Genomic DNA, 88,537 nt, shown 5'->3' with positions numbered 1-88,537 from the left:
GTTCCTTATCGGCACAATCAAAAGAATTGGAAACCTACTTTTATTCCTTTTGCGAAGGCGAGAAAAAGGATTGAAACAGACTTCTCGCAGATGTGCGACCAATTTATGATTTGCCGCAACTATGCAAAGGAAACAGTAGGATTGTTTACAAGAATTATCGGTAAAATCAGTGCCTTTACCGCAATGCAATATTTAAATCACATTAATAATAGACCCATTGGAAGAGTCAAGTATGCACTGGCTTAATTCCGCCAACGGGTATATATAATATTTAGTTTACGACATTTAGCTATTACATTTGAAAGTATAAATAATAATACATTAAACAATAAACAAGCTAATAATATACCAATAACAAGCCCTGCAGATAAATATGTATGTAAAAACTCTGCCGTTTCTTTAGTTGTAGTTTCCCTTATAATATCTATTTTATCTTGATTAATTGTTGTCTGAAATTTAAACAAACAAAAATAATCTATTATAATAAGTAAAATATATAATATAGAAACACATATAAAATATATCTTTCCTAAAAGCCTTATTTTACTAAACAAACGATATAAAAACATTTCAATATATGCCAATGAAAAAGATAAACATATCATTATCCCTATTGGTATAAATGTTTTATCCGTATACGAGTAAGAGCAATTAGAAATTAAATTTAATAATAAAAGATAAATAAATATCTTGCTTTTTACTAAAGATATACAAGAATGAAGATAACTAAAATAATATTTTTTAAAACGTTTCATAAAGTATAAATATATAATTCTTATATATTAATTATAAGGGTACTATCTTTTGACATCAGATTTTATTTCCTTTAATAATAATTATTATACAAAAGTACGATAAAAAAAGCGAGTATCATCGTGCATTAATAGTTTTTGTCATTATTATTATGTACTTTTGCATAATAAAGAAATAAACGTTTAAACAATATATGGCATTAAAATGTGGTATTGTAGGCTTGCCAAACGTAGGTAAATCTACTCTTTTCAATTGTCTTAGTAGCGCAAAAGCACAAGCTGCTAATTTTCCTTTCTGCACTATAGAGCCTAACTTAGGCGTTATTACAGTGCCTGACGAACGACTTAACAAGTTGGCAGAAATAATTCATCCTGGACGCATCGTACCAGCTACGTGCGAGATAGTAGACATTGCAGGTCTTGTAAAGGGAGCAAGTAAAGGCGAGGGATTAGGAAACAAGTTTCTTGGAAACATCAGAGAATGTGATGCTATTATTCATGTTATAAGATGTTTTGATGATGATAATGTTGTCAGAGAAGGAGGAATGAGAGTAAATCCTATAGAAGACAAAGAAATTATAGACACCGAATTACAGCTAAAAGACCTTGAAACTGTAGAAGGACAAATTACTAAAACAGCAAAAATAGCTGCTGCAGGTAATAAAGATGCAAAAACACTGCTAAACATTTTAAATGCTTATAAAGAAGCTTTAGAGCAAGGAAAAAATGCACGCAGCGTTACCTTTGATAGCAAAGAGGAAAAACAAGCTGCTCACGATTTGTTTTTATTAACCACCAAGCCTGTACTCTATGTTTGTAATGTAGATGAAAATAGTGCAAAGCATGGGAATGAATATAGTAAGCAAATAGAAGCGATTGCTGCAGAAGAAGGTGCAGAAGCAATGATTATTGCCGCTAAAACAGAAGAAGATATTGCTTCATTAGAAAGCTATGAAGATAAAAAAATGTTTCTCGATGAGCTTGGATTAGAAGAAAGCGGTGTTAACAGACTAATAAATAAAGCTTACCATTTACTCAATCTACAAACATTTATTACTGCTGGTGAAATGGAAGTAAAGGCATGGACCTACCATAAAGGTTGGAAAGCACCACAATGTGCTGGAGTTATTCATTCCGACTTTGAAAAAGGCTTCATTAGAGCAGAAGTAATAAAATATGATGATTATATTACATACGGATCGGAAGCTAAAATCCGTGAAGCAGGAAAGTTAAGTATAGAAGGTAAAGAGTATGAAGTACAAGATGGAGACATCATGCACTTTCGCTTTAATGTTTAATAAAATCATTCAATAAAAACACTATGCTACCTTTATATATCACATGGAACCCAAGCCAATATCTCTTACCTATTGCCTCTGCAGGTATACGCTGGTACGGAATGTGCTGGCTATTAGGACTTGCATTAGGCTACTTTATGATGAAGTGGCTTTACAAAAAACACAAATATAGCAGCGAAAAGTTCGACCCACTCTTTCTATACGTCTTTATAAGTATTTTGTTAGGAGCACGTTTAGGACATTGCCTGTTTTATGAACCTGAATATTTCTTAACCTCATGGGATCATATTATAGAAATGATAATTCCTATACGACACCTTTATAATGGAGAATGGAAGTTTGTAGGATATCAGGGATTAGCTTCTCATGGCGGTGTTATAGGACTACTTGTGGGACTATATCTATATATAAAACGATACAGGATGAAAACATGGGTGGTACTCGATTTCTTTGGTATATGCTCCAGTATCACTGCATGCTTTATACGTATAGGTAACCTGATGAACTCTGAGATCATTGGAAAAGTAACTAACGTACCTTGGGCGTTTATTTTTATAAAAGTAGATAATAAGCCACGCCACCCGGGACAGCTATATGAGGCTATCGCATACCTACTGTTCTTTGGCATCATTTACTTCATTTACAGACGTAACCCTAAAAAGGTAGGTACAGGATTATTTTTCGGATTATGCTTATTCCTTATCTTTGTGTTCCGTTTTTTTATAGAATATACCAAAGAGCTACAAGTGGCTTTTGAAGCAGGCTTACCTATGGATATGGGACAGATACTTAGCATACCACTAATACTGCTTGGCGCATGGGCTATATGGCGCTCAAAAGGTAAAGAGATAAAAATAGGCTCGTAGAAAGCTCCTAACATCTTACCATAACATAACGTGAAAAGATTTGCTTCTTAAACTCTATTTTTGTATTTTTGTGTATTATAAATTATTATATTAACCTATAAGAAAGGATAAATATCAATGGCAAAAAACGATAAAGGAATGACACCAATGATGAAACAGTTTTTCTCAATGAAGGCAAAACATCCTGATGCCCTCCTTCTCTTTCGATGTGGAGATTTCTATGAAACTTACCATGACGATGCCATTGATGCTGCAAAAATATTAGGTATTACACTTACTAAACGCAATAATAGTGCAGGGTGTAGTGATATTGCTATGGCAGGCTTCCCTCATCATGCTCTTGATACTTATCTTCCTAAACTTATCAGAGCAGGAAAACGGGTAGCTATATGCGACCAGTTAGAAGACCCTAAAAAGAAGCGGGAAGAGATAAAAGGCAAAAAAGGCTTATCACCTATGGACAAGATGGTAAAGCGTGGCATTACAGAACTTGTTACACCTGGTGTGGCTTTAACTGATAATGTTCTTAATTATAAAGAAAACAATTTCCTTGCAGCTGTACATTTCGGCAAACAAGCATGTGGCATTAGCTTCCTTGACATAAGTACAGGCGAATTTCTTACAAGTGAAGGAACATACGATTATGTAAAAAAACTCATAGGAAGTTTCTCTCCTAAAGAAATATTATATGATAGAACATGTAAAAAAGACTTTGAACAAAACTTCGGAACCAAACTTTGTTGTTTTGAAATGGACGATTGGGTTTTTACAGAACAAAACGCTAATCAAAAATTACTAAAACATTTTGCTACAACTAATTTAAAAGGTTTTGGTGTTGATCATCTGCATAATGGTATCATTGCAGCAGGAGCCATTATGCAATACTTAGAGCTTACGCAACACACACAAATACGACATATAACAGCCTTAACACGTATAGAAGAAGAAAAATACGTAAGAATGGATCGTTTTACTATACGTTCACTCGAACTTATATCTACTATAAACGAAGAAGGGACATCGCTTCTTAATGTTATCGATCACACCATCACACCTATGGGAGGAAGAATGCTGCGTCGCTGGGTAGTCTTTCCACTTAAAACTGTAAAAACTATTGAAGAAAGATTAGATATAGTTGACTATTTCTTTAAACAACAAAACTTCTGCGAAACAATACAAGAACAATTTCACCGTATAGGCGATTTAGAACGTATTATATCAAAAGTAGCTGTAGGAAGAGTATCACCGCGCGAAGTTGTACAATTAAAAAATGCTTTAAAAGCTATTATACCCGTTAAAGAAGCATGCTTACACGCTGACAATAAAGTACTTAAAAGAATAGGAGAACAGCTTAATCTATGTGAAAGCTTGCGTAACAGAATAGAAAAAGAAATACAAAACGACCCTCCACAACTTACTAACAAAGGTAATATCATAGCGCATGGTTACAATCAAGAGTTAGATGAATTACGAACTATTCGTGATCATGGCAAGGAATATTTAATGAAAATCCAACAACAAGAAGCAAAGCGCACAGGTATCAACTCCTTAAAAATAGGTTTCAATAATGTATTTGGATACTATTTAGAAGTGCGCAACACATTTAAAGATAGCGTTCCACAAGAATGGATTCGTAAGCAAACACTTGCACAAGCAGAACGATATATAACACAAGAATTAAAAGAATATGAAGAAAAAATACTTGGAGCAGACGAACGTATATTAATTTTAGAAAATAAGCTCTTTTTAGAACTTATCAATGATATGCAAGAGTTTATACCACAAATACAAATCAATGCTAACCTTATAGCACATCTCGACTGTGTTTTTTCTTTTTACTATACATCTAAAGAACATAATTATATAAGACCTATTGTAGACGATTCTAATATCTTAAACATAAAACAAGGACGTCACCCCGTAATAGAAACTCAGTTGCCATTAGGCGAACAATATATACCTAATGATGTATTACTAAACAACGATGACCAGCAAATAATGATGATAACAGGTCCTAATATGGCTGGAAAATCTGCTTTACTTCGCCAAACAGCCCTTATAGTACTATTAGCACAAATAGGCTGCTTTGTTCCTGCTGAGAGTGCTACTATAGGAGTAGTAGATAAAATATTTACACGAGTAGGTGCTTCTGATAATATTTCCTTAGGCGAAAGTACCTTTATGGTAGAAATGACAGAAGCATCTAACATTCTTAACAATGTTACACCACATTCTTTAGTACTATTTGATGAATTAGGACGCGGTACAAGTACGTATGATGGCATAAGCATAGCATGGGCTATAGTAGAATATCTACATGAACAACCACGCGCAAAAGCGCGCACACTATTTGCTACCCATTATCACGAACTTAACGAAATGGAAAAAAACTTCCATGGTATAAAGAATTATAATGTTTCTGTAAAAGAAGTAAATGGTAAAATTATCTTCTTACGTAAGCTCGAAAAAGGCGGAAGTGAACACTCTTTTGGTATACATGTTGCCGATATTGCAGGAATGCCTCGAAGTATTGTAAAACGTGCTAAAACTATTTTAAGTGAATTAGAAAGCGATAATGCACAAGTAGGAAGTAAAGATAAAATATCTATAAACAAACTTGAACAGAACAAAGAAGATATGCAGCTTTCGTTCTTTAAGCTCGATGATCCTGTACTTGAACAAATTCGTGATGAGATAATTGGTTTGGACATCAATAATCTCACACCTGTAGAAGCACTTAATAAGCTAAATGAAATTAAGAAAATTGTAAAAGGTTATTGATATAGAAAAAAGACTATATAGCTATTAATAAGCAATACTACTAATAACAATAACCCTTATATTATCTCAAGACTCTCCTTTTAACTCATTTATTTGCTCTATAATCTCTTTACTGGTGCGCTGCATCTTAAAATAAATCTTTATAGCAACAACTATACCTACTATCAAACCAAAAACACCTATTATAAAACCATAAAGAAAAGGATCTTTATATATTCCTGTTTGCGCCTTTACAATTATAAATATATCAGCATTATAAAGCTCTAATAATAACCATGGTATCCAAATAACAAATATAATAACACCTACAACGATATTTGTTAACTTACGAAACTTGAGCTGCCATACCATATGCTGAGCTGTCTGAAGTAAGTTTCCTGAAAGAAACTCTTCATCTGAAAAACTATTTACCCATTTATCCAATAAAACATCTGCAATTATTACTACCATTGAAAAAAAGAAAAAATACCAAGAAGTCTTCAACATTATAGTTAAAAATAAGAAAGATAAGAAACTAATAATAATACCAATGTATGAAAAATATTCATATTTTTTTAAGAATGACATCTTATTAAACATAGATTGGCGTATCATCTTATCACTTACAATTTCTTGATTGGATAATTTACTTTTTAATATATTGAGTTGCTTACGCATCTCTTCTAATTCATTTACTTGCTTATTCATAAATCTTTGTTTTTATTTAAGTTAATCTTTCATCTTTTTCAATTGCTCTTTAATTCGAAAAAGACGTACTGAAACATTTTTTGTAGAAATACCTACAACTAATCCTATCTCCTCATAACTCATATTTTCAAGCCAAAGCAACACTATAGCTCGATCAAATGGATTTAACCTGCTTATACGATGATTAAGAGCTTGTATCTGCTTCGAATCAATATCACTATCTATAAAAGGGCTAATATTCATAGATAATGATTCTGTTTTCTGCCGTTTCTTCTTCTTATCTTGTGTTATACAAGTATTTAGAGCCACACGATAAATCCATGTTTTTATATCACTTTTCCCCTCGAAAGAAGCTAAACCTTTCCAAATGTTTATCATAATCTCCTGAAAAAGATCATCTATCTCTGCCTCATTACTTGAAAACATATAGCAAACTGTATATATCGTTGCCTTATATTTACGAACGATAAACATAAACTCGTTTTCGTTTTGATAGGATTTCATATAATCTTTTTACTTATTAGACATAAAACTGTATTAAAAAACTACACTAAAATAAAAGATTTAACACAAAGATAATATTATTTTGTAAAATAACTAATATATATCTTGCCACTTTTTATACTTCAAATATATGATTTTCAGAAAGATTTTGTAATTTTGCACCTTAGGATATTAGGCATTAATACATACTAAAAAATGAATAGTAAATATATATTAGCCTATATCATATAATGCAAGAAAAATAATAACTACAAACGAAATGGAATACAACTTTAACGACATTGAGAAGAAATGGCAACAGAAATGGGTAGAAAACAATACCTATAAAACTGTGGAAAAGGAAAATAAAAAGAAATTTTATGTTCTAAATATGTTTCCTTATCCTTCTGGAGCTGGTCTTCATGTTGGACATCCTTTAGGTTATATAGCCAGTGATATATATGCACGCTACAAACGTTTACAAGGTTTTAATGTGCTTAACCCTATGGGTTATGATGCTTACGGATTGCCTGCAGAGCAGTATGCCATTCAGACTGGTCAACATCCTGCTATAACTACAGAAAAAAATATAGCTCGTTATCGTGAGCAACTGGATAAAATTGGGTTCTGTTTCGATTGGGATCGTGAAATACGTACATGTGATCCTAAATATTATCATTGGACTCAATGGGCTTTCCAACTTATGTTTACATCATATTTTGATAACAATTTACAAAAAGCTCTACCTATAGACAACATAATAAAACACTTATCTATATATGGTACTGACGGGCTTAATGTTGCTCAAAATGAAGAATTAAACTTAACTGCTGCTCAATGGAATGCTATGAATGAGCAAGAACAGCAACAAGTTTTAATGAACTATCGTATAGCTTATCTTGGTGAAACAATGGTTAATTGGTGCCCAGAGTTAGGTACTGTTTTAGCAAATGATGAGGTTGTAAATGGTGTAAGTGAACGTGGTGGCTATCCTGTAGTACAAAAAAAGATGAAACAATGGTGCTTACGCGTATCAGCATATGCACAGCGTTTACTAGAAGGATTAAACACTGTAGATTGGACAGAATCTATAAAAGAAACACAACGTAACTGGATAGGACGTTCAGAGGGTACTGAGATGATATTTCAAAGTATTACTCCAACATCTGAAGGAGAACCTCGTAAGGGTACATTTACTATATTTACTACTCGTGCCGATACAATATTTGGTGTATCATTCATGGTTTTAGCTCCCGAAAGTGAGTTGGTAAAAAGTTTCACTACTTATAAACAACAAAAAGAAGTAGAAGATTATTTATCGTATGTAAAGAAACGTACAGAACTGGAACGTATGTCTGATCGTAAGGTTACAGGTGTTTTTTCAGGTTCATATGCCATCAATCCTTTTACAAATGAGCAAATTCCTATTTGGATTTCAGAATATGTTTTAGCAGGATATGGTACTGGTGCTATTATGGCTGTTCCTGCACATGACAGTCGCGACTATGCTTTTGCTAAACATTTCAATCTACCTATTATCCCTTTAATACAAGGAGCTGATATTAGTCATGAAAGTTTTGATGCTAAAGAGGGCATTGTTATTAACTCTCCTATAAAAGGTAAATTTAGTATAGATGGATTTTCACTAAACGGATTAACTGTTAAAGAAGCCATTGCTAAGACTAAAACATTTGTTACAGAAAGGAAAATAGGACAAGTAAAAATTAATTATCGACTGCGTAATGCTATTTTCTCACGCCAACGTTATTGGGGAGAACCATTTCCTGTATATTATAAAAACAATATGCCTTATATGCTTCCTGAAGAATGTCTACCATTAGAGTTACCAGAAGTAGATAAATACGAACCTACCGAAACAGGAGAACCACCTTTGGGAAGAGCACCTATTTGGGCTTGGAATGAAGCTGAAAAAAAGGTTGTAAACAAGAGTTTAATTGATCAAAAGAATATTTTTGCATTAGAATTAAACACCATGCCAGGTTTTGCAGGTTCTTCTGCTTACTATCTTCGTTATATGGATCCTCACAATAACAAAACTATTGTAGGAAAAAAAGCTGTTGAATATTGGCAGAATGTAGACCTTTATGTAGGTGGAACAGAACATGCCACAGGGCATCTCATATATAGTCGCTTTTGGAATAAGTTTTTATTTGATTATGGATATAGCGTTAAAGAAGAGCCTTTCCAAAAACTTATAAACCAAGGTATGATACAAGGACGTTCTAATTTCGTATATCGTATAAACACAGAAGATCACAGTAAAGACCCTGTTTTTGTTTCTTTAGGACAGAAAGACAAATATAAAGTAACTCCTATTCATGTAGATGTAAATATTGTTCATGGTGATATTTTAGATATAAAAGCTTTTAAAGCATGGCGTCCTGAATATAAAAATGCAAGTTTTATTTTTGAAGATGGCAGTAAAAAATATATAGAAGGAGTAAAATATAAATGTGGTTGGGCTATTGAAAAAATGTCTAAATCAATGTTCAATGTCGTAAACCCTGACCTTATTGTAAATCAATATGGAGCTGATACTCTACGTTTATATGAAATGTTTTTAGGTCCTATAGAAGCTTCTAAACCATGGGATACCAATGGTATTGATGGTTGTCATCGCTTCTTACGCAAATTTTGGAAACTTTTCCAACAAGAATTAACTAATGATGAGCCATCTAAAGACTCTTTAAAAAGTGTTCATAAGCTCATTAAGAAAGTAACATCGGATATAGAATCTTTCTCTTATAATACAGCAATATCGGCATTTATGATTTGTACTAATGAGTTAGGGCAACAAAAATGCACAAATAAAAAACTTTTAAAACAGCTAATTATACTCATTGCACCATTTGCTCCACATATTGCTGAAGAGCTTTGGGAACAATTAGGAGGCACTGGTTCTATCTGCGATGCTCAATGGCCTATATATGATGACAAATATTTAAAAGAAGATCAGATGCAACTTACTGTTTCTTTTAATGGTAAAGCGCGCTTTCAGATGCTTTTTGCAGCTAATGCTTCAAATGATGAAATACAAAATAAAGTTCTAAAAGAAAAAAAGAGTCAACAATATATTGCTGGCAAATCAATAGTAAAAATTATCATCGTTCCTAAGAAAATTATTAATATTGTATTAAAATGAGCAACACAAAAGTTATAAATGAGGTAAAAGACTATATATTTATTACTCTTGGTTTATTACTCTATACCTCTGCTTTTACTATCTTTCTTTTACCTTATGAAACTGTAACAGGAGGTGTTACAGGAATAGCGGCTATAGTTTTTTACGCAACAGGCTTTAAAATCCATTATACATATATGATCATCAATGTATCGTTGCTGATCGTTGCGTTAAAAGTTTTAGGCTGGAAATTTATGGTAAAAACCATATATGCTATAATAGCTCTATACTATATGCTTGAATATGCACAAATATTAATGCCCGTAGATGATCATGGTAAATATATCCAAATTCTCGGTGAAAGCCAGTCATTTATGTCTATGGTAGTAGGTTGTTGCTTAACAGGTACTTCACTTGCTATAGTTTTCTTAAATAATGGTAGTACAGGTGGTTCCGACATAATAGCTGCTGTAGTAAATAAATATAAAGAAGTATCATTAGGACAAGCACTAATGTTACTTGATGTGTTAATAGTATCAAGCTGTTTTTTTATACCACAGTTTGGAGATATGGCAAGCAGGGCACATAAAGTTGTATATGGCTTATGCACAATAGTTGTAGAATGTGGTATGCTCGATCTTATTTATAGTCGTCGACGATCCTCTGTACAATTTATGATTTATTCACGCAAACATGAAAAAATAGCAACTATTCTTTCTAAAGAAACTGATCATGGAATGACTATTCTTGACGGACATGGTTGGTATACAGGAAAAGATATTAAAGTAATATGTCTTCTTGCTCGTAAAAATGAAAGCGAACTAATATTCCGTCTTATAAAAATGACAGATCCTAATGCTTTTGTTAGTCAAAGTGCAGTTATAGGTGTATATGGTGAAGGATTTGACTCTATCAAAGTTTCTGTAAAACAAAAACATGTAAAAGAGCATAAAGCTATATTAGAAGAAACAGAAAATATACCAAAAACATAAAAGAAACATAATGAAAATAGTATTTGCAACAAATAATAAACATAAACTCTCTGAAATAAAAAAAATACTTAGTAAAGATTTTGAGATAATATCATTAGAAGATATAGGTTGTCATGAAGAAATACCTGAAACAGGAACAACACTTGAAGAGAATGCAAGACTAAAATCATCATATATTGTAGACCACTATCATATAGACTGTTTTGCAGATGATACAGGCTTAGAAGTAGAAGCTCTAAATGGTGAACCAGGAGTATACTCTGCACGTTATGATGATACTACAGATCATGATAGCGAAGCTAATATACGAAAACTTTTAAGAAAATTAGGTAATAATAGTAATAGAAAAGCTCGCTTTCGTACTATAATTTCATTAATAATAAATGGAAAAGAATATCAGTTTGAGGGCTGTATAGAAGGACATATAGCTTTAGAAAAGACAGGCACAGGTGGCTTTGGTTATGACTCTATTTTTATACCAGAAAATTACAATAAAAGTTTTGCTTCTTTGGGAGAAAATATAAAAAATAAAATATCCCACCGTGCAATAGCTGTTAATAAATTAGCTAAATTTCTAAATGATATATCATTATTATAAAATATGGGCTACAATAATATTATTTTATTGTAGCCCATATTTTTTTATTAACTAATATATCTCTTTTATTTCTTATAAAGAATAGGATTAGTGCTTGGATCGTTGTACATTTTCATTTGACGATATACTTTCATATACTTTCGTCCACATTTTATATCATCTAATAACTGATCAATAGCTATATTTAAATCTTTTTGTTGTTCTAATAAAATAGCTAATTTAGCCTTACATCTTTCAATATGTTCTTTTGAAGCATCTGTACGCTCTGTTTGCTCTCGCATATGATATATTTTTAAAGCTAATATAGATAATCTATCTACTGCCCATGCGGGACTTTCTGTATTTATAGTAGCATTAGCAGACGGATTGACATTAGAATACTGTTGTCTGAAATAAGAATCTATTTGCTCTACTAAATCTGTTCTATCTTGATTAGAATGATCTATACGACGCTTTAAGCTCATTCCTTCCTCCGCATTAATATGTGGATCACGAATAAGATCCTCATAATGCCATTGAACAGTATCTATCCAACATTTTAGGTAAAGACGATTCTCTATAGAATTACGATCATAAGGATTATCAATAGGCGTATTTACGTCATCTTTTATATGATAATCTCTAATAGCCTGATTAAAAATTTTATTACTATTCTCTGTAAATGACATTCTTATGTATTACTTATATTAATTTAAATGCAAATATATAAGAATTTCTGCAATGTGCAAAATAAAAAGCAGCCTTTTTCCTTAATACATATTCTACCTCAAAATACACAAGTTTAATTAATAAATACAACCTTTGAAAATAAATAAAATATAGAAAAATCTATTTTTTAGCAAAAAAAAAGAATATTTAATATTTTTCCGTAGCAATATTATACATAATTATGATACATTAGATTTCTGAAAATATTATATTTTAATATTTAATTATAATATAGCAATATGACAAAAGATAATAAAATTAAAAAAAAAGTTGCACAATGATATATAGTTTGTGCAATTAAATATACTTTTTTAAGAAAAAAACTTGCACACATAGAAAAAAGATTGTTACTTTGCACACGAATTTTAAGTTTGACAATTAATAATTAAACATTTTAAAATTAAGACTATGTCAGAAATTGAATCAAAAGTAAAAGCTATTATTGTAGACAAACTAGGTGTTGATGAAGCACAAGTTAAGGCTGAAGCAAGCTTCACTAACGATCTTGGTGCAGATTCTTTGGATACTGTAGAGCTAATTATGGAATTTGAGAAAGAATTTGGTATCTCTATTCCAGACGAGCAGGCTGAAAAGATTGCCACTGTTGGTGATGCTATCTCTTACATCGAAGCTAATGCTAAGTAATATCTTTAGCAATAAGAAATACCAAGCAAAAGTAAAATTTTGCTTGGCCTTTTATTTTTAGCTAACTTATAAATTAAACTTAATGGAATTAAAAAGAGTAGTAGTAACAGGATTAGGCGCCGTAACTCCTTTAGGAAATAATCCTGAAGAAACATGGGAAGCAATGCTTGCTGGTAAGAGTGGTGCAGCTCCTATTACTCATTTTGATGCTTCTTTGTTTAAAACGCAATTTGCTTGCGAATTAAAAGGTCTTAATATAAACGATTATATTGATCGTAAAGAGGCTCGTAAGCTTGATCGTTATGCTCAATTAGCTGTTATCAGTGCTATTCAGGGCGTAAAAGATTCTGCTATCAATTTAGAAACTATAGATAAGAATCGTGTTGGTGTTATCTATGGAGTAGGTATAGGTGGTATTAAAACTTTCGAAGAGGAAGTGGGTTATTATGCTAAGAATCAAGAAAAAGGTCCTAAGTTTAATCCTTTTTTTATACCAAAAATGATTGCCGACATTGCATCTGGACATATTAGTATTATGTTTGGTTTCCGCGGTCCCAACTACACTACAACATCGGCATGTGCCTCATCTAGCACAGCACTTGCTGCCGCTTTTAATCAAATTCGTCTAGGTAAGGCAGATGTTATAGTAGCTGGCGGTGCTGAAGCAGCTATTACTCCAAGTGGTGTTGGAGGATTTAATGCAATGCATGCACTATCTACCCGTAATGATGATCCACAAGGAGCATCACGTCCTTTCTCAGCATCTCGTGATGGGTTTGTAATGGGTGAAGGTGCAGGCTGTATAATTTTAGAAGAGCTTGAGCATGCGAAAGCACGCGGTGCAAAGATTTACGCAGAGATGGCAGGTGAAGGTGAATCAGCAGATGCATATCATATCACAGCTTCACACCCAGAGGGTCTTGGAGCTAACTTAGTGATGAAAGCAGCCCTTAATGATGCAGGTATGAGCGTAGAAGATATCGATTATATCAATGTCCATGGCACTTCAACTCCTGTTGGTGATATTTCAGAAGCTAAAGCTATAAAAAAACTTTTTGGCGATACTGCTTATAAGCTCAATATTTCATCTACAAAGAGTATGACAGGACACCTTCTTGGTGCTGCTGGTGCTGTAGAAGCTATGGCTTGCATCTTAGCTGTAAAAAACGATATCATTCCTCCTACTATTAATCATAAGGACGATGATAAAGATCCAGAACTGGATTATAACTTGAACTTTACCTTCAACAAGGCTCAAAAGCGTGAAGTACGTGCTGCTCTTAGCAACACTTTCGGCTTTGGTGGTCATAATGCTTGTGTGATTTTCAAGAAATATGCTGAATAAAATATTAGATAAAATAAAGCTCCCTTTCCGTAAAGAAAAGGAGCTTTATTTATCTTTATACCAAATAACAGGCTTTATTCCTCACAACATCTCTTATTATAAAACAGCGCTTTTACATAAAAGTGTATCTCAACGTAACAAAAAAGGTAAACTAATAAATAATGAACGTTTAGAGTTTTTAGGAGATGCAGTACTTGATTGTGTTGTTGCCGATATTGTTTATAATCGTTTTCCTAATAAGCGTGAAGGATTTCTTACTAATACACGCTCAAAAATTGTAAAACGAGAAACACTTAACAAGGTATCAACAGAAATGGGTATTAATAAGATGTTAAAGCAAAATGGGCATACTATAACACATAACTGTAATATAGCAGGTAATGCCTTTGAAGCTTTAGTAGGAGCTCTTTATATAGATCACGGATATAATGCCTGCATGATTTTCATGCGTGACCATGTTTGTGGATGTCTACTTAGCATAGAAAAAATGGCTTATCAAGAAATGAACTATAAGTCGAAACTCATAGAATGGACACAGAAAAATAAAGTTTCTGTTACCTTTGATGAAGTAAAAACATCTATTGATGAGAATGGTAATCCTATTTTTCTTGCTCAAGTTGTTATTGGTAATGTACGCTGCGAAGAAGGTAAAGGGTTTACAAAAAAGGAAAGTCAGCAAAATGCTGCTAAGCTTACTTATAAAAGAATAAGAAGAGAACCTGATTTTGTAAAAAGCATACTTTACACTATAGATACAGAAAAGAAAACAAAAGAAAATGTTATAGAATTACAAAACGAATCTATCAACAATAAATTATAAAGCAGCATATATAACAATAAAAAAAAGTTAGATATATAAAAATACTCTACATCTATAAAAGTATTTTTATATACACATTAATAAAAATGATAAAAATCCGATTAAAATAAATCATTTAAGATTACATTTTTTAATCGGATTTTTTTCTTATAATACCAAACAAACATTAAAAGTTTGTTATTAATCCACTTCAGAAGTAATCTTATTACGAATACCACGCATAGAAGTAAGAAAAGCTTTAGCAGATCCAAACTTTAAAAACATATCTAAGCGTATAGGAATATGATTCTGATCGTCAGTAACAAAGAATGTTGCTATCTTTTTCCATCTTTTTTCATCATATCCATAATAAATAAGTTCTAAGCAATTATACTTAATATTGTTATCAGCCTTTATTATTTTTTTACCCTTATACTCTATTTTAGCCTCATTATGGCTATCTCCATCTACTATAGGGAAATATACTACATAACCTTTTTTCCAGCTCTCAGGATTAAAACTACGTGCTCTTAAAAATATACTCATCATATCATATAAGCATTCATTAGAAGTATAATCCTTCCAATAATTCTTTCCCTCAGTACCTATACGATGTTGACGTACCTTACAAACACCATTATGATAAGAATAAAATACCTCTTCTACCGTATAACGTTTACCCTCTCTTGCACCTTTACGATAATAAAGTGGAACCATATTCTTAGTGTTATAACATAACAAAGTATCTCGTAATACAAAATAATTATCTACCCTATTATTTCCACGTGTTGTCAATGAAGCACGATAAGCAGGAACACCATTATAATTAGAAGATACTGTATACCAAGATGCAGTACCTGCCTTAACCCAAATAAACTTCCAATTATAATAAAGATTATAAGATAAATGTTCCCCACTATTAAAGGCTGTATTTCTAAAAGTACATTGTGCAGATACTCCCATTGTAAAGAATAGAAGAAAAGACAAAATATAAATATTTAATTGTTTCATACGCTTTACCCTATTTTATATATTATATATGTTATATTTCTTATTTTTTAAAAATAAAAAATATGTAGTATGATGTAATGTGGAAACTTGCATAACTTTTTTATCTTTTTCTTGTTTAATTGCTTATCAACATTATATTTATTATTATCAACAGTTTATTAAATTGCTTTTTTATTGATAATCAGTTTTATATTAAGTTTTCCACAATTTTATTGATTGTTGCAAAGATAATAAGTTTATATCTTTTTTAGTAAAATATCTGTGTAAAACTTGTATAAAACATTATTAATAACTATGCGTATATCCACTAATTCTTTGTTATTATCTTGCTATAGTGAATATCCCTATAGTTATTATAAGGTTATTACACTATTTATAAACATAGTTTTCCACAGTTTTTGTTGATAAGATATTAAAAGTATCTTGGCATAAGATATAATAAAAAGAGTTATTAGATTAAGTTCTATTATATATAATAGCTTAGTTTTACTTTAGTAAAATAATAAAAAGAGGAATATGTTACTATCCCTCTTCTATTTTCTTTACTATATCTTCTGGTTTTATAGTATTCATACATGCAAAGTCTTTTCTATAACAAGGTTTGTTGCCAAAGACAGAACACGGTCGACAATAAAGTTTGTTATTTTGTATAGCATCTTTTTCTTTTTGATTCCAACCCATAAATCCGCAATATGGGTGAGTAGCTCCCCAAATACTAATAACTCGTGTTCCTACTAATGAAGCAAGATGCATATTAGCACTATCCATAGATATCATAACATCTAAATTTGATATAAGAGATAATTCTTCTTTTAATCCTTTAAGTTTAGATGCTACACAAACACACTGCGTAAAGAGTTTTTCCCATTCATAAAATGTGTCTAATTCGTTTTTTCCGCCACCAAAAAGAAATAGTTTCCATGTAGGATGAAGTGTGGATATTTGTTGGATAACTTCTTTCATTTTGTTTTTTGGATACATCTTACCACTATGAGCAGCAAAAGGTGCAATACCTATCCAGTGATCAGTATTTTGTTTCTCACCTACTTTATAATATATATTACATGGTTGTATATTACCGTAAGGAATAAATATGCTTTTATGTTTAGCTTTAATATTATATCCTAATGTTTTAAGTACGTCTATGTAGTTATCAAAAGATGTAGGTTGTTGTATAAGTAGTTTGTGTTTTCTTTTACAAAGTTTGTGTTTACCTTTTTTGTGTTTGTTAATATATGCTGTTTGAATACCACTTATTTTAAAACGTAAACGTAGATATTTAGTGCGTAAAACATTATGAAAATCAGCTACTTGTGTAATGTTTTCTCTTTTTAATTTTTTATATAGTTTGTTTAAGCCACTAATACCTAAATAATCTTTCTTTAAGTCGGCACCAATAAAATGTATATTATCATTGAGTCCTTCAAAGAAATCTTTAGCAAATGGGCGTGATAAAACTGTTATTAGTAAGTTAGGATATTGTCTTGCTAATGATGCTATTATGGGTACAGTCATTGCTACATCACCCATTGCAGAGAAACGAATGATGAGTAAGTGATTTGTTTCCATTATTTTATTTCTTTTGTTTTTTATTTTTATGTTTAAAGAAAAAAAGTTTAGTCTTTATTTTCTGCGTATTATCTAAGCCATTTTTTGGATTATATTCTATACCTAATTTTTTTGCTCGTTCTGCATTTCTGCTGCGTGCTTTTCTTACAGTTTCAGCTTTTTGTTTTGTTATAGCACCTGGTTTTTGTTTATAAAGAGGTGTTGATAGCGGATTCCATGTTTCGGTAATATCCCATTTAGCTTTACATTCTATTTGTTTTCCATAATAATAAACGCCTTCAGGTTGTTGTTGTAAAGCATAGTTTCCTGTATCCCATTTACCATTATCGTTACAGTCGTCTATAAGTCGAATATAATATTTGGCAGGATTTATATAATAAAAAACAGCTTTATTATTTTGCATTTGTACCTCTTTTACGGGTTTATCGCTATCATTAATTAGCTGTACTAAACAGTGTTTTCCTTCCATTCCCTTAATATTTAGGGTAAGGGTACTATATTCGTCAAGTGATTTTATGCGTGTACCTTGTTTTATTTTATTAGAAGCTAAACCATAAATATCTGTAAATGCAGCAGAATCGAGTTCTATACTGTATTCATGTCCGGGATCCCATTGTCCAACCATCATTAACTTTCGTGGATTTCCTGCTACAGTTCCCAATTGATATTTAGCTCTATACCATAAGGAATCTATTTTTTCATAAAGATGTATTTTGGTAGTATCTATTTTTGCTAATGGTGTTTCTACTTCAAAAGAAGGGTTTTTATCAGGATCCATTGCAGCATCTACGTTTATACGTATAGTGAGAGGATCTGTAGGCATTGTTGTTTGATAATTTTTACCACGTTCTTTATTTTTGCTTTGTAGCTTCTTCCATTTAGCTATTTTTTCTTGTTTTATTTTTAATCTTTTAGTGTAAGGATCTCGTGAAAGTATTTCCAAAGTATCAGTTTTAGGTATTAATTTTCCTAAGCTATCACTCATATTATAATCTATTTTCATACGAAGTGTATCTTGATTTATCAACGTAGAATCTTTTATCCAATAAGTAATAGTATCTTGGTTAAGACTTGGTTCTTCCAAAAAAGCATTATTTGCATTAAAATTAAGTCCTGTTATTTTTGGTAATTCGTTATCTCCATAGCTATAATATAGTGTGAAATGATTGGCATTTTTTCTTTCTGTTTTTAATAAAAACCTGTTTGTTTGTACTTCTGTAAATGCTCTTAATACTACGTCGTCTGGTAGAAAGTGAGTGTATGGTACACGTTCAATAGATTTTATGTGAAGTGTATCCGACCATAATGTATCTTGTCTTATATCAGGTTTAGAAGATGGTGTGATAACTTCCGGTGTAAAAGCTATTTGTTCGCTCTTTTGATTAAAGAAATAGTTATTATCAGCATCTTTTAAAGCATATATACGATAATCGCCATTGGCTACTCCTTTAATAGAAAAATGTCCTCTGCTGTCTGTGCGTGATACTCGAAGCATAGGTGTTTTTTCAAAAGCAGTATCACTCTGATTGTTATATAGTCCTACGAGAATTCCTTTTATAGGTTCTAAGTTTTTAGCCTCTAATACATATCCAGATACCTCCATAGTGTCTATATGATTACCTGTAGAAAAAGAGTAAGTATAGTTACCTAAAGGGTTACCTTCGTTATTATCTGATATAGCATCTGAAAAGTCGATAGTATAAGTAGTGTTAGGTTTTAATTCATCAAGAAGCTTAACACTAATATTTTTACCTTGCCCTTTTATCTCTGGTATTTCTAATTGTGGAGGTGAAACTATAATTTTTTCCGATGCGTTTTCTAATTTGATAAACTCATTAAATTTTATTATTACTCTTTTGCTATTTACATTTATAGCTTTGTCTTCTGGTGATGCTCCTATTACCTTTGGTGGTGTTTCATCATACCAGCCACCATCAGGTTCACCTATTCTGGCACATGAAGTAATTATAAAAATTAAGGTAGTAAAGCCTAAAAGTATTAGTAAAGCTAATTGTAAATATTTATGGCTACCTATATATTTTTGCTTATCAGTATGATATTCTTTCATATAGTTTAAAAAAAAAAATGTAATATTGGCTTATTTGTTTAAAGCCAACATTTCTTCGAGGTTTGTACGATTGTTAGATAGACGTGGAATTTTGTGTTGTCCTCCAAGCTTACCCTTATTTTTTAGCCAATCATTAAATAATCCTTTCCGAGCTACTATTATTTCAAGTGGTTGTAATGTAATATCATGAAAGCGTTTAGCTTCATAATCAGAATTAATTTCTTGTAATTTTTTGTCGAGTATAGCAGCAAATTCTGATATACTTTTTGGTTCTTTTGTAAACTCAATAAGCCATTGATGGCGACATTTAGCATTTGTATCCATATAAATGGGTGCCGCGGTATAATCTGATATTAGTGCATCTGTAACTTTACATGCCTCTGCTAAACCTTTTTCTGCGTTATCCATTATAAGTTCTTCACCAAAGGCATTAATAAAATATTTTGTCCTACCAGTGATTATAAATTTATATGGATTTTTAGAAGTAAACTTTATTGTATCTCCTATCATATATCTCCATAATCCACATGAAGTGCTTATAATGATAGCATAGTTGCGATCAAGCTCAATACCAGATAGTGGAACTATATTAGGATGTTCCTTTCCAAACTCGTCCATGGGTAGAAATTCGTAAAAAACACCATAATCTACCATAAGCATCATACTTTTATCATTGGGATCGTTTTGCACTCCAAAGAAGCCTTCTGAAGCATTATAAGTTTCCATATAGTGCATATCGCTTTTAGTTATGAGTTGTTCATATTGTTTGCGATAAGGTGTAAAAGATATACCACCATGAAAGAATACTTCTAAATTAGGCCATACATCTTCTAAATGTTGTTTACCCGATAATTCCATAACACGCACTAAAACAGATAACATCCATGATGGAACACCAGAGATATTAGTTATGTTTTTATTTAAAGTTTCTTGTGCTATAAGATCACGTTTTACTTCAAAATCGCTCAAAAGAGCAGTTTGTTTTTTAGGTACTCGTACTAAGTTAGCAAGTGGATTGATATTTTCTATGAGGATAGCACTTAGATCGCCTACTAAAGAATTGGGTAGATTATAATTAGGTGAATGGCTTCCTCCAAGGATTAAGCCCTTTCCCTCAAACATCCGACTTTTAGGATTGTTATCTAAATAGCATGCTACCACGTCCGTACTGCCTTTATAATGTATGTTTTGTATACCTTCTGGGGTTATAGGTATAAACTTACTTTTATCGTTTGTCGTACCAGATGATTTAGCATACCATTTTACTTTTCCAGGCCATAGGATATTTTCTTCTCCATGCCTCATACGGTCTATATCTTTTTTTAGTTCTTCGTATGTGTTTATAGGTATGTTTTGTGTAAATTCTTCGTATTTATTTATTGTTGAAAAAAGATGGTTTCTACCATACTCAGTATTATTTGCTCTATTTAAAAGATATAGCATTACCTCTTGCTGAAGCTCTTCTGTATGAAGAGTATACTGATCTAACTCTTTTCGACGCGATTTAAAATACAGTTTGTTTACTATACTGGTAAGATTCATTTTACTTTATATTTAAATTACAAAATTACGCTAAAAAAGCCAATTATTGCCGTTTTTCTCAATATTTTAACAGTTTGATAATTAACATAACTAACAATGTAGAAAAAAGTTACAAGTATGCTATTATTTATGTTTTAATAAATTATGTTTTTATAGATGTTTTGTTTTACTTGCTGATATATATATTTTCTTTAATAAAAATGATATGTTTAAAAGTAAAACATAAAAGATTAAATATCAAAGGATTATAATTTGTTTCAAAAAATAACCTATTTTTGATATAAAAATAGATTAAAAATACACTAAAAATAAATTATTTTTCAATTCATTTTTTTATTTTTTATTTTATAGAAGGTGTTTTATTTTAGTATAAAACCTAATTTTTAAAAGTAAAAACAGCATTACTTTTCATCTTATAGTATATATGTTATTAATAGTTATTTGATATTATTTTTTACCATAATAGCTATAGTCTTTAGTTTTATGTAATCGTAACTTAAAAATATGAACCCATTAAGAAAGTTAGATTTTCCCCAACTATTTTTGCAAAGAACATATTTTTTCCCCTTTTCATCGTGTGCTAATCCTACTATTTCCATTATATGGTCGTCGGTGGTTTGGTAGTTTTCAAATGCTTTTTGTCGCTTTTCAGCAGTTATAGGTAACATATTTTTATTAACATCTGCAATACCTTGTTGCCAGTTAAATCCTTTTTCAGATACATCTCCTTCCCAGCATATAGGGTGATGTTGTTGTATGGAGTGTTCTATGAGTGTAATAATTTTGTTTAAAGGTACATTAAGAAATGTGTTATGAAACTTGTTATCAGTTATTTCAAGTGGAAATCGCTGCATAAAGGGGTGATGTAAAAAGCTCGTAACAGCAGTATATTCATCATTGGTGCATACGCTGTTAGCAAACTCTTGTGGTGTATAAATAGCTCCGTATAAAAACACTTTTTTGGGCATAAAAGCTATGTTTTTATCAAGATAGTTGTCTATATCTTTTGGTGTAACATTATATGAGCTTTTTGTAAGTAGTGATAGCCTTTTAGCCATTACATTATAGCTGGTATTATTAGTTTTATGATAAGCATCTATGTGTTGTAGTCCATATATTTGTAAAAGGTCTATGACCATAGGCATCGTACCTCTTAGGTCGATATTTTTGTTACGATAGTTGCGTTTGTTATATAGTCTTTGCATAGCTTGTTCACGTAGATACATGCGCGCAAGGTAATCTTCACTAAGGTTTACAGAGTCGCCTTTTACTAAGTGTTCTGTCTCTATAGTTGCAAGCATGCCATATATCCAGCAAAGAGGGCTATTTCCTTGATTTTTAATAGGCGTTGTTGGTAGCTTTATATCTATCTTAATATTCCTATTATAGTGTGTTTGTGTATTCTTGTTACAACCTACAAGAAAAATAGTTAATAAGCATAATACTAATATCTTTTTAACAGATATTTTTTTATATTTTATCATCTTTTTCTGTTTTTTGTTGTATATCTTTTCTTATATATTATTTTTACGGTTTGTAATACTCATTATATGTATTATTTTTTACGGCGTTTTTTAGAATATTTTTTATAGTTTTTATTATATGCCGATTTATGTGTATTATTGTTATTACTAACCTTTTTTTCGCTGTCTGCTAATGTAAAGTCGAGCTGTTTCTTTTCTATATTAGCTTTAGCTACTAATATTTTTATAGGATCACCTAACTGATAAATATGATGTCTACGTCGTCCTATAAGACAATAGTTTTTCTCATCAAAGTCGTAATAATCATCTCCAAGGTCACGAATAGGTATCATTCCTTCACAATGGTTTTCATCTATTTCCGCATATAACCCATAGCTCTGTATGCCAGTAATATGAGCATCATAAGATTCTCCTATGTGAGTACTCATAAATTCTACCATTTTATATTTTATAGAGTCTCGTTCTGCTTGTTGAGCAGTAAGTTCCATATCTGAACTATGTTTACAAAGTTCTTCATAATGTTCTTTATTTCCTGATCTTCCTCCTTGTTGATAACGTGTAATTAATCGGTGAACCATTGTGTCAGGATAGCGGCGTATAGGTGAAGTAAAGTGTGTATAATAGTCGAAAGCTAAGCCAAAATGTCCTATATTATGAATGCTATATTTAGCTTTCATCATAGATCTAAGTGCTATGGTTTGTATAACCTTTTCTTCTTTAGTGCCTTCTACGTCAGCCATAAGCTTATTTAAGGCTCGTGCTGTAGCACCTTTTGTTCCTGTAGATTTGAGTTTATATCCGAATTTGGCAGAAAACTCACGTAAGTTTTCAAACTTTATAGGGTCAGGATTATCATGAATACGGTAAGGAAGAGTTTTAGGAGTTTTACCTTTAGCTACTTTTCCTATACTTTCAGCTACTGTTTTATTAGCTAAAAGCATAAATTCCTCTATAAGCTTGTTAGCATCTTTAGAGCGTTTAAAGTAGCAACTCAGTGGTTTTCCATGTTCATCTATCTCAAAGCGCATCTCTTCTCTATCAAAGTTTACACTACCATTTTTAAATCTTTTTTTGCGTAATAATTTAGCAAGGCAGTCTAACTGAATGAGCTGTTTTGCATTTTCTCCTTTATATCCATTTTTATCAGGCTTAGGTGCTGGCATACCTTTTCCATCAATAACACCATTATCTTCTAAAAGTTGTTGCACCTCTTCATACGCATAACGTCTGTTCGACTTAATAACAGTATGTACAATGCGATATTTTTTTATATTTGCCTCATTATCAAGATTAAAAATTACGCTGAAAGCAAGTTTTTCTTCATTAGGGCGTAATGAGCAGATAAAGTTACATAAATGTTCAGGAAGCATAGGTATAGTGCGATCTACAAGGTAAATAGATGTAGCTCGTTGTTGTGCTTCACGGTCAATGATGTCATTTTCTTTTACGTAGTGTGATACATCAGCTATATGAACACCCACTTGCCATGTATCTTTATCTATTTGTTGTATGGATAGAGCGTCATCAAAGTCTTTTGCATCTCGAGGGTCTATAGTACATGTCCATACATCTCTAAAGTCTTCTCTTTGGGCATAATCTTGTTCTGTTATCTTTCCTGTTATTTTGTTAGCAGCATCTTCTACGCGTTTTGGGTATTTATAAGGTAATCCATATTCTGCTAAAATAGAGTGCATCTCAACATCGTTATTACCTGCCTGACCTAAAACATCTATTACTTCGCCTAATATATTTTTGTGTTCAGCATCTGGCCATGCTATTATTTTTACTACAGCAATATCTCCTGTTTGTCCGCCTTTGAGCCGTTTTTTAGGTATAAGAATATCGTGTACAAAAAGGTTGTCTTGTGTTATAAGGAAGGCAATGTCTTTTTCTACGCGCAACTTTCCTACGAATGTGTCTTTCTTCCGTTGCAATATTTCGATCACCATTGCCTCCTTAATATGGTTTTGTCTTCTTGCTAAGAATTCTACTTTTACTCTATCTCCCATTAAAGCAGCCATAGAGTTGCGTTCAGAAACAAATATAGGTGTACCTCCGTCATCAGGTAAGAAAGTATTTTTACCATTTGCTTTACGTATAAAAGTACCTTCTTGTACTTGTCCTTTTGTGTTTAGACGATAAGCATTTTCTCCAGCTTTAGCTAAGAAGTCGTCCCAAGCCATTTCTTCCATTACATCTATAGCAAGCATTTTTGCAGGATGTGTAGTAAGTTTGAGAGCTTTGAATATCTCTTTAAAACTAAAAATGTTATTTGGATTAGCTTGGAAAAAATCGGTTAATATATTGAACAATTGTTTTTTGGTTAATCTTTTTCCAGTTTTCTTTTCTTTTACCATATTAAAATATGTCTTTGATAATTAATCACAAAGTAACGAAAAAGTTTGTATCTTTGCAAGCGTTTCATATAAAAAAAAGATGAAAAAGATACTTATAACAGGAGCTTCGGGCTTTATCGGATCATTTATCGTAGAAGAAGCTTTGTCTCAAGGATTAGAAACTTGGGCTGCCGTTCGTAGCAGTTCTTCACGAAAATATTTGCAAGATAAACGTATTCATTTCTTAGAGCTTGACTTTTCTTCGGAAGATAAGCTTTGTGAGCAGCTTCGTGGGCATGAGTTTCATTATATAGTACATGCAGCAGGAGCCACTAAATGTCAGGATAAAAACGATTTTTATCGTATAAATGCAGAAGGAACAGCCCATTTTATAAAGGCTATTCGTTCTGTTAAAATGCCAATAGAAAAATTTGTTTTTATATCCAGTTTAAGTATTTTTGGAGCTATAAAGCAGCAACAGCCTTATGCAGAGATAACCGATACTGATATACCAGAGCCTAATACTTATTATGGTAAGAGTAAGTTAGCAGCAGAGGAGCTATTAAAAGAGTATGCAGGGACAATACCTTATGTTATTCTTCGTCCTACAGGCGTGTATGGTCCGCGAGAGAAAGATTATTTTATAATGGCTAAAAGTATTAAGCGACATATCGATTTTGCAGTGGGATACCAGCAGCAAGATATTACCTTTGTGTATGTAAAAGATGTTGTACAAGCTGTTTTTCTTGCCATAAAGAAAGGTAAAAATGGTAAGAAATATTTCCTTAGCGATGGCAGAGTATACCAAAGTGTTACCTTTAGTAATATAATTCGTAAGGAGCTTGGTAACCCTTGGTGGATACGCATTACAGCACCTATTTTTGTTTTACGCGTTATTACTTTTTTGGGAGATATAATAGGTAGGATAACAGGTAAGATGAGTGCTCTTAATAGTGATAAATATCATATATTAAAACAGCGTAATTGGCAATGTGATATACAGCCAGCTATTAATGATCTTGGATATCGTCCTAATTATGATCTTATACAAGGTGTTAAAGAGACTATAGCATGGTATAAGGCTAATAAGTGGTTATAAATAATAAAAAAGTATTTTTTCTATGCACAAATTCATAAGATCTTTATTTAGAATAGAAAAGAAGCCTCTTAAGGGTATAATGGCTTTAGAATGGGTTGTTATGGCTTACCTTATATTGACCCTTATGATGGTTTTATTTATGTATACTACAGTAGCTAATCCTAATGAAATGATCTTCGGGCGTTTGCGTATAATAGTTATTACATTAGCCCTATGGATAGTGTATCGTGTATATCCTTGTAAGTTAATACGATTTATTCGTCCTGTAATACAATTAGAATTGTTGGTATGGTGGTATCCTGATACTTATGAGCTTAATAGGTGTTTTCCTAATATGGATCATGTTTTTGCAAGTATAGAGCAGTCTATATTTGGTTGTCAGCCTGCCCTTTTGTTTTCTAAATGGTTATCGGGTGCTGTGTTTAGTGAGCTTTTTGATATGGGTTATGCGGCTTATTATCCTATGATAGCATTAACAGCATTATATTATTTTGGGTGGCATTATAAAGAGTTTGAGCGTTGTGTTTTTATTATTCTTGCTTCTTTTTTTACCTATTATGTTATATTTATCTTTGTGCCGGTAGTAGGTCCTACGTTTTATTATAAAGCTGTAGGTGTTAAAAATATTATGGCAGGTGTGTTTCCTAATGTACACGATTACTTTAATCATAACCAGTCGTGCTTGCCAAGTCCGGGTTATGTTAATGGATTTTTTTACAATTTAGTGGAAGATGCCAAAGCTGCAGGTGAGCGTCCTACAGCAGCTTTTCCAAGTTCGCATGTAGGAATATCTACCATTTGCATGCTTTTGCTTTGGCACGTACGTAGCAAACGTTTGTTGATATTTATGGCTCCATTTTATTTTTTTCTATGTTGCGCTACAGTATATATTCAGGCTCATTATCTTATTGATGTTTTCGCAGGTTTTGTTTCAGCATTAATATTTTATTTTTTCTTTCTTTGGATATCAAGAGATATTATAATAAGAGGAAGATAAAAAAGAGATATTTTTTAGTTATAATAAGATAAATCTTAAAAAAAATATTGTTATTAATGTAGTTTTTATTGTTTTATATTAGTCTAATATATAAAGTTCAATATAAAAAAAGTAATAGTATATAACAGAGAAAAGTAAATAAAAAAAATATTAATGGTATGAAGAGAACTTTATTTTTAGTTGTGTTAATAATATTAACACTGTCTATTAAGGCACAAACTACTATAGTTTATGGCGAAATGGTAGATTCTGTTAGTCGTCAGGGTGAGCCTAATGCCAGTATTAGGGTGTTTAAAGAAGGTAAAATGGACAAACCAGTAGCTATGAGTATAACAGACGTTAATGGTAAGTTTAGGCAGTCTATAAAGGGTATAGGTAGTTATATTATATGTTTTTCATCTACAGGTAGAAAAGAAATAAGGAGAAAAGTTATATTAAAAAAGGAAGGAGGCGATATAAATATAGGGACTCTTTTAGTACATGATGATACAAAACATCTAAAAGGAGTAGATGTAGTAGCACAAAAACCGCTTATTAAGATGGAGACCGATAAGATGACTTACGACGTGCAAGCAGATAACGATTCTAAGAGCAACACAGTGCTTGATATGCTTCGTAAAGTACCTATGGTAGTAGTAGATGGTCAAGATAACATAATGGTAAATGGTTCAAGCTCGTTTAAGGTATATGTAGATGGTAAACCTAACATAATGTTTTCAAGTAATCCATCACAGATATTTAAGTCAATGCCTGCATCAGCTGTTAAGAAAATAGAGGTTATTACTAATCCTGGAGCTAAATATGATGCAGAGGGAACAGCAGGTGTACTTAATCTTATTATGAGTGATATTGATGGAAAAAAGCAAAAAACGAATGGATATAATGGTAATATTTTAGGTCAAGTAAATAGTTTGATGTTTATGGGAGCAGCTTTTTTAAGTGGACAGCAAGGCAAATTTACTTATAATACTAATATATCATATTTACAGAGTTTTCCAGCAGATGGTAATATAACAACAAATCGTATAAATAAGACTGATGGCAGTAAGATGTTTTATGATCAGAGTGGAAAGATGATGCGTGGGTATTCTGTAGGGAATGTTAATCTTGGTTATGATATTGACTCATTAAGTAACATTGGTTTAACATTAAGTATTTTTAGACTTAATGACAAACGTTATGGTCCGGAACGTACAATGTTAAGTGGAGGCAGTTATGGAAAAGGGTTTGAATATTCAGCTGATATTGATGCAAAATCAACATTAAACACAATAAATACGAGTATAGATTATCAGCGTTTCTTTAATAAAGAGCGTACAAAGAGCATTACTTTGAGTTATCTTTTCAATTATACACCTTCTAAAAACGAAATGCGACGTTTATATAAATCTCCCTCTACACCAATACCTTTTCCTTTAAAAGACCTATATTCTCTTAGTGCACCTTATGATGCAGAGCATACAATGCAGTTAGATTATACTATGCCTATAGGAAAAACACAAACATTAAGCACAGGGCTGAAATATATTAATAGAACAAATGATTCTGATTCAAAGTACTATGATATTATTTCAGGAAAAGATATTTATAATGAGAAAAATAGTACAAATTATAAAAACAAGCAGGATATTATGGCTGGCTATGCAGAGTATTCTGGTTCTTTTGGTAAATTTGGCTCTAAAGTAGGTGTACGTTATGAGTATACATGGGAGAATGTGAAATTTTTAAAAGGACATGGTGAGGACTTTAAAAAGAGTTATAGTAATATAGTTCCATCTATGAGTATTACTTATAATATAAAGGCAGCTACAAATATAGGTTTAAATTATAATATGCGCATAGCAAGACCTATGATATCTTCTTTAAACCCATATATTGATAGGACAAACCCACGTACTTTATCATTTGGTAATCCTGACTTAGATGTAGAGAAAACACATTCTATAAGTATTGTCTTCAATTCGTTTACACCAAAATTTATGCTTAATATGACTCTATCAGGTGTAATTTCTAATAATGAGATACAACAATGTAATTTTATAAAAGATAAAAAATTTAAATCTAATTTTATAGATAATATACTTAAATCTGAAGAAGATAATATACTTATATCTACTTATGGTAACATAGTATGTAAGAAAGGATTGAGTATGAATTCGTTTATTAATTATTCATTGTCTACAAAGACACGTGTTTTTATGATTCCAGAGGTATCTTATTATGACTTTAGGTCGAATGTATTATCCGAGCATAATTATGGTTGGGGTGGTAAGCTATTTATGGGTGTACAACAGACCTTGCCTTGGAAGATAGAGAGTAGCTTATTTGGAGGTGCTAATTTTAAAAGTTATTCATTGGAAGGTGATAATGGGGCATTTAGTATGATAGCTATGAGCTTAACAAAGAATTTATTTAAAGACAGATTGAACATTACGCTTAGCTATTTTACACCTCTTACAGGCCGTTTACGCTATAAAGTAAATACCTATAATAATAGTTTCTCACAAAAAATGATTACAAATATATCTATACAAAATGTAGGATTAACAATAAAATGGAATTTTGGTAATACTAAACGACAATTTATAGATCACAAAAGTAAAATAAATAATGATTATAATAAAGAAATTAACAGATCAGAAGCACCTGGCATGGGTATCGGAAATAAAGTAGGAATGTAATTGTAATATAGTTTATAAAACTGTGGATATATATATTTTGAAGACAGAGTAATAGCTCTGTCTTCTTTTATTTATTATTTGGCAATTATTAATAAAAGGCGTAACTTTGCCTATAAATAACTCATTAAGGTAAAGTATGGCTCAAGAACAAGTACAGATACAGGTACAGAAACAGTTACAAGTGCAACGATTATCACAACAACAGATGCTACAGGTGAAGTTGTTGGAGATGCCACTTACAGAGCTTGAGCAAAGTGTGAATGCTGAGTTAGATGATAATCCTGCTTTAGAATCGGGCAATTCTGAAATAGATTTTAATGATACTACTGAGCGTTTGGATAATTCTGTTGACGATTTTGATATTCAAAATGAGCGAGAAGAACGACAAGAAGCTCTTGACACAGCTCTTGAGCGAATGCAATCAGATGATGACCTTCCTATATATGATGGAAGTGTACAACGTAATAACGCCGATTATGAAGAGATAGTTTATGGCGATACTATTTCGTTTATTGATAAGCTTAAAGAGCAATTAGGTGAGCGAGAGTTAGACAATGAACAACGTGAGGTAGTGGAATATCTTATAGGTAGTTTAGATGATGACGGATTATTGCGTAAGAGTCTTGATACTATCAGCGATGAATTAGCTATCTATCAAGGTATAGATATTACAGTGCCAAAGATAGAAGAATGTCTTAAAATAATACAAGATTTTGATCCTGCAGGTATTGGTGCACGTTCATTACAAGAATGTTTGTTATTACAGATAGACAGAAAGGTAGAGAATGGTGAGTGGAAAAAGGATAGTAAGCTTTATCAAAACATTAGAAAAATTATATCCAATTACTTTACAGCCTTTACAAAAAAACATTGGAACAAGATAAAAACAGCATTAACACTTAACGATTTGCAGATAGATACAATTCAGAAAGAAATTAGAAAACTTAACCCAAAACCAGGTGCTTCTATGGGAGAAACAATGGGTAGAAACGTGCAGCAGATCACTCCGGACTTTATTATAGATACAGAAGATGATGGAAAGGTTACTTTTTCGCTTAATCATGGTAATATCCCCGAATTGTATGTATCTCCTGCTTTTAATGACATGGTAGCAGCTTATAAAGAGAATAAGGCAAGTATGACTCGCCAACAGAAAGAGGCATTACTTTATGCACGAGAGAAAGTAGAGAAAGCACAAGGATATATAGAAGCTATAAAACAGCGCCGTCATACTTTAATGGTAACCATGAGGGCTATTATAGATATACAGCAAAAGTTTTTTCAAGATGGAGATGAGGCGGAGCTAAAACCTATGATACTCAAAGATGTAGCAGATCGTACAGGATTAGATATAAGTACGATATCCCGTGTTAGTAATATAAAGTATGCTCAAACAAGGTGGGGAACTTTTCCTTTAAGATTTTTTTTCACGGATAGTTATACTACTGAAAGAGGAGAAGAAATGTCTACACGTAAGATAAAGCTATTTCTTAAAGAAATAATAGAAAAGGAAAATAAGACAAAACCTCTTAGTGATGATAATCTTGCTAAAGTATTAAAAGATAAAGGTTATCCTATAGCTCGCCGAACAGTGGCAAAATATCGTGAGCAATTAGGACTTCCTGTAGCACGTTTACGTAGAGAATGATGAATAACAAAACTATTATTTTAACAGCAAGAATAATAAGTATGATCTTGACACCATTTTATCTTTCAGTGGTAGGAGTTCTTGCTATATTTATTTTTAGCTATCTAAATATGTTTCCATGGCAAGCTAAACTATCGCTTGTTTTGTTAACGTATGCATTTACAGTTCTTATACCATCTATTCTTATACATTTTTATAGACAGTATCATGGCTGGACTTTATTTCAGTTGGGGCATCGTGAAAGGCGTATGATTCCTTATGTTATATCCATTATGAGCTATTTTGTTTGTTTGTATATAATGGACTGGCTTCACCTTCCTCATCTTATCGTGTCTATTCCTGAAGCAGCATTAGTAATACAAATATTATGTGCTATTATTAATGTATGGTGGAAAATATCTACACATACAGCAGCTATAGGAGGAGTAACAGGGGCTTTAATAGGATTTTCTTTTTTATTCAATTTTAATCCTGTATGGTGGTTATGCCTTGTTATTATACTTTCAGGATTAGTAGGATCAAGTCGTATAATACTTAGACAGCATACTATAGAACAAGTATCAATAGGTTATTTTATCGGTCTTGTAAGTTCTTATTTTGTAATAATCTTTTTTTAAAATAGGTTACAATATAAATACCAATTAATAGAAACATAAAATGAAACCAATTATTAGTATTATCATGGGATCAACAAGCGATTTACCTGTAATGGAAAAAGCTTGTAAGTGGTTAGAACAGCAAGAAATACCTTTTGAGGTAAATGCTCTTTCAGCTCATCGTACACCTGCAGCTGTTGAGAATTTTGCTAAAAGAGCTAAGGAGCGTGGTATAAAGGTTATTATAGCAGCAGCAGGTATGGCAGCTGCTTTGCCAGGTGTTATAGCTGCTTCTACTACTTTACCCGTTATAGGGGTACCTATTAAAGGAATGTTAGATGGATTAGATGCCATGCTTTCTATTATACAGATGCCTCCAGGCATTCCTGTAGCTACAGTTGGGATAAATGGAGCTCAAAATGCAGCAATACTTGCTGCAGAAATGATTGCTCTGGGAAATGAAGAAATAGCTCGAAAGTTAGAATTATGGAAACTTTCTTTAGGTGAAAAAATAGAGAAAGCCAATAAAGAATTGGCAGAGATTCAGGATTATAAATTTAAATGTTAATGATAGATTTATTTAATTACGAACGAAGAAAATCAACTGTAACTCATGTAGGTAATCTTAATATAGGTGGTGATAACCCTGTAAGAATACAGTCGATGACAACCACTTCTACAGATGATACTATTGCAAGTGTAGAACAATGTAAACGTATTATAAAGGCTGGTGGCGACCTTGTGCGTCTTACAACACAAGGAAAGCGCGAAGCTGAAAATCTTAAAAACATTAATGAAATACTTCGAGCTGAAGGGTTTGATACTCCTCTTTGTGCCGATGTACATTTTAATGCAAATGTAGCTGATGTTGCTGCTATAACAACGGCAAAAGTACGTATAAATCCAGGTAATTATGTTGACCCTGCACGTACTTTTAAGAAGTTAGAATATACTGATGAAGAATATGCACAAGAGTTGCAGAAGATAGAAGACCGTTTAGTACCTTTTATCAAAATATGTAAAGAGAATAAAACTGCTGTACGTATTGGGGTTAATCATGGAAGCCTATCTGATCGTATTCGTAATCGTTATGGTGATACACCTGCTGGTATAGTGGAGAGCTGTATGGAGTTTTTACGCATCTTTCGTAAATATGATTTTAATGATGTTGTTATATCTATAAAGTCATCAAATACAGTTGTTATGGTGCTTTCTGTACGTTTATTGGTAGCTGAAATGGATAAAGAAAATATGCATTATCCGCTTCATTTGGGAGTTACAGAAGCAGGAGAAGGTGAAGATGGGCGTATAAAGAGTGCTGTTGGCATAGGTGCTTTGCTTGCAGATGGTATAGGTGATACTATTCGTGTATCATTAAGCGAAGAACCAGAAAAGGAAATTCCTGTGGCAAACCATCTATCATGGTATCTTCGTAGGCACGAGAAACATATAATGATACCTGCAGAGGTTAATAAAAATTTTGATTATTTAAATCCTACTCGTCGAAAGACAGTTGCAGCAGTCAACGTTGGAGGAGATAATGTTCCTGTTGTAATAGCTACGCGTAGTACTGATAATGCAGTGCAACAAATAAGAATAAATGGTATGCCTATTCCCGACTATATTTATATACAAGGGAAGCTACCAGAAGAGTTAGATGATAAACAGAAATACATCATAGATTATAATGTATATATAGATCTTGTTAATACAGGTAAGATGCCTAATAGTAATATATATCCAATTTTTCCTGTGATGGGGCAAGTATTTATTGGCTTGATACAAGCACCAATTAAGTTTTTGGTATTAAAATATGGTACTCCTACAGATGAGTTTTTTGCTTGCTTGCGTTATCATCCAGAAGTAGTTGTAGTTTGTATGACAACTCATCAAAATAGGTTAGGTGATCAGCGTGCTTTTGCTCATCAGCTTATGAATGAAGGTTTAACTAATCCTATAATATTTTCACAGATGTATGAGCATTTTATTAATGAGAAATGTTGTGAAGGGATATCTGCAAAAGAGAAATTTCAGATTGAAGCTGCCGCAGATATGGGCGCATTGATGATAGATGGATTGGTAGATGGAGTTTGGTTGATGAATAAAGGTGATATACCTCAAGATGATGTAGAGCAAACAGCTTTTAGTATTTTGCAAGCAGGTAGACTTCGTATGGTTAAAACAGAATATATATCTTGTCCAGGTTGTGGAAGAACTTTGTATGATCTGCGTACTACAATAGCAAGGATTAAGGAGGCTACTAAGGGTATGAAAGGGTTGAAGATAGGTATAATGGGTTGTATTGTGAATGGTCCAGGCGAAATGGCAGATGCTGATTATGGTTATGTTGGGGCAGGTCCAAATAAGGTTAGTCTTTATAGAAAACAGGAGTGTGTAGAGAGAAATATTCCTGAAGATGAGGCTGTAGAGCGTTTATTGAATTTGATAAATCAAGATCAAGTAAGTAGATAATAGTAAAAGTTTTATATGGTTTCTTGTTTATTTGATATTTTATTTTATCATAATCATGGTTAAGTCTCTATTTTTCTATATAAGTTAATTAGGGGTAACATTATCCTTATTATAACTATGTGTATGATAATACATCTATTACTTTATTAAGAATGGGATAATATTAGACAAAAGATATTTATTTATAATAATGTAAGTGTCTAATATTTTCCCATTTGTTATGCTAAAATATTACAGTCAAATAAAGTTTTATAATTCTTGTTTGACATGCATACGAGCTTCTACAACATTTATAATATAGTCGCCAAGCTTTTCACATTCTTGTATTAAGTCCATATACATAGTTCCAATAACGTAAGTATATTTGCGAGTATTTATATCATTAATGTTTTGATCACGTAACTGATTGCGAAATTTGTTTATTTCGTTTTCTATAGTAAAAGAACGATTTAGATAGTCATTATTACGCTTAATAAGCACTTTATCCATTTGTGAAAGAGCTTCATCGGTAAGTTTAAACATTTGCTCTATATTATTGTATTGATCTTCTGTAAAGTGTTCATTCTTATATCCACGCTTACGCTTGATAGTGCGTGCTAAGTTATAACAAGAATCGCCAATACTTTCTATTTCGCTTATTTCACGTAGCATATCGCGTACTTTTTCTTTAGTATCATCACTAAGATGTGAATCACTTACTTGGTCTAAGTATTTTGCAATTTCCACTTCCATGTTATCTGAAATGCTTTCATACTTTTCTATTCTATTAAATAATTTTGTAAAAGGTTCTTCTTCACGTGTATTAATAAGTTCACGTACCATACAAAACATACGATGAATGCGTTCAGAAAATGATTGTATTTCTTTTGAAGCTTCTAATACTGATAGTTCAGGAGTCTTCATAATGCCAACTTGTATGAAACGTAAACGAAACTCATCATCTTCTTTATTTGTTTTATTTTTAACAAGCATACATACTATTTTTTCAAACTGTGGTATAAACCAAATAAGAATAGATGTATTACAAATATTAAAACAGGTATGAAACATTGCCAAAGCTATAGGTAATAGTTTTGCTATTTGTTCTTGGGTAAGATTTTTTGCATGAGTATCATAACCAACGAGGTTGCATACAAAATCTACAAAAGGATAAAAAATGCACATTATCCATATAACCCCTATTAAATTGAACATAAAGTGAGCAAAGGCAGCTCTGCGTGCTTGTGTATTAGCAGCAAGAGCAGCGAGATTAGCTGTTATAGTGGTACCAATATTTTCACCCATTACTAAAGCTACACCAAAGTAAATAGGTAGTACACCTGTAGAGCATAATAGTAGAGTAATAGCCATTACAGCAGCAGAACTATGTATCATACAAGTGATTAGCGAACCTATAAGGAGAAACATTACAATGTTAAAGTGATTTGTAGGATCGAATGAAGAAAAGAAATGTACGGCTGCAGGATTGTGTGATAAATCTAATTCGTTACCTGCCTGACTTAATAGAACTACTGCAAAAAACAAAAAAGCTAAACCGAAAAGTAAATCTCCTATATATCGACGTTTTTTGTTATAAATAAGGATAATACCAATGAAAAAAGCTACGAAAACAGCTATTTCTAAATTTATTTTAAACCCAACAGACATAATCCATGCCGTAAGTGTTGTGCCTATATTGGCTCCCATAATGACAGAAATAGACTGTGATAGAGTGAGTAGCCCTGCATTAACAAAACTTACCGTCATTACAGTTGTGGCTGTAGATGATTGTACTGCCGCTGTAACAAATGTACCTGTAAGCATACCTGTAAATCGATTGGTAGTCATTGCCCCAAGAATGTGGCGTAGTTGTGAACCTGCAAGCTTTTGTAAAGCTTCACTCATTACTTTCATACCATATATTAGTAGTGCTAATGCACCAAGCAGCTTTATGGTAATAATTATGTAGTCATTTGTGTTCATGTAACAACAATGATATGTATATAATTCATTTTTGTATCTGCAAATTTACAAAAACATATTACTTTTAGCAAAATATATATATATCTTTTATGTTATTTGATAGATAATATCAATAAAAAGCCTAACTTTACATGGTCAATACAAAACTAAATATTATAAGTTATGGAACAGAAAATAAAAATACGGTGTAAAAATAACAATAAAATTATTTTAGCAAAAAGAGGTAGTACTTTGGAAGACATATATTCTTTGACAGGTTTGAATATTCCTTATGGTCCTGTAAGTGCTCGTGTTAACAATAAGGTAGAAGGGCTTCATTTCTGTGTTTACCAAAATAAAGATGTAGAATATTTAGGTCTTAATACTCCATCTGGTATACGTACTTATACACGCTCTCTATTTATGGTACTTTGTAAAGCTGTTCACGATTTATATCCAGGAAGTGAAGTGATTATAGATATTCCTATATCAAATGGTTATTACTGCAATCTTAACTTAGGGCATAAGGTAGAAGAGGAAGATGTTTATAAGATACGTAACCGTATGAGTCAGATAATAGAGGCTGATTTACCTATTCAGCGTTTTGAGTCTACTACAGAAGAGGCTATAGATATGTTTGCTAAGTTGGGTGACGAGGCAAAGGTAAAGTTGTTAAAAAGTAGTACATCTCTTTATTCTGTGTTTTATGTTCTCGATGATTATATCGATTATTATTATGGTTCTATGCTTACTAAAACGAAGGAAATTACTCTCTTTGGATTAGAGCTTTATTATGATGGTGTGTTATTACGTATACCATCTGTAAAAGATCCATCAACATTAGGTGAAATAGTAAAACAAGATAAAATGTTTGAAGTCTTTAAGGAACATCATCGATGGCAGAATATTATAGGTATTAGTACTGTGGGTGATTTTAATGATGCAGTATCAAAAGGGTTAGCTACTGATCTTGTTAATGTTAGTGAAGCATTGCAAGAGAAAAAGATTTCGCATATAGCTGACAGTATTTCTATTAATGATAAGCTCAAAGTAGTACTTATAGCAGGACCTTCTTCAAGTGGGAAGACTACTTTTTGCAAACGTCTTTCTATACAATTATTAGCTTGTGGAATAAAACCTATTCAAATATCTTTAGATGATTATTTTGTTAATCGCATCGATACACCAAAAGATGAAAATGGAGAAGAAGACTATGAAAGTCTTTATTCTCTTAATATTAATCTTATTAATGAGCAGTTTAATGCTCTTTTTAGTGGTGAAGAAGTGGAGTTACCTAAGTATAATTTTCAAACAGGTATTAGCGAAAAAAGCGGAAAACGTATAAAGATGTATGATAATAATATTCTTATAGTAGAAGGTATTCATGCTCTTAACCCAAAGCTTACAGAGAATATACCTTCTGAAAAGAAATTTAAGATTTATGCTTCTGCCCTTACTACTATTCTTTTAGATGATCATAACTATATTCCAACTACTGATAATCGTTTGCTTCGCCGAATAGTACGCGATTATAAGTATCGTGGTTGTTCAGCTAAAGATACTATTCATCGTTGGCCTTCCGTACGAGCTGGTGAGAATAAATGGATATTTCCTTACCAAGAAGAAGCCGATGTAATGTTTAATACAGCAATGCTTTTTGAGTTAGCTGTTATTAAGCAGCAGGCTATAATGATATTAGAGCAGGTACCTGAAAGCTGTGAAGAGTATGCAGAGGCTTATCGTTTGCGTAAGTTTTTAAGTTACTTTTCGCCTCTTTCTAATCGTAATTTGCCTCCTACATCGTTGCTTAGAGAATTTTTAGGAGGTTCTTCTTTTAAGTATTAGATTTATTTCTGTAAGGTGAAAACCTTTTTAAAAATTTTTAAAATTAGGGACTGATACTTTATAAGAAGTGTCAGTCCTTTTGATTTTTTTTTTGTTTTGAGAAATCTAAATAATAGATTCTTTTATAGATTGCACAATATAATCAACATCTTTATCTGTTACTAATGGCCCACTCGGTAGACATAAGCCACAGCGAAACAATCCAACGCTAATACCATTTTCATAGGAAGGGCATGAAGCATAGACAGGTTGCTTATGCATAGGTTTCCAAAGTGGTCGTACTTCTATATTAGCTTTATCAAGAGCAATACGCATAGCCTCAACATTAGTGTTTGGTTCACAGTCGGTATGCGCAGCTTCAGCCACATGGACCACACCTGCAGCACCGCCTACAGCACTTGTTACTACTGTTTTATAAGCATTTTCTTCTCCTTTTACTTTGAGGTGTTCATCTAAAAGAATAGTATTTAACCAAAAGTTAGAGTCGTATTTTTTACTAATATTATCGTGGAAGGTGATACCATTTAGATTTTTAAAAGCCTCTTTGTATAAATGAGCAATGTGTTTATGATGCGCTATATGCTCATCTAAAACAGTCATCTGTCCACGACCAATGCCTGCACAAATATTACTTAAGCGATAATTATAACCAATGTGTACATGTTGATAATACGGATAAGACTCTCTTGCTTGTGTTGCATAATACATTATTTCTGATTTTGCTTTATCATTAGGACATATCAAGGCACCACCACCAGAGGTAGTTATCATTTTGTTACCATTAAAACTAATTACTCCATATTTGCCAAAAGTGCCACATAATTGTTTGTTATAACGTGATCCTAATCCTTCTGCAGCATCTTCTATTACGGGAATATCATATTTTTCAGCTACATCAAGTATTTCTTTAATTTTTGCAGGCATACCATATAGATATACAACGATAATAGCTTTAGGCTTCTTACCTGTTTTTTTTATACGGTCTTTTATAGCGTCTTCTAAAAGGCAAGGATCCATATTCCATGTATCTTTTTCTGAATCGACAAAAACAGGAGTAGCTCCTTGGTAAGTAACAGGATGAGATGATGCACAAAATGTAAAACTCTGACATATAACCTCATCGCCAGCCTTTACACCAAGTGCTATTAAAGCTAAATGTATAGCAGAAGTTCCTGAAGCTAAAGCAACAATTTCTTTTTCTTGTAAATAATCAAATTGGTCTTGCCATAAATTATCTGGATTATTTTCATGTGCTAAAATACTTTTAGGATAACCATCTTCTATAAAAGTTTTTGTATTTGGTTTTGATGCAAAAAAAGATTTTAGTTCAGCCTCAAATTTATTAACATTAGGTCCTAAAGGCACAACCCAGTTTTGCTCAAATGCTTCTTGAATATACTTTTGTTCATTACCAGACATATGTGCTAAGCACAATAAAATTCGTTTATCCATACAGTCATATAGTTTTTTATATTCACAAAGGTAAAAATTATAATTAAGAAAAAGAAGTTTTGAGAATTGATAATTAATAATAAAACAACCCTTATATGTTTTGTTACATATAAGGGTTGTTTTATTATATGAAAGATAGCTGTTACTATATAATGCTTACGTTTTGCAGAATTGCATAATTAATAATATAGTTAGCTTCTTTTTTATGTATAAAGATGATGTATTTGTTAAATATATAGTTTTATTGTGCATTTATTTCTTTGAGTAATCTGTCAGCATGTCCCCATTTGTCCATTAAATAGAGTACATAGCGTATATCAACACCTATGCAACGTGCAAGATTACGATCAAAGTTAATATCGCTAGAAAGGCTATCCCAATTACCATCAAAGGCTAAGCCTATAACCTCACCTTTACCATTAAAGATAGCAGAACCAGAGTTTCCACCAGTAATATCGTTATTGGTAAGGAAGCAAAGCTGCATTTTTCCTGTAGTTTTATCAGCATATTTACCGAAGTCTTTCCTACTCATAAGATCCATCATAATAGGCTCCGTCTTGTACTCCTCTACCTGATCGCCACGCTTCATCTTCTCAACAATGCTCTCTGCAGTGGTGTAATAGTTGCTATCCCAACTACCTAACTGGTAGCCACCTACCTGACCATAAGACAAACGCATAGTAAAGTTAGCATCGCTATAGTGTGGCATATCCATTTCCATTTCTACCTTTGCTTGGCAAAGTTTCTTTTCTTGAAGTGCGATAGCTTCTTTATCGCTTCCCACTTGGATATTAATCTTACGGAACATATCAAACAGTTGTTTTCCTACAATATATCCAGGGTCTTTCTTTAACATCTTGCTGTTAGGGTAAAACTTGGTACCCTCTATCATTAACTTTGATTTTTTATATAACCATTCGGTGTATTTCTTGTAGTCGTCACCAAATTTTATCTTTATATCTTTTAAGAATTTTGGTTGATATTCGCCAGGTACTTGGTCAGCATAATTCTTCAGCATAGCTGCTGTCATCTCTTTATCGAGATTTATATTCCATTCTTTGGAATTATCATTAAAGAAATAATAAAAGTCTTTTGTTCCCTTTGTACCAATATGTTTCATACCTTTTTCACGGTAGATATTAGTAGCACGTATGAAAAACTCAGATGTTCTCCAAAACGATTCTAACCAATATATATAAGCCTTAGCAGGTGCAGCTACCTTAGTATAAAGCTGTGATAGCTTAGCAAAATCGACATTGGTAGCTTCATCTTGTGTTTTCTTATCTTTTAACCACTTTTGTATTTTTTCTTCATATTGTAGTTTTTGGCGAATAAGACCTATGGAATCTATACACTTATTCATACCCATAGAGTTTTTCCAGTAGTTAGCAGAACCAACATATTTATCTTCGTATTGAATGCGTGTGTTTTCATCAGCGTCCATATACTTTTTCATTATAGCCAACTTAATATTACGAGAGTAAATGCGAGCAGCATTTTCTATATCTCTGCGTTGCTGTATACCATACGAAGATAGGTATCTATTAGTAGAGCCAGGGTAACCTACTGTCATAGCAAAAGACTTGTCTTGGTATCCTTGCATACTAACAGGTGCCCAGCTTGAAGGATGATAAGGCACATTATCCTTTGAATATTTAGCAGGACCATTAGTCTTAGGGTCGGCATAGATGCGGAATACTGAGAAGTCGCAAGTTTGTCGAGGCCACATCCAGTTGTCTGTTTCGCCGCCAAATTTACCCATACTCTTTGGAACAGTAAATACTAAACGTAGGTCGTTAAACACCTGATATGTGGTAGCAAAAAACTTATTTCCTTCATAAAAAGGATCTATTCCAACATGTAGGCTTTTATCTATTTTTTTTACAGAGTCGGTCATTACATTTGTAAGAGAATCTATAATAGCGTCTAACTTTTTAATGTTTTTGCCAGAGGTTAAGCTGTTTACCTTACTTGTAATATCTTCTTGATTTTTCATAAAAGATACAAACATATTTTCATTAGGCAGCTCTTCACTAAAATCTTTAGCATAAAAACCATCTATCATATAGTCGTGTTCTACTGTAGAGTGTGCGTTTATAGCACTAAAACCACAGTGATGATTAGTAAGTACCAGTCCATCTGGAGAAACAACTACGCCAGAGCAGAATCCAGAGAAATTGACTACATTGTTACTAATGGCGTTAGGTGCACCATATATCATGTTCTGTGGTAATGTAAAGCCTTCGCTTTGCATAGCCTGGAAAACTGGTTGAGGCAGGTTGTAGAGTGTCCACATACCTTCATCAGCATGTACACTGCCTAAAGATAACAATCCTGCGACGAGTAAGAATAATTTTTTCATATACACTTTAATTAATTTTATTGATTTAAAAAAGGTGGAATTTATGTTTAATTTTTTGTATAGCTCCTTTAGGCATATCATGGTACATGATATGTGCTATAAACAATAATATTATTATTGTATTAGCTATAAAGGCAAAAGGTGCTGATAAAAACTCATTAGAATAGGTTATTCCTGTAAAGAAAATTAACGCAATTACAAAATAAGTAAAAATACTTTTTAGAGGATAGTTTATGGGATAATATTTCTGTCCTGATATATATGATAAGATCATAGCAACGGCGTTACCAGTAAGTCCTGCCCATGCGCATGCCATATATCCATATTTAGGTACAAAAATAATGTTTATGCTAATAATAACGATACACCCTATACCAGAAAGGTATACCCCCCAAATAGTTTTATCTATAAGTTTATACCAAAAACTAAGATTAAAGAAAGCTCCCGTCATAATACTTCCCATCATTACAATAGGTACAACCTTTAATCCTTCACGATAGTCTTTAGCAATAAGATGCTGTAAAATATTCATGTATCCCATTACTACCAAGAAAGCTAAGAGGGTAAATATGATATAATATTTCATAGCTTGTCCATAGGTTTGTTTGCTATCCTTGTCTTTAGCTTTACCAAAGACAAATGGTTCGTAAGCATATCTGAAAGCCTGCATTATCATAGACATAATCATTGCTATCTTTACAGAAGCTCCAAAAATACCTAATTGCTTATGTGCATCAGCAGCATGATATAATTTAGGGAAAAGTATTGGTCCTGCATTCTGATTCATCATACCCGCAATACCTAAGACAAGTATAGGCCATGAATAGCTCAACATCTTTTTGATGAGCTTTATATCTAATAGTTTAACTCCTGAGAAGAATCCTTCTTTAAGCTCTTTCCAAAAGAAAAGCGTTATTGATGCAGTGCAAAACAAATTGATATAGAAAGCATATCCTACATCGTGCCCGCCAAGGAAAAGATAATAAGTTAGGTTTAAAACTATGTTAAGTGCTATAAAAAGGAGTTTTAGTCCGGCAAACTTTAATGGTCTTTTCTTATATCTCAGGTAAGCAAAAGGAATACATTGAAAAGCATCTATGGCTACAGTAACAAACATAACCCATACAAACGAGGGGTGTTCTGCGTACCCCATAAAGTGAGATATAGGACTAAGAAAAGCAAATATAATAATAATAAAAAGTAAAGATGATATTCCTACCATTGATAATGTGGTAGCGTATATCTGTTTAGAATTTTCGTCAGTCTTATTAGCATAACGAAAGAAGGTAGTTTCCATACCATATGTAAGTATTACTAATAGTACGCTTGTGTAGGCATATATATTAGTAATAACACCATATCCTCCGCTTTCAGCACTAATCTTAGCAGTGTAAAGAGGCACTAAAAGATAATTAAGAAATCGTCCAACGATACTACTAACACCATAAATTGCCGTATCTTTTGCTAATGATTTTAAGTTTGCCATTGTTTTGTACTTATTATATAATTATAAAAAACGTCTATTTTAAAAGAAGAGGTAGCATACGATAATTGCAGCGATAACACCCAAAATATCGGCAAGTAAGCCACAAGCAACAGCATGCCGAGTATATTTTATGCTGACACTGCCAAAGTATACAGCTAAGATATAGAAAGTAGTATCTGTAGAACCTTGGAAGACGCATGATAGTCGTCCTATAAAAGAATCAGCCCCATAGGTCTTCATAGCTTCTACCATAAGTCCACGAGCACCACTCCCTGATAGAGGTTTCATAAGTGCTGTTGGTAAAGCTCCTACAAAATCGGCGTTTATACCGCACATTTCTACTATATATTTTACAGCTTTTATAAGTACGTCCATAGCTCCTGATGCACGAAACACACCTACGGCAACAAGTATAGCTATTAGGTATGGAATTATTCGTACTGCAGTATGAAAACCTTCTTTAGCTCCCTCTATAAAGGCGTCATATACATTAATCTTTTTTATTAGACCTGCTATAATGAAGAGTACTATGACGGACATTAAAATAAGATTAGAAGTTATTGACGTTACAGACGCCATAGTATCTTTATCCATCTTGCCAAAGCCCCAGATAACAAACCCTACAAACCCTATCAAGCATGCTAAGCCAAATAAAAGTGTGGGTTGTAATAAGTTGATACGTTGCCAAAGGGCAGTAAAAATAATACCAGCAACGGTAGCAACAGTAGTAGCTAAAAGGATAGGGATAAACACATCTGTGGGCTGAGATGCTCCATAAGTACTACGAAAAGCAAGTATGGTGGTAGGTATAATGGTAAGCCCAGAGGTGTTTAGCACCAGAAACATTATCATAGAATTGGTGGCAGTGTCTTTCTTTGGGTTAAGTTCTTGCATCTGAGCCATTGCTTTAAGCCCTGTTGGTGTTGCGGCATTATCCAAACCTAACATATTAGAGGCTATATTAAGAAAAATAGAACCCATGACAGGGTGATTCTTTGGAATGTCAGGGAAGAGTTTAGAAAAAAATGGGCTTAGTATTCGTGCCAAGACATTAACGATACCAGCTTGTTCACCTATTTTCATAATACCCAGCCACAAGGCTAAAACGCCTGTTAAACCAAGAGAAATTTCAAAGCCTGTCTTCGAAGAATCGAAAGTAGCACCGACTATTTTCTCAAAGATTGTAGCATCACCAAGTAGAAGAGAGATTATCCCAAAGATAAATGCAATGAGGAAAAATGCTATCCAAATATAGTTAAGAACCATAATGCTATTTTTTGCAACAATACATAATTGTAGCTAATTATAAAAATCAGCAACAAAAGTACACATTTTTTTATAGTTATTCCACATATAATAAGTGAAAGTAATATAACAATAAAGGCTTACCCGTTAGAGTAAGCCTCATAATTATTAAAAATATTAATAAATAACTATATATTATTTACTTCTTCATTTTTAGATCGTAGCTCAGTCCTTTTGTTGCAACAGCCTCTTCAAAGTCGGCATTTACCATACGAAGTGTAGAATCGTTAGATACTAAGAAATTTACTTTATTACCCTTGCCAAGCTCAAAGGTGTAGTAAGTATTTTCCTTACCATTTACTTTCTTTTTTACAACATCATACTTGCCATGGTAGTTCTGGGTAGACTTAGCTTTAGTATCGCTCTCCATATAACTTTCTGTGGCAGAGAAACCGTTAGTAGAGTCGGTAGCTAAAGATAAATGATATTTAACGCCTGCACAATCGGCAGCTGGTGTCATACCCTCAAATACTACAGAATCTGCTGCTGTTAGGGTACTATCTTTTGCAGTAGAATCAGATGATGTTGCATTAGATGTTGTCTTACCATTCTTACAAGCTACCATTGCTGTGCATATAGCCATAATAAATAATACTTTCTTCATAAAACTGTTCTTTAAATTTACATAATATTTTATTCATTAAAAGAGAAATAACCCCCTTTAAACAGGCGCAAATATAAGTAAAAAAAAATAATATATTATCAAGGTAGAACAAAAAACAGCCCTTATTGTAGATAATTAACAATAAGGGCTATAATATATATGATTATATATAATCGTTAATAACTTATATTAATCGCTTACAGTATCATAGTTGTTTTCACGACGAGGACGACGATCTTCACCCCTATAATCGCCATCACGACGAGGACGACGATCGCCACGAGGACGACGTTGAGGCTCTACATAACCTTCTGGTTTCTCTAAAAGCACTCTATGCGAAAGCTTATATTTACCAGTCTTTTGATCTATCTCTAATAATTTTACCTTTATCTTATCGCCTTCTTTGATGCCAGCTTCTTCCACTGTTTCAAGACGCTTCCAGTCGATTTCTGAAATATGTAATAAGCCATCTTTGCCAGGCATGATTTCTACAAAGCAGCCATATGGCATGATAGAGCGAACAACCCCTTCATAAACCTCACCTATTTCAGGAACGGCAACAATAGATTTAATCTTGCTTAAGGCAGCATCAATAGACTCTTTGTTTGGTGCTGAAATGGAAATCTTACCCTGATTATCAATCTCTTCTATAGTGATAGTTGCACCTGTATCTTCCTGCATCTGCTGAATAATTTTACCTCCAGGCCCAATAATAGCTCCGATAAACTCTTTAGGGATAAAGAGTTGCTCGATGCGTGGTACTTGTGGTTTCATTTCTGAACGGGGAGCAGGCATCGTTTCCATCATCTTTCCGAGAATATATTCACGACCTGCCTTAGCTTGCATCAATGCCTTTTCTAAAATTTCATACGACAAACCATCACACTTAATATCCATCTGGGTAGCTGTAATACCATCTCTTGTGCCTGTTGTCTTAAAATCCATGTCGCCTAAGTGATCCTCATCACCAAGAATATCGCTTAGAATAGCATACTTATCCTCACCAGGATTTTTAATTAATCCCATAGCTATACCTGATACTGGCTTTTTCATAGGTACACCTGCATCGAATAAAGCCAAAGTGCCTGCACATACAGTAGCCATAGATGAAGAGCCATTAGATTCTAAAATCTGACTTACTAAGCGTACCGTATATGGGAAATCTGTAGGAATCTGGTTTTTCAAAGCACGCCATGCCAAGTGTCCATGACCTATCTCACGCCTACCTACACCACGTTGCGCCTTAGCTTCACCTGTAGAGAAAGGAGGAAAATTGTAATGAAGTAAAAAGCGTTGATAACTCTTTTCTAAAACATTATCTACCATTTTTTCGTCCATTTTAGTACCTAAGGTGCAAGTGGAAAGCGACATTGTTTCGCCACGTTGGAAAATAGCACTACCATGAGGCATAGGCAAAGCATCTACCTCACACCATATATGACGAATCTCATCGGTAGCTCTACCGTCCATACGCTTACCTGTATCAAGCACACTACGACGCATAGTATCACGCTCTACATCAGCATAATAACGTTCTATCATTTCATGCTTTTCGGCTAACTCATCAGCTGTGAGATCTTCATGGGCAGCATCATATTTCTCAATAAAGTCTGCCTTAATCTGGCTATATACCTCTTCGCGATGATGTTTGTCGTCATCACCACTCTGTGCTTGAGCATAGCAAGCATTATATGTCTCTTTGCGAACTTGCTCACGAAGCTCATCGTCGTTTACCTCGTCGCAATATTCACGCTTAACATCAGTGCCACATTCCTTAGACAGCTCTTCCTGAAGCTCACACATAGGCTTAATGGCTTCATGAGCAGCTTTTAATGCCCCAATAAGCTCCTGCTCAGATACCTCGTCCATCTCGCCTTCTACCATCATAATATTATCTTTTGTTGCACCTACCATGATATCCATATCGGCTTCTTTCATCTGGTCAAATGTAGGATTGATAATATATTCACCCTTAATACGTGCTACTCGTACTTCGGAAATAGGATATTCAATAGGAATGGTAGAAGCTGCAAGAGCTGCAGAAGCTGCAAAACCAGCTAAAGCATCAGGCTGATCAACACCATCTGCTGATAATAACATTATCTGTACATATACCTCTGTATGGTAATCGGATGGAAATAGTGGACGAAGAACGCGGTCCACCAAGCGCGAAGTTAAAATTTCATCATCATTAGCCTTACCCTCTCTCTTGGTGAAACCACCAGGAAAACGACCTGCGGCAGAATACTGCTCGCGATAATCTACTTGTAAAGGCATAAAATCAGTACCTGGAACTGCCTCTTTAGCTGCACAAACCGTTGCCAACAATACAGTGTTGCCCATACGCAACATGGCTGCACCGTCGGCTTGTTTTGCAACCTTTCCAGTCTCAATAGAGATGGTTCTACCATCTGCTAATTGAATTGTTTTCGTAATTACGTTCATCTAAATCTTAAAAAAATCTTATCGTTTTGACCAATATCTCTGAAGGGTTATAAGGATAAAGACAATAGGCAGAAATGCCATATAACCCAACCTTACAACTTATCAAGCTATAAAAATTAATCGTGCAAATATACCTATTATATATGTAAATTACAAATTAAAACTAAATTATTTTACCCATAAAACTATATACTATGGCATTTATCATATAAAAAAAATAGTTAAAACTTTTTTTTTATAAAGATTATCATATTAAGTAGATACTTTTTATTTAGTAAACGATAATTGTTTTAATAATAAATGATTAATCATTAAAAATAAAAATAAACTATTTTTGCAGTAAAAATAAATTAAAATTACCGCAAAAATAGTTTATTTTTCATTCTGAACACTATCCTTTTTATGAAAAGCAGATTATGTTTTTATCGGAAAAAGATAGTGTTTTAAGTATCATAAGGATAATTATTATAGTAAATGATATTGCACAAAAGCCTCCATAGCTTCATAACAAGCTAAGCCTAATTTGTCATAAAGCTCAGCTGTGCCACGGTTACGGTCTTCTGCACGCTGCCAAAACAAACGTTCATCATTGCCTAAGAAAGGTGCGCTTTCCATTTGACTTTGATGGCGTAAGATAGAATTTCGTTTAGCACGGAGCTCTTCAGGACTCATAGGTACACACATCTCAATGTTTTCTATTTCCCATTCTGCCCATGCACCACGATACATCCATACACGACAGTCGTCTAACCATTTAGCATTTGCTTTCTTCTCCTCGTCTAAAGCAGCAAGAACAGCATTAGTACACTTTCTATGAGTGCCGTGAGGATCTGCTAAATCGCCAGCTACATATATCTGATGTGGCTGCACTTCTTGTAATAGTTTCTGTACTATTTTAACATCAGCTTCTTTCATGGGGAGCTTCTCTATCTTGCCAGACTCATAGAAAGGTAGGTCTAAAAAATGAACACGACTAAGCGGAATGCCATTATAACTGGACGCCATACGTGCCTCACAACGACGAATTAAGCCCTTAATAGTGCGGACATCTACCGAGTCGATATCATTAGGATTCTTATTTTTTAAAAACTCTTTTATCTCCTTATACTTACCTCTTATTACCTCATCACCAGCATTATTGAATAGCTGATTGAATCCGTTTATAAAGTGCATAAAGCGAGTTACTTCCTCATCACCTACTGCTATGTTACCAGATGTTTCGTAAGCCACATGCACCTCATGCCCCTGTTGTACCAAACGACGAAGTGTTCCACCCATAGAAATAACATCATCATCAGGATGTGGAGAGAATACTATAACACGTTTTGGATAAGGATTGGCACGTTCAGGACGATTACTGTCGTCTGCATTAGGCTTTCCTCCTGGCCAACCTGTGATAGTATGCTGAAGATCATTAAAAATTTTAATATTAGCATTGTAGGCTGAACCATAAAGAGCTAACAGCTCGCTTAGACCATTTTCGTTATAGTCTTTATTAGTGAGTTTTAAAATAGGTTTCTTGGTAATACCGCAAAGCCAAACTAAGGCAGAACGAGTAAGCTTGTCTGTCCACTTACAAGATGTTACAAGCCAAGGATGAACAATACGGGTTAAACGAGCAGCACCAGCTAAATCGGTTACAACACATGCACCCTCGTGGGTTTGAAGGAAAGAAGCTGGTATGCTATCGGTAACAGATCCTTCTACCATCTCTTGTATAATGCCTGCTTTCTCATCACCCCATGCTGCAATAAACACTTTCTTTGCAGATAATATAGTTTTTATTCCAATTGTGATACTACAAGGGGGAACTGATTCTAAAGAGCCGAAACTCATAGTCATTTCTTGACGTGATAAAGCATCAAGCAGTATTAAGCGAGAGGTAGAAGCTAAGCTTGAACCTGGCTCATTACAAGCAATATTACCACTACGGCCTATACCCAAAAGAGCTGCATCTAATCCACCAAATGTTTTTATGCGTTGCTCATACAAGCGACAAGACTCTTGTACTTGTTCTTGAGGAATAGTTCCATCAGGTGTAAAAACATTTTGTAGGTCTATATCTACGTGGTCTATAAACTTTTTGCGTAATTGAGTAATACTCTTATAGTTACTTTTTTCGTTAAGAGGAAAATACTCATAAGCATTAAACACTACCACATTCTTAAAGCTAAGGCCTTCTTCTTTATGTAAACGAATAAGCTCTTCATATACTGGGGTTAGAGATAAACCTGTACCAGCTGCCAACACATAATACTTGCCTTCGCATGCTTTTTTCTTAATCTGGGTAGCAATACTATTAGCTAAAAAGCGTGTACCTTCAGCTATAGATGGATAAATGTCGGTATATATCTTCTCAAAGCGTGTAATTTCAGAACGGTCTACGGCTGTTTTAGGGCGATAGAAGTCTTCAGAAACACTATTTAAAACAATCTCCTCACTTAGATTAAGTCTCATAAATCACTTCCTTTCTTATTGCTTTTATCTTGTGTTTGTTTTTTTATAAATTATAAATTTTTTGATTCAATGTCTTTAAAGTAGCGGTAAGTGCTTACCTTTAATTCGTCAGTAGCTGCTTCATCGCATACAATAACAGAATGTTGATGTAACTGAAGAGCACTGATTGTCCACATTTGTGTTACACCACCTTCTACTGCAGCTTGCAAAGCACGTGCCTTATTATGACCATTAACAAGAATGAGCACCTCTTTAGCGTCCATTACAGTACCTACACCTACTGTTAAAGCATGTTTTGGAACTTTAGTTATATCATTGTCAAAGAAACGAGCATTAGCAATGATAGTGTCTTGTGTTAGAGTTTTAACACGAGTACGAGATACTAACGATGAACCTGGCTCATTAAAAGCAATATGACCATCAGGACCTATACCACCAATAAAGAGATCTATACCACCTGCTTGAGCTATCATTTCTTCATAACGGTTACACTCGTCTTCCAAATTCTCTGCATTACCGTTAAGAATATGAATATTCTCTCTTGGGCAGTCTATATGATTAAAGAAGTTAGAAAACATGAAAGAATGATAACTTTCGGGGTGTTCCTCAGGTAAACCTACATACTCGTCCATGTTAAAAGTGATTACATTGGCAAAAGAAACACGACCTTCCTGATAAGCCTTAACCAAATTTTTATACATTCCTAATGGTGAAGAACCTGTGGGGAGCCCCAGTTTAAAAGGTTTTTCCGCAGTTGTCTGAGCGGAATTAATACGTTTGATAACATACTCAGATGCCCATTGCGATAGGCTAGAAACATCTTGCTCAATAATTAGTCTCATACTAATAAAGAAATAATTTAGGTAATTTATAATTTTTCTTCCTTAGAAAATACATTATAACAATGTATATTCTAAATAGAATTATGTGCTTATTTTCTTTACAAAATTAAGTAAATTATTCATTAGCACAAAAGAAACATGTATAAATAGTTCTTAATCTATATATAAAATTATTATCTTATCATCTTGCTATAAAGGAACTATAAGAGGTATAAAAAGAATTAAACGCCTAAAAACAATATGTTTTCAGGCGTTTAATATTTATATTACGCTTTATATTATAGTGCTATCAAACTTATAGCAAAGCCTCCTCCGGGAGCTTCGGTAATATTAAGAGTATCACCACGCTTCAATGTTTTTTTAGTAATAATATATGAAGAAGGGTTCTTATCATAACTAGCATTTTTGCCATCGGTATATATTGTAGCTTTATACTTACGACCTTTATCTAAGAAATCGAGTTTTATTGTGCTCTTATGTCCATTCTGATCACATTTACCACCTATGAACCAGTTGTTTGTTCCTTTAGCCTTTCGTGCAACAGTAATATATTGTGCAGGCTCAGCCTCTAAGTATTTAGAGTCGTCCCAGTCAACAGCTACGTCTTTAATAAACTGAAATGCATCAGCATACTTTTCATAATTTTCAGGTAAATCGGCAGCCATTTGCAGCGGACTGTACATAGTGCAGTATAAAGCTAATTGACCTACCAAAGTGGTATGTACATAACTTGGATTGTCACACCATTTAGATAGCTTAGTTTCTAATATGCCTGGAGTATAGTCCATAGGACCTCCTTGAAGTCGAGTAAAAGGCAAAATTACAGTATGATATGGCTCACTACCGCCAAAAGCCTCAAATTCGGTACCTCGAGCGCTCTCGTTTCCTACTAAGTTAGGATAGGTACGACACAAGCCTGTAGGGCGAACTGCTTCATGAGCATTCACCATAATGTGATGCTTAGCGGCTTGTTGAACGGCATATAGATAATGATTCACCATAGGTTGGCTATAATGATACTCTCCTTGTGGTAATATATCACCAACATAACCACTCTTTACTGCATCATAACCATATTTGTTCATAAGGTTATAAGCTGCTTCTATATGGCGCTCATAGTTTATTGTTGAACCAGAAGTTTCATGATGCATCATAAGCTTAACACCTTTAGAATGAGCATAATCATTTAGTTCTTTAATATCAAAATCAGGGTAAGGAGTTACAAAGTCGAATACATCGCGTTTCCAATGTCCTACCCAGTCTTCCCAACCTATATTCCAACCTTCTACTAAAACTTCCTGAAGACCATTCTTAGCAGCAAAATCTATATACTTCTTTACGTTATTTGTATTAGCAGGATGACGACCATTTGGCTTAGCTGTAGTAAAGTCTGTCTGTCCTAATTTTACTGAAACAAACTCATCTGTATATGCCCATGGCTTGCCTCCAGCAATCATTTCCCACCAAACTCCACAGTATTTTATAGGGTGAATCCAGCTTGTGTCTTTTATTTTACATGGCTCATTAAGATTAAGTATCAGGTTGTTTGATAACATTTCACGTGCATCATCACTTACCATTATTGTACGCCAAGGTGTGTTAAAAGGCGTTTGTATCATGCCTTTATTGCCAACAGCATCAGGGGTTAACCACGATTCGAAAACAAAGGTTTTATCATTTAGGTTTAAGTGCATTGCTGGATAATCAATCAAAGCTGCTTCATGGATATTTATATATAATCCATCTGCTGTTTTTAGTTGTAGTGATGTCTGTACTCCTGTAGGTGAAAAAGGTGTTTGTGAAGCATTACTTGTTATAGCTTTCTTCATCTTTCCACGTATTTCAGATAGCTTTGATATTTGTGTTTCATACTCTTGTGTGTCGTAATCGCCAGGTAACCAAAATGCAATATGGTCGCCAGTCATAGCAAACTGAGTATGTTCTTCCTTTATTATAAAGTAGTTTAAGTCTTTTTGTTGTGGAAATTCATAACGTAATCCCATACCACAATCGTATACTCGGAAACGAATAGTTATATTGCGGTTACTTGATTCTTGCCTCAAGTCTACTTCCAATTCATTATAATTGTTACGAATAGTTTTTGTTTCTCCCCACACTGGTGTCCACGTTTCATCGAAAGTAGACACCTTATAGTTAGTTTTAGTGAAACCGTCCATGAGGTTTGTTTCTTCTAATCCTTTACTTGCATGCTTATCTTTAGCTAACTCCAGTCCTAAGTGAGATGGCTTAATAACTGTCTTTCCTTTATATGTCATCTCATAAGTAGGGACACCATTTTGTTCTAAAGAAAAGGTAACGCTGACCTTTCCATTAGGTGATTTTACTGTTTGTCCCATCATTATAGATGGCAAAGCAAAAAGAAAGATTGATAAAATCAAACTGATCTTTTTCATAATGCGCTTAATTTGTTTATTTAGATGTAATTATTCTTTCAACCTTATTTTATTTAGGATACTACAAAGATAAACAAAAGATACATATTTTACTCTATGTTATAAAAGAAAAGTAATAACTTTAAAATGAAAAGGTTTGCACAATATATGAATATAAGGTAAAGTATTAATATAAAAAAGAATATATAAGTGCAAGCTATATGTTATTATTCAAAGTTGATTTTTAGGAAAAAAAGAAAGATATTATAGATGATTCACCAGTTTGTTATTAAACTAATATAGATATAAATGTAAAGAGAAAGAATTAAAAGTATAGTTGTTTACAGTTCGTAAGCTTTTAATCCTTTCTTTTTAATATTTTAGTTTAATAATCTATTAGCCATTTCTTTGCCTAAGTTTAAGCATTTTTCTCTTATTTCTGGGCTAATTCCAAGTTTCATAGTAACAGGCTCTCCCACTACTTCAAAGTATTTGTTTTTTTCTGCCCAAGCATCAAGTATTTTTACACTCTTCTGTGCCCATGCAAACGAACCAAAGTAACCAAGGTAATGATTCTTAATATCACGATTTTCAATCTCGCTCAAAAGCGATTCCATATCATGGAAAATACCAGCATTATATGTAGGTGCGCCCATAATAAGTCCACGATATTTAAATATATCTTTTATAATATAACTATGATGTATCTTAGAAACATTATGTATTTTGATGGTTTTTAATCCGGTTTTAGAAGCTCCTTCTGCTATAAGTTCTGCCATTTGTTCAGTGTTACCATACATAGATCCATAGCAAATAACTAAACCATTATTTGTTTCATATTTAGATAAATGGTCGTATATTTCTATCACTTTATTCGCCTCTTTATGCCAAACAGGACCATGTGTAGAGCATATATATTCAATGGAAAGCTCTGCTATCTTTTTTAAAGCGTTCTGCACTTGTAGTCCATACTTTCCAACAATGTTAGAATAATATCTCACCATTTCGTCCCACCACATCTCTGTATCCATGTCATCATCTACTATAGCACCATTTAAAGCACCAAAAGCACCGAAAGCATCTCCCGTGAAAAGGAAATTAGAAGGTCCTTCACAGCATGTTACCATTGTCTCTGGCCAATGTACCATAGGTGTTAGATAAAATTTCAATGTATAATCTCCAAGAGATAAAGATGTGCCATTTTTCACCTCAAGAGTATCTTCTTTTATACCATAAAATCCTGCTACCATTTCAAAAGTTTTCTTATTACCCACTAATTTTATTTCGGGATAATACTTTTTAAGTAAAGCTAAAGAGCTTGAATGGTCAGGTTCCATATGATTAATGACTACATAATCAATAGGAGAATCGCCAATAACTTCTCGCAAATTATTTAAGAATTGCATAAAAAAGTCTACTTCTACTGTATCTATTAAGCAAATCTTATTTTTGTCTTTTATTAAATATGAGTTATAACTTACACCGTATGGAAGTGGCCAAAGTCCCTCAAAATGAGTTTTATGGCGGTCGTTTACACCTACATAATACACTTTGTTAGCGATTTCTTTCATATATTATATTAAATTTTATTCTTATATTTCTGTATTAAATTTTATTTTATTTGCATCTTTTTGCCAAAGTCTTTGCTCACATAATTGAATATCCCTTTACATGCTTCTTCAGAAAAACGTTGTCCGCAAGCTACTAATGCGTCCCATTGTTCTTCTGTTAAGCCTTTATCTAAAATGTCTTTTGTAATGTGATATTTAAGTAAGCCATAGATAAAACCAGCATTAAAGTTGTCTCCAGCACCAACGGTACTTACAATATTGCTACTTATTACGGGGTATGACTTTGCAAAATTATGATCACCGCGCACCTCTATAGGGTTAGCTCCTTGTGTATAAATAAAACGTTTACAATAAAAGGAGATATAAGAGTTGAATACTTTTTCGCCATCAGTTAGCTTGTATAATGTTTCAAAGTCTTCTTTACTACCTCTTACAATATCTGCGTAATCGAAATTTTCGAGCAGGTTTGGTGTTATTTTTATTACTTCATCACGATGTGATGGACGAAAATTTACATCATAATAGATAATAGCTTTTTTTCTGCGTGCATAATCAAGCAAACTTACTATTTGAGCTCTAAGCATAGGGTTAACGGCGTAATATGACCCAAAAAGGATAATATCGTCAGCTTGAATGTCAGGAAGTTTGAAATCGAGCTGATTATATGCCTCATCTTTATAGAAGATATATTCAGCATCATTATGCTCGTTGAGAAAAGCAAGTGATAAAGACGATTTAAACCCATTAGACATATTTACATTCCCTGTGTCCACTCCATTATCTTTAAGGAAGCTTAAAATGTAACGCCCCACTCTGTCATCACCTGCCTCGGATATAAAAAACACACTTACACCACACCTACCTAAAGAGGTGATAGCATTAAAAGTGGAACCTCCAGGTACAGCTTCTATGGGCTTACTGTCCTTAAAAATAATATCTAAAACAGTTTCGCCAATGCCAATTATTTTACGCATTACTATTTAATTTTTGATGTTTTATTAACAACGTACTCAACACAAAGCACACTCTAAATACATTATTATTATGCAAATTTACTGCTATTTAGGGGAAATGCAAAGCCTTTTAATTCTTTTTTCCTAATTTTGCATATATCTTATGAAGTATAATATAGCAACACTTGATAACGGACTGCGCATTATCCACTTACCTTCAGAAGCTAATGTGGTATATTGTGGTTATGAAATTAATGCAGGAACTTCAGATGAAGTTATAGGCGAAGAGGGGCTTGCTCACTTTTGTGAACACGTTACGTTTAAGGGTACAAAGCACAGAGACTCACTCGATATAATTAATTATTTGGAAGATGTAGGAGCTGATCTTAATGCTTATACCACAAAAAGCGAAACGGTATATTATTCTGCTATTCTAAATGAATATGTAGAAATGGCTATTGATCTGTTGAGCGACATTGTTTTTAATAGTACTTATCCTCAAAACGAAATAAATAAGGAGGTAGAGGTTATTTGTGATGAGATAGAATTGTATAATGATTCTCCCTCAGAACTTATCTTCGATGAGTTTGAAAATATTATCTTTCGGCATCATTCTTTAGGTCATGCCATACTTGGTGAAGCTAAAACAGTAAGAAGTTTTACTACAGCAGACGCTTTACGCTTTACAAAGAAATATTATCGCCCAGATAATGCTATATTTTATGCTTATGGAAACATCTCATTTAAGCAGCTTGTTACATTATTAAGCAAGTATACTCCTAATATAAAACCGCGTAAAAAAGTAAAGCCACCAATGCTTATACCACATTACGCACAAGGCATAACATCACCTATTATAATAAATAAAGATACACATCAGACACATGTCATGATAGGTACACATGCTTATAGCATACATGATAAACGTTATATGCCACTCTATCTGCTTAATAATATTATAGGAGGTCCTGGTATGTCGGCACGTCTTAATCTTAGTTTGCGAGAGAAAAACGGATTAGTATATACCGTTGAGAGCACAATGGCTACTTATGAGAGTGCTGGAATATGGAGTATATACTTTGGTTGCGATTCCCATGATGTAGATACTTGTTTAAATCTTATTAGGGAAGAGCTAAACAAAATAATGGAAGCACCGCTTACCGATAAAGAGCTGTATAAGGCAAAAAGGCAAATAAAGGGACAGATAGGTATTGCTGCTGATAACAGAGAGGCTTATGCGTTAGATTTTGGAAAGTTATTTTTACATTATGGTATGTTAAAGGATACTCAAAAGCTATATAAATATATTGATAATATTACAGTTAGTGATATTCAGACTGTGGCTAAAGACTTATTTAACAAAGATAATCTAATAACTTTGATATATAAATAAGCTAATTGTTTTGTTTGTAAAAATATGTATCTGCGTCGGCTTTTAATTATAGCTTATTATTCTTTTAAATAATGCTTCTTTGGTTATCTGCTCATTTTAATGTATATTTGCAAAAACATCAAAAGTGTATGAAGATAGGTATTTTTGCAGGTAGTTTTGATCCTTTTACAATAGGACATGCGTCTATAGTACAACGTGCTTTACCCTTGTTTGATAAAATAGTGATAGCAGTGGGGATAAACGAACATAAGAAATCAATGCTGACATCTGAGGAAAAGGTGAAAAAAATAGCTATTTTGTATGCTAACGAGCCCAAAATAGAAGTAAAAGCCTATGCTGGTCTTACGGTAAGTTTTGCACAGAAGGAACAAGCTCAATATTTAATAAAAGGAATACGAAGTGTAAAAGACTTTGAATATGAGCGAGAACAAGCTGATATAAACAAGCAGATAGGTGGAATAGAAACGATATTACTTTTTACAGAGCCATCGTTATCTAGCATTAGCTCAAGTATAGTTAGGGAATTAATACACTTTGGTCAAGACGTTAAGCCTTATATACCAGATGGATATATATTATAAGGACGATAAGATATAATTATATTTATAAGAAATTATAAAAAACAAAATAAAAAAAAATATGATAACATATAGTGCTGAAGGCGTTAAGATGCCTAAAATAAGGAAAAGACTAATATCTAAGTGGATAAAAGCAGTGGCAAAAAGTCATGGTTATGAAACGGGAGATATAGGCTATATGTTTGTAAATGATGAAAAGATACTACAGATAAACAATGAATATCTTAAGCACGATTACTACACTGATATTATTACCTTTGATTATGATGAGGCAAACACAATAAGTGGAGATCTTGTTATATCTATAGACACTGTACGCACTAACGCAGAACTATTTAAAAAGACATACCAAAACGAATTGGAACGTGTTATTATTCATGGTATTTTACATCTGTGTGGTATAAATGATAAAGGGCCAGGAGAACGTGAAATAATGGAAGATAATGAAAATAAAGCCTTAATATTACTGCGTAAGATGGAAGCAGAAGAAAAGTAAAATATAATCTTTTAAAAGTAAAAAAATAAATTTTTTGTATATAAGGGAATAACTGTAGCTATGAAAAATAGATTATTTTTGATAGAAAAATAAGTTAAAAATGACACAAAAATAGATTAAATTTCTTTCAAAGGTGTAATGTATTTCTTTTTAAACAGTATAGTGTTATATTTAAGGAGTTAATCTTTAAGCATTTAATGTAGGTAATAACAATATGCAAACAGGGTATGAAAAGTTATTTTTCATACCCTGTTTGCATATTATGTGAATATTATTTTATTACTTTACAATAATTAAAGAGTAATTTTTCTTACCCTTTTGCACTAAAAGATATTTACCATCTATGAGGTCATTAGCTGTAATTACTTGATCGAAAGCAGTAAGTTTTTCTTTGTTGAGAGCTACTCCTCCTCCTTTTACAAGTTTGCGCATCTCGCTTTTTGATGGGAAAATATTCATGCCTTCCTGATTCATAACCTCAACGGCAGGCTGTCCTAAAACATCTTTGCTTATCTCATAATGAGGTACATCTTTAAAAACATCAGTAAAGGTTTGTTCGTCAAGCTGTAACAAATTCTCTTTAGTACTTTTGCCAAAGAGGATATTTGATGCAGCAATAGCCATATCAAGATCCTCTTGTGAGTGAACCATACGAGTAACTTCCTCTGCTAAACGATGCTGAAGAATACGTCGACCGGGGTCAGCACTATGCTCTTCTATCAGTGCTTCTATAGTAGTTTGATCGAGCGAAGTAAATATTTTGATATATTTTGCAGCATCATCATCAGAGACATTGAGCCAGAATTGATAAAAGGCATAAGGGGTAGTGCGGTTACGATCTAACCATATATTGCCGCTTTCGGTTTTTCCAAACTTTTTCCCATCAGCCTTTGTTATAAGTGGACAAGTGAGACAATAAGCCTCAGCCTCACTTCCGAGGGTACGTCGGATAAGTTCAGAACCAGTAGTCATGTTACCCCATTGATCGTTACCACCCAGTTGCAACTTTATGCCATAATGCTGATACTGATAAAGAAAGTCGTAACCTTGTAGAAGTTGGTATGTAAATTCTGTGAAAGAAAGCCCATCTGAAGCCTCACCGTTTAATCTACGCTTAACGCTATCTTTGGCCATCATATAGTTTACAGTAATATGTTTACCTACGGTACGAGCAAAATCGAGAAAGGTAAAGTCTTTCATCCAATCATAATTATTAACCATTTCAGCTTTATTAGGCTCAGTACTATCGAAATCTAAAAACTTGCTAACCTGTTTTTTTATAGCTTCCTGATTATGGTATAAGGTATCAGCATCAAGTAAATTGCGTTCCTGACTCTTACCGGAAGGGTCGCCAATCATACCCGTAGCACCACCAACAAGTAGGTAAGGCTTATGGCCACAACGCTGCAAATGGCGTAACATCATTATGCCGCACAGATGTCCGATATGCAGTGAGTCGGCAGTTGGGTCAGTACCTAAATAGGCTGATACCATTTCTTTCATTAAAAACTCTTCCGTACCTGGCATCATCTGTGCCAACATTCCACGCCAACGTAGTTCTTCTACAAAGTTCTTCATTGCTTTATTGTTTTAGGGTTATATGCAAAATTTTTATTTATTATTATTAGTCTGGATATTATAATATTAGGTTATGGTACTGGATCATAACCACTTCCTCCCCATGGGTTACATCGTAAGATGCGCCAAATAGCTAATGCAAGCCCCTTTATAGGGCCATGTTTCATGATAGCTTGTTTAGCATAGACAGAACAGGACGGTGTAAAACGGCATGAAGGTGGTGTAAATGGTGAGATAAAATGTTGATAAAACACAATAGGTATACATAATAATATGGAAAGACTATACGAACAAAGGTGTATAATCTTTTTTATCCAATTGCCTTTTATATCATTTAATGATTTCATATCTCTACCTCTCCTATACGTTTCATTAAGTGGCACACACGTTGTTCTATCTGAATAGAGCTATATAGCTTATCATCAAGCCATATCATGGCTATAAGTAGCTGTTTATCCTTATAAGAGGTAAGCACCGTGTTAAGTAACGAACGGTTCTTTCTAAAAGCTTCACGTATTTGTCGTTTTATGCGATTTCTCTTTACAGCTCTTTTAAAAAACTTTTTAGGAACACTAATAAGCAGCTGTACCTGAGCATCGACGGTATTAACGTTGTTATTGATAAGCTCTGCTTTTTTATTGTTTTGAACAGCTTCGTTAGGTATAAAACGAAAAACTGCTCTTAAGGGAAATGCCGTCATTGATTTGCTGGCACCACCCTCAAAGAGCAGTTCTATTTGTTTTTTACTACACAGGCGTTCAGCTTTACGGAACTTAAACATAGATGGCTTACGTTCCGAAGATATAAGTTTTGAACATGCATCTGTGTATAAAATAGACATTATTTTACCCTATTATTTGCCTCTAAATACGCCTTTAAAGCACCGGTCATAGAAGGGTATTGCGCTGTAGGTGCTTCAAGGTCTAAACGATAACCTAAGTCTCCTACTGCTTTAGCTGTAGCCGAACCGAAAGCAGCTACCTTAACATCGCCTTGTTCTAAACCAGGAACATTTTCTTTTAAGGCTTTTACACCCGTCGTAGAGAATAGAACAACCATGTCATAATCAAAATTTTTGACCTCTTCTTCTGACATGTTATTAGTAACAGTGCGATACATTATACACTCTGTATGCTTTAACTTATGAGCATCAAGCAAAGAAGAAATAGCACTATTATGAACAGAACTTTGTGGAACTAAAAACTTTTCATTCTTATGCTTTTGCATTAAAGGTATCAAGCTATCTATTTTTCCAGTATTGCCAAAGAACACTTTACGCTTCCTATATTGCACATATTTTTGGATATAGAGAGCTATGGTCTCAATAACACAAAAGTATTTCATATCTTCTGGTATAGTGATACGCAACTCTTTTGCCAACTTAAAGTAATTATCCACTGCATGACGAGAGGTGAAAACTACTGCAGTATAATCTAACAAATTGATCTTTTGCTGACGAAATTCTTTAGAAGAAATCCCCTCAACCTTAAAGAAGGGTCTAAAAACTAATTCCACACCTAAGTCGGAAGATATATCATAATAGGGCGATTTATCGCTTGTTGGTTTAGGTTGTGAAACCAATATTTTCTTTATCATCGCATTCTAAAAGTTTATATTCAAATAGTTACCTGTTAGAGTTAAAACTCCCCATAAAAGTATTAATGGTATTATTTCTAAAGTGCAAAAGTACAAAATTATTTGCAAACTGATAGTTCTTCTGCTGAAAAAGATAATATAGCTTTTATAAAGCTGTAGGATTTTAACAAAAAAGACAACGAAAGCACTATAAATAATGGCTATATGAAAAGATAAATTGAAATATACCAATAACAAAACCAAGGGGAAAAGTAATATCCCCTCTATAGTGTTTAAAAAGAGACGTGCCTTTGTCCAATTACGGCTCTGCTCATTTTCAAAGAAAGTCCAGTTTACTACAGAGTAAAAAAAACGTTTAATAATGAAATAACCTACAAACTCGGCAAAGAATATAGCTATCTTGACAAGTTGTGCATCATTATTACATACAGCCCCAGATATATGCCCCCAGATAATAAAAAAGATAACACCAAGGAGTAAAGATGTTTGTAATAATAGTAGTGGCATTATCCTTCCTTCAGATATGCTTTCTGCTTTTACTTGCATACTACGTGATGCTCCAAAAAAAGTTTGTATCTGACTGATTATAAAACTTCTTGAAACAGAAAAACTGAACATAGCCAAAATAAAACAAACCAACAATACACCAGATAGTGTATTGTCAGTACTTAGCGTATATGGTACAGGGTCGCCAAGCTCAGGACCATACCAAACGCTGTTCTTTTCGAGCTTAAAATATTTGTTACCCTTAAAATATCCTTCTTCTTCGAAATGCAAATTAGAAAGTTTAAATGGCTTTGGCGTCTTTAAACCTCTTATTCCCAAAGTATCGGTAGGCGATTGGCTCTTAGAATTTTTATCCATCATTACCTTTTTCGTACTACCTACTCTTGATAGCAAGAGTGTAGAAGGAAGGGTAAGAGAATCGGTATTTACCATTAAAGTTAGTTACAATCCGAAAATCTTTTTAATATCATCTACTTTATCAAGTTTCTCCCATGTAAAAAGCTCTACTTCCATTTCTTTTTTGTCATGGTAATGGCTTTCAAAATGTTTTTTCACTATTTGGTTCTTTCTTCCCATATGTCCGTAAGCTGCTGTCTCAAGATACATAGGCTGGCGAAGCTTTAATGTACGCTCAATAGACTTAGGACGAAGATCAAACATAGACTTTATCTTTTCAGCAATCTCACCATCTGATAATTGTACATTAGAACGTCCATAGGTGTTTACATATACACTAACAGGCTCTGCTACACCTATAGCGTAAGATAGTTGTACCAATATTTCATCGCTGACACCTGCTGCTACCATGTTTTTTGCAATATAACGTGAAGCATATGCAGCAGAGCGATCTACCTTAGAGGGGTCTTTGCCAGAAAAAGCACCACCACCATGAGCACCTTTACCACCATATGTATCTACTATTATTTTACGACCTGTAAGACCTGTATCGCCATGAGGACCACCAATAACAAACTTACCAGTAGGATTTACTAAGTACTTTATATTATCATTAAAAAGAGATAATACCTTAGTAGATGTAATCTGAGCCTTAACACGTGGTATTAATATTTCAATAACATCTTTACGAATCTTTGCAAGCATAGCCTCATCTGCCTTAGACTGAGCTTCTTTTGAGCTATCTGAAGGCTTAATGAAATCGTCATGCTGTGTAGATACCACTATGGTATCTATACGCTGTGGGATATTATCATCGCTATATTCAACAGTAACCTGACTCTTTGAGTCGGGGCGAAGATAGGTCATGAGCTTACCTTCTTTACGAATAGCTGCTAAAGTAGTCATAAGAAGATGAGCAAGGTCTAAAGTTACAGGAATATAATTATCTGTTTCGTTACAAGCGTAACCAAACATCATGCCTTGATCGCCTGCTCCTTGATTTTCATCATCACCATTTTCTACACCACGATTAATGTCGTCACTCTGCTCGTGAATGGCTGATAAAACACCACAACTATTACCATCAAACTGATATTCAGCCTTAGTATAGCCTATATTATTAATTGTTTTACGAGCTACAGTTTGTAAATCAACATACTCTTTAGAGCGTACTTCTCCCATAATAATAACCTGCCCTGTTGTGTTAAATGTCTCAATAGCACAATGTGCATTATTATCATAAGCTAAAAATTGATCTAACAAAGCATCGCTTATTTGATCTGCAACTTTATCTGGGTGACCTTCTGAAACTGATTCTGATGAAAATAAATATGCCATAATTACTTTTACTAAAGTTCAAATATTAAGATGCAAAGTTACAGAAAACGAATAGTATAAAGTAAAAAAATAGTGAATATTTAATTTTGTTTAAAAGATTAGGTGGATATTATAAAAGCACAAAAAGAGTTATCTACAATGATAACTCTTTTTATGTGTTCTTTCTTTGTTGTGAACAAAGAAAGAAAAATATGTTTATCTTACTTGCCTGGAGTCATAACTACTTCTACATGAGTGTCGGCAGAGTAAAGATCTTTAATAAATTTAGCCATCTTAGACGATGTTAACCCTTTTACAGTATTCTTATAATTAGTATAAAGGTCTACACCGTAAACATCAAAGACTTCTAAGATATTTTTCCAATAACCATTATTCTTGGCATTGATATCAGCATTCTTTAGCATGCTATCCTTTATTTTTTGTAGCTTGTCATCATCTACCTTTATAGTATTCTTTTTGAAACATTCATCAAGTAGTTTTACTGCAAGTGTAGATTTAGCTGGATCCATTGGGCAGTAAGCCTGAATCTGGGCAAAGAATTTCTTGCCTTCTCTTACCAAATCCCCATTAGCACCTACAGAGTAAGCAGCTCCTGCATCTTCTCTAATACTCTTAAGATAGTCCATTGTGAGGATTTGACCTGCTACATCTGTCATTACATCATTATCTAACGTGTTAGCTAACTCTTTTCTCCAAATATCAAAAGCTATAGCCTTTGGTGTTTCAGACTTACGGGTAAACTTATTAATGCGTTTGCCGTTAGGAATACGATCAAAATAAATATAATTTTCTTTCTTGGCAGCTGGGAAACAAGCAATATATTTTTCTATAAGTGGGCGAAGTGCAGCTTCATCAAAGTTGCCTACAAACATATAAGTAAACTGTGCTGGGTTAGCAAATCGCTCTTTCCATATTTCTAAAACTCTGTCCATACTTGCTTTTTTCAAAGTAGCTGCTGTTAATGGGGCAAAGCGAAGATTATGATTGTATAATGTTACAGATAAAGAGTCAGAAAAGACACTTTCGGGCATTAAATCTTTGTTTTTCAAAGCTTGTTCAAGCTGACCTTTAGCAGCAGAGAATGAAGATTCGTCTTTACGTAAGTCTGTAAAATGTAAGTAAGCTAATTGCATCATTGTTTCTAAATCCTTAGGAACGGAAAAACCGCTCATTCTTTGAGTTTGTAACCCTAAGCCTAATTCTATAGAAACTTGCTTGCCAGCCAATACTTTTGGCATTTCCTGATTACTAAAATTGCCCACACCCACGGTAGACATATAAGGCTCAAAAAGCTGTAAGTTAGCATAATCTTTAGCTCCATAAAGACTTTTACCACCGTTAGAATAAGCTTCAAAGAGTATTTCGTTATCTTTATAGTTGGTCTTTTTTAAAATAACCTTAGCACCATTACTTAAAGTTAGCTCTTTGTAACCTAATAGTTTGTTTTCTTTTTCTTTAATAATTTTGCCTGCTTTAGGTAATTTAGTTTCATCAAGTAATGGTTCTTGCTTGACATTATCTACCCAAGCAGATAATTTTTCAGCACGTACATTTTTAATAGTTTGTGCCATCTGTGCTTCTGTAATATACTTTTTACCAGCTAATTCACGTTCAAATAGGTAGCTAACCATATTGCTATCTTTGTCAGAGATAAGCTCTTTAGCGTAAGCGTTTATTACATTAACGTTTAAAGCCGTGAGTCCTACTAAAGATTTCATTATACGATAATAATCTTCTGGGCTTGGAATAGGCTCATTAGATAAATAGTGGTCACGTAATTCGTTACCGTAAGAATTGTTACTCTTCTTAGTTCTATTTAAATAATCCGATTCTATTGCTGACAAAAAATCAGCTTTTGCACGTTCATACTCTGTAGCAGTAAAGCCGAATTGACGTACACGTAGGGCTTCACGATATATTGCAGCTAATGCTTCTAAGCTTTTTCCTTCTTTAGCTCGTGCACTAAGTTGGAAAGCATCCTTTGTTTTTGATAAAATATAATTACTTACATCTGCACCAGCACTAGTAAAAGGACAGTTTTCTTTTTGAGACAAATCGCTTAAACGTTGGTTTAGCATGTTTGTTATAATATCTTTAGCATATATATCGATATAATAACTTTGGTCATTTTTTTGTGCATCAGGGAAGACGTCATGCTTCATAGCAATGCCAATAAGGGTGTATTGCAGCTCTTTATCCTTATCAACAACATAGATAGCATTCTTGTTATCAGGTACCTTTTCATCTATTACTTTGGCAACATTTGTAGGAAGTGTAACATTGGCCCATAGCTTCTTTATTTGTGCTTCAATATGATCTACATCAACATCGCCTACTACTATTATACATTGGTTGTCTGTACGATACCATTTCTTATAATATTCGCGTAAATCTTTATAAGGAAATTTGTCTACTATGCTCATTAGGCCTATAGGCAAGCGGTAACCATACTTAGAGCCGGGATACATCTTAGGCAGAACACGTTCGTATATACGCATAACAGGGTTTGAGCCAAGCTGCCATTCCTGATGAATAACACCACGTTCTTTGTCTATTTCTTTATCGGCAAGTGTTAGACCATTAGACCAATCTTTTAGAATCAATAAGCAAGAGTCGAGTGCTGTTTGGCGTTTTGTTGGCACATTGCATACGCGATACACTGTTTGATCAATGCTTGTGTAAGCATTTAGGTCGGAACCAAACTCAACACCAAGGCTGCGAGTAAACTCTAATAATGTAGAGTCAGGGAAGTGTTCTGAACCATTAAAAGCCATATGTTCTAAGAAATGAGCTAAACCGCGTTGTTTGTCATTTTCTTGAATAGACCCTACCCGCTGCGCAATGTAAAAGTTAGCAACATGTTCTGGCCACTCATTATGTAAAATATAATAAGTAAGACCATTACTTAATTTACCCTGTCTTACGTTCTTATTTGCAGGAATAGTACCCATTTGCTGAGCGGATATAATCCCTGTTATAAAACAAAAAGACAATAAAAGCAATTGTTTTAATTTCATTTTTATTAAGTTTGAATTATGATTTAGCATTAAAATAAACTACATAATGTGTTACAAATATACACATTACATTACTTTACAGCAAAAAGCAAACAAAAAATTGTTTGCTTTATTAGAATTTTTAACATAAACGTCTTGGTTATATATATATTATCTATATTTATTATTTACCAGCTTTCAGTTTGTCATGGACCATTCTATACATATATTGTTGTATAATTGCTTTTAACTCTTTTTCCATTTGAGCTTGTTCTTTTACTTTACCTTTTAGATTATACTGCATTAATTTATCGTCTAAACGGTATATTCCTATTGTTTGTTTTCCATCAAACTGAAGTGTATATCCATATTTACAATATTGATAAATTCCGTTTAGATAATTTACGGCATAGGTCTCTTTCATAGGTGTAGTAAGCAAGTCGCAACCAAAGGATAAGTAAGGCTTATCATAACCTAAGGCACTCAACACAGTAGGAAGAATATCTATTTGTTGGGCGATACCATTTTTCATACATGGTTTTATTTCTTTGCTGGGATCATATATAATAATAGGTGAAGAGAAACCACCTATATCTGTTTGATATTGTTTATGATCACTCAGATTAGTATGATCTGATGTTATTACAAAGATGGTATTTTTAAACCAAGGTTGTTTTTGTGCTACAGCAAAAAACTTGCCTATAGCCATATCTGTATAGCGTATACATTTATGAATCACTAATCCTTCCTCTTTATATATATTCTTATATTTATCAGGAATAACATAAGGGGTATGACTTGATACAGTGAAACAAGTGGTCATAAAAGGCTGTTTCATTTCTCCTATCTTAGCAGCCCAGTATTGTAAAAATGGTTCGTCCCAGATACCCCAATGTCCATCAAAATCGGCATCTCCGCCAAAACGTGGGTCTGCGTCATAGTCTTGTCTTCCATAATACTGCTGAAAGCCTATTTTTTTAGAAAATGCAAGAAATCCCATAGACCCACGAATGGCACCATGAAAGAAAGATGTACTGTATCCTTTAGCTGCTAACAGACCAGCCATACTGGTATAATCGTTCATAGATGCAGGGGTTAATACAAAGGGTTCTTTAAACATTGGAATGCCACAAAGTATGGAAGGCATACCATCAATACTCTTTCTTCCATTGCAAAAAGAGTATTTAAAAACCATACTTTTCTTAATTAATTTATCTACGTTAGGTGTGTATCCATACTTACCTCCTTCTAAATCTTTATTAAAAGCACCTATATATTCACGTCCAAAGCTTTCAACGATAAGTATAACAACATTTTTCTTTTTAAACGGATGTGTTGGCTTTGGATAATGAATAGGACTGAAAATTTTCTCAGCCTCTTTTATATTAGCAAAATAATTAGGTACTTTAAAGACATCTTTGCCAATTGTTCTGATTAAAGAAAATGGAGTGTTAAGTACTAAGGCACAGTCGGTAGGACGTTTAACATATTCATTGGCATTGTTTATTGTTATAGGCCGAATACTTGAAGCAAAACCTCCACGACACCAGCTTATTATAAACGGTGTAATACAAGCTAAACATAAAAGCTGTATTATACCAAACTTTATCTTAGCTTTTATAGATGAATAAAGATTTGCCGATATATGGGGAGTAACATAAAGGCACCATAAAAGGAAAACAACTATAATGGTAAGCAAGATTAAATACCAGTGAACAAGCATCTCTCCTATGAAAACATCAGCAAGATTATTTTCGTTACTAAACTCATGGAACACACTAATAGTGGTGCGACGCAGAGTGTAAGGGAAGTATACAGAGTCGCAAAGGTTTAGAATAAAGCAAAAGGAGTTGATAATAATAAATATCCATTTGCATATCAAATGGTATGCTTTACATTCTTTTATCCATAGAGGGAAGAGCATCAAAACAATGTAAAAAATATTGGTATATGCTATCGCAGAACGATCGAAGATATATCCTCCAAAAAATATTGATACTAAGTTAGATGTGGAAATACCCTCTGAAAAATAGCTATAATTTTCTAATAAAAATTCTATTCTTGCTATAAAATATACAGCAAAGGCAATAATAAGGTTAAGTATCACGCTTATTAAATTCACAAAGATATATCTTTGTGAATTTGTTTTTAGTAATTTAAGCATATCTTTTTATTATATTTCTTGCATATCATGTAACTTTTTATAGAAACCATCTATGCTCATTAGTTCGTCATGTGTGCCTCGTTCTACAATTTGTCCCTCATGTAGGACGCATATTTCATCTGCATTTTTTATTGTAGATAGGCGATGAGCTACAGCAATAGTAGTACGAGTTTTCATTAAGCGAAATAGTGCATCTTGCACCAGACGTTCGCTTTCTGTGTCTAAAGCAGAAGTTGCTTCATCGAGAATAAGTATAGGAGGATTTTTTAAAATAGCCCGGGCAATACTTACTCTTTGCCTTTGACCACCAGAAAGGCGTCCTCCACGGTCTCCTATATTTGTATCATATCCTTTCTCACTTGCTAAAATAAACTCATGTGCATTAGCTATCTTTGCTGCATCTATTATCCGTTCTTCACTTACTTCATCTACTCCAAAGGCTATATTATTACGAAAAGAATCATTAAAAAGTATAGCTTCCTGATTCACATTACCTATAAATTGGCGTAAATTATGTACACTAAGATCTTTAATATTTATACCATCAATAAGAATCTCGCCTTCTTGTACATCATAATAACGAGGAATTAAATCAAGTAAAGTAGACTTTCCGCTACCACTCTGCCCTACTAATGCAATGGTTTTACCTTTTGGAATAGTAAGGTTGATATTTTTTAGCACCCAATGTAATATAGGTTTACCTTCGGCATCATATTTATCACTATAAGCAAAACTGACATTCTTAAACTCTATCTGATGTTCAAAGCTATTAATAGGAAGTGGCTTTTCAGGACTTTTAATGTTTATTTCTGCTTTTAGTATCTTATCAACACGTTCCATAGAAGCAAGCCCTTTAGGGATATTATAGCTTGCTTTGGAAAACTCTTTTAGTGGATTTATTATACTATAAAGTATTACAAGGTAATAGATAAAGGTAGGACCACTGATTACAGGATATTGTCCAAGCACTAACATACCACCAAACCATAATACAACAATAATCATAACCGTACCTAAAAACTCACTCATAGGGTGTGCCATCTGTTGTCTTATATTAACCTTTGTAATATCATCACGATATTGTGAGTTTACTTTATTGAAACGTTCGTTCATTTTGTCTTCAGCACAAAAAGCTTTTATTATGCGAAGCCCGCCCAAAGTTTCTTCTACTCTACTCATGGTATCGCTCCAAAGAGCTTGTGCCATGATACTATTTTGTTTTAGCTTACGCCCTATAAAACCCATAAACCAGCCAAAAATAGGAACAAAGATTATGGTGAACAATGTAAGCTGCCATGAAATAGTAACAAGTGTAGTGAAATAAATAATGATTAAAATAGGATTTTTAAATAGCATATCCAGTGATGACATAATAGAATTTTCTATCTCTTGTACATCACCACTCATGCGTGCAATAATATCCCCTTTGCGCTCTTCGCTAAAAAATCCTAATGATAGAGATGTTATTTTCTTATAAAGCTGATTACGAATATCTCTGACAACGCCTGTTCTTATAGGAATAATGTAAGCTGAGGATAGAAAGTAGGATGTTGTTTTAAGAAAAGTCATAGCAGCAAGCGTAAGCCCTATGATTAATAAAGTAGTGGTAGGTCCCCAACTGGTAATATAAATCTGCGTATAGTAATCGAAGTTATTTGAAACAACTTTTTCAAGTGAATCTAATGAATTGATGCTGTTCCAAGGTATGGCGTGTGTAGTGCTCGTACCAGAATCCACCTTAAACAAAATCTGAAGAATAGGTATTAATGTTGCAAAAGAAAATACATTCAATAACGCTGATAGTATGTTGAATATGATAGACATTACAAGATACTTCTTGTAAGGTGGTACAAAACGGCGTAATACTTTTATAAATTCATTCATAACCTCCACAAATATATAATATTTAGAATAGAACAGTAAATAAATAAATATCTTTTAGTTCTATTCTAACTTATTTTAAACCTCTTCTCCTATTAATGTAGCACTCGTAGAGCTTATAATGCGTACATGAACAGTGTCGCCAATATGGTGTTTACCTTTAGGGATAACTACAGCTTTGTTTTGTGGGTTGCGTCCCATTAACTGATCATGACTACGTTTTCCAAATCGTTCTATTAAAATATCAAACTCCTTACCCTCGTCTTTCTTGTTTTGTTCTGCAGAAATTTGCGTTTGCAAATGGATAAGCTCGTTTAGTCTACGTATCTTTTCTTGCTCAGAAACATTGTCAGGTAGATGTTTAGCTGCATATGTTCCGGGACGCTCTGAGTATTTAAACATAAAAGCAGAGTCGAATCCCACTTCACGCACTAAATCGAGAGTTTGATGGTGATCCTCAATAGACTCATTATGATATCCCACAAAGATATCAGTGGTTAGCCCACAGTTAGGTATAATAGACCGTATGGCAGCTACTTTTTCTAAATACTCTTCACGTGTATATTTGCGATTCATATCTTTTAAAACAGTATTACTACCGCTTTGTGCAGGAAAGTGGATATGGTTGCAAAGGTTATCCTCTTGAGCTACAACATGAAGAATATCCTCTGTCATATCTTCAGGGTTAGAGGTCGTAAATCTTACCCGCATATTTGGAACACTTTGTGCTACCTTTTGTAATAGTTCTGCAAATGAAGTGCCATTCTTTGGACGCTTGCCATTAGGAAGCAGACCATACGAATTAACATTTTGCCCAAGCAAGGTTACCTCCTTAAAACCACGCTCTTTCAAATCGTTTACTTCTTGAAGGATACTTTCTACATCGCGTGAACGTTCTCTGCCTCGCGTAAAGGGAACTATACAATAATGGCAGAAATTATTACAACCACGCATAATACTGACAAAGCCTGAAACCTTATTACCTCCTATACGTTGTGGTATAATGTTACGGTAAGTTTCTGTTGTAGAAAGCTCTATATCGCATGCATTATTGCCATTTTCACATTGTGCTATCATATCAGGAAGGTTGAGATAAGAGTCCGGACCACAAACAAGATTAGCATGATGATTATCTATTAGGTCATCTCTCACACGCTCTGCCATACATCCTAATACTCCTAAGATAAGATCCCTACCCTTGCGTTTCTCAGCGTGTAAAGACTCAAGACGGTTATATATTTTGTTCTCTGCATTCTCACGTATTGAACACGTATTAATAAATATAGCATCTGCATCATCTTCTTTTTCACAAACGTCATATCCTGCCATTTTCATTACAGATGCTACAACCTCAGAATCTGCCACATTCATTTGGCAGCCATAAGTTTCTATATAGAGTTTTTTCATTAGTTCCCTTTACTTAATATTTAGCTTGCAAAGATAGTAAATACTTTGCAAATAGACAAATATAGGGTTTTTATCTGATATTGCTATTAATTAAGTGTAAACTTTATTAGAATTGTAGTATTTTAGGTGTTAATATTGTTAATGTAAGGTCATTTTCTGTACCTTTGCAGAGAATTAGATAACAACAATAGGATAATGGTAGATAACATTGGCGAATATGAAATAATGGCTCCTGTAGGCTCGAGGGAGTCGCTCGCTGCTGCTATTAAAGCAGGGGCAAATTCTATTTATTTTGGTATAGGGAAGCTAAATATGCGTTCTCACTCAGCTAATCATTTTAACACAACCGATTTAAAAGAAATAGCTTCTACTTGTAGTGAAAAGAATATAAAAACTTACCTTACAGTAAACACAGTTATTTATGGCGAAGATATTAACACTATGCACGAAATTATTGATGCAGCAAAAGATGCTAATATTACTGCAGTAATAGCCAGTGATGTAGCTGTAATGATGTATTGTAGGCAGGTAGGAATGGAAGTACATCTATCAACTCAGCTTAATATTTCTAATATTGATGCATTAAAATTTTACGCACAGTTTGCTGACGTAGCAGTATTGGCACGAGAATTGAATATGGATCAAGTAAAAGAGATACATCGAAAGATATTAGAACAGAATATAACAGGTCCTAAAGGTGAGCCTATACGAATAGAGATGTTTTGTCATGGAGCTTTTTGTATGGCTGTTTCAGGCAAATGTTATATGAGCTTACATGATAACAATCGTTCTGCTAATCGTGGTGAATGTACGCAAATATGTCGTCGGTCATACACTGTTACAGATAATGAAACGGGTAATAAATTGGAAATTGATAATAAGTACATAATGAGCCCGAAAGATTTAAAGACTGTTCGTTTTATTGATCGTATGATGGACTCTGGGGTAAGAGTGTTTAAAATAGAAGGACGCGCAAGAGGGCCTGAATATGTTTATACTGTAGTAAGTTGTTATAAGGAAGCTATTGAGGCTACGCTTAATGGTACATATACCGAAGAAAAGAAAAAGGAGCTCGATGAACGTTTGTCGCGAGTCTTTAATCGTGGCTTTTGGGACGGTTATTATCAAGGACAAAAGTTAGGAGAATGGACTAAGAATTATGGTAATAAAGCTACAGAAAAGAAGGTTCAGGTGGGTAAGGTGATAAAGTTTTTTTCAAAAATAGGTGTTGCCGAAGTGTCTGTTCAGAGTAACACTTTTACAAAAGGCGACAAACTTTTAATAACGGGACCTACTACGGGGGCTATGTATTTAAATGCAGAAGAGATACGTTTTGATCTTCAGCCTGTAGAGAAAGCCGAGCAAGGCACACGTGTTTCAATACCTGTTCCCAACAAAGTACGTCCCAATGATAAATTGTTTAGAATAGATAAAGTGGATATCAACGATTAAAAACTAAAAGAATATGACTATAAATGAAGCTCAAGATGCAGTGATAGAAGAATTTGAAGAGTTTGATGATTGGATGGATAGATACCAAATGCTTATAGATCTTGGTAACGATCTGTCGCCTCTGAACGAAAAATATAAAAGTGAGCAAAATCTTATTGATGGCTGTCAGAGTCGTGTTTGGTTACAATGCGATTATGAAGATGGTAAGCTTTTCTTTACAGCCGATTCTGACGCACTTATAACTAAAGGCATTATAGCTCTGTTAATACGTGTGCTAAGTGGGCATACTCCTAAAGAAATCATGGAAGCCGACTTATATTTTATAGAGAGGATAGGACTTAGACAACATTTAAGTCCGACACGTAGTAATGGACTTTTATCTATGGTTAAACAAATTAAGGCATATTCCATAGCCTTTAGCACAAAGCAATAATAAAGAAAAAATGCGCAAACTACGCACCATAGAGATGCAGCGGTTATCGCTTGCAGAATTTAAAGAAGCTAAGAAATTACCCCTTGTAGTAGTGCTTGATGATGTTCGCTCCTTATATAATGTAGGAAGTATATTCAGATCAGGTGATGCTTTTCGTATAAAGGCTGTATATCTTTGTGGTATTACAGCAACACCTCCAAATGCTGAAATTCATAAGACAGCACTTGGAGGAGAAGATTCTGTAGAATGGAAATACTTTACTCGTACCGAAGATGCTATTGTCGCATTACATGACCAGGGCTATTATGTATACTGTGTAGAGCAAGTAGAAGGTTCTGTTAAGCTACAAGATCTTTCCAAAATACTTACCCCTCACTCTTTATATGCTATAATAATGGGCAATGAGGTTAAAGGTGTAAAGCAAACAGTAGTAGATCTTAGCGATAATAGTATAGAAATACCACAGTTTGGTACAAAACATTCACTTAACGTAAGTACTACTGCAGGTATAGTAATATGGGAGTTTGCAAAAGCTTATTTGGATTTTATGAAGTAATTATGTAAATTTGCAATAAAAGATAAAATAGAACAGCACTATGCAAGATTTAGTTATTTATAATACACTTCATCGTAAGAAAGAGTTATTTCAACCTATAGCAGCACCTCATGTGGGTATGTATGTATGCGGACCTACAGTATATGGTGATCCACATTTAGGGCATGCACGTCCAGCAATTACTTTTGATATACTGTTTCGCTACCTTCAGCACATAGGATACAAGGTGAGATATGTTAGAAATATTACCGATGTGGGGCATTTAGAGCATGACGCTGATGAAGGAGACGACAAAATAGCTAAAAAAGCACGCCTCGAACAGCTGGAACCTATGGAGATTGCACAGCATTATACTAATAGTTATCATGATGCTATGCAAGAACTCAATGTGTTACCTCCCAGTATAGAGCCTCACGCTACGGGTCATATCATAGAGCAAGAACAATTAGTAGAAGAGATTATAAATAATGGTTATGCTTATCAAAGTAATGGAAGTGTATATTTTGACGTAGCAAAGTTTAATGAAAAGCATAAATATGGTGTTTTGTCAGGGCGTAATCTTAATGATATGATTAATAATTCACGTGAGTTAGCAGGTGTCAGTGAGAAAAGAAATCAGGTGGACTTTGCATTATGGAAACGTGCAATGCCAGAACATATTATGCGTTGGCCATCACAATGGAGCGAAGGATTTCCTGGTTGGCATTGTGAATGTACTGCTATGGGGCGTAAATATTTAGGGAATCATTTTGATATACATGGCGGAGGCATAGATCTTGTTTTCCCACATCATGAGTGCGAGATAGCACAAGCAGTGGCTTCTCAAGGAGATGATATGGTGAAATATTGGATGCATAATAACATGATAACCATTAATGGGCAGAAGATGGGTAAGTCGTTGGGAAACTTTATTACTCTTAATGAGTTCTTCTCAGGTAAACATAAGAGTTTAGATCAAGCTTACTCACCTATGACTATTCGTTTCTTTATAATTTCTGCACATTATAGAAGTACTGTCGATTTTTCTAACGATGCTTTAAAGGCTGCACAAAAAGGTTATGAAAAGCTCATGAATGGTATCGAAGACCTTAAAAAAATACAAACATCTACCGAATCGGACGCTAATACAAAGATGTTTGTAAATAGTTTACGCAAGAAGTGTTATGATGCGATGAATGATGATCTGATGACACCAGCCGTTATTTCTTTATTGTTTGAGGCTTGTCATGTTATAAATCTTTTGATAGACCATAAAGCACAGATATCATTAAGCGATAGTAAAGAGCTAACAGAAGTAATGAATATTTTTGCTTTTGATATACTTGGTTTGCGCAATGAGCGTAGTGTAAATAATGAAGCGCGTGAAGAAGCTTTTGGTAAAGTGGTAGATATGGTATTAGAGCTTCGAGCAAAAGCTAAAGCAGAAAAGAATTGGGCAGTAAGCGATCAGATACGTAACGCTCTCTCAGAGGCAGGTTTTCAGGTAAAAGATACAAAAGATGGAGTATCATGGAAATTAGATAAATAAAGCAAATAACAAAAGAAAGAATACTTATTGTTATATATAATAGCAAGACTTGTTTAATATTTACATATCAAACAAGTCTTGTTTCTATATGGTTATTTGGTATGGTTATAAATAAAAAATAGCCTCATTACCTTCATTAAATAATAAGTCTATAATGCTCATGTTAGGCTTAAAACCATACTTTTGCTTATATACTTGATAATAAGGCTGCGGTGTGAAATCATAATCTATAAGTGGATGTTTAGGGCGAATAGCCTCACGCAAATCTGTTGTATCGTTATATGGATTGGAAACATATTCGTCAGTGAAGGTGATATTAGGCGAAATGTCTAACAACTCACATACCTTATATGTTATTTCTATATTGAAATCAAAAAGAAAGCTCCATTTCTTTTTAAAAAAAGGATATATATCATCTTCGTAATATTCAAAGAAGGGGCTTTCACCATAAGCTGATTTTAGTGCATTCCAATGGATACGTTGCCAATTGCCATGATCGCTTATGCGTACATCGCGTATTAAACATTTTGTATGTTCAAACTTTTCCACAGGAATGGTTAGAGATTGCTCACCATTAGTGGTAGGTATCACACATCTATTACGATATGTTTGCTTCAAAAAATATTCATATTGCTCTATAGCAACAATTTTATATCGATAAATTTTTTGATACCATTGTATTGGTCCAAAATAAGTGGTACTGAGTAAGACCTTATCCATATAATTATAGTATAATATATATCATACTGATAATTATTTAATATTATCAACCCAAGTAAACAAGCGATTCCAACGAATAGAGCCAAGACCTTTATAGTCAGGATCACTACTCCACCAGATAAAAATAGGCTTTCCTACTATATGATCTTCAGGTACAAACCCCCAATAACGGCTATCGGCAGAATTATGCCTATTGTCTCCCATCATCCAATAATAATCCATTTTAAAGGTATAGCTGTTTGTTTGCTTACCATTAATAAATATCTTATTGCCTTTAACCTTTAAATTGTTGTTTTCATACACCTTAATACAACGCTCATAAACAGGTAGATTAGCTAAGGTTAGCTTAATACTTTTACCTTTTTGAGGTATCCAAATAGGCCCAAAGTTATCTCTACTCCAGTTAGTATAAGCGTTAAGAGGATAGTTTGGGCCATTATATATATCTTTATCTGTTACAGGACGAATAGCTGCTAACCAACCTTTTTTCTTAAGCGCAGCAATAGCATGTTTTGTGAGTGGCATATATCCATCAAACTGGCGTAACACATTACTATTTAATACTAATCCACTTTCAAGATCATATCCATGTAAACGTGCCAAACTTGAAATATCTTCATTGCTTATGCCATTTGCCTTTCTAAAGTCGGCATTATTTTCATCTGCCAGTTCTGTGGTAGTGATACCTTTCCATTTTATGAAATAAGTATATTGTACATATTCGGGTTCTTTGTTAGCTTTACCATTAATATATACTATTCTGTTCTTTATCTGTAATATTTGCCCAGGTAGTCCAACACAGCGTTTCACATAGTTCTCGCGGCGATCTGTAGGACGTGTTTCAAGTACTCCGTATATAGCAGGGTTGTTAACAATATAGCTTCTACCCTTTTCATATGCTTTTGTAAAAAAAGCACGTTGCTGCAAAAGGGACATATGTGCGAGATTGATATTTGGATTTTGTTGTGCCATAAGGCTCTCTCCTAAGGTGTAGGCTGTTTGGTAATAATCTTGCGCAGAGTAATTAGGATTACTCATGATGGTGTCGCCTGCAGGGTAATTAAAGACTACAATATCGTTTATCTTTACTTTGCCAAATCCTTTTACGCGTCTATATTCCCAATGAGGCCATTCTATGTAGCTATTACAGTTAAAGATAGGTAGAGTATGCTGTGTGAGAGGCATTGTAAGCGGTGTTTCTGGTATGCGAGGACCGTAGCTAACCTTTGAAACAAAGAGATAATCACCTGTAAGAAGAGATTTTTCTAATGATGAAGAGGGGATAACATAATTCTGAAAGAAGAACAGATTAATAAAATATACTGCAACAAGAGCAAATACAAGAGCATCTATCCAGCTCATTATAAACCGAACAGGACCTTCTGCTTCTTTCCACCATTGCCATCTTATCTTTTTAGAAATATAAATGTCATATATAAAAGGTAACACTATCAATCCCCACCATGAGCCTACCCAGTATAGGAAAAGTAAATAGAGAATAGTTACAATAATAAACTTTATCCACTGTTTTCGTGGGTTGAGCTTTGCTTTTTCTTTATCTATCATTTGTCTTTTTTGTTTTGTTATAAAAAAGATATGTGCTTATCTCTTAAGAAGTAATGTTACTATAACATGATGTTTAAAACTTAAACAAATCGCTTGTTGTAAGTAATCCCTCGTGATTTTTAGTATATTCTGCTGCAAGTACTGCCCCTAAAGCAAAACCTTGTCTGTTATGAGCATCATGAGTGATGGTTATTTGATCGGCTTTAGAATCGTAGGTGATAGTATGAATACCAGGAACTTCATCTGTACGTATAGAGGCAATGGGAAGCTCATTGTCTTTTATGTTACCACTTTCTATAACAGTACCATCGGCTAAGTGTTGTACACCTTTTACCCATTTGTTTTTACGATCTATACGATCTATTATCTCCTCGGCTAAAGTAATTGCTGTTCCTGATGGTGCATCAAGCTTATGAATGTGATGAACCTCTTCCATTTCGACATCATATTGTGGAAAATTATTCATAATTTTAGCCAAATAGCGATTTACAGCAGAGAAAATAGCTACCCCTATAGAAAAATTGCTTGCCCAAAAAAGAGTTTTTCCTTCTTCTTTACAAAGACGTTCCACATCGTTTTTATGGTCATTCATCCACCCTGTAGAACCACTTACCACTTTTATATTATGTGCAAAAGCGCGAAGGTAATTATCATAAGCAGCTTTAGGATTAGTAAATTCTATTGCTACATCAGCTGAAGCAAAAGCAGGAGAGTCAAAATCTTCTATATTATTTACATCAATGATGCTTACTATTTCATGTCCACGATTAAGAGCAATTTGTTCTATCATATGCCCCATTTTGCCGTAACCTATAAGTGCTATCTTCATATTTCCTTTTATTTAATAATATACAAAGGTAAGTAGTTTGATACATATCACAAAAAAAATAACTTATTTTAAGTGCCTGCTAAGATTAAACATTATACAAGAGGTGTACAAAAAAGTAGTTTTCTGTATAAATTGTTATACATAGATAAAAAGGTATATTATTAATGGAATGATATTGTTTTTATGAAAACCTATAAGAAGACTTTAGTAAGCTGAAGTTTTTTTACTTGTAATAACTTATAGCTAATTATATTTTTTTCAATGATAAGAAATAATATAATGAAAGGAGTTGTTTTATTAGATTTTATTTGTATTTTTGTCAACCTCTTTAAATTATTAAAATCTAAATGGAACAGTTACTCCATTATGTATGGAAGCATAAGCTTTTCCCACTTATAGGATTACGAACTACTAACAACGAGATAGTGGAAGTAATTGACACGGGCTTGCTAAACACTGACGCAGGACCCGATTTCTTTAATGCAAAGATAAAAATAGATAATACATTATGGGTAGGAAATGTAGAGATACATGAAAAATCTACTGACTGGTATTTGCATAAACATCATCTTGATGTAAACTATAACAATGTAATACTACATGTTGCAAGTACTATAGACACTGAGGTGCAAACTCTTTCGGGTAATAATCCACCACAAATAAAATTAGAAATACCAAAAGAGGTAAGACAAAACTATGAAGAGTTAATAAAAAACGATACCTATCCACCATGTTATAAGATTATTCTTTCGCTTTCTACAATAACTCTTCATTCTTGGATGAGTGTTTTACAAACAGAACGTTTAGAGCAAAAGGCAGAAGATATTGTCTTGAGAGTAAAGCAAATGGATGGTTCGTGGGAAGATGCTTATTTTGTAACTTTAGCAAGAAACTATGGTTTTGGTATTAATGGTGAGGTTTTTGAACAGTGGGCTAAACAATTCTCTCTACAAAAAACAGTAGGACATCATCGTGATAATCTTCTACAAATAGAATCGTTCTTCTTAGGAATGGCTGGTTTGCTCGATCCTCTTTCTATACCAGAGCGTTATAGAGAAGAAGCTATAAAACAAGATTATTATAAGCAACTGAGTAGTGAATTTTCTTTTTTGTCGCATAAGTTTGGAGCAAAGCCAATATCTTATTCCTTATGGAAATTCCTTCGATTGCGCCCTCAAAACTTTCCTCATATAAAGATAGCACAGCTATCATATTTATATTTCTGTAAAAAAGCAGGTTTGTCAAATATTATTTCGTGTGAAACTATAAAAGAATTGAGAAAAATTTTACAAACAGAAGTTAGTAAATATTGGCAAACACACTACACTTTTGGGGCAGAAAGCACTGAGAAGAAGAAGCATTTATCAAGTAATTCTATTGATGTGATAATTATAAACACAATAGTGCCAATACTCTTTGCTTACGGACATTATAAAGATAATAGCCTATTAATAGAAAAAGCCTTCTCTTTGTTAGATCAGCTTAACGCTGAAAACAACAATATTGTTCGTATGTGGCGTGATGTAGGCTTAAAAATAGAAACAGCAGGAGACTCACAAGCTCTTATACATCTTAAGAAAAAATATTGTGATAGTAAGGATTGTTTGCGATGCAGAATAGGTTATCAATATTTAAAGAGAATATAGTATATATATGAAATATCATTAACAATTATAACGATGAAAGAAAATAATTATATTTTTGAAACCAGAATGGAGGTTCGCGACTATGAATGTGATATACAAGGTATAGTAAATAATGCTAATTATCTGCATTACACAGAGCATACCAGACATCGCTTTCTAAAGTCGCTGGGTGTTAGTTTTTCCGATTTACATGATAAAGGGGTTGATGCAGTAGTAGCCCGTATGGCACTAACATATAAAGTGCCACTTCGTTGTGATGATGAGTTTATCTCTCGAATGGGGTTAACAAAAAAAGGATTAAGGTGGGTTTTTAATCACGATCTTTATCGTGCTAATGATGAAAAGTTGTGTTTTCATGCTGATGTCGACCTTGTTACCTTGATAAATGGAAAATTAGGTTGGAGTGAAGATTATGATAAGGCTTTTTCGGGAGTACTTAAATAAAGGTGTAAAGTCGATAGTATTATATAAAAAATGTTATCTACCGAAACGATAAATACTATGCTTCTATCTCGCTTGGCACTCTTTCGCCAAGCAGAGTTATTAAACCTTTATAAACGAGCAGAGAATGCTTCACAAATAATAGATCATAAGGATAATATTAAAGATATAATCCCTGATGCTTCTAATTTTCTTATAGAAGCATTGAAGAATATCGACTTGTTTAGAGAAAGAGTAGAGAAAGAGTTAGAATTTATAGAAAAAAAAGGGATAAGGGTATTTACTTTTAATGATGCTGACTATCCGCAGCGGTTAAAAGAGTGTCCCGATGCGCCACTATTGTTATTTTATAAGGGTAAAGCAAGTCTTAACCCATTACGATGTATAAACATCATTGGAACACGCCATTGTACTAATTATGGTAAGGATCTTATTCGCTCTTTTGTAAAAGAGCTAAAAAGCTTATGTCCACAGATAGTTATTTATAGTGGTTTAGCATATGGAGTAGACATTTACGCACATCGTGCTGCAATAGAAAATAGTATTGAAACAATAGGAGTTTTGGCTCATGGGCTTGATATGTTATATCCTTCTACTCACAAGGATACAGCTATAGAAATGATAAACACAGGCGGGTTACTTACCGAGTATATGTCTATGACGCAACCAAAACCACGCAACTTTGTACAAAGAAACAGAATTGTAGCAGGATGTTGTGATGCTACGATACTCGTAGAATCAGCATCAAAAGGTGGAGGTCTTATAACTTGTGGTATAGCGCATAGCTATAATAGAGAAATATTTGCTTTTCCGGGTAATGTAGGGTCTGAATATAGTGAAGGATGTAATAACCTTATTAGAAAAAATTGTGCAAATCTAATTACCAGTGCTTACGATTTTGTTCAAGCTATGGGATGGGAAGATACTTCAAAAATTGATATAGCACGAAAAAAGGGTATAGAACGTACACTGTTTCCCGATGTTACAGAAGAAGAAGAACGTATAATAACGACGTTAACAAAGCATAACGACCTTCAGATAAATATGCTTTCTATACAATCAGGAATACCTTTCTCAAAACTCACAGGATTACTTTTTAGCTTAGAGATGAAAGGTATTGTTAAGATGTTAGCAGGTGGAATATATCATTTATATATGATGTAATATTGTTTTTATAATATATTTTATTTAATAAAACATGATATAGATTTATATTTTACAACACACAACTCACTATAAAATATTTGTATTTTATGAAATACTTACTCGTTTCAGATATACATGGGTGTCTTCCTACTCTTGAGAAGGTACTTAGTTTCTATGATAAGAATCATTGTGATATGCTATGCATATTAGGTGATATTCTTAATTATGGTCCACGCAACACTATTCCTGAGGGTATTAATGCTCCGGGAATAGTAGCTGTGCTAAATAAAAGAGCAAAAGATATTATTGCAGTGCGTGGTAATTGTGAGGCTGAGGTAGATCAAATGTTACTACATTTCCCTGTCCTTTCAGATTATACACTGATAGTAGATAATGGTAAAAAACTTTTTCTTACACATGGGCATATATATAATAAAGAACATATGCCACAAGCAGGAATAGATGCTATTATATATGGCCACACTCATCTTTGGGAATTATCTAAGCAAAAAAACATATTGATAGCTAATACAGGCTCTATAACATTTCCAAAAGGTGGTAATGAGCCTACTTTTATGACTTATGAAAACGGCTTGTTTACTATCTTTAATCTAAATGGGAAAATATTAAAACAAAAAAAAATATAAGAAAAAATAGTAACGATAAGCGTTTTATTTATCGCTATTTATATTATGTATATCTTTTTTAGTTACATTTCATTTTAGGTTTGTTTATCAAAACAATATTGGCTCATTTTCATTTATATTATGCTAACTAATAAAAAAGCACCATAAGGGTTAAACCTGTTTTCAACAGTTTAGCCCTTATTGATTATAAACACAATGCTATATAAACATCTATAGCTTTTGTTTTATATTTCAATATTTATAACAAGAGATTTTAGTTTTTATGTACTTCGTTTTTGAGTGAAACATTTGAAGCTGTTAATTTGTTTGCTTAATGTTTTTATTGCACTAAAATTTTGGCGTATAGCTCATTTTGCAGGCTGTTTTTTGTATTAGGTGTTCAATAGCTCAAATTGCAGGCTGGCTTTATTCAGAATATTCAAAGAGTTTATATACCTTTGCCATGCAGTCTGAAGCATAATGGAGCTCTGCTGGGGAGCAACTCCATGAGGAATAGGATTGTATAAAACGACAAGTATAAGCAGGATCCACTATGGGTGTGGTTCCTGCTTTTTCATACTTTGAGTTTCTATCAATGCCAAGAAAAACCCATTGATGAACCTTTTGCGATTCTCTTGTGTAAGTCCGCTATGATTGTTCAAGTTTTTCTTCAGGTCAGTGAATGTCCCCTCAATCTTGTTGTTAGTATTGGGCATTCCCCAGCATTCTTCCCGCTGACAGGTAAAAAGATAAGGCAAGTAGAAGTCAAGGCTGTTCATGGCTGACCTCAACCGTCGGTGCGTATAATGCAGCCTGCCGTCCTTGTGCAGACTGCGGTGTTCTATCGTACCCTTCCACTTTTCCTTCCATGCTTGATATTTGCTCCTGAAATCAGCCTCGTGGATTTGATGCAGCCTGTCCACGAGAGCCTTTAAATCCCGGCTGGCCAGCATTCTCGGATTCTGCGTAAGATACCTTCTGACAATCTGCTTCATGTGGAACTGGCACATTTGTACATGGTACTCAGAGAAAGACTTGAAGAGGCTCTTTTTCCCATCAATAATTAGACCGCGTATGACATATCCACGCGTCTCAATACTGACGACTGCGTCTTCATAGTCCTTCACTGTCTCGCTCTTTACAAAGGACAGATAGAGAGGTTTTCCGCTCTCCGTATCCAATGCGAGCAGCACACCGAAGTTTCGACCCCAATACGTTACGTCCAGATGGACAAAACCGCTTCCGTTTAGTGGAGGTTGCACCCACTCACACTTGATGTCATGCAACCTACGCTTGACCGTAGAGAGGCTTATTCTGAAGCGTACCGATAGTTCATTGATCGTCTGCTTCTGTTGTTGATAAGCAGTCCACAATTCATCATCGCTCACTTGGAAACCGGAGCGAAACTGATAGCCGCAATCCTGACATTTATATAGTTGTACACCTTTGTGAACACCATTCTTTTTCGTGTGCGTACTACCACACGCACGACATCTCATTTTGAACATACTAACTTTGAATTTTTAGGCAACTTAAATGCCCATAAAGTTAGTATACATCGGAAAGACACCTATGTCTCAGCCTGCAAAATGAGCTATTGAGCAATTTGAATCGTCAATTTAGTGCTGAAGGTATCTTGAATGGGCGAAACATGTGTAAATATCGAATGGCATGACACTTTTCAGCCTGCAAAATGAGCTATAGGTCAAAATTTTGTTGATTATTTGTATTTAATATGTATGATATGCAAAGATAATTTGTTATTTTACCTCCCAAATATCATTTGTTTCGAGCATCTCCATAAAGTTATGATATGGTTTTTTAGCTTTAATTTCCTCTATTTGTTCATTAACGGCAGTATCGTAATTAGGTGCTTCAACATCACGGATCACGCCTAAAGCTATTGGGAAACCATTTTCGTTACTCATTAAAGCTAATTTTAGCTGCAATGTGTTATCTTGACAGTGGGCGTCGTGTACCAAAATATCATTCAGAGTATATCCGTCTTCGCCTATCTTTACAACTTTTAATCCAAATCCTTGTTGCACTAAGCCATACTCTTTGTCTTTACCAAACACTAATGGTTCGCCATGTTTTACGTAAATAGCGTTTTCCGATCTGCTCTTTGATGTGTATACAATATCGTGGCAACCATTATTAAAAATAACACAGTTCTGTAATATTTCACATACTGCAGCACCTTTATGTTTTTGAGCTGCTTGAAGTATGCTTATCGTTTCAGCATTGTCCGTAGCAACACTACGTGCAAAGAAATTGCCACGTGCGCCAAAGCAAAGTTCTGCAGGACGGAAAGGATCTTCTGTTGTACCAAAAGGGGTAGACTTAGATATAAATCCGCGAGGACTGGTAGGGGAATACTGACCTTTGGTAAGTCCATAGATACGATTATTTAGTAGTATCATGTTTAGGTCGATATTGCGACGCATAGCATGAATGAAATGATTGCCACCTATGGCAAGAGCATCGCCATCGCCAGATATTTGCCAAATAGTAAGTTTGGGATTAGTAACTTTAGCACCTGTTGCTATTGCTGCTGCACGACCATGAATAGTTTGCATGGCATAAGTGTTAACATAATAAGGTAGACGACTAGAACAGCCTATACCTGATATTACTGCTGTTTCGTAAGGCGGTATTCCTATTTCAGCCATGGCTTTTTGTAAGCTCGATAAGAAGAAATGATCCCCACAACCGGGGCACCATCTTGGAAGTCCCTTTTTATAATCTTGTGCTGTATATGTATTCATAATGTTGAGTTTTTATTGTAAGATTTTGTCGTAGAACGTTCCCTTATTTTCTTTTGGTAAAGGCTCTTTGATTAAATTTTCAAATTGTTTGACAAGTTCACTTACCACGAAAGGTTGTCCCTTTACTTTATTATATTGGTAAGGAGCAAAATTGTTAATTCTTATTCTTAATAAAGCTGCAAGCTGACCTAAATTTTGTTCAGCTACTACTACCTTATTATATTTAGCAAGAACCTCAGGTGTGTTCTTAGGTAGTGGGTTGATATATTTAAATTGTGCTAAAGCTACTTTATATCCTTTTTTTCTTAGCTCGTTCATAGTAGCATAGAGATGTCCATATGTGCTACCAAAACCAACAATTAGAAGCTCGGCGTCGTTTTTATCGCCTAATACCTCAAGGTCAGGAACTTTTATACGTGCTACCTTTTCCCATCGTAGATGATCCATTTTATCGTGATTTTCTGGGTCGGTGGATATCGCTCCTGTCTCGCCATCTTTCTCTAAACCACCTAATATATGAGTATAACCCTCTTTACCAGGTATTGCCCAATAACGTGCAAGATTTTCTTTATCGCGTTTGTAGGGTGTATATTTATACTTCATATCTTCTGTAGCAAAGTGAGGGTTGATATCTGGCAAATCATCTATATTAGGTAATTTCCATGCTGAAGAGCCATTGGCTATAAAAGCATCAGTAAGAAGCACCACTGGAGTCATATGTTCCAAAGCTATTTTACATGCATGGAAAGCAGCATCGAAACAGTCGGTCGGACTTGTAGCTGCAATTACAGGCATTGGGCTTTCTCCGTTTCTGCCATAGAGCACTTGCAATAGGTCGGTTTGCTCACTTTTTGTAGGCATTCCTGTAGATGGACCACCACGCTGAACGTCTATAATGACCAGTGGAAGCTCATCAATTACAGCTAAGTTCATTGCTTCACTCTTTAGACATATACCAGGACCTGAAGTAGAAGTGGCTGCTAAAGCCCCTGCAAATGCTGCACCTATAGCACTGGCACAGCCTGCTATCTCGTCCTCGCACTGCACTGTAGTAACTCCAAGCGATTTGTGTTTAGCTAATTCGTGAAGAATGTCAGTAGCAGGAGTAATAGGGTATGAGCCTAAGAAAAGGCGTAAACCAGCTTTCTCTGCAGCTGCTATTAAGCCATAAGCTGTAGCTTTGTTTCCTGTAATATCCATATATCTGCCAGGAGTTTTATCGGTAGTTTCCACACGGTAAGTATTAGGCACTGACGAATGAGTGTTTGCTCCATAGTCGTAACCAGCTTGTACTACCTTTATATTAGCCTCTGCCAAATGCGGCTTCTTTGCAAATTTTTTGTTTAGATAGTTGTTTACCAGCTCTATATCTCTATTAAAAAGCCAACATACTAATCCTAAAGCAAACATGTTGCGACATTTTAATACAGATTTGTTGTCCATACCTGATGTAGAAAGACAGTCTTTTACCATAGCAGCAATAGGACAGGCTATAACAAAATCAGGGTCAATACCCATTTCTTGTAGATAATCTTCTGAAGAAAATTCGGCTTTTTTTAGATCACGTGAGTTAAACCCATCAGTGTCAATGATTATAATACTTTGTGGCTTACAGTGATGATATTGCATTTTTAGCGCAGCAGCATTCATGGCAACTAATACATCGCACTTATCGCCAGGGGTATACACCTTACCAGCACCTATATGTACTTGGAAACCACTAACACCCGTTAAGGATCCTTGTGGGGCACGAATGTCGGCAGGATAGTCAGGAAAAGTAGAAATGCCGTTACCTACTGTAGCGGATACTGTTGAGAAAATGTTACCTGCCAGTTGCATACCATCACCAGAATCGCCCGAGAAATGTACTACAACGTGATCTAAGTCTTTTACTTCGATTTGTGAGTCCATAATTAGTGTAGTTATAGATAAGTTTATGTTATTATTGTAGACAAAATTGCAAATTATTTCTTATTCTGCCAAATCTTTGGTAAAGAAAAGCAAAAATAGAAATTTTATTTATAACCTTTTTGGGTTTTTACTGATTAGATATGGTCTAAATATACAGGTAGGTAATATGCTTTAATGTTATATATATAGTCCACCCTTAAAAGCCTAATATTCATCTGATTCATAGTATATTATGCTATAAATTATTTGCAAATATCTGCAAGTTTTTGTACCTTTACATTATAATTCTTGCAGATATTTATGCTTAAACGTACATCCAAACAGCTCTCT

Annotated in this window: 65 protein-coding genes and 1 pseudogene; 29 read left to right on the top strand and 37 right to left on the bottom strand. The window is 33.7% G+C overall.

What is annotated here, in order from left to right; genetic code table 11:
• The 4 genes and pseudogenes from F596_RS10825 to mutS form a co-directional block, all read left to right on the top strand.
• A pseudogene (locus tag F596_RS10825) lies at positions 1–246 on the top strand (IS982 family transposase); the annotation flags it as partial.
• A 700-nt stretch (positions 247–946) separates the two neighbouring features.
• Positions 947–2,050 (top strand): redox-regulated ATPase YchF, encoded by a 1,104-nt coding sequence (gene ychF / locus F596_RS0104880; protein WP_008447212.1) that lies wholly within the window; start codon positions 947–949, stop codon positions 2,048–2,050.
• Between the two features lie 23 nt (positions 2,051–2,073).
• Positions 2,074–2,916 carry a prolipoprotein diacylglyceryl transferase gene (lgt, locus tag F596_RS0104875; protein ID WP_019036069.1) on the top strand — a complete coding sequence of 281 codons (843 nt, stop codon included), beginning with the start codon at positions 2,074–2,076 and terminating at the stop codon, positions 2,914–2,916.
• Positions 2,917–3,033: 117 nt separating this feature from the next.
• Positions 3,034–5,697 carry a DNA mismatch repair protein MutS gene (gene mutS / locus F596_RS0104870; protein ID WP_019036068.1) on the top strand — a complete coding sequence of 888 codons (2,664 nt, stop codon included), beginning with the start codon at positions 3,034–3,036 and terminating at the stop codon, positions 5,695–5,697.
• Between the two features lie 66 nt (positions 5,698–5,763).
• Here the strand turns inward: mutS and F596_RS0104865 are convergent, their stop codons facing one another.
• Together F596_RS0104865 and F596_RS0104860 are read right to left on the bottom strand one after the other, a co-directional pair.
• The gene (locus tag F596_RS0104865; protein WP_019036067.1) at positions 5,764–6,384 is read right to left on the bottom strand and encodes a hypothetical protein; all 621 of its coding nucleotides are present in this window, start codon (positions 6,382–6,384) and stop codon (positions 5,764–5,766) included.
• Positions 6,385–6,405: 21 nt separating this feature from the next.
• Complete coding sequence (locus F596_RS0104860) at positions 6,406–6,888, bottom strand: RNA polymerase sigma factor (RefSeq protein ID WP_019036066.1); 483 nt, start codon at positions 6,886–6,888, stop codon at positions 6,406–6,408.
• A gap of 259 nt (positions 6,889–7,147) precedes the next feature.
• Here F596_RS0104860 and leuS point away from each other — a divergent pair, with 259 nt between their 5' ends.
• Genes leuS through F596_RS0104845 form a run of 3 tightly spaced genes read left to right on the top strand, consistent with a single transcriptional unit; the run spans position 7,148 to position 11,599 of the window.
• Positions 7,148–10,030, top strand: coding sequence for a leucine--tRNA ligase (gene leuS / locus F596_RS0104855; RefSeq protein ID WP_019036065.1), 2,883 nt, complete (start codon positions 7,148–7,150; stop codon positions 10,028–10,030).
• Positions 10,027–11,001: a YitT family protein gene (locus F596_RS0104850; protein WP_008447268.1), complete on the top strand. Its 975-nt coding sequence runs from the start codon at positions 10,027–10,029 to the stop codon at positions 10,999–11,001. Before leuS ends, F596_RS0104850 begins: the two co-directional genes overlap by 4 nt.
• Before the next feature lie 10 nt (positions 11,002–11,011).
• Positions 11,012–11,599, top strand: coding sequence for a non-canonical purine NTP diphosphatase (locus F596_RS0104845; RefSeq protein ID WP_019036064.1), 588 nt, complete (start codon positions 11,012–11,014; stop codon positions 11,597–11,599).
• Positions 11,600–11,664: 65 nt separating this feature from the next.
• Here the strand turns inward: F596_RS0104845 and F596_RS0104840 are convergent, their stop codons facing one another.
• Positions 11,665–12,267, bottom strand: a complete 603-nt coding sequence (locus F596_RS0104840; protein WP_008447350.1) for a DUF4254 domain-containing protein — start codon at positions 12,265–12,267, stop codon at positions 11,665–11,667.
• 448 nt (positions 12,268–12,715) lie between these two features.
• Here F596_RS0104840 and F596_RS0104835 point away from each other — a divergent pair, with 448 nt between their 5' ends.
• From F596_RS0104835 to rnc, 3 genes are all read left to right on the top strand, one after another.
• The gene (locus tag F596_RS0104835) at positions 12,716–12,952 is read left to right on the top strand and encodes an acyl carrier protein (RefSeq protein ID WP_004336747.1); all 237 of its coding nucleotides are present in this window, start codon (positions 12,716–12,718) and stop codon (positions 12,950–12,952) included.
• Between the two features lie 82 nt (positions 12,953–13,034).
• On the top strand, positions 13,035–14,297 hold the full coding sequence (fabF, locus tag F596_RS0104830; RefSeq protein WP_008447285.1) for a beta-ketoacyl-ACP synthase II: 1,263 nt from the start codon (positions 13,035–13,037) through the stop codon (positions 14,295–14,297).
• Positions 14,287–15,117 (top strand): ribonuclease III, encoded by an 831-nt coding sequence (rnc, locus tag F596_RS0104825; protein WP_019036063.1) that lies wholly within the window; start codon positions 14,287–14,289, stop codon positions 15,115–15,117. Before fabF ends, rnc begins: the two co-directional genes overlap by 11 nt.
• A gap of 180 nt (positions 15,118–15,297) precedes the next feature.
• Here rnc and F596_RS0104820 read toward each other — a convergent pair whose 3' ends face one another.
• From F596_RS0104820 to rnr, 6 genes are all read right to left on the bottom strand, one after another.
• Entirely contained in the window at positions 15,298–16,107 is an 810-nt protein-coding gene (locus F596_RS0104820; RefSeq protein WP_024992630.1) for a DUF3108 domain-containing protein, read from the bottom strand.
• 522 nt (positions 16,108–16,629) lie between these two features.
• Positions 16,630–17,676: a glycosyltransferase family 9 protein gene (locus tag F596_RS0104815; RefSeq protein ID WP_008447389.1), complete on the bottom strand. Its 1,047-nt coding sequence runs from the start codon at positions 17,674–17,676 to the stop codon at positions 16,630–16,632.
• Between the two features lie 4 nt (positions 17,677–17,680).
• Positions 17,681–19,744 (bottom strand): Ig-like domain-containing protein, encoded by a 2,064-nt coding sequence (locus tag F596_RS0104810; protein WP_019036061.1) that lies wholly within the window; start codon positions 19,742–19,744, stop codon positions 17,681–17,683.
• A 30-nt stretch (positions 19,745–19,774) separates the two neighbouring features.
• Entirely contained in the window at positions 19,775–21,286 is a 1,512-nt protein-coding gene (locus tag F596_RS0104805; RefSeq protein ID WP_019036060.1) for a GH3 auxin-responsive promoter family protein, read from the bottom strand.
• Positions 21,287–21,723: 437 nt separating this feature from the next.
• Positions 21,724–22,770: a C1 family peptidase gene (locus tag F596_RS0104800; protein WP_019036059.1), complete on the bottom strand. Its 1,047-nt coding sequence runs from the start codon at positions 22,768–22,770 to the stop codon at positions 21,724–21,726.
• A gap of 71 nt (positions 22,771–22,841) precedes the next feature.
• Complete coding sequence (gene rnr / locus F596_RS0104795; RefSeq protein ID WP_019036058.1) at positions 22,842–25,127, bottom strand: ribonuclease R; 2,286 nt, start codon at positions 25,125–25,127, stop codon at positions 22,842–22,844.
• A gap of 79 nt (positions 25,128–25,206) precedes the next feature.
• On the opposite strand from rnr, the gene F596_RS0104790 reads away from it, so the two are divergent.
• From F596_RS0104790 to F596_RS0104760, 7 genes are all read left to right on the top strand, one after another.
• A complete protein-coding gene (locus F596_RS0104790; RefSeq protein ID WP_019036057.1) occupies positions 25,207–26,205 on the top strand; it encodes an NAD-dependent epimerase/dehydratase family protein in 999 nt (332 codons plus the stop codon).
• 22 nt (positions 26,206–26,227) lie between these two features.
• A complete protein-coding gene (locus F596_RS0104785; protein ID WP_019036056.1) occupies positions 26,228–27,202 on the top strand; it encodes a phosphatase PAP2 family protein in 975 nt (324 codons plus the stop codon).
• Positions 27,203–27,360: 158 nt separating this feature from the next.
• Positions 27,361–29,883, top strand: a complete 2,523-nt coding sequence (locus tag F596_RS0104780) for an outer membrane beta-barrel protein (protein WP_019036055.1) — start codon at positions 27,361–27,363, stop codon at positions 29,881–29,883.
• 136 nt (positions 29,884–30,019) lie between these two features.
• Positions 30,020–31,531, top strand: coding sequence for an RNA polymerase factor sigma-54 (rpoN, locus tag F596_RS0104775; protein ID WP_019036054.1), 1,512 nt, complete (start codon positions 30,020–30,022; stop codon positions 31,529–31,531).
• Positions 31,531–32,148: a membrane protein gene (locus F596_RS0104770; RefSeq protein WP_008447326.1), complete on the top strand. Its 618-nt coding sequence runs from the start codon at positions 31,531–31,533 to the stop codon at positions 32,146–32,148. The genes rpoN and F596_RS0104770 overlap by 1 nt, the downstream gene beginning before the upstream one ends.
• A 40-nt stretch (positions 32,149–32,188) precedes the next feature.
• Complete coding sequence (purE, locus tag F596_RS0104765) at positions 32,189–32,695, top strand: 5-(carboxyamino)imidazole ribonucleotide mutase (protein ID WP_008447374.1); 507 nt, start codon at positions 32,189–32,191, stop codon at positions 32,693–32,695.
• The gene (locus F596_RS0104760) at positions 32,695–34,599 is read left to right on the top strand and encodes a 4-hydroxy-3-methylbut-2-en-1-yl diphosphate synthase (RefSeq protein ID WP_024992632.1); all 1,905 of its coding nucleotides are present in this window, start codon (positions 32,695–32,697) and stop codon (positions 34,597–34,599) included. The genes purE and F596_RS0104760 overlap by 1 nt, the downstream gene beginning before the upstream one ends.
• Positions 34,600–34,848: 249 nt before the next feature.
• Here F596_RS0104760 and F596_RS0104755 read toward each other — a convergent pair whose 3' ends face one another.
• Complete coding sequence (locus F596_RS0104755; RefSeq protein WP_008447237.1) at positions 34,849–36,561, bottom strand: Na/Pi cotransporter family protein; 1,713 nt, start codon at positions 36,559–36,561, stop codon at positions 34,849–34,851.
• Positions 36,562–36,723: 162 nt separating this feature from the next.
• Here F596_RS0104755 and F596_RS0104750 point away from each other — a divergent pair, with 162 nt between their 5' ends.
• The gene (locus tag F596_RS0104750; RefSeq protein WP_019036052.1) at positions 36,724–38,385 is read left to right on the top strand and encodes a nucleoside kinase; all 1,662 of its coding nucleotides are present in this window, start codon (positions 36,724–36,726) and stop codon (positions 38,383–38,385) included.
• A gap of 105 nt (positions 38,386–38,490) precedes the next feature.
• Here the strand turns inward: F596_RS0104750 and F596_RS0104745 are convergent, their stop codons facing one another.
• The 11 genes from F596_RS0104745 to F596_RS0104695 all read right to left on the bottom strand — a co-directional run bounded on the left by F596_RS0104745 (position 38,491) and on the right by F596_RS0104695 (position 56,276).
• On the bottom strand, positions 38,491–39,837 hold the full coding sequence (locus tag F596_RS0104745) for a DegT/DnrJ/EryC1/StrS family aminotransferase (RefSeq protein WP_019036051.1): 1,347 nt from the start codon (positions 39,835–39,837) through the stop codon (positions 38,491–38,493).
• A gap of 241 nt (positions 39,838–40,078) precedes the next feature.
• Positions 40,079–42,199 carry a S46 family peptidase gene (locus F596_RS0104740; protein ID WP_024992633.1) on the bottom strand — a complete coding sequence of 707 codons (2,121 nt, stop codon included), beginning with the start codon at positions 42,197–42,199 and terminating at the stop codon, positions 40,079–40,081.
• Between the two features lie 25 nt (positions 42,200–42,224).
• Positions 42,225–43,685 (bottom strand): lipopolysaccharide biosynthesis protein, encoded by a 1,461-nt coding sequence (locus tag F596_RS0104735; protein WP_019036049.1) that lies wholly within the window; start codon positions 43,683–43,685, stop codon positions 42,225–42,227.
• A 39-nt stretch (positions 43,686–43,724) separates the two neighbouring features.
• A complete protein-coding gene (locus F596_RS0104730; protein ID WP_019036048.1) occupies positions 43,725–44,951 on the bottom strand; it encodes a nucleoside recognition domain-containing protein in 1,227 nt (408 codons plus the stop codon).
• A 178-nt stretch (positions 44,952–45,129) separates the two neighbouring features.
• Entirely contained in the window at positions 45,130–45,594 is a 465-nt protein-coding gene (locus F596_RS0104725; protein ID WP_008447187.1) for a copper resistance protein NlpE N-terminal domain-containing protein, read from the bottom strand.
• Between the two features lie 189 nt (positions 45,595–45,783).
• A complete protein-coding gene (locus F596_RS0104720) occupies positions 45,784–48,039 on the bottom strand; it encodes a polyribonucleotide nucleotidyltransferase (protein ID WP_019036047.1) in 2,256 nt (751 codons plus the stop codon).
• 465 nt (positions 48,040–48,504) lie between these two features.
• A complete protein-coding gene (locus F596_RS0104715) occupies positions 48,505–50,496 on the bottom strand; it encodes a glucosamine-6-phosphate deaminase (protein ID WP_008447403.1) in 1,992 nt (663 codons plus the stop codon).
• Between the two features lie 50 nt (positions 50,497–50,546).
• Entirely contained in the window at positions 50,547–51,338 is a 792-nt protein-coding gene (gene nagB / locus F596_RS0104710; protein ID WP_008447391.1) for a glucosamine-6-phosphate deaminase, read from the bottom strand.
• 278 nt (positions 51,339–51,616) lie between these two features.
• On the bottom strand, positions 51,617–53,752 hold the full coding sequence (locus F596_RS0104705) for a glycoside hydrolase family 97 protein (RefSeq protein ID WP_019036046.1): 2,136 nt from the start codon (positions 53,750–53,752) through the stop codon (positions 51,617–51,619).
• A gap of 359 nt (positions 53,753–54,111) precedes the next feature.
• Positions 54,112–55,302 (bottom strand): FprA family A-type flavoprotein, encoded by a 1,191-nt coding sequence (locus tag F596_RS0104700; protein WP_019036045.1) that lies wholly within the window; start codon positions 55,300–55,302, stop codon positions 54,112–54,114.
• Between the two features lie 41 nt (positions 55,303–55,343).
• Positions 55,344–56,276 (bottom strand): carbohydrate kinase family protein, encoded by a 933-nt coding sequence (locus tag F596_RS0104695; protein WP_019036044.1) that lies wholly within the window; start codon positions 56,274–56,276, stop codon positions 55,344–55,346.
• Between the two features lie 142 nt (positions 56,277–56,418).
• On the opposite strand from F596_RS0104695, the gene F596_RS0104690 reads away from it, so the two are divergent.
• From F596_RS0104690 to ybeY, 3 genes are all read left to right on the top strand, one after another.
• Entirely contained in the window at positions 56,419–57,648 is a 1,230-nt protein-coding gene (locus F596_RS0104690) for a M16 family metallopeptidase (RefSeq protein ID WP_019036043.1), read from the top strand.
• A gap of 128 nt (positions 57,649–57,776) precedes the next feature.
• On the top strand, positions 57,777–58,229 hold the full coding sequence (coaD, locus tag F596_RS0104685) for a pantetheine-phosphate adenylyltransferase (protein WP_008447386.1): 453 nt from the start codon (positions 57,777–57,779) through the stop codon (positions 58,227–58,229).
• Between the two features lie 58 nt (positions 58,230–58,287).
• Complete coding sequence (gene ybeY / locus F596_RS0104680) at positions 58,288–58,722, top strand: rRNA maturation RNase YbeY (protein ID WP_008447328.1); 435 nt, start codon at positions 58,288–58,290, stop codon at positions 58,720–58,722.
• 279 nt (positions 58,723–59,001) lie between these two features.
• Here ybeY and tyrS read toward each other — a convergent pair whose 3' ends face one another.
• The 10 genes from tyrS to miaB all read right to left on the bottom strand — a co-directional run bounded on the left by tyrS (position 59,002) and on the right by miaB (position 72,585).
• Positions 59,002–60,300: a tyrosine--tRNA ligase gene (gene tyrS, locus F596_RS0104675; RefSeq protein WP_008447361.1), complete on the bottom strand. Its 1,299-nt coding sequence runs from the start codon at positions 60,298–60,300 to the stop codon at positions 59,002–59,004.
• A gap of 71 nt (positions 60,301–60,371) precedes the next feature.
• Entirely contained in the window at positions 60,372–60,647 is a 276-nt protein-coding gene (yidD, locus tag F596_RS0104670) for a membrane protein insertion efficiency factor YidD (protein WP_019036041.1), read from the bottom strand.
• A complete protein-coding gene (gene rnpA / locus F596_RS0104665) occupies positions 60,644–61,141 on the bottom strand; it encodes a ribonuclease P protein component (RefSeq protein WP_019036040.1) in 498 nt (165 codons plus the stop codon). The genes yidD and rnpA overlap by 4 nt, the downstream gene beginning before the upstream one ends.
• Positions 61,141–61,896, bottom strand: coding sequence for a uroporphyrinogen-III synthase (locus tag F596_RS0104660; RefSeq protein ID WP_019036039.1), 756 nt, complete (start codon positions 61,894–61,896; stop codon positions 61,141–61,143). Before F596_RS0104660 ends, rnpA begins: the two co-directional genes overlap by 1 nt.
• 6 nt (positions 61,897–61,902) lie before the next feature.
• Positions 61,903–62,835, bottom strand: coding sequence for a DUF4271 domain-containing protein (locus tag F596_RS0104655; RefSeq protein WP_019036038.1), 933 nt, complete (start codon positions 62,833–62,835; stop codon positions 61,903–61,905).
• Positions 62,836–62,844: 9 nt separating this feature from the next.
• Positions 62,845–64,137: a methionine adenosyltransferase gene (metK, locus tag F596_RS0104650; protein WP_019036037.1), complete on the bottom strand. Its 1,293-nt coding sequence runs from the start codon at positions 64,135–64,137 to the stop codon at positions 62,845–62,847.
• Positions 64,138–64,337: 200 nt separating this feature from the next.
• A complete protein-coding gene (locus F596_RS0104645; protein WP_024992634.1) occupies positions 64,338–67,154 on the bottom strand; it encodes a M16 family metallopeptidase in 2,817 nt (938 codons plus the stop codon).
• Between the two features lie 163 nt (positions 67,155–67,317).
• A complete protein-coding gene (locus F596_RS0104640) occupies positions 67,318–69,297 on the bottom strand; it encodes an LTA synthase family protein (protein ID WP_019036035.1) in 1,980 nt (659 codons plus the stop codon).
• Between the two features lie 9 nt (positions 69,298–69,306).
• Positions 69,307–71,181, bottom strand: a complete 1,875-nt coding sequence (locus F596_RS0104635) for an ABC transporter ATP-binding protein (RefSeq protein ID WP_019036034.1) — start codon at positions 71,179–71,181, stop codon at positions 69,307–69,309.
• Positions 71,182–71,256: 75 nt separating this feature from the next.
• Positions 71,257–72,585, bottom strand: coding sequence for a tRNA (N6-isopentenyl adenosine(37)-C2)-methylthiotransferase MiaB (gene miaB, locus F596_RS0104630; RefSeq protein ID WP_019036033.1), 1,329 nt, complete (start codon positions 72,583–72,585; stop codon positions 71,257–71,259).
• Between the two features lie 195 nt (positions 72,586–72,780).
• Here miaB and F596_RS0104625 point away from each other — a divergent pair, with 195 nt between their 5' ends.
• The 4 genes from F596_RS0104625 to cysS are packed head-to-tail and all read left to right on the top strand — an operon-like array spanning position 72,781 to position 76,554.
• Positions 72,781–74,037, top strand: coding sequence for a peptidase U32 family protein (locus F596_RS0104625; RefSeq protein WP_019036032.1), 1,257 nt, complete (start codon positions 72,781–72,783; stop codon positions 74,035–74,037).
• A 13-nt stretch (positions 74,038–74,050) separates the two neighbouring features.
• Complete coding sequence (locus tag F596_RS0104620; protein WP_008447315.1) at positions 74,051–74,470, top strand: SufE family protein; 420 nt, start codon at positions 74,051–74,053, stop codon at positions 74,468–74,470.
• 10 nt (positions 74,471–74,480) lie between these two features.
• On the top strand, positions 74,481–75,026 hold the full coding sequence (locus tag F596_RS0104615; protein WP_008447395.1) for an RNA methyltransferase: 546 nt from the start codon (positions 74,481–74,483) through the stop codon (positions 75,024–75,026).
• A gap of 40 nt (positions 75,027–75,066) precedes the next feature.
• Positions 75,067–76,554, top strand: a complete 1,488-nt coding sequence (gene cysS, locus F596_RS0104610; protein ID WP_019036031.1) for a cysteine--tRNA ligase — start codon at positions 75,067–75,069, stop codon at positions 76,552–76,554.
• A 105-nt stretch (positions 76,555–76,659) separates the two neighbouring features.
• Here the strand turns inward: cysS and F596_RS0104605 are convergent, their stop codons facing one another.
• The 3 genes from F596_RS0104605 to dapB all read right to left on the bottom strand — a co-directional run bounded on the left by F596_RS0104605 (position 76,660) and on the right by dapB (position 79,669).
• A complete protein-coding gene (locus tag F596_RS0104605) occupies positions 76,660–77,274 on the bottom strand; it encodes a WbqC family protein (protein ID WP_019036030.1) in 615 nt (204 codons plus the stop codon).
• A gap of 33 nt (positions 77,275–77,307) precedes the next feature.
• Complete coding sequence (gene lepB / locus F596_RS0104600; RefSeq protein WP_019036029.1) at positions 77,308–78,840, bottom strand: signal peptidase I; 1,533 nt, start codon at positions 78,838–78,840, stop codon at positions 77,308–77,310.
• A gap of 73 nt (positions 78,841–78,913) precedes the next feature.
• The gene (gene dapB, locus F596_RS0104595) at positions 78,914–79,669 is read right to left on the bottom strand and encodes a 4-hydroxy-tetrahydrodipicolinate reductase (protein ID WP_019036028.1); all 756 of its coding nucleotides are present in this window, start codon (positions 79,667–79,669) and stop codon (positions 78,914–78,916) included.
• A 347-nt stretch (positions 79,670–80,016) separates the two neighbouring features.
• Here dapB and F596_RS0104590 point away from each other — a divergent pair, with 347 nt between their 5' ends.
• The 4 genes from F596_RS0104590 to yfcE all read left to right on the top strand — a co-directional run bounded on the left by F596_RS0104590 (position 80,017) and on the right by yfcE (position 83,549).
• Positions 80,017–81,315: a DUF2851 family protein gene (locus F596_RS0104590; protein WP_019036027.1), complete on the top strand. Its 1,299-nt coding sequence runs from the start codon at positions 80,017–80,019 to the stop codon at positions 81,313–81,315.
• Between the two features lie 33 nt (positions 81,316–81,348).
• Positions 81,349–81,759, top strand: a complete 411-nt coding sequence (locus F596_RS0104585) for an acyl-CoA thioesterase (protein WP_008447222.1) — start codon at positions 81,349–81,351, stop codon at positions 81,757–81,759.
• Between the two features lie 30 nt (positions 81,760–81,789).
• Entirely contained in the window at positions 81,790–82,920 is a 1,131-nt protein-coding gene (gene dprA / locus F596_RS0104580; protein WP_019036026.1) for a DNA-processing protein DprA, read from the top strand.
• Positions 82,921–83,009: 89 nt separating this feature from the next.
• Complete coding sequence (gene yfcE / locus F596_RS0104575; RefSeq protein ID WP_019036025.1) at positions 83,010–83,549, top strand: phosphodiesterase; 540 nt, start codon at positions 83,010–83,012, stop codon at positions 83,547–83,549.
• A 530-nt stretch (positions 83,550–84,079) separates the two neighbouring features.
• Here yfcE and F596_RS12290 read toward each other — a convergent pair.
• The 3 genes from F596_RS12290 to F596_RS0104560 form a co-directional block, all read right to left on the bottom strand.
• Complete coding sequence (locus F596_RS12290) at positions 84,080–85,036, bottom strand: IS256 family transposase, variant Zn-binding type (protein WP_019036024.1); 957 nt, start codon at positions 85,034–85,036, stop codon at positions 84,080–84,082.
• Positions 85,037–85,288: 252 nt separating this feature from the next.
• Positions 85,289–86,296: a 2-oxoacid:ferredoxin oxidoreductase subunit beta gene (locus tag F596_RS0104565; RefSeq protein WP_019036023.1), complete on the bottom strand. Its 1,008-nt coding sequence runs from the start codon at positions 86,294–86,296 to the stop codon at positions 85,289–85,291.
• A 12-nt stretch (positions 86,297–86,308) separates the two neighbouring features.
• Positions 86,309–88,207 carry a 2-oxoacid:acceptor oxidoreductase subunit alpha gene (locus tag F596_RS0104560; protein WP_008447191.1) on the bottom strand — a complete coding sequence of 633 codons (1,899 nt, stop codon included), beginning with the start codon at positions 88,205–88,207 and terminating at the stop codon, positions 86,309–86,311.
• Between the last annotated feature and the right edge of the window lie 330 nt (positions 88,208–88,537).

This window comes from Prevotella amnii DSM 23384 = JCM 14753 (assembly GCF_000378745.1).
GTDB lineage: Bacteria > Bacteroidota > Bacteroidia > Bacteroidales > Bacteroidaceae > Prevotella > Prevotella amnii.
The sequence above is the reverse complement of the archived record's forward strand: the minus strand, read 5'-3'. Positions and strand labels throughout refer to the sequence as shown.

Bases quoted from the DNA above. Each gene is read 5' to 3' on its own strand.
- ychF (WP_008447212.1), top strand. From the start codon at position 947: ATGGCATTAAAATGTGGTATTGTAGGCTTGCCAAACGTAGGTAAATCT.
- lgt (WP_019036069.1), top strand. From the start codon at position 2,074: ATGCTACCTTTATATATCACATGGAACCCAAGCCAATATCTCTTACCT.
- mutS (WP_019036068.1), top strand. From the start codon at position 3,034: ATGGCAAAAAACGATAAAGGAATGACACCAATGATGAAACAGTTTTTC.
- F596_RS0104865 (WP_019036067.1), bottom strand. From the start codon at position 6,384: ATGAATAAGCAAGTAAATGAATTAGAAGAGATGCGTAAGCAACTCAAT.
- F596_RS0104860 (WP_019036066.1), bottom strand. From the start codon at position 6,888: ATGAAATCCTATCAAAACGAAAACGAGTTTATGTTTATCGTTCGTAAA.
- leuS (WP_019036065.1), top strand. From the start codon at position 7,148: ATGGAATACAACTTTAACGACATTGAGAAGAAATGGCAACAGAAATGG.
- F596_RS0104850 (WP_008447268.1), top strand. From the start codon at position 10,027: ATGAGCAACACAAAAGTTATAAATGAGGTAAAAGACTATATATTTATT.
- F596_RS0104845 (WP_019036064.1), top strand. From the start codon at position 11,012: ATGAAAATAGTATTTGCAACAAATAATAAACATAAACTCTCTGAAATA.
- F596_RS0104840 (WP_008447350.1), bottom strand. From the start codon at position 12,267: ATGTCATTTACAGAGAATAGTAATAAAATTTTTAATCAGGCTATTAGA.
- F596_RS0104835 (WP_004336747.1), top strand. From the start codon at position 12,716: ATGTCAGAAATTGAATCAAAAGTAAAAGCTATTATTGTAGACAAACTA.
- fabF (WP_008447285.1), top strand. From the start codon at position 13,035: ATGGAATTAAAAAGAGTAGTAGTAACAGGATTAGGCGCCGTAACTCCT.
- rnc (WP_019036063.1), top strand. From the start codon at position 14,287: ATGCTGAATAAAATATTAGATAAAATAAAGCTCCCTTTCCGTAAAGAA.
- F596_RS0104820 (WP_024992630.1), bottom strand. From the start codon at position 16,107: ATGAAACAATTAAATATTTATATTTTGTCTTTTCTTCTATTCTTTACA.
- F596_RS0104815 (WP_008447389.1), bottom strand. From the start codon at position 17,676: ATGGAAACAAATCACTTACTCATCATTCGTTTCTCTGCAATGGGTGAT.
- F596_RS0104810 (WP_019036061.1), bottom strand. From the start codon at position 19,744: ATGAAAGAATATCATACTGATAAGCAAAAATATATAGGTAGCCATAAA.
- F596_RS0104805 (WP_019036060.1), bottom strand. From the start codon at position 21,286: ATGAATCTTACCAGTATAGTAAACAAACTGTATTTTAAATCGCGTCGA.
- F596_RS0104800 (WP_019036059.1), bottom strand. From the start codon at position 22,770: ATGATAAAATATAAAAAAATATCTGTTAAAAAGATATTAGTATTATGC.
- rnr (WP_019036058.1), bottom strand. From the start codon at position 25,127: ATGGTAAAAGAAAAGAAAACTGGAAAAAGATTAACCAAAAAACAATTG.
- F596_RS0104790 (WP_019036057.1), top strand. From the start codon at position 25,207: ATGAAAAAGATACTTATAACAGGAGCTTCGGGCTTTATCGGATCATTT.
- F596_RS0104785 (WP_019036056.1), top strand. From the start codon at position 26,228: ATGCACAAATTCATAAGATCTTTATTTAGAATAGAAAAGAAGCCTCTT.
- F596_RS0104780 (WP_019036055.1), top strand. From the start codon at position 27,361: ATGAAGAGAACTTTATTTTTAGTTGTGTTAATAATATTAACACTGTCT.
- rpoN (WP_019036054.1), top strand. From the start codon at position 30,020: ATGGCTCAAGAACAAGTACAGATACAGGTACAGAAACAGTTACAAGTG.
- F596_RS0104770 (WP_008447326.1), top strand. From the start codon at position 31,531: ATGAATAACAAAACTATTATTTTAACAGCAAGAATAATAAGTATGATC.
- purE (WP_008447374.1), top strand. From the start codon at position 32,189: ATGAAACCAATTATTAGTATTATCATGGGATCAACAAGCGATTTACCT.
- F596_RS0104760 (WP_024992632.1), top strand. From the start codon at position 32,695: ATGATAGATTTATTTAATTACGAACGAAGAAAATCAACTGTAACTCAT.
- F596_RS0104755 (WP_008447237.1), bottom strand. From the start codon at position 36,561: ATGAACACAAATGACTACATAATTATTACCATAAAGCTGCTTGGTGCA.
- F596_RS0104750 (WP_019036052.1), top strand. From the start codon at position 36,724: ATGGAACAGAAAATAAAAATACGGTGTAAAAATAACAATAAAATTATT.
- F596_RS0104745 (WP_019036051.1), bottom strand. From the start codon at position 39,837: ATGGATAAACGAATTTTATTGTGCTTAGCACATATGTCTGGTAATGAA.
- F596_RS0104740 (WP_024992633.1), bottom strand. From the start codon at position 42,199: ATGAAAAAATTATTCTTACTCGTCGCAGGATTGTTATCTTTAGGCAGT.
- F596_RS0104735 (WP_019036049.1), bottom strand. From the start codon at position 43,685: ATGGCAAACTTAAAATCATTAGCAAAAGATACGGCAATTTATGGTGTT.
- F596_RS0104730 (WP_019036048.1), bottom strand. From the start codon at position 44,951: ATGGTTCTTAACTATATTTGGATAGCATTTTTCCTCATTGCATTTATC.
- F596_RS0104725 (WP_008447187.1), bottom strand. From the start codon at position 45,594: ATGAAGAAAGTATTATTTATTATGGCTATATGCACAGCAATGGTAGCT.
- F596_RS0104720 (WP_019036047.1), bottom strand. From the start codon at position 48,039: ATGAACGTAATTACGAAAACAATTCAATTAGCAGATGGTAGAACCATC.
- F596_RS0104715 (WP_008447403.1), bottom strand. From the start codon at position 50,496: ATGAGACTTAATCTAAGTGAGGAGATTGTTTTAAATAGTGTTTCTGAA.
- nagB (WP_008447391.1), bottom strand. From the start codon at position 51,338: ATGAGACTAATTATTGAGCAAGATGTTTCTAGCCTATCGCAATGGGCA.
- F596_RS0104705 (WP_019036046.1), bottom strand. From the start codon at position 53,752: ATGAAAAAGATCAGTTTGATTTTATCAATCTTTCTTTTTGCTTTGCCA.
- F596_RS0104700 (WP_019036045.1), bottom strand. From the start codon at position 55,302: ATGAAAGAAATCGCTAACAAAGTGTATTATGTAGGTGTAAACGACCGC.
- F596_RS0104695 (WP_019036044.1), bottom strand. From the start codon at position 56,276: ATGCGTAAAATAATTGGCATTGGCGAAACTGTTTTAGATATTATTTTT.
- F596_RS0104690 (WP_019036043.1), top strand. From the start codon at position 56,419: ATGAAGTATAATATAGCAACACTTGATAACGGACTGCGCATTATCCAC.
- coaD (WP_008447386.1), top strand. From the start codon at position 57,777: ATGAAGATAGGTATTTTTGCAGGTAGTTTTGATCCTTTTACAATAGGA.
- ybeY (WP_008447328.1), top strand. From the start codon at position 58,288: ATGATAACATATAGTGCTGAAGGCGTTAAGATGCCTAAAATAAGGAAA.
- tyrS (WP_008447361.1), bottom strand. From the start codon at position 60,300: ATGAAGAACTTTGTAGAAGAACTACGTTGGCGTGGAATGTTGGCACAG.
- yidD (WP_019036041.1), bottom strand. From the start codon at position 60,647: ATGAAATCATTAAATGATATAAAAGGCAATTGGATAAAAAAGATTATA.
- rnpA (WP_019036040.1), bottom strand. From the start codon at position 61,141: ATGTCTATTTTATACACAGATGCATGTTCAAAACTTATATCTTCGGAA.
- F596_RS0104660 (WP_019036039.1), bottom strand. From the start codon at position 61,896: ATGATAAAGAAAATATTGGTTTCACAACCTAAACCAACAAGCGATAAA.
- F596_RS0104655 (WP_019036038.1), bottom strand. From the start codon at position 62,835: ATGGTAAATACCGATTCTCTTACCCTTCCTTCTACACTCTTGCTATCA.
- metK (WP_019036037.1), bottom strand. From the start codon at position 64,137: ATGGCATATTTATTTTCATCAGAATCAGTTTCAGAAGGTCACCCAGAT.
- F596_RS0104645 (WP_024992634.1), bottom strand. From the start codon at position 67,154: ATGAAATTAAAACAATTGCTTTTATTGTCTTTTTGTTTTATAACAGGG.
- F596_RS0104640 (WP_019036035.1), bottom strand. From the start codon at position 69,297: ATGCTTAAATTACTAAAAACAAATTCACAAAGATATATCTTTGTGAAT.
- F596_RS0104635 (WP_019036034.1), bottom strand. From the start codon at position 71,181: ATGAATGAATTTATAAAAGTATTACGCCGTTTTGTACCACCTTACAAG.
- miaB (WP_019036033.1), bottom strand. From the start codon at position 72,585: ATGAAAAAACTCTATATAGAAACTTATGGCTGCCAAATGAATGTGGCA.
- F596_RS0104625 (WP_019036032.1), top strand. From the start codon at position 72,781: ATGGTAGATAACATTGGCGAATATGAAATAATGGCTCCTGTAGGCTCG.
- F596_RS0104620 (WP_008447315.1), top strand. From the start codon at position 74,051: ATGACTATAAATGAAGCTCAAGATGCAGTGATAGAAGAATTTGAAGAG.
- F596_RS0104615 (WP_008447395.1), top strand. From the start codon at position 74,481: ATGCGCAAACTACGCACCATAGAGATGCAGCGGTTATCGCTTGCAGAA.
- cysS (WP_019036031.1), top strand. From the start codon at position 75,067: ATGCAAGATTTAGTTATTTATAATACACTTCATCGTAAGAAAGAGTTA.
- F596_RS0104605 (WP_019036030.1), bottom strand. From the start codon at position 77,274: ATGGATAAGGTCTTACTCAGTACCACTTATTTTGGACCAATACAATGG.
- lepB (WP_019036029.1), bottom strand. From the start codon at position 78,840: ATGATAGATAAAGAAAAAGCAAAGCTCAACCCACGAAAACAGTGGATA.
- dapB (WP_019036028.1), bottom strand. From the start codon at position 79,669: ATGAAGATAGCACTTATAGGTTACGGCAAAATGGGGCATATGATAGAA.
- F596_RS0104590 (WP_019036027.1), top strand. From the start codon at position 80,017: ATGGAACAGTTACTCCATTATGTATGGAAGCATAAGCTTTTCCCACTT.
- F596_RS0104585 (WP_008447222.1), top strand. From the start codon at position 81,349: ATGAAAGAAAATAATTATATTTTTGAAACCAGAATGGAGGTTCGCGAC.
- dprA (WP_019036026.1), top strand. From the start codon at position 81,790: ATGTTATCTACCGAAACGATAAATACTATGCTTCTATCTCGCTTGGCA.
- yfcE (WP_019036025.1), top strand. From the start codon at position 83,010: ATGAAATACTTACTCGTTTCAGATATACATGGGTGTCTTCCTACTCTT.
- F596_RS12290 (WP_019036024.1), bottom strand. From the start codon at position 85,036: ATGTTCAAAATGAGATGTCGTGCGTGTGGTAGTACGCACACGAAAAAG.
- F596_RS0104565 (WP_019036023.1), bottom strand. From the start codon at position 86,296: ATGAATACATATACAGCACAAGATTATAAAAAGGGACTTCCAAGATGG.
- F596_RS0104560 (WP_008447191.1), bottom strand. From the start codon at position 88,207: ATGGACTCACAAATCGAAGTAAAAGACTTAGATCACGTTGTAGTACAT.